This window comes from Alkalihalobacillus sp. NPDC127517, assembly GCF_050276055.1.
Taxonomy (GTDB): domain Bacteria; phylum Bacillota; class Bacilli; order Bacillales; family Bacillaceae_D; genus Alkalicoccobacillus.
Genome location: NZ_JBNNQX010000006.1, coordinates 56,284 through 151,089, shown reverse-complemented (window position 1 = coordinate 151,089; position 94,806 = coordinate 56,284). Strand labels below are relative to the sequence as shown.

102 protein-coding genes (1 of these 102 only partly in view) are annotated in these 94,806 nt (G+C 39.5%); 79 read left to right on the top strand and 23 right to left on the bottom strand.

The genetic code is table 11. The features are described 5' to 3' along the window. From ACQKKO_RS09785 to ACQKKO_RS09775, 3 genes are all read right to left on the bottom strand, one after another. A partial coding sequence (locus tag ACQKKO_RS09785) for a hypothetical protein (RefSeq protein ID WP_498646661.1) occupies positions 1-340 on the bottom strand: 340 nt, incomplete at its 3' end. Between the two features lie 83 nt (positions 341-423). Continuing rightward, positions 424-1,089, bottom strand: coding sequence for a VOC family protein (locus ACQKKO_RS09780; RefSeq protein ID WP_498646659.1), 666 nt, complete (start codon positions 1,087-1,089; stop codon positions 424-426). 378 nt (positions 1,090-1,467) lie between these two features. Next, the gene (locus ACQKKO_RS09775; protein ID WP_498646657.1) at positions 1,468-1,983 is read right to left on the bottom strand and encodes an RDD family protein; all 516 of its coding nucleotides are present in this window, start codon (positions 1,981-1,983) and stop codon (positions 1,468-1,470) included. A 106-nt stretch (positions 1,984-2,089) separates the two neighbouring features. On the opposite strand from ACQKKO_RS09775, the gene ACQKKO_RS09770 reads away from it, so the two are divergent. From ACQKKO_RS09770 to ACQKKO_RS09760, 3 genes are read left to right on the top strand one after another with little or no spacing between them, the layout of a single operon-like run. After that, complete coding sequence (locus ACQKKO_RS09770; protein ID WP_498646656.1) at positions 2,090-2,992, top strand: DMT family transporter; 903 nt, start codon at positions 2,090-2,092, stop codon at positions 2,990-2,992. Between the two features lie 21 nt (positions 2,993-3,013). Beyond that, positions 3,014-3,796 (top strand): sugar phosphate isomerase/epimerase family protein, encoded by a 783-nt coding sequence (locus ACQKKO_RS09765; protein WP_498646654.1) that lies wholly within the window; start codon positions 3,014-3,016, stop codon positions 3,794-3,796. Next, positions 3,793-4,524, top strand: a complete 732-nt coding sequence (locus ACQKKO_RS09760; protein WP_498646652.1) for a nucleotidyltransferase domain-containing protein — start codon at positions 3,793-3,795, stop codon at positions 4,522-4,524. The genes ACQKKO_RS09765 and ACQKKO_RS09760 overlap by 4 nt, the downstream gene beginning before the upstream one ends. Before the next feature lie 32 nt (positions 4,525-4,556). On the opposite strand, the gene ACQKKO_RS09755 is transcribed toward ACQKKO_RS09760, so the two are convergent. Beyond that, positions 4,557-5,009, bottom strand: coding sequence for a DUF2188 domain-containing protein (locus ACQKKO_RS09755; RefSeq protein ID WP_498646650.1), 453 nt, complete (start codon positions 5,007-5,009; stop codon positions 4,557-4,559). A 219-nt stretch (positions 5,010-5,228) separates the two neighbouring features. Between ACQKKO_RS09755 and nirB the strand changes: the two genes are divergently transcribed. From nirB to ACQKKO_RS09715, 8 genes are all read left to right on the top strand, one after another. Then, on the top strand, positions 5,229-7,562 hold the full coding sequence (gene nirB, locus ACQKKO_RS09750; protein WP_498646648.1) for a nitrite reductase large subunit NirB: 2,334 nt from the start codon (positions 5,229-5,231) through the stop codon (positions 7,560-7,562). A gap of 24 nt (positions 7,563-7,586) precedes the next feature. Beyond that, entirely contained in the window at positions 7,587-9,731 is a 2,145-nt protein-coding gene (gene nasC, locus ACQKKO_RS09745) for an assimilatory nitrate reductase catalytic subunit NasC (protein ID WP_498646646.1), read from the top strand. Between the two features lie 20 nt (positions 9,732-9,751). Beyond that, a complete protein-coding gene (locus ACQKKO_RS09740; RefSeq protein ID WP_498646644.1) occupies positions 9,752-10,966 on the top strand; it encodes a nitrate/nitrite transporter in 1,215 nt (404 codons plus the stop codon). Positions 10,967-11,146: 180 nt separating this feature from the next. Continuing rightward, positions 11,147-11,542: a PH domain-containing protein gene (locus tag ACQKKO_RS09735; protein WP_498646642.1), complete on the top strand. Its 396-nt coding sequence runs from the start codon at positions 11,147-11,149 to the stop codon at positions 11,540-11,542. Positions 11,543-11,950: 408 nt separating this feature from the next. Further along, entirely contained in the window at positions 11,951-12,532 is a 582-nt protein-coding gene (locus tag ACQKKO_RS09730) for a DEAD/DEAH box helicase family protein (protein WP_498646640.1), read from the top strand. Then, on the top strand, positions 12,532-12,954 hold the full coding sequence (locus ACQKKO_RS09725) for an HIT family protein (protein ID WP_498646638.1): 423 nt from the start codon (positions 12,532-12,534) through the stop codon (positions 12,952-12,954). The genes ACQKKO_RS09730 and ACQKKO_RS09725 overlap by 1 nt, the downstream gene beginning before the upstream one ends. 22 nt (positions 12,955-12,976) lie before the next feature. Further along, entirely contained in the window at positions 12,977-13,420 is a 444-nt protein-coding gene (locus ACQKKO_RS09720; protein ID WP_498646636.1) for a pyridoxamine 5'-phosphate oxidase family protein, read from the top strand. 40 nt (positions 13,421-13,460) lie between these two features. Beyond that, positions 13,461-14,213 (top strand): phosphotransferase family protein, encoded by a 753-nt coding sequence (locus ACQKKO_RS09715; RefSeq protein WP_498646634.1) that lies wholly within the window; start codon positions 13,461-13,463, stop codon positions 14,211-14,213. Positions 14,214-14,684: 471 nt separating this feature from the next. Here ACQKKO_RS09715 and ACQKKO_RS09710 read toward each other — a convergent pair whose 3' ends face one another. Then, positions 14,685-14,984 carry a hypothetical protein gene (locus ACQKKO_RS09710; protein WP_498646632.1) on the bottom strand — a complete coding sequence of 100 codons (300 nt, stop codon included), beginning with the start codon at positions 14,982-14,984 and terminating at the stop codon, positions 14,685-14,687. Between the two features lie 121 nt (positions 14,985-15,105). Between ACQKKO_RS09710 and ACQKKO_RS09705 the strand changes: the two genes are divergently transcribed. Continuing rightward, positions 15,106-15,498, top strand: coding sequence for a Rossmann-fold NAD(P)-binding domain-containing protein (locus ACQKKO_RS09705; RefSeq protein WP_498646630.1), 393 nt, complete (start codon positions 15,106-15,108; stop codon positions 15,496-15,498). Between the two features lie 184 nt (positions 15,499-15,682). Here ACQKKO_RS09705 and ACQKKO_RS09700 read toward each other — a convergent pair whose 3' ends face one another. Continuing rightward, positions 15,683-16,894 (bottom strand): GNAT family N-acetyltransferase, encoded by a 1,212-nt coding sequence (locus tag ACQKKO_RS09700; RefSeq protein ID WP_498646628.1) that lies wholly within the window; start codon positions 16,892-16,894, stop codon positions 15,683-15,685. 293 nt (positions 16,895-17,187) lie between these two features. Here ACQKKO_RS09700 and ACQKKO_RS09695 point away from each other — a divergent pair, with 293 nt between their 5' ends. The 5 genes from ACQKKO_RS09695 to ACQKKO_RS09675 all read left to right on the top strand — a co-directional run bounded on the left by ACQKKO_RS09695 (position 17,188) and on the right by ACQKKO_RS09675 (position 21,466). Further along, complete coding sequence (locus ACQKKO_RS09695) at positions 17,188-17,364, top strand: hypothetical protein (protein ID WP_498646626.1); 177 nt, start codon at positions 17,188-17,190, stop codon at positions 17,362-17,364. Between the two features lie 36 nt (positions 17,365-17,400). Then, positions 17,401-17,871, top strand: a complete 471-nt coding sequence (locus ACQKKO_RS09690) for an 8-oxo-dGTP diphosphatase (protein ID WP_498646624.1) — start codon at positions 17,401-17,403, stop codon at positions 17,869-17,871. A 126-nt stretch (positions 17,872-17,997) separates the two neighbouring features. After that, positions 17,998-18,906 carry a manganese catalase family protein gene (locus ACQKKO_RS09685; RefSeq protein ID WP_498646622.1) on the top strand — a complete coding sequence of 303 codons (909 nt, stop codon included), beginning with the start codon at positions 17,998-18,000 and terminating at the stop codon, positions 18,904-18,906. Positions 18,907-19,231: 325 nt separating this feature from the next. Beyond that, a complete protein-coding gene (brnQ, locus tag ACQKKO_RS09680) occupies positions 19,232-20,569 on the top strand; it encodes a branched-chain amino acid transport system II carrier protein (protein WP_498646620.1) in 1,338 nt (445 codons plus the stop codon). 102 nt (positions 20,570-20,671) lie between these two features. Next, a complete protein-coding gene (locus ACQKKO_RS09675; protein WP_498646618.1) occupies positions 20,672-21,466 on the top strand; it encodes a GNAT family N-acetyltransferase in 795 nt (264 codons plus the stop codon). Here ACQKKO_RS09675 and ACQKKO_RS09670 read toward each other — a convergent pair. Next, positions 21,455-21,772, bottom strand: coding sequence for an AzlD domain-containing protein (locus ACQKKO_RS09670; protein WP_498646616.1), 318 nt, complete (start codon positions 21,770-21,772; stop codon positions 21,455-21,457). The genes ACQKKO_RS09675 and ACQKKO_RS09670 overlap by 12 nt on opposite strands. After that, a complete protein-coding gene (locus ACQKKO_RS09665) occupies positions 21,769-22,494 on the bottom strand; it encodes an AzlC family ABC transporter permease (RefSeq protein WP_498646614.1) in 726 nt (241 codons plus the stop codon). The genes ACQKKO_RS09670 and ACQKKO_RS09665 overlap by 4 nt, the downstream gene beginning before the upstream one ends. A 136-nt stretch (positions 22,495-22,630) precedes the next feature. Here ACQKKO_RS09665 and ACQKKO_RS09660 point away from each other — a divergent pair, with 136 nt between their 5' ends. The 4 genes from ACQKKO_RS09660 (at position 22,631) to ACQKKO_RS09645 (ending at position 27,929) form a co-directional block, all read left to right on the top strand. Next, positions 22,631-23,188 (top strand): helix-turn-helix domain-containing protein, encoded by a 558-nt coding sequence (locus ACQKKO_RS09660; RefSeq protein WP_498646612.1) that lies wholly within the window; start codon positions 22,631-22,633, stop codon positions 23,186-23,188. A gap of 198 nt (positions 23,189-23,386) precedes the next feature. Next, on the top strand, positions 23,387-24,748 hold the full coding sequence (locus tag ACQKKO_RS09655; RefSeq protein WP_498646610.1) for an FAD-dependent oxidoreductase: 1,362 nt from the start codon (positions 23,387-23,389) through the stop codon (positions 24,746-24,748). A gap of 132 nt (positions 24,749-24,880) precedes the next feature. Continuing rightward, complete coding sequence (locus tag ACQKKO_RS09650; protein WP_498646609.1) at positions 24,881-26,923, top strand: Na+/H+ antiporter; 2,043 nt, start codon at positions 24,881-24,883, stop codon at positions 26,921-26,923. Positions 26,924-26,993: 70 nt separating this feature from the next. Beyond that, entirely contained in the window at positions 26,994-27,929 is a 936-nt protein-coding gene (locus ACQKKO_RS09645) for an NADP-dependent oxidoreductase (protein WP_498646607.1), read from the top strand. 39 nt (positions 27,930-27,968) lie between these two features. Here the strand turns inward: ACQKKO_RS09645 and ACQKKO_RS09640 are convergent, their stop codons facing one another. Next, positions 27,969-28,919 (bottom strand): nucleoside recognition domain-containing protein, encoded by a 951-nt coding sequence (locus ACQKKO_RS09640; RefSeq protein WP_498646605.1) that lies wholly within the window; start codon positions 28,917-28,919, stop codon positions 27,969-27,971. Positions 28,920-29,060: 141 nt separating this feature from the next. On the opposite strand from ACQKKO_RS09640, the gene ACQKKO_RS09635 reads away from it, so the two are divergent. Next, positions 29,061-29,381, top strand: a complete 321-nt coding sequence (locus ACQKKO_RS09635) for an antibiotic biosynthesis monooxygenase family protein (RefSeq protein ID WP_498646603.1) — start codon at positions 29,061-29,063, stop codon at positions 29,379-29,381. Positions 29,382-29,512: 131 nt separating this feature from the next. After that, positions 29,513-30,583 (top strand): dual-specificity RNA methyltransferase RlmN, encoded by a 1,071-nt coding sequence (rlmN, locus tag ACQKKO_RS09630; protein ID WP_498646602.1) that lies wholly within the window; start codon positions 29,513-29,515, stop codon positions 30,581-30,583. Positions 30,584-30,628: 45 nt separating this feature from the next. On the opposite strand, the gene ACQKKO_RS09625 is transcribed toward rlmN, so the two are convergent. Then, a complete protein-coding gene (locus ACQKKO_RS09625; RefSeq protein ID WP_498646600.1) occupies positions 30,629-32,122 on the bottom strand; it encodes a peptide MFS transporter in 1,494 nt (497 codons plus the stop codon). Positions 32,123-32,335: 213 nt separating this feature from the next. On the opposite strand from ACQKKO_RS09625, the gene ACQKKO_RS09620 reads away from it, so the two are divergent. The 6 genes from ACQKKO_RS09620 to ACQKKO_RS09595 all read left to right on the top strand — a co-directional run bounded on the left by ACQKKO_RS09620 (position 32,336) and on the right by ACQKKO_RS09595 (position 41,058). Next, entirely contained in the window at positions 32,336-34,117 is a 1,782-nt protein-coding gene (locus ACQKKO_RS09620) for a sensor histidine kinase (protein WP_498646598.1), read from the top strand. After that, on the top strand, positions 34,117-35,649 hold the full coding sequence (locus ACQKKO_RS09615; protein WP_498646596.1) for a response regulator: 1,533 nt from the start codon (positions 34,117-34,119) through the stop codon (positions 35,647-35,649). The genes ACQKKO_RS09620 and ACQKKO_RS09615 overlap by 1 nt, the downstream gene beginning before the upstream one ends. A 140-nt stretch (positions 35,650-35,789) precedes the next feature. After that, positions 35,790-36,749: an ABC transporter permease gene (locus ACQKKO_RS09610; RefSeq protein ID WP_498646594.1), complete on the top strand. Its 960-nt coding sequence runs from the start codon at positions 35,790-35,792 to the stop codon at positions 36,747-36,749. 17 nt (positions 36,750-36,766) lie between these two features. Further along, on the top strand, positions 36,767-37,678 hold the full coding sequence (locus ACQKKO_RS09605) for a carbohydrate ABC transporter permease (RefSeq protein ID WP_498646592.1): 912 nt from the start codon (positions 36,767-36,769) through the stop codon (positions 37,676-37,678). Positions 37,679-37,754: 76 nt separating this feature from the next. Then, positions 37,755-39,359, top strand: coding sequence for an ABC transporter substrate-binding protein (locus ACQKKO_RS09600; RefSeq protein WP_498646916.1), 1,605 nt, complete (start codon positions 37,755-37,757; stop codon positions 39,357-39,359). Positions 39,360-39,396: 37 nt separating this feature from the next. Beyond that, positions 39,397-41,058: an ABC transporter substrate-binding protein gene (locus ACQKKO_RS09595; RefSeq protein ID WP_498646590.1), complete on the top strand. Its 1,662-nt coding sequence runs from the start codon at positions 39,397-39,399 to the stop codon at positions 41,056-41,058. 45 nt (positions 41,059-41,103) lie between these two features. Here the strand turns inward: ACQKKO_RS09595 and ACQKKO_RS09590 are convergent, their stop codons facing one another. From ACQKKO_RS09590 to ACQKKO_RS09580, 3 genes are read right to left on the bottom strand one after another with little or no spacing between them, the layout of a single operon-like run. Beyond that, positions 41,104-41,532: a hypothetical protein gene (locus tag ACQKKO_RS09590; protein WP_498646589.1), complete on the bottom strand. Its 429-nt coding sequence runs from the start codon at positions 41,530-41,532 to the stop codon at positions 41,104-41,106. After that, entirely contained in the window at positions 41,532-43,103 is a 1,572-nt protein-coding gene (locus tag ACQKKO_RS09585; RefSeq protein WP_498646587.1) for a glutathione ABC transporter substrate-binding protein, read from the bottom strand. Before ACQKKO_RS09585 ends, ACQKKO_RS09590 begins: the two co-directional genes overlap by 1 nt. A gap of 19 nt (positions 43,104-43,122) precedes the next feature. Then, a complete protein-coding gene (locus ACQKKO_RS09580) occupies positions 43,123-43,818 on the bottom strand; it encodes a FadR/GntR family transcriptional regulator (RefSeq protein WP_498646585.1) in 696 nt (231 codons plus the stop codon). A 319-nt stretch (positions 43,819-44,137) separates the two neighbouring features. Between ACQKKO_RS09580 and ACQKKO_RS09575 the strand changes: the two genes are divergently transcribed. The 6 genes from ACQKKO_RS09575 to ACQKKO_RS09550 all read left to right on the top strand — a co-directional run bounded on the left by ACQKKO_RS09575 (position 44,138) and on the right by ACQKKO_RS09550 (position 52,855). Beyond that, complete coding sequence (locus ACQKKO_RS09575; RefSeq protein ID WP_498646583.1) at positions 44,138-45,718, top strand: GGDEF domain-containing response regulator; 1,581 nt, start codon at positions 44,138-44,140, stop codon at positions 45,716-45,718. A gap of 22 nt (positions 45,719-45,740) precedes the next feature. Beyond that, the gene (locus tag ACQKKO_RS09570) at positions 45,741-46,103 is read left to right on the top strand and encodes a response regulator (RefSeq protein ID WP_498646581.1); all 363 of its coding nucleotides are present in this window, start codon (positions 45,741-45,743) and stop codon (positions 46,101-46,103) included. Beyond that, positions 46,100-48,955, top strand: coding sequence for an ATP-binding protein (locus ACQKKO_RS09565; RefSeq protein WP_498646580.1), 2,856 nt, complete (start codon positions 46,100-46,102; stop codon positions 48,953-48,955). The genes ACQKKO_RS09570 and ACQKKO_RS09565 overlap by 4 nt, the downstream gene beginning before the upstream one ends. Before the next feature lie 107 nt (positions 48,956-49,062). Continuing rightward, positions 49,063-50,559, top strand: a complete 1,497-nt coding sequence (locus ACQKKO_RS09560) for a phytoene desaturase family protein (protein WP_498646579.1) — start codon at positions 49,063-49,065, stop codon at positions 50,557-50,559. After that, entirely contained in the window at positions 50,556-52,025 is a 1,470-nt protein-coding gene (locus ACQKKO_RS09555; RefSeq protein ID WP_498646577.1) for a phytoene desaturase family protein, read from the top strand. The genes ACQKKO_RS09560 and ACQKKO_RS09555 overlap by 4 nt, the downstream gene beginning before the upstream one ends. Continuing rightward, positions 52,022-52,855: a phytoene/squalene synthase family protein gene (locus tag ACQKKO_RS09550; protein WP_498646575.1), complete on the top strand. Its 834-nt coding sequence runs from the start codon at positions 52,022-52,024 to the stop codon at positions 52,853-52,855. The genes ACQKKO_RS09555 and ACQKKO_RS09550 overlap by 4 nt, the downstream gene beginning before the upstream one ends. A 60-nt stretch (positions 52,856-52,915) precedes the next feature. Here ACQKKO_RS09550 and ACQKKO_RS09545 read toward each other — a convergent pair whose 3' ends face one another. Genes ACQKKO_RS09545 through ACQKKO_RS09530 form a run of 4 tightly spaced genes read right to left on the bottom strand, consistent with a single transcriptional unit; the run spans position 52,916 to position 56,997 of the window. Beyond that, positions 52,916-54,388, bottom strand: a complete 1,473-nt coding sequence (locus ACQKKO_RS09545; protein ID WP_498646573.1) for a phytoene desaturase family protein — start codon at positions 54,386-54,388, stop codon at positions 52,916-52,918. After that, positions 54,385-55,494 carry a glycosyltransferase family 2 protein gene (locus ACQKKO_RS09540; RefSeq protein WP_498646571.1) on the bottom strand — a complete coding sequence of 370 codons (1,110 nt, stop codon included), beginning with the start codon at positions 55,492-55,494 and terminating at the stop codon, positions 54,385-54,387. Before ACQKKO_RS09540 ends, ACQKKO_RS09545 begins: the two co-directional genes overlap by 4 nt. Beyond that, the gene (locus tag ACQKKO_RS09535; protein ID WP_498646569.1) at positions 55,491-56,210 is read right to left on the bottom strand and encodes a lysophospholipid acyltransferase family protein; all 720 of its coding nucleotides are present in this window, start codon (positions 56,208-56,210) and stop codon (positions 55,491-55,493) included. The genes ACQKKO_RS09540 and ACQKKO_RS09535 overlap by 4 nt, the downstream gene beginning before the upstream one ends. Positions 56,211-56,214: 4 nt before the next feature. After that, on the bottom strand, positions 56,215-56,997 hold the full coding sequence (locus ACQKKO_RS09530) for a carotenoid biosynthesis protein (protein ID WP_498646567.1): 783 nt from the start codon (positions 56,995-56,997) through the stop codon (positions 56,215-56,217). Positions 56,998-57,066: 69 nt separating this feature from the next. On the opposite strand from ACQKKO_RS09530, the gene ACQKKO_RS09525 reads away from it, so the two are divergent. Together ACQKKO_RS09525 and ACQKKO_RS09520 are read left to right on the top strand one after the other, a co-directional pair. Beyond that, a complete protein-coding gene (locus ACQKKO_RS09525) occupies positions 57,067-57,816 on the top strand; it encodes an SDR family NAD(P)-dependent oxidoreductase (protein ID WP_498646565.1) in 750 nt (249 codons plus the stop codon). 54 nt (positions 57,817-57,870) lie between these two features. Continuing rightward, the gene (locus ACQKKO_RS09520) at positions 57,871-58,209 is read left to right on the top strand and encodes a metal-sulfur cluster assembly factor (protein WP_498646563.1); all 339 of its coding nucleotides are present in this window, start codon (positions 57,871-57,873) and stop codon (positions 58,207-58,209) included. A gap of 46 nt (positions 58,210-58,255) precedes the next feature. Here ACQKKO_RS09520 and ACQKKO_RS09515 read toward each other — a convergent pair whose 3' ends face one another. Beyond that, on the bottom strand, positions 58,256-58,798 hold the full coding sequence (locus tag ACQKKO_RS09515) for a GbsR/MarR family transcriptional regulator (protein ID WP_498646561.1): 543 nt from the start codon (positions 58,796-58,798) through the stop codon (positions 58,256-58,258). Between the two features lie 170 nt (positions 58,799-58,968). Between ACQKKO_RS09515 and ACQKKO_RS09510 the strand changes: the two genes are divergently transcribed. Genes ACQKKO_RS09510 through ACQKKO_RS09495 form a run of 4 tightly spaced genes read left to right on the top strand, consistent with a single transcriptional unit; the run spans position 58,969 to position 62,371 of the window. Beyond that, positions 58,969-60,120, top strand: a complete 1,152-nt coding sequence (locus tag ACQKKO_RS09510; RefSeq protein WP_498646559.1) for an ABC transporter ATP-binding protein — start codon at positions 58,969-58,971, stop codon at positions 60,118-60,120. Continuing rightward, the gene (locus ACQKKO_RS09505; RefSeq protein ID WP_498646557.1) at positions 60,113-60,766 is read left to right on the top strand and encodes an ABC transporter permease; all 654 of its coding nucleotides are present in this window, start codon (positions 60,113-60,115) and stop codon (positions 60,764-60,766) included. Before ACQKKO_RS09510 ends, ACQKKO_RS09505 begins: the two co-directional genes overlap by 8 nt. Positions 60,767-60,784: 18 nt before the next feature. Then, entirely contained in the window at positions 60,785-61,702 is a 918-nt protein-coding gene (locus ACQKKO_RS09500) for an osmoprotectant ABC transporter substrate-binding protein (protein ID WP_498646555.1), read from the top strand. Beyond that, positions 61,703-62,371 (top strand): ABC transporter permease, encoded by a 669-nt coding sequence (locus ACQKKO_RS09495; protein ID WP_498646553.1) that lies wholly within the window; start codon positions 61,703-61,705, stop codon positions 62,369-62,371. Between the two features lie 68 nt (positions 62,372-62,439). On the opposite strand, the gene ACQKKO_RS09490 is transcribed toward ACQKKO_RS09495, so the two are convergent. Next, positions 62,440-62,523, bottom strand: coding sequence for a YjcZ family sporulation protein (locus tag ACQKKO_RS09490; RefSeq protein WP_498646914.1), 84 nt, complete (start codon positions 62,521-62,523; stop codon positions 62,440-62,442). 175 nt (positions 62,524-62,698) lie between these two features. On the opposite strand from ACQKKO_RS09490, the gene ACQKKO_RS09485 reads away from it, so the two are divergent. Then, positions 62,699-63,229: a PTS sugar transporter subunit IIA gene (locus ACQKKO_RS09485; protein ID WP_498646551.1), complete on the top strand. Its 531-nt coding sequence runs from the start codon at positions 62,699-62,701 to the stop codon at positions 63,227-63,229. 93 nt (positions 63,230-63,322) lie between these two features. Further along, positions 63,323-63,877: a DUF2179 domain-containing protein gene (locus ACQKKO_RS09480; RefSeq protein ID WP_498646549.1), complete on the top strand. Its 555-nt coding sequence runs from the start codon at positions 63,323-63,325 to the stop codon at positions 63,875-63,877. 39 nt (positions 63,878-63,916) lie between these two features. On the opposite strand, the gene uppP is transcribed toward ACQKKO_RS09480, so the two are convergent. After that, entirely contained in the window at positions 63,917-64,750 is an 834-nt protein-coding gene (uppP, locus tag ACQKKO_RS09475; protein WP_498646547.1) for an undecaprenyl-diphosphatase UppP, read from the bottom strand. 187 nt (positions 64,751-64,937) lie between these two features. Between uppP and ACQKKO_RS09470 the strand changes: the two genes are divergently transcribed. Together ACQKKO_RS09470 and ACQKKO_RS09465 are read left to right on the top strand one after the other, a co-directional pair. Then, positions 64,938-65,477: a TlpA family protein disulfide reductase gene (locus tag ACQKKO_RS09470; RefSeq protein WP_498646545.1), complete on the top strand. Its 540-nt coding sequence runs from the start codon at positions 64,938-64,940 to the stop codon at positions 65,475-65,477. A 49-nt stretch (positions 65,478-65,526) separates the two neighbouring features. Beyond that, positions 65,527-66,615, top strand: coding sequence for a DUF3866 family protein (locus tag ACQKKO_RS09465; RefSeq protein WP_498646543.1), 1,089 nt, complete (start codon positions 65,527-65,529; stop codon positions 66,613-66,615). Between the two features lie 49 nt (positions 66,616-66,664). Here ACQKKO_RS09465 and mciZ read toward each other — a convergent pair whose 3' ends face one another. Next, complete coding sequence (mciZ, locus tag ACQKKO_RS09460; RefSeq protein ID WP_498646541.1) at positions 66,665-66,757, bottom strand: Z-ring formation inhibitor MciZ; 93 nt, start codon at positions 66,755-66,757, stop codon at positions 66,665-66,667. A 76-nt stretch (positions 66,758-66,833) separates the two neighbouring features. Here mciZ and ACQKKO_RS09455 point away from each other — a divergent pair, with 76 nt between their 5' ends. The 9 genes from ACQKKO_RS09455 (at position 66,834) to ACQKKO_RS09415 (ending at position 74,237) form a co-directional block, all read left to right on the top strand. After that, entirely contained in the window at positions 66,834-67,379 is a 546-nt protein-coding gene (locus ACQKKO_RS09455; RefSeq protein WP_498646540.1) for an NUDIX domain-containing protein, read from the top strand. Between the two features lie 53 nt (positions 67,380-67,432). Further along, positions 67,433-68,068, top strand: coding sequence for a stage II sporulation protein M (spoIIM, locus tag ACQKKO_RS09450; RefSeq protein WP_498646538.1), 636 nt, complete (start codon positions 67,433-67,435; stop codon positions 68,066-68,068). A 127-nt stretch (positions 68,069-68,195) separates the two neighbouring features. Continuing rightward, positions 68,196-68,684, top strand: a complete 489-nt coding sequence (fur, locus tag ACQKKO_RS09445; protein ID WP_498646536.1) for a ferric iron uptake transcriptional regulator — start codon at positions 68,196-68,198, stop codon at positions 68,682-68,684. 134 nt (positions 68,685-68,818) lie between these two features. Then, entirely contained in the window at positions 68,819-69,052 is a 234-nt protein-coding gene (locus ACQKKO_RS09440) for a YqzK family protein (protein WP_498646534.1), read from the top strand. Between the two features lie 27 nt (positions 69,053-69,079). After that, entirely contained in the window at positions 69,080-69,970 is an 891-nt protein-coding gene (gene xerD, locus ACQKKO_RS09435; RefSeq protein ID WP_498646913.1) for a site-specific tyrosine recombinase XerD, read from the top strand. A 54-nt stretch (positions 69,971-70,024) separates the two neighbouring features. Beyond that, positions 70,025-71,212: a phosphopentomutase gene (gene deoB / locus ACQKKO_RS09430; RefSeq protein WP_498646532.1), complete on the top strand. Its 1,188-nt coding sequence runs from the start codon at positions 70,025-70,027 to the stop codon at positions 71,210-71,212. A 21-nt stretch (positions 71,213-71,233) separates the two neighbouring features. Continuing rightward, entirely contained in the window at positions 71,234-72,046 is an 813-nt protein-coding gene (locus ACQKKO_RS09425; protein WP_498646530.1) for a purine-nucleoside phosphorylase, read from the top strand. Positions 72,047-72,062: 16 nt separating this feature from the next. Next, positions 72,063-72,893, top strand: coding sequence for a purine-nucleoside phosphorylase (locus tag ACQKKO_RS09420; RefSeq protein ID WP_498646529.1), 831 nt, complete (start codon positions 72,063-72,065; stop codon positions 72,891-72,893). A 15-nt stretch (positions 72,894-72,908) separates the two neighbouring features. Beyond that, the gene (locus ACQKKO_RS09415; protein ID WP_498646527.1) at positions 72,909-74,237 is read left to right on the top strand and encodes a pyrimidine-nucleoside phosphorylase; all 1,329 of its coding nucleotides are present in this window, start codon (positions 72,909-72,911) and stop codon (positions 74,235-74,237) included. A 195-nt stretch (positions 74,238-74,432) separates the two neighbouring features. Here ACQKKO_RS09415 and ACQKKO_RS09410 read toward each other — a convergent pair whose 3' ends face one another. Further along, positions 74,433-74,855, bottom strand: a complete 423-nt coding sequence (locus ACQKKO_RS09410) for a pyridoxamine 5'-phosphate oxidase family protein (protein WP_498646525.1) — start codon at positions 74,853-74,855, stop codon at positions 74,433-74,435. Positions 74,856-75,006: 151 nt separating this feature from the next. Here ACQKKO_RS09410 and ACQKKO_RS09405 point away from each other — a divergent pair, with 151 nt between their 5' ends. The 6 genes from ACQKKO_RS09405 (at position 75,007) to ACQKKO_RS09380 (ending at position 79,778) form a co-directional block, all read left to right on the top strand. Continuing rightward, positions 75,007-75,417: an organic hydroperoxide resistance protein gene (locus ACQKKO_RS09405; protein WP_498646523.1), complete on the top strand. Its 411-nt coding sequence runs from the start codon at positions 75,007-75,009 to the stop codon at positions 75,415-75,417. 167 nt (positions 75,418-75,584) lie between these two features. Beyond that, complete coding sequence (locus tag ACQKKO_RS09400) at positions 75,585-76,367, top strand: VLRF1 family aeRF1-type release factor (protein WP_498646521.1); 783 nt, start codon at positions 75,585-75,587, stop codon at positions 76,365-76,367. A 187-nt stretch (positions 76,368-76,554) separates the two neighbouring features. Continuing rightward, complete coding sequence (locus ACQKKO_RS09395) at positions 76,555-77,445, top strand: TetR/AcrR family transcriptional regulator (protein ID WP_498646519.1); 891 nt, start codon at positions 76,555-76,557, stop codon at positions 77,443-77,445. Next, complete coding sequence (locus tag ACQKKO_RS09390; protein ID WP_498646517.1) at positions 77,442-78,911, top strand: MDR family MFS transporter; 1,470 nt, start codon at positions 77,442-77,444, stop codon at positions 78,909-78,911. Before ACQKKO_RS09395 ends, ACQKKO_RS09390 begins: the two co-directional genes overlap by 4 nt. A gap of 71 nt (positions 78,912-78,982) precedes the next feature. Next, a complete protein-coding gene (locus tag ACQKKO_RS09385) occupies positions 78,983-79,183 on the top strand; it encodes a DUF2188 domain-containing protein (protein WP_498646516.1) in 201 nt (66 codons plus the stop codon). Positions 79,184-79,289: 106 nt separating this feature from the next. Continuing rightward, entirely contained in the window at positions 79,290-79,778 is a 489-nt protein-coding gene (locus ACQKKO_RS09380) for a metal-dependent hydrolase (protein WP_498646514.1), read from the top strand. Positions 79,779-79,994: 216 nt separating this feature from the next. On the opposite strand, the gene ACQKKO_RS09375 is transcribed toward ACQKKO_RS09380, so the two are convergent. Further along, complete coding sequence (locus tag ACQKKO_RS09375) at positions 79,995-80,777, bottom strand: alpha/beta hydrolase family protein (RefSeq protein ID WP_498646512.1); 783 nt, start codon at positions 80,775-80,777, stop codon at positions 79,995-79,997. A 157-nt stretch (positions 80,778-80,934) separates the two neighbouring features. On the opposite strand from ACQKKO_RS09375, the gene ACQKKO_RS09370 reads away from it, so the two are divergent. From ACQKKO_RS09370 to ACQKKO_RS09280, 19 genes are all read left to right on the top strand, one after another. Continuing rightward, the gene (locus ACQKKO_RS09370; RefSeq protein ID WP_498646510.1) at positions 80,935-81,678 is read left to right on the top strand and encodes a polysaccharide deacetylase family protein; all 744 of its coding nucleotides are present in this window, start codon (positions 80,935-80,937) and stop codon (positions 81,676-81,678) included. A 90-nt stretch (positions 81,679-81,768) separates the two neighbouring features. After that, positions 81,769-82,944: a D-alanyl-D-alanine carboxypeptidase family protein gene (locus ACQKKO_RS09365; protein ID WP_498646508.1), complete on the top strand. Its 1,176-nt coding sequence runs from the start codon at positions 81,769-81,771 to the stop codon at positions 82,942-82,944. Between the two features lie 132 nt (positions 82,945-83,076). Beyond that, complete coding sequence (gene spoIIAA, locus ACQKKO_RS09360) at positions 83,077-83,427, top strand: anti-sigma F factor antagonist (RefSeq protein WP_498646506.1); 351 nt, start codon at positions 83,077-83,079, stop codon at positions 83,425-83,427. 1 nt (position 83,428) lies between these two features. Then, complete coding sequence (gene spoIIAB / locus ACQKKO_RS09355) at positions 83,429-83,869, top strand: anti-sigma F factor (RefSeq protein ID WP_498646504.1); 441 nt, start codon at positions 83,429-83,431, stop codon at positions 83,867-83,869. A 12-nt stretch (positions 83,870-83,881) separates the two neighbouring features. Further along, positions 83,882-84,649: an RNA polymerase sporulation sigma factor SigF gene (gene sigF, locus ACQKKO_RS09350; RefSeq protein ID WP_203086647.1), complete on the top strand. Its 768-nt coding sequence runs from the start codon at positions 83,882-83,884 to the stop codon at positions 84,647-84,649. A 114-nt stretch (positions 84,650-84,763) separates the two neighbouring features. Further along, a complete protein-coding gene (locus tag ACQKKO_RS09345; protein ID WP_498646502.1) occupies positions 84,764-85,384 on the top strand; it encodes a TetR/AcrR family transcriptional regulator in 621 nt (206 codons plus the stop codon). Positions 85,385-85,442: 58 nt separating this feature from the next. Beyond that, positions 85,443-86,183 carry a TspO/MBR family protein gene (locus ACQKKO_RS09340; protein WP_498646500.1) on the top strand — a complete coding sequence of 247 codons (741 nt, stop codon included), beginning with the start codon at positions 85,443-85,445 and terminating at the stop codon, positions 86,181-86,183. A gap of 10 nt (positions 86,184-86,193) precedes the next feature. Beyond that, positions 86,194-86,907: an alpha/beta hydrolase gene (locus tag ACQKKO_RS09335; protein ID WP_498646498.1), complete on the top strand. Its 714-nt coding sequence runs from the start codon at positions 86,194-86,196 to the stop codon at positions 86,905-86,907. 104 nt (positions 86,908-87,011) lie between these two features. Then, complete coding sequence (locus ACQKKO_RS09330) at positions 87,012-87,614, top strand: stage V sporulation protein AA (RefSeq protein WP_498646496.1); 603 nt, start codon at positions 87,012-87,014, stop codon at positions 87,612-87,614. Then, on the top strand, positions 87,604-88,023 hold the full coding sequence (locus tag ACQKKO_RS09325; RefSeq protein ID WP_498646494.1) for a stage V sporulation protein AB: 420 nt from the start codon (positions 87,604-87,606) through the stop codon (positions 88,021-88,023). The genes ACQKKO_RS09330 and ACQKKO_RS09325 overlap by 11 nt, the downstream gene beginning before the upstream one ends. A gap of 16 nt (positions 88,024-88,039) precedes the next feature. Further along, positions 88,040-88,498 carry a SpoVA/SpoVAEb family sporulation membrane protein gene (locus ACQKKO_RS09320; RefSeq protein WP_498646492.1) on the top strand — a complete coding sequence of 153 codons (459 nt, stop codon included), beginning with the start codon at positions 88,040-88,042 and terminating at the stop codon, positions 88,496-88,498. 24 nt (positions 88,499-88,522) lie between these two features. Further along, on the top strand, positions 88,523-89,533 hold the full coding sequence (gene spoVAD / locus ACQKKO_RS09315; protein WP_498646490.1) for a stage V sporulation protein AD: 1,011 nt from the start codon (positions 88,523-88,525) through the stop codon (positions 89,531-89,533). Positions 89,534-89,535: 2 nt separating this feature from the next. Next, a complete protein-coding gene (gene spoVAE, locus ACQKKO_RS09310) occupies positions 89,536-89,886 on the top strand; it encodes a stage V sporulation protein AE (RefSeq protein WP_498646488.1) in 351 nt (116 codons plus the stop codon). 5 nt (positions 89,887-89,891) lie between these two features. Continuing rightward, a complete protein-coding gene (spoVAEA, locus tag ACQKKO_RS09305) occupies positions 89,892-90,470 on the top strand; it encodes a stage V sporulation protein SpoVABEA (protein WP_498646486.1) in 579 nt (192 codons plus the stop codon). Further along, entirely contained in the window at positions 90,454-91,941 is a 1,488-nt protein-coding gene (locus ACQKKO_RS09300; protein ID WP_498646483.1) for a spore germination protein, read from the top strand. Before spoVAEA ends, ACQKKO_RS09300 begins: the two co-directional genes overlap by 17 nt. A gap of 139 nt (positions 91,942-92,080) precedes the next feature. Next, positions 92,081-93,388, top strand: a complete 1,308-nt coding sequence (lysA, locus tag ACQKKO_RS09295; RefSeq protein ID WP_498646480.1) for a diaminopimelate decarboxylase — start codon at positions 92,081-92,083, stop codon at positions 93,386-93,388. A 115-nt stretch (positions 93,389-93,503) separates the two neighbouring features. After that, on the top strand, positions 93,504-93,938 hold the full coding sequence (locus tag ACQKKO_RS09290) for a peptidylprolyl isomerase (RefSeq protein ID WP_479822612.1): 435 nt from the start codon (positions 93,504-93,506) through the stop codon (positions 93,936-93,938). A gap of 120 nt (positions 93,939-94,058) precedes the next feature. Then, positions 94,059-94,283 carry a hypothetical protein gene (locus ACQKKO_RS09285; protein ID WP_498646478.1) on the top strand — a complete coding sequence of 75 codons (225 nt, stop codon included), beginning with the start codon at positions 94,059-94,061 and terminating at the stop codon, positions 94,281-94,283. A gap of 379 nt (positions 94,284-94,662) precedes the next feature. Further along, a protein-coding gene (locus tag ACQKKO_RS09280) for a hypothetical protein (protein ID WP_498646476.1) crosses the window boundary here: on the top strand, positions 94,663-94,806 show its 5' portion. 120 nt of this gene lie beyond the right edge of the window; the window shows 144 of its 264 coding nt (coding positions 1-144); its start codon is at positions 94,663-94,665; its stop codon lies off the right edge, out of view.

Here is a 94,806-nt window from a genome sequence, read left to right as displayed (position 1 = left end):
TGCACTTCTTATGCTCGTCTCTATGACACTTTTTCTCATCGTGCTTGTCGCACTTCTTATGCTCGTCTCTATGACACTTTTTCTCATCGTGCTTGTCGCACTTCTTATGCTCGTCTCTATGACACTTTTTCTCATCGTGCTTGTCACACTTTTTATGCTCGTCTCTATGACATTTTTTCTCGTCGTGCTTGTCACACTTTTTATGCTCGTCTTTGTGACATTTTTTCTCATCGTGTTTCTCACACTTGTCATGCTTCTTCTTCTTGTCCCACTTCTTGTCGTGGTCGTCATGATGTTCTTTACGTTTTGGCTTACCAAACATAAAATGATCCCAGTTCATTCGATTCACCCCTTTTAAAAAACTATCTTGCACCATATTGTATGAAGGATTTCTCGAATGGTCTGGGGGAAGTGACTGGTTGGCTAGCGAAAATGTTGAAATTGGTCGATTTCATTAAACTGAATGTGACCAATGTCCTTAATAGTTAGACGTAGGGGATAGAAAACGGCCTCTTTGTTTGAGAAGAACCAGACCCGTTGTTTCTTTACAAGAATAAATAACCCGTTCACATCACCTAGGGGTGAGAAAAACTCACTTCCTTCACGAGCATTGGGGATTCCAATTTCATTTAACTCGCTAGCAAGTGCCTTTACCTGATTGGATACGACGCCAATTTCACTAATGTTTATAATACTTGCTGCGTTAAAAGGTGAATTCGTTTGTTTGGTTTGGGCTTCGTTTCTGGAAATGAACTCAACGATATTGCCAGCAGGGTCCGTGAAATAAAGAGCATGCGCATCCCAATTTTTAAAATAAACCTCGTCACTATCTTCGTACTTACTTAATTGAACCAGTGACTGAACCCATTTTTTGGCTTCGGGAAATTGATCTCGTGGGATATTCATCGCAAAATGATAAAACGGCTTGCTCTTATGAGTTGACTGATTAAATTCTAGAGTTGTGTAGCCAATTCGTACTTTGAAGGATGAGGAAGTCTCTTCAAGTAAAGGGAATGACAATGTCTCTGAGTAAAACGTTTTTAATGTCTGTAACTGGTCTGTAACTAAAATTAAGTGCGTAATCTTCATATGTAAAAACTCCTTAAGGTTGATAGCTTTTACTTTAGATGTAAAAGGGAATTCTGCCATCGGTCATCATAAGGAATGCATCTACAACTTTAGTCTGAAGAAATAAAAAGGAAAGACCTTCCTTTGAACTTGTAGTAAAATGGATGATATACAGGCCTCTGTAGCTCTAGAAGGGAAGAGCGCCGGAAAACAATGTGCAACCGGGTCGCAAGGTAAGGGTTTCAGAAGCACCGAAAAGCAAATAGCTGAGGCAGGTGAAATTCCTAGCCGGTGAAAGTCCGTAGGGAAGCGTGTTCCCCCTAGCCTATGCTTACGAAAGGAGTGCGGGTTCGAATCCCGCCAGAGGCATTAAAATGTATTATGTTAATTAGAAGTAGTTTAATTTCTCACCACAAACGTTCTCGTCAACAAATCATAAACCGATTGCTTCTTTTTTGTGAATAGAGCAGTACCGATATATAAAAACATTAATCCATAGATTAAAATACCAATTAGGGTGTAAGTCAAAGGTACAGAACCCTCTTCAAGATACACAAGTCGATATACAAGAAAATGCGAAAGCTCCCATGGTAAAAATTTTAAGATTGTACGTATAGTTAATCTTAAAATAGATACAGGCTTTCCGTGTACATCCACTACCCGGATCCTGGCTTTCTTTTTTCCAAACGACTGTCCAAAGAGGGTTGAATCACTTAGAATAAAGTAAAGTGAGATTGGTAGGGTCACCATCAAAAAACCAGTTAATTGCGCAATTACTAAGGAACCTGCAAAAAAGGTTTGAAGTGAAGGAAAAACAAATAGATTAACGAGTGCAAGTAGTCCGAGGTAGCAAATGATCAGGATGTAATCGTACATAAATGCTTTAAGCCGATTAAAAAAAGAAGCATAGCTCATACACTCACCCACCATTCTATTTTCTGATTTTAGAACGTTTGAAGACTTCTTATTATCATATCAGATTAAACCTCTAATGAATTCACTTAAATAAGCAGGAGGAACTATGTCTACACTGAAAGCTTATTTCTATACCATTTTGGGTGCTTCCTGCTGGGGGCTCATCGGACTTTTTGTAGACCCCCTATACCAGGAAGAGTTTACACCCTGGGAAGTGGTGGCGATACGCGGAGTTTTTACGTTCGTCATTCTATTTCTTTTTATGAGCATATGGTTTAGAAATCAATTAAGAACAAGAGCCCGAGATCATGTAATCTTTGCTGCTTCAGGTATTTGCAGCATTGTGTTTTTTAATTACTTTTACTTTGAGGTCTTTGCTCAGTCGAATTTGTCACTTGCTGTAACGCTTTTATATACAGGACCTATGTTTGTAGCATTGCTTTCAAGAGTCTTTTTTAAAGAATTACTAACCATCTCCAAAATAATGGCGCTCATACTATCATTAATTGGCTGTGCGTTTGTTGTTCAACTGCTGCCATTTGGTACATCAAGCATTCCCGGGTCAGTCATCATCATGGGAGTACTATCAGGTTTCTTCTATGCGTTGTATAGCATTTTTACCAAACCGATTACGAGTAGGTACTCCCCATTAACGATCACGACGTACACTTTTTTCTATACTAGTGTATTTATGCTTCTAGCAAGCCCTATTACTGAAAAGGCATCTTTGTTTACGTCAACGTCTGTTCTGATACCGGCTTTATTATTGGCTCTTGTTTCAACAGTAGGAGGTTATGTTTTCTATACTACAGGCCTAAAACATCTAGAGGCGAGTAAGGCGTCTATTCTTGCAACAATAGAACCCGTTGTTGCAGTCATCTCCAGTGTATTGTTTTTAAATGATGTCTTAGATGTCTGGCAGCTTATTGGTATTCTTGCTGTATTGTATTCTGCTGTACTTGTCTCAAAGCGAGGCAGAAGAAGCGAGGCAAAAGAGAACGTTGCATAATCTCTAAAAAGGAGCGATACCATGATCAAAACAGGGATGTGTTCGGTAACATTTCGTGAGGAATCAGTGGATCAGATTATCAAATGGACAAAAGAAGCAGGTCTTGACGGAATTGAGTGGGGTGCGGATGTTCATGTGATTCCGGGGGATCTTGAGTGGGCATTAGACGTCGCAATCAACACTCAGAATGCAGAGCTTGAGGTGTTGTCCTATGGATCTTATTACCGGGCAGGGGCTACTCAACAGGACTATTCCTTTACTTCCATTCTTCAAACCGCCCGAAAGCTAGGTGCACCTTCTATTCGCATTTGGGCTGGTGAAGCTGGCTCTGCTGAAGTTACGCAGGCCGAACGAAAACAAGTAATGGTAGATATTCAAGCCGTGGCAACTTTAGCTAGTGAGGTTGGTATTGAAGTTCATCTAGAATACCATGGAGGTACTTTAACAGATACGAGCGAAAGTGCAAAGAAGTTAATGAAAGAAATCAATCATTCTAATGTGTCACTGTATTGGCAGCCTGCAGTAGGTCTAAGTGTAGAGAAACGTTTAGCCACCATTCAAGATGTCAAACCATTTATAAGGCATGTGCATGTGTTTCACTGGCTAAAGTATGATCGATTGGCATTGGATGAAGGAACTGACGCATGGGAGCTTTATCTTAATCAGCTTTTACTAGAGGATCAACAAATTGATCAACATTTTTTACTGGAATTTGTGAAGGATGAGGATCCTTTGCAATTTAAAAAGGATGCTCAAATTTTGATTGATCTTATTACAAAACTAAAAAAGAGAGCGCTCTCATGAAGCGGAATTTCTCTAACAGATTATCGCCTATGCGAGCAGCACAATTATTCGTATCAGAACATTTTTCAGAGTGTGATGGGGCATTACTTGCTGGGAGCGTGGTACGAGGAGAAGCAACGGAAACCTCTGATTTGGATCTTGTCATTTTTGAAAAAAGTATCCCATCTTCCTACAGGGAATCATTTGTTATGTATAATTGGCCAATTGAAATCTTCGTTCATAACCTAACGTCCTACCAAACTTTTTTCAAAGCGGATTACGATCAAGCGACACCTTCAATGCAACGTATGGTTTCTGAGGGGCTAGTCATAAAGGATACAGGAATCATTACTTCGATAAAAAAAGAAGCAAATGAACAATTAATGAAAGGGCCTGAACCATGGTCTGATGAAAACATACGAGTAAAAAGGTATTTCATTACAGATACATTAGACGACTTTATTGGGAGTGTCGATAAAGAAGAGGATATTTGTTGTGCAAATACACTTTTTGAATTGGTGGCTGATTTTGTATTACGGACAAATCGTCAATGGACAGGTAAATCGAAGTGGCTCATTCGTTCTTTAAAGAAGTTTGATGCGGATTTCACTCAGCTATATGTAGAAGCATTTAATCAATTCTATAAAAATGAAGATAAAACACACGTAATTCAACTAGTTGATGATGTACTTAAACCGCATGGCGGGCGTTTCTTTCATGGCTTTTCGTTGGGGAAGAAAGACGATTAAAAAAGAAGTGAGCCACATCGCTCACTTCTTTTTTATTGTTCATACTGAATTTTCTCATCGACACTGCCATCCTGCTTATGAATGATAAGCTGTGTTCCTTTGTTTTTGGCGATTTCCTTTCCTCGCTTAACGGCTTCAGCTTTTGTATCCATGACATCAGAAGGTCGATCTGCGCCCTCAGATTGAACGGCCCAACCACCATCTGGATGAGGAGTAACAAATTGTGGCTTCTCATTTAGTTCAGGTCGCGAGGAGCTCGATCGATTGTTTGAAGGCTTCACTTGTCCATTTTCTAAAAATGATTGGATTTCTTTTTCACTAGCATTTGAATACCATTCTTTTGCTTGCTTTGTTGCGATGGGGAGGGCATCTGCTTCTTTATACCCATCGTCCAACATACTATTTGCTACTTCAATCGCTTTTTTTCTTGTTGCTTTGTTTAGGTTTTTTAATGAATCTGGATAATCATTAAGTGTCCAAGGCATGTTTATCTCCCTCTTTCGTGTTTTAAATCTATTTCCACATGTTCGATCACTTAAACCTCCGAACTCTCTTTATCCATGTAACGCACCAAAACAATACGATTATCGCAGATTTTAATAAAAACTATGTCACGTTTTATCACATAAATCACCAAGTATAAAAAAAGGCTCGTTATGATGATAGAAGATTAAATGAATTTTGAAAAATTGAGGGGTTTGTAGATGCCACAGGAGAAAAGAAGACAACGTCTCGTATGGATTGGAAATGGTATGGCTGGGATGCGCTCTGTAGAGGATGTTCTTGCTCTTGAGCCAGATTCCTTTGAACTTACGATTATCGGAAGGGAGCCAGTTAGAAGCTATAACCGAATTTTACTCTCGTCTGCTCTTCAAGGGGAGGCTACGGTCGACTCCATTTACTCACAGACCGAAACATGGTTTTCAGATCATCAGATTACTTTGTTTCTAGATGAATCGGTTGAATGGATTGATTCAGATGAAAAAGTGATTTTAACGGATCATCATCGTACGATTCCTTATGATAAATTAATTATCGCTACGGGCTCCAGCCCATTTGTGCTACCGATACCTGGCCATGATAAAGAAGGTGTGTTTACATTTCGGACGATGGATGATTGTCACCAGCTACTTAAGGTGTCAGCTACGTTTAAGCGAGCAACGGTGATTGGCGGTGGTCTTCTTGGCCTAGAGGCTGCAAAAGGTTTTCTTCATATGGGCATGAGCGTAGATGTTGTTCACCGAGCCAGTTCTCTAATGGAGCGTCAACTCGATGAGACAGCTGCAGGCCTGCTTCAGCAAGAACTTGAAGCACAAGGAATGCGATTTCATCTTGATAAGGATACGACAAGTATAACTGGTCGTGATCGCGTGGAAAGGGTGAACTTCTCTGATGGGGAGGGCATTGATACAGACATTGTTATCATGTCAGCTGGTGTTAGACCAAACATTGCTCTTGCAGAAAAAAATGGGATCAAAACGAATCGTGGCATTGTTGTTGATGATCGGATGTGTACATCGACACCAGACATTTACGCAGTTGGCGAATGTGTGGAACATCGAGAGTTGATTTATGGCATGGTTAAACCTCTCTACGAACAAAGTAAAGTACTTGCGCAAGAGCTATGCGGGTTAGAAGGAGCGCTTTTTAGGGGAACGATTCTTTCTACTCAGTTGAAGATTTCAGGGGTGGATCTTTTCTCAGTTGGTGAGGTTACACCTAGTGATACAACAAACTCGCTCATGTATATGGACGAAGCCAACACCCATTATAAACGGCTCTTTTTTAAGGGAGATTGCCTTACAGGAGCCATTCTATATGGACAGACACACGGTAGTGCAGGACTTGTCGATCTAGTATCAAAACAAACAGAATTGACAGAAGCTGAAAAAAACCAACTTTTATATTCAGAAGGCGATCATGACTCGCTTATTGCCGATATGCCTTCAAGTGAGCTCATTTGTCAGTGCAATGCCGTTTCAAAAAAAGAAATGATTCAAGCTGTTCAAAGAGAAGGATTATCGACGGTTGATGAAGTGAAATCCTGTACAAAAGCAGCAAGCTCATGTGGTGGATGTAAACCACTTGTTGGCAGTCTTTTAACTTACATTCAAAGTAATGAATGTGATGAAATCGTGGAACGTATCCCTGCGTTATGTGATTGTACAACGTATACGGAAGCTGAGATTGTTGAAGGAATGTATAAACATCGACTCACAACGATAGAAGCTGTTCACACCTTTTATGATTGGAGAAAAGCTACCGACTGTGATGTTTGTGATGAAACATTGGCTTACCATTTAAGCCTATTAGACCCGTTATACATTTCAACGCTTTTAAAAGAGAACGCGATGAAGCAAACAGATGGTCGCTATGCGGTTTCCCTTCCGTTCTATCAAGTCACAAACAATGTAGAGAGGTTTCAGCAAATCGCTCAATTCCTTAAGCAGTACCCAGATGCTCAAGTGAACTTAACTAATTACTCTGAGCTACAGTTAACAGGAATTAAAAAGGATGAACTTACAAATGTTTGGAAAACCTTTTCACTCTCAAGTAAGGCTCCTATAGAAAATCGACTATTCGTTGCTCATTCAATTGATCAATGTGCGTGTAATCAATCAGCTGCACTTACTATCTCGGCTCAGATGAACGACTCGTTTGTATGGATTCCTTTGCCTCACAAAACGGTACTGACAGTGCAAGCCTGTTCACATGGAGTATTACATGGAGATATTCAAATTTTAAAAACGGTTGTAGGCTGGGAGATTCATGTTGGAACAGGGGATGAGAAGCAATTGTTTTACGTTGTACAAACAATTGCAGAAGTGACTGAATGTCTACCTGTATTCATTCAATATTATCGCCAAACGGCTTTTTTCCAGGAGTCAATGGGGAGCTGGATCAACAGAATAGGACAGATTCATGTAAGAGAGATGCTATATGATTCAGGCTTTGCTCTTGATCGAATGGATGACCTTAACGAAGTACGAATGTATGTAAAACAACATTTGAACCTGGATACGAAGGAATTGGTTTAACAAAGATGAGTGGGAGTGGTTAGAGTGGCAGATATGTTATTAAGCTACTTTCGAGAGAAACAGAAACAAACTCAAAAGGAAAAGGTGTATCCAACACAATGCCCCTTTTGTAGTGTTCAATGCAAAATGCAATTAGTTGAACAAACGAGTGTAACTAGAAAGTCTTATCGAACGGTTGGTCTAATGAATCCAACTTCAAAAGGACGGCTCTGTATAAAAGGGTTAAATGCCCATCAGCACACATTTCATGCGGATCGAATTACGCATCCTTTACTTAAAAAAGATGGTGAATTTATTGAGGTAAGCTGGAATGAGGCGCTTCGCTATATCACGCAAAAAATACAGGAAATTCAAAACAACCATGGAAAGAACGCAATGTCTGTGTATGGCAGTGCTTCAATCACAAATGAAGAAGCATATCTAATGGGCAAGTTCGCAAGGGTGGCACTTCAAACAAAATACATTGATTACAATGGTCGGTTATGTATGTCTGCCGCTGCCTCAGCAGGTGCGCAAACGTTTGGGATGGACCGGGGCTTAACCAATCGACTGGAAGAAGTCATGTATGCAGAATGCATCATCTTAGCTGGAACAAATATTGCTGAATGTCAGCCAACAATCATGCCTTATTTTGAGCAGGCAAAAGAAAATGGAGCCTTTATTATAGCCATTGACCCACGTGAAACGGCAACAACAAAGCTTGCTGACTTACATTTAAAGCTCAAACCTGGAACAGACGCAGCTCTTGCAAATGGATTACTTAAGATCATCGTTGAAGAGCAATTAATTGACGATGCGTTTATACAGAGTAGGTCTAATGGGTTTGCGGAAGTGCAGCAACATTTAAAAGACCTATCGTTAGATGACATTTGTGAAAGGACAGGGATTGCCACGAAGGATTTGTATCGTGCTTCCGTAACATTTGCCGAAAAAGCAACAGGTATGATTTTAACAGCAAGGGGAGTGGAGCAACAAACAGACGGATCTATAGCTGTGCGGAACTTTCTTAACATTCTGATTGCAACAGGCAAGATTGGAAAACAAGGCTGTGGCTACGGCGCTATTACAGGTCAGAGTAATGGTCAGGGCGCAAGAGAGCATGGTCAAAAAGCTGATCAATTGCCAGGGTACAGATCCATTGAAAATGAAGAACACCGAGCCTATGTTGCCGATGTGTGGGGAGTGGAGGCAGGTGACCTCCCTAGAAAAGGGGTGTCAGCCTTTGAAATGATTCAGAAAATGGATCAAGGCGAGATTAAAGGACTATTTCTCTTATGCTCGAATCCAATTGTCTCCAATCCGAATGCCAGATTCGTAAAGAAGGCATTAAAAAAGCTAGACTTTCTCGTAGCAGTTGACCTATTTATGTCGGAAACGGCTAAGCTTGCGGATGTGATCTTACCAACTACGTCTTATCTTGAAGACGAAGGAACTATGACTAACTTAGAAGGGAGAGTCACTTTACGAGAAGCAGCAAAATCAGCACCAGGTGAAGCGAGGCATGATTGGCAAATTATTTGTGATGTAGCTAAAGCTCTGGGCAAGGAACGCTATTTCTCTTATTCCTGTGCCGAAGATATTTTTAATGAGTTAAGGCTAGCAAGCAAAGGAGGCATTGCAGATTACTCTGGCATTACGTATGACAGGTTACGTGGTAATGAAGGAATTCTTTGGCCTTGTCCTTCTCAAGACCATCCTGGCACAGGGAGATTGTTTGAAGAGTCATTCGCTCACCCTGATGGAAAAGCTGTGATGGTGGTTGTACCAAATGAACCAAGGATCGTAAAAGAAAAGCCCTGCGCGGAGTATCCACTTTATTTAACAACAGGTAGAGTCATGGCTCATTATTTGACAGGGGTACAAACAAGAAAAAGTTCATCGCTTGCAGCAAGGCATTTTGAATCATTTATGGAAATTCACCCGGAAACAGCAAAACACATGAATATTACAGATCAGTCACTTGTGCGAATCGCTTCAAGAAGAGGCTCTATTGTAGTCAGGAGTAAATGGACCACGACCATTCGTAAAGATACAGTCTTTGTACCTTTTCATTGGGATGAAGCACAAAACGTTAATCGACTTGTGGAAGACAAGCTTGATCCGACATGCCGAATGCCAGGTTTTAAGGTGAGTGCTGTTCAAGTAGAACCTCTAAATAATCATAGCTAACAATACTAGGAGTGAGAGAGATGAAACTATCAGACTTAAAAAAGAGTGGCCATGCCCCTTCGTTGTTTTCTGCTTTTTTATATTTTGATGTCAGCTTTATGATTTGGGTTATGCTTGGGGCATTAGGTGTATACATTACAAACGATTTTGGACTTTCTGCCTCTCAACTTGGCTTAATCGTTGCCATTCCCATCCTTACAGGCTCTGTGTTCCGTATAATTATGGGTGTATTAACCGATCGATTTGGCCCTAAGAAAACTAGCATTGGCGGAATGATTGTCACGATGATTCCATTGCTTTGGGGCTGGCTTTTAGGGACAACGATTGCTGAGCTTTATCTCATTGGAATTCTATTAGGGGTAGCGGGTGCGAGTTTCTCAGCTTCTCTTCCAATGGCAAGTCGTTGGTATCCTCCAGAATTACAGGGACTTGCGATGGGGATTGCTGGAGCAGGTAATAGTGGAACCTTACTTGCCACACTCTTTGGTCCAAGACTCGCCGAAATGGTTGGCTGGAACGGAGTGATGGGTCTGGCATTAATTCCGCTCTCACTTGTGTTACTTTCCTACACGCTCATGGCAAAGGAACCACCAAACCAACCAAAACCAAAACCGTTAAAAGAATACTTTGCGGTTTTTAAAGAACGTGATACATGGTTTTTCTGTTTACTTTATAGCGTGACCTTTGGAGGATTTGTTGGGTTATCGAGTTTCCTTAGCTACTTTTTTGTTAGTCAATACACCTTATCGCCAGTAAGAGCAGGAGAATTTGTAACAATTGTTGTTGCAGCAGGCAGTTTTCTAAGGCCAGTAGGAGGGTTCATTGCTGACAAAATTGGTGGGGCAAAATTACTTTACTTTTTGTTTGTAGGGATGACAATCTGTATGCTGACCGTAAGTACTTTGCCACCTCTTTTATTTGTAACGATTGCCCTTTTTGTTGGAATGGGTTGCCTTGGTATGGGGAATGGCGCGGTGTTCCAACTGGTCCCTCAACGTTTTCAGAAAGAGATCGGTATGGTCACAGGAATTGTGGGAGCAGCTGGAGGGATCGGTGGATTCTTCCTGCCAAATATTTTAGGGATTTTAAGAGATCTAACCGGTACGTACGCAAGTGGATTTATCGTATTTGCGATGGTCACACTGTTAGCTGTAGGTATTCTAGCCTTTGCGCAGGCATCGTGGAGAAAGCAGTGGAAGGTTGCAAAGGCAAACAAAAAAGCCATTCAAGTATAACCAATAGGAGAGTCTAGAGTACGGAATGGTGAAGAATGGTTGCCATTTAAAAGGATTTAAGAGAGGTTTTGTAGAAGATCTTCTCTAGATCTAAGCTTTAGACTCTTCTTTTAGTTATAAAAAGAAAGGTTGATTCCTATGAAATATAAATCAAAAAAAGATATATGGTATGGCCTCATATTGTTACCAATAAGCTTATTTTGCCTCTTATTTGGTTTGATCTTTCCGTTTTATTTTGAAGCAGATTTAGTCGCTATTATTATAAATTCAATTATTCTCATTCCAATCAGTGTGTTTGGATTATGGTGTTGGTTTGGTACCTCATATCTAATCAATGAAGAACAATTGGTTATTAAGCAGGGACCATTTCAAAAAACAATGAACATAAACGAGATTGAATTCATCGAAAAAAATAGTCATCCATTACTCGCAAGTGCCGCACTCACTTTTGATAGTTATGTCATTCAATATAAACCGTATAAAACAATCATTATTGCACCTGAAAATATGGATGATTTTATAGAAGTCTTAAAAAGTAGAAGTAGAGATCATATAATTAACATAAAAGAAATGTAGGGAGCGATAGGATGAAAAACTTTTTTTAATGATTGCATTTATGTTTTTTGGAGTGGTAGGTGGATATCTCGTTCCTTTATTTCTGCATGATATTGTTGGTTTTCCTATCGAACTTCCAGTATGTGTATTACTTGGTCTAGTATTATCAATGCAAGTCTTGAATTACATGACTCAAACTGGATTGTTAGAAAAGATAACGAAGAAAATAACTTAAAAATAAAAACATACCCCATCAAAACCACTATTCCGCTGATAAATCATCACTTCTCGTAAGGACTTCGTGTCTTCCTAAAAGAACAGTTTTTTTAAATCCTACTATCAAAACCATGGACTAATTCCCATAAATAACTTTATAAATGGTAATATATAGATTATACATTATACATTAACGTTGTGGAGGGGAGACAGTTGAAAGTAATTTTTTTATTTGGCCCACAAGCTGTTGGTAAAATGACGATTGGTGAAATTTTATCAAAGGAACTGAAACTTCCGTTGTTATTTAATCATATGACTCTAGATGTTATTGCTCCCTTTTTAGGTTGGACTAAGAAAACGTTTGAGCTGTCCAATCAATTAAGGAAAGATATCTTTCGTGAGATGGTTGCTCAAAGTGATAATGATGGATTGATATTTACATTTGTATGGGCGCTCGATCATAAGGAAGATTCAAAAGAAGTAGAGCGTTTTAAACGTATTTTTACGGATTCTGGAGTTGACGTTTTGTTTGTAGAGCTTGAAACTACACTCGATGAACGCTTACGACGGAACCAATCAGAGAATCGTTTGGCTAAAAAGCCTTCAAAAAGAGATCTAAAGCAAAGTGAAGAAGAGCTTTTAACAAGCAATCAAAAACATCGGCTGAACTCGTTACCGGGTGAGATAAAGGAACCTTATTATTTTCGCTTGGATGTAACACATTTGAGTGCTAAAGAGGCAGCTCGGAAGATCATTATGGAGAATCAAATGTATTTAAAAGCGGAGCGTACCTAATGAACTGTTTAGGCTGCCGATTAGCAAATAAAGAGGAACCCATCCATTTAATTTATGAAAGCGATTTAATTAGTTGCTTCTTAGATTATGATCCATTTAATGCAGGGCACACACTAATTCTTCCAAAGAAACATATTGAAGAGTTAGATGAATTAGATGAGATCACTGCTCAATCCATCTTAAAAGCATCTATGAATCTTTCTAAAGTTTTAAAATCCTTATACCAGCCTGATGGCATAACGATTTGTCAAAATGGTGGCGTATTTAGCGAATTGACACATTTTCATTTGCATGTTGTTCCACGTTTTAAAGATCAATCGTTTGCTACGTTTTATACAGAGGAGTCGTTTAATAATGAACATCTTAAACAGCAATTTGTAACAGTAAAAAACCAATTAACGAATGCGTTAAGACAAATTTAATTGCTGGGGGTATGATCTTTAAATGAATCTAGTAACTGGCTCAAAAGAATTGTTTGAAGAGATTCTATCTCGACCACTCTTTGCTCATCTATCCACGGTAGAGAAGAATGAGCCGCGTGATTCACCGGTATGGTTCTTGTGGGAGAATGAGAGGATATGGGTTTTGGGTAGCTACCAGTCTAATTCGTTTATAAAACGGATTGAACATGAAGCAAATTGTGCCATAGGCATTGTGGATTACAACAAGGAAACTGGATTTGTCCAGCACGTAGGGTTACGTGGAAAAGCAGAGCTCCAGTCTCATCAGGAGGACATAATCAAGAGGTTATTTACAAAATACATGGGGCAAGAAAAACATTGGGATCCTAGATTTAAAGCGGTTCTAGGTGATTCTGACTGGTTACTCATTTGTTTTGTACCGAACTCGGTTGTAGTAAGAGACCAATCGTATCAACTCATTAAATAATTTCATATACCGTATTACGAGGTAAGTGAAGGAGCAAACAATGAACCTAGGAGAACCGATCGCATCAGGAAACACCGCAACCATGTATAAAGTAAATGGTCAAATGATTAAGGTATTTAATCCTGGTCTCGATAAAAGGTATGTAGAATATGAAGCGAACAAGCAAAGGATTGTGCACAAAACGGGTCTTTTTGTACCTGAAGTGATCGATTTAATCGAAGTAGAAGGTAGACATTCGATAATTATGGAGTTCATAGAAGGGAAAACAGTTGGTGACCTCTTTGAAGAAAACGGTGAACAGGTAAGACGTTTTATTGAACAGTCTGTTGACGTTCAAATGGCAATTCATCAGGTTTCAATCTCTAACTCCTTAGAAAACATGACTGAAAAGCTAACGAGACAAGTTTATGAGGCTTCCTTACTAAGTACAAACCAAAAAGAAGAATGCCTCTTACTTATGAACTCTATTTATCTAGGAGATAGGCTTTGTCATGGGGATTTTCATTTGTTTAATCTAATACAAACCCCTACAAGAGGGATTGCAACGATCGATTGGGTTGATGCTTCCATAGGAGATGTTCGCGCTGATGTATGCCGTACGTATCTTTTATATGCACAGCATTCAACGGAGCTGGCCGAATTATACCTAGAGATTTATTGTAATCGAAGTGGTAAGACTAAAGAGGGAGTTCTGCTATGGCTACCAATTATTGCGGCAGCTCGCTTATCTGAACATGTGCAGACCGAAGATTCAAAGCGATTGGTACACTATGTAGAGTCATTTCTTTCGTAAAAAGGAGAGAAAGTATATGTCAAACGACCAAATAGGAAGTTCATTCATCTATCCAAAAGATTGTGGGAATTCTCCTAAAATAATGAGATTAAAGGAATTCTAACAGTCATTAATTGAAGGGAATCTAGAGTTCTTTATTGAAGGCATTGCTGAAGAGGTTCGGTGGAATTTAATAGGTGATAGTCAGTTACAAGGGAAGGACAGCGTTGTAAATAAGATTAAGTCGTTCTCGTTAGAAAAAATTGATACACTGACTCTAAAAACAATGATTACACACGGAAAACTAGGATCTGTAAATGGAACCGTTACGTTGAAAGATACGAATGAAATCTATTTTTCAACAACCTTCCTCTTTAAGAGTGCCGGATCAAAGTCAAAAATAATTGAAATTGATTCTTATGTAATTAGATAAAACCCTTCTTAATCATTTGGTATGCAAAGAAAAGTAGCTAGTAGATTGATTTGCTTCAATCATCCAGCTACTTTTCTTTGCGTTCTTATGTAAACAAGTAAGGCAAGAAGGAGTAAGCCGGTAGTTACTAAACTCGCACTAGTAAATAAAAAAGGGTAGGGGAAAAAGTGACGATCAAATGCGTAGTTAATGTACTCCAAATGTGAAACTTCACTTGGAGCAATCATTTCGTCAACCCTTTGTAAATCAAAACGTAATTCTGTCCCTACATACCAAGTCATAATAAGCGAAAAAGCCGTGAGCATTAAACAAAAGCCGATCGGTATTGAAAATTTGTAAAAGATACGATTCACCTCCACAATTGTTCCACTTATTATAACGGAAGGAGCAATGCAGTGTTTGTCGAATAGAGATAAGTATAAAGAAAAGTAGGTAAAAAGCGATTGTTTTAAAAAGCAAATTTTGAAAGGAGGTTCGTGAATGACACATGTTCTGAGCATCGGTGGAACGGGAATGCTAACAGAATCTACAATTTGGTTGGATGAGCATTTTGAACAGTTAAGTGTTCTTGGTCGTGATAAAAGGAAGGCTCATGATTTAATTAACAATCATACATCCCAATTTACTTTTTATGAAGTAGATTACCAAGACACTGAGAAACTTACGAATACTCTTGAGCAAATTCTTACAAGAGCACCCATTGACTTCATCATTGCTTGGGTACATAGTGGAACAGCTCCTGGTGCACTTCCATCTGTTTTAAATAAAATCGATCAAAATCAGCAGGTCCTTTTTCGTTTATTTCATATAAAAGGAAGCGCTCATGCATTAAAAAATGACTCCGTACCTATGCCACCAAGCTGTTTATACTGAGAAGTAATCTTAGGTTTTCACTATAACGGGACACACTCGAGATGGCTGACTCACTCAGAAATCTCAAAAGGGGTCATTAAAGCGATCCAACAAGATGCAGAATCAACAACTATTGGAGTGCTGTCTCCATGGGATAAGCGTCCATAATATAGAAAAAAATCATCAAAGCAAATGCTTTAATGATTTAAAAGTAATCTGAGAACCAAGGCTCATTATTTGGAATGATCTGTTCTAAGAAGTGGATGGTTTCTTCTGAAGCAGAGAGACGCCCAACCTCTTTTAAGTGGGAGGCTTTTTTATAGTTCAGTAGCATCGTACACAACGTTTGAATATCTGTTTTAACAACATGCTCCTGTTGATCTTTTGCCTCAGTGAATTTATTTTCCTTGTTCCACTCAAATGAAAACGTTCCGTTGTTCCATTCAAGAATTGGATCTGTTAATTCAAGGGTGAAGCCAGATTTAGGTTGATTCGCGAATGGGAACTCTAATAAGAACTCCTTCGCATCAACAATTCTTGCCATATAGTAAGGAGAGATCTTTTCTTCAATTTCACCATCCTCTAGGAAGAAGGACAGGGGTTCGTTTTGAAAGATTTTTCCTTCAACATAATAAACCATCGAGAAGTGCGCTCCAATAAAGTTCCACAATCCTCTTCTTGCATCTTCATTATTAAAGATCATTTCACGTACATAAAAGGTTTCATTCTCCACCTTGTAGTACATGTATCCCGTAGGTTCGTGATGTTCGTTGTAGTAGACACAAGCAGAGAGTTCCTCGCGTTCCCAACGAAAATGCTCATCCCAAGCTAATTCGTTCCGGATCATTGCTGCATTTTCTTTTCGTGAGAAATCATCATATGCTTGTTTGATATCCGAGTGATCCCACTTCACTCGTTCCATACGTCCTGATACTTCATAAGGCTTTGGAATCTGTGTATCTCTCACTTTGTAAGTAATCACATCAGAAATGATTTCCCAACCCTTTTTTCTGTAGTAAGGAATCGAGTAAGGGAAGAGATACGAAATGTGTTGTCCGGCATCTCTCATGTTTTTAAGCCCTTGTTTCATTAAATCATTCATGAGGCCAAGTCCTGCGTACTCAGGATACGTGCCAACTCCAGTCACTCCACCCATTTTAAACGCTTTTCCGTGAATATTCACATGGAAAGGATAGACGACTAATTGTGAGACTAGCTTATCTTCAGCAAACCATCCAATGCCATCACACTGCTCAAGTACAGGTTTTTTCCATTGCATCGGGTTTTGTCCTTGAATTTGAGCGAGATCCTGATTTGTTACTTGAAAGACATAGGTTAATAATTCGGCAGATTGGTCCACGTGTTGAACACCGAGTGATCGAATATCCAACGAACGCTTTATCTCCTGCTTTGACATACATTTCACTGTCCTTTTTTATCCGTTTCATTTAATGTAACATAAAATGTAACAAAAATCCTTTTGAATGGATGGAATACAGGAACAACATTATTAGACGAGGTTGCAAGGGTAAAGAGGAATAACATAGATTTTGTCGAATACTAAAAAAGAATGATCTCTCACAAATTAGGAGATGAGTAATCCATGAACCTGAGATCAATGGCAAAGGATTACATAATCTAAGAGTTCAGCACGTCTTTTTCGGAAGAGTTTCTAACCATTTGCCTCTAGCAAGTAGCGAAGAGGGAACCGTGGAATGGGTGTCTCTCTCTAATCTCGATAAAAACCAGGTATCCGAGACTACAAGGGAGCTAATTGATTATTACAAAGTGCACCAACAAACTGAATCCATTTACGTTGGATCTATGTGTAAAGTAAATGATCAGCCTTATATGAATTGGAGTATTTTAGAAGACTGGGAACATTAAAATTTAAGGATAAAACGTGTAAAGTATGGTGAAGAAATGTCTGAAATAAAGCTCTACACATTATGTATCATTCAAAATGAGAAAAAAGAAATCCTTCTAATCAATCGTCCAGATAAATTGGGGTTTTCAGGTTACATAGGACCAGGTGGGAAGGTTGATTTTCCAGAGAGTTTAACCGAGGGAACGATTCGCGAGGTCTGGGAAGAAACAGGATTATGCGTTCGTGATTTAGAATACAAGGGTCTTGAAGAGCATTCAGATCCGGATAAAGGAACACGTTACATGGTTTTTAATTATCTCGCCACATCCTTTGAAGGTGAGTTGCTTAAGAATCCACCCGAAGGAGAATTACATTGGGTTTCGATTGAAGAAGCCTTAAACTTACCGATGCAATGGTGGTTTAGGCGTAGGCTAGAGCTGTTTTTTAAACCAGGGACTTTTGAAATTCATTCCATATACAATGAAGAGACAAATGAAGTTGAGAAAGAAACGATAAAATCGCTATAAGTAACATGCTCCGGGGAATGTCTGACAAAGATGTTCTTCTTTTTTGATAGTTGTCTGAACATTCGCGTTTCAAGTAGAGGAGAACGGGAAGAGGAGAAGAGATTCTATTTTATAGGAGGTTTTTATTTGTTCAAACGAATTGACAAACTTCAGATTGATTTGCCAAAACTGGATCAGCCGGACCCGGAATCAGCAGGGGTCGTACAAGAACTGTTAGGTGGAAGATTTGGTGAGATGTCGACGCTGAACAATTACATGTTTCAATCGTTTAACTTCAGAAGTAAGAAGAAACTAAGACCTTTCTATGAATTAATTGCGAGTATTACAGCAGAGGAGTTCGGACATGTTGAGCTTGTATCCAATACGATCAATCTATGTCTTGGTGGCTCTGTTGGAAACGGTAGTACAAATCCGGATGACACTCCACTTGGAGCTGCCCTAGGGCTTGGAAACAAGTTTAATTTTGTACTCGGTGGACAAAATGCGATTCCGGCGGATTCTACTGGTAAGCCGTGGACGGGAGACAATGTTTTCTCAAGTGGGAATCTTGTAAATGATTTGTTGCACAATTTTTACCTGGAATGTGGAGCGAGAACGCATAAGATGCGTGTGTATCAAATGACGGAGAACGAGACTGCGAGAGAACTCGTTGGGTACTTATTGGTTCGAGGAAGTGTTCATGCTGTAGCATATGCGAGAGCCCTCGAAGAAGTAACAGGGGTTAACATGATGAAAATGCTTCCTGTTCCAAATCTCGATAACAGTAAGTTTGATCACGCAAGAAAATACGAGGCACTAGGTGAACACCGCAAGCTTTATCGCTTTAGTGATGATGATTATAAATTATTAGACCGAATTTGGACGGGTCCTACCCCGATTGGTCCAGAGGGGCAATTGGAAGTTGTGGATGGAACTCCGGAAGGCGCTGAGATACCAGATTTGGATGAAGTACCGGAAGAGTTTGCCCCAGGGTTTGATGAAGAGCAGTTTAGAGAATTATCGAAACGACTGCAATATGAAGCAGGAATTAGGTAAGGGCTTTCAATATTTTTGCTGAAAAATAAATAAAAAATGACTGTAAACACGAAACCCGGATGATTCTCGCAAGAGAACATCCGGGTTTCGTGTTTCTTATTAAACGAAAAAATGAATAGATTATGGTATTAATGAATTTGTAAAGGGACCAACCACAATTCACCTATTTTAATGTTCGTGTTTAACGAGATATAAATCAATGGTATAAAATCTCAAATCTGTTGGAAACTTTTTAAATGTAGCAATTAGTCTGAATTTCTTTTATACTGATTGGCGGACAAGCTTACGAAGATTGTCGAATAGTATAAGATTGGGAGTTTTTTTGGTGTCTAATAAAGTTCCATTTTCATTTACGATTGTCATTGGTATGATGTTATTTGCATTATTTTTCGGCGCAGGAAATTTGATTTTTCCAGCCATGCTTGGTCAGGCAGCTGGTGAATCTTTATGGACAGCCAATGCTGGATTTTTAGTGACTGGCGTGGGGCTTCCATTGTTGGGTGTACTAGCTTTTGGCTTTTCAGGTAAAGAAGATCTTCAAGCATTAGCAAGTCGGATTCATCCGACGTTTGCGTTGATCTTTACCACGATCCTTTATTTATCAATTGGACCTTTTTTCGCAATACCGAGAACTGGTGGAGTTTCATTTGAGGTTGGTTTGAAACCTTATTTGCCTGAAAGTATGGCAAGTATAGGTCTGATGGTGTTTACGCTTTTATTCTTTGGTTTAACTTGTTTGGTTTCTCTAAACCCAGATAAAATTATTGATATAGTCGGTAAAATTCTGACTCCTATTAAATTGCTTTTTATCGGTATATTAGTCATTGTTGCGGTTGTTAATCCACTGGGAAGCTTTCAAGCTCCAGTAGGTCCATATATTACACAACCTTTCTTCAAAGGTTTCCAAGAAGGGTACCTGACCATGGATACGTTAGCCTCCTTCGTTTTTGGAATTATGATTATTCAAGCAATTAAACAAAAAGGGGCTAGTACAAAGAAGCAGATGATGGCGGTTTGTTTAAAAGCTGCAGGAATTGCTGCTGTCATTTTAATTATCCTCTATACTTCATTCTCATTCCTTGGCGCGTCAAGTGTTGAGACTATTGGATATGCTGATAATGGTGGATCTATTTTAGCGCAAGTGTCATCTATCTATTTTGGTGAATACGGTGCGATCTTACTTGGTTTGATGATTACAGTCGCTTGTTTAACGACAAGTGTTGGTTTAATTACGTCATGCTCTACTTATTTTCATAAGCTAATTCCCTCTATATCATATAAGCAATTTGCAGTGATTTTATCAGCTTTTAGTATGGTTGTAGCAAATGTAGGGTTAACACAATTAATTTCTATCTCAGTGCCAGTGATGACTGTGATTTATCCGGTGGCAATCGTGCTAATCTTTTTAACCTTTTTACATCCATTATTTAAAGGAAGTCGTTTAGTGTATCAAGGAACTATTCTATTCACTTTAATTGTGAGCATATTCGAAGGGTTTGAACAGGTCGGTTTGTCTATTTCGTTTATACACCGATTCTTTGAGAACTTCCTTCCATTCTATAGTCTAGGTCTAGGCTGGGTAATACCTGCGATTGTTGGAGGAATTGTTGGATATGTTGTGAGCTTCCTTGCAGGTGGACAAAAACAACTAGTTGAAAATTAAATTAGTCAAAAGTAGAATCATTTCTAGTATGAGATGATTCTTTTTTGTGCAGGAAAGAGGCTATATCTACAGAATCCATGTAAGAGGGGAAGTGGAGTTAACATGCTGAGGCAACTGTATGAAGAGGATCATGATCACGTTTTAACATTATTTCATGGGAAGGAACTTGATTTTGGTTTTTTACTAAATGAACTTTTAGTCAATAGGTATGGTGGTGAAAAGTTGAAGGTGTATGGAGAGTTTGAACAAGGCATTCTTGTTTCGATTCTAATGCATAATGGCCATAATATCAGTTATTTTTCAGAAGTGAAGAGAGACCTGGATAATTATAAACAACTTATTTCTACGGCAACATTTGCAAAGATTTCCGGAGTACACGATATGATCGAACCATTTAATAAAGCCTTCAATTTTAAAAAAGATGTGAGTAGTTATTTAGGATATATTCAACATGTATTAGTTGATGCTACGTATAAAAAAGGGCAACATCACGCGATTTGCTCGCCGGAGGATTGGAGTCAACTGTACGATTTGTTGTCATCTACAGCTGAATTCAAGTTTGTACTCCCAGCTAATAAGTTGACTTATATTTCTGAGCAGCTTCACTCAGTAAAAGACGACACAACAAGAACCTGTTGTCTTATGATAAATGGAGAAATGGTTGCTACTGCATCAACCATCTCGGAATATAAACAAAGTGCAATTATAACGGGAGTGTACACGAATCCCCTCCATCGTGGGAGGGGATTCGCGGGTGAGCTGTTGGTTCAGTTGTGCTTACAGCTTTTAAAAGAAGGAAGGGTCCCCTATTTATTTTACAACAATCCTAACGCTCGGTCTCTCTACAAAAAGATAGGAATGGTTGAAGTATGTAAATGGAGAGTACTATACAAATAATCGAATAAGCGCCATAGCGACAACACCTGTGAGCACAGTAAGAGATAGGCTTTTTGTAGTGAGTGCCACTATAAGCGTAGGAATTAGTGCCATAACGGCCGACGGATTGATATGGATAGCACCCATTTCACTTTCAAGGAGTAGGTCATCCATAACCAAAGCAGTTAAAATACATACAGGGATGTAGGTAAGCCACCGTAAAAAAGGATCTGGTAGCTGGAACTGCCGAACTAATATAAATGGCAGAACTCTAGGCAGCAGTGTGACAAGTGCACCGACGAGAATCCAAAAAAAGTAAGTACTCATGTCGGTTCAGTCACCACCCCAATTGTAGCTGCAATAATTGTTGATAAAAGAACGGCAATGTGAGAGGGAATAAACAGACTGAGTCCAATCATTAAAACCACTACACATAGAATAACCTTTACATAATGAATAAACTTTGTTTGAGTTACTGTTCCTAACTGAAGAATAAGTAGAGCTACAAACATGGCAGCTAGCGCAAAATCTAATCCGAGAGCTTCTGGGTTTGTAATCCATTGACCAAACAGCGCTCCGATGATTGTTACTACTGTCCAGCATAAATAAGCTGTTATGTTTAAGCCATTCATCCACTTGTCTTGCAAAGAGTAATCCTTGGCAGCCTTTGTTGATGCAACGCCAAACGTTTCATCCGTAATCAATGCGCCAATTCCGATATTTTTTAATAATGAGTGCTCCCTGAAATGAGGGGCCAATGTTAAACATAATAGTAAGTGCCTTAAATTTACGATGAAGGTTGTAAGAATAATGGCAGAGATCGGAGCTTGTGCGACAATCAATGCACAAATAATGAATTGGGCTGCTCCGGCATAAACAAATAACGATAAGAAGGCCAGCTGCCAGACATTTAAGCCGGAAGCTGTGCCGACAATCCCAAACGCCAGCCCGACACTCATGTAACCAAATAATGTGGGAATACAGTCTTTGACACCTTGTATATAGGAGTTAGACTCAAGTAAATAAGGAGGTGCTTTTTCTATAGCCATGTCTACTTCCTTTCTAACGATCCTAGGTGTGAATTTGAACATTCGTATAGTATAATGATCATAAAGGATAAGATAACGACCGTTCTATATATCATACACAATGAACGTTATATTGTATAGATTGAAAGGAGAAAAAATGGAGGAAATCCAATTCATTCTTGCAAGAAATTTAAAGAAAATGAGGGAGAAAGAGAAATTAAGTTTAGAGAAACTCTCACAATTAAGCGGAGTCAGTAAAACGATGATTGGTCAAATTGAACGCGGTGATTCAAGCCCAACCATTACAACCATCTGGAAAATTGCAAACGGACTTAAAGTATCTTTTTCCTCCTTAATTGATAACCCGCAGCCTGAAAGTAAAGTTATTTTAAGAGAAGACGTGAGAATGGCGACGGAGGATGAAGGACGGTATCGAGTATTCCCAATCTTTCCTTTCCACGAAGAGAAGCGATTTGAAGTGTATCGTCTTGAAATAGATAGAGGTGGGAAAAACGTATCAGCAGCTCACAAGGATGGTACGGAGGAGTACATCACGGTTTACGAAGGAGAAACAACGATAACTGTGGATGAGCAGACGTACGTTTTACGAACGGGTGACTCCATTCGGTTTAGGGCAGATCGTCCTCATACATATTTAAATACTGGTGATGCGATAGCTAAATTAAGTATGACGATCTATTATCCGAATATGTAGATAGAAAACTCTGCTAAAAAGAAGGCAGAGTTTTTTTGGTCACATCGAAAATTTAAAAACAAACACTTGCTCAACATTTCACAATATGATAATCTATAAACAGAAGCACACAGAAGAGCATATAAATTCTCTTTTGTGAAATACTGATCAATCTTATGTGAATCATTTCACATAATTAAATTATTGGAGGAATGGAAAATGAGAGTACTTGTCATTGGATGCACACATGCTGGAACGGCAGCTGTTACGAATATGAAGAAGCTTCACCCTGATGCTGAGGTCATTGTATATGAACGAAATGATAATGTATCATTTTTATCATGTGGAATTGCACTCCATGTTGGTGGTGTGGTGAAACAAGCGGACGATCTTTTCTATTCTTCTCCGGAAGAGCTTAAAAAACTTGGAGTAACGATGAAGATGAAGCATGAGGTACTAGACATTGATACACAAGCGAAAAAGGTGCAAGTGCGTGATTTAGAATCAAATCGTATTATGGAAGATTACTTTGATAAACTAGTAATGGCAACAGGCTCTTCTCCAATTGTTCCAGCTATTACTGGAGTAGGTTTACAAAATATTCAGCTTGCAAAAAATTATCATCAAGCAAAAGAAATCATTAAAAAAGCTGAAAGAGCCACAAACATTGCAGTCATTGGTGCTGGCTATATCGGTGTTGAGTTAGTAGAGGCATTTGAAGCGTACGGAAAGCATGTAACCTTTATTGAAGGTGCGGATCGAGTATTAAATAAATATTTGGATGCGGAATTTACCGAAGTTGTTGAACAAGAACTACTTGAGCATGGAGTGAAGCTTGCTTTAAATGAAACAGTCAAACAATTTGTTGGAGATGCGGAAGGACAAGTCCAAAAAGTTATTACATCTGAGGCAACATATGAAGCTGATCTTGTGTTATTATGTGTTGGCTTTAAGCCGCAAACAGATTTACTAAAAGGTAAAGTAGACATGTTGCCTAATGGCGCCTTAATCGTGAATGATTATATGCAAACAAGCCACGCGGATATTTACGGGGCAGGGGATAGTTGTGCAGTGTATTATAACCCTGCAAAGACACATGCTTACATTCCACTTGCAACAAATGCAGTGAGAATGGGTACATTAGTGGCTAAAAATATAGATGGTCCAGCGATTAAGTATCGCGGAACACAAGGGACCTCAGGATTAAAGCTATATGATCTGAATATGGCTTCAACGGGAATAACTGAGGCCAATGCTTTCTTTTTTGGATTGAATGTGAAAACAATCACAATCGATGAAGCATATCGCCCTAATTTTATGCCAACAGCTGAACATGTAAAGTTAAAACTTGTATATGAAGCTGAAACACTTCGATTAGTTGGAGCGCAGATTATGTCCAAAGTAGACCTAACTCAAGCAATGAATACGTTATCTGCTTGCATTCAGCAGAATATGACGATTGAGGATCTTGCCTTTGTTGATTTCTTCTTCCAGCCTCATTACAATCAACCATGGAATTACCTGAATAAAGCCGCGTTACAAGCGTTAGAGCAAGAAAGTAATGCTGTTGTGCTTGTATAAATACATGAAAGCAAAGTTCCATATAGGGGCTTTGCTTTTTTATTTATTCAAAGCAAGACAAAAGGAATTAAAAACAGATTTATGATAGGATTAATTTTGTCTCATACTACGTAGTGTGATGATTGTTCCTATGTGAAGGGTTGGATTGAAATGGATGTCATGTTTACGGTCTTATTGTTATTTTTTATTATTGGATTATCGAATGTTATTCAACGGTTTGTTCCCGCGGTTCCGCTTCCTCTGGTTCAAATAGCAATTGGTGTGATCATTTCGATTAGTCCTTCGGGATTACATATACCGCTTGAGCCCGAATTGTTTTTTGTTTTATTTATTGCGCCACTATTATTTAATGATGGAAAAGTGACGCCCCGAGATGAATTATGGAAATTAAGAAGACCTATCCTTTTATTAGCTCTTGGACTGGTGTTTGCCACAGTTATTGTGGGAGGAACCTTTATCCACTTTTTAATTCCAGCGATCCCGCTTCCAGCTGCTTTTGCCCTTGCTGCCATATTATCACCAACAGATGTAGTAGCCGTTGGTTCCATTGCAAGTCGAATGCAGATGCCTAAAGGAATTATGAGACTGCTCGAAGGCGAAGGCCTTATGAATGATGCGTCAGGATTAGTTGCTTTTAAATTTGCTGTAGCAGCTACGGTGACAGGCTTCTTCTCTATCTACCAGGCTACAGGAAGCTTTCTTCTGATTTCAATAGGAGGACTTGTCTCAGGTGCAGTGCTTGCGCTTTTCATTATCTGGATTAAAGTATTATTACGTCGGTTTGGCCTAGAGGATATTACAGTACATATGCTCATCCAAATCATGACACCTTTTATTATTTATATCTTAGCTGAGGAGCTAGGCTTTTCAGGGATTTTAGCCGTTGTGGCAGCAGGTGTCATTCATGCTGTTGAAAGAGAGAGGTCTGAATCCCGTACGCTTGAACTTCAAAAGGTTTCGGATAATACATGGTCCGTCATCTTATATATTTTAAATGGTCTTGTTTTTGTTCTGCTTGGACTCCAGGTTCCTGATGCGAGTCGTGTCATTATTGAGGATCCGAACTTGGCAAACGGACAAGTATTAGGATACATCTTTGCCATTACGCTAGTTCTGTTAGCATTACGCTTTATCTGGTTAACGGCTTTTTGGAAAAAGATCAAACCCCTTATTACGTTCAAAGAGAGTGACTTACCGAAATACCGTGCAATTGCCACACTTACCGTTTCAGGTGTTCGTGGTGCCGTTACATTAGCTGGTGCATTTTCGATTCCTTTTGTGATTTCAGGTGGGGCACCATTTCCTGAGAGAGATCTCATTATCTTTTTAGCTGCGGGAACTATTTTACTAACACTAATCATTGCAAGTGTTTTCCTCCCGGTACTTTCCAAGCAAACAGCAGGAAATATGGTGGACCAAAAGCAGTTAAGTTTTGAAGATGCTGCAAACCGTGCATGGGATGAAGGAAAAGCCTACCTTCAAAAGCTTCGTACAAGTGAGAACCGTTTAGCAATCCGAAGATTATCAAAGGAGTATTCAGTGACTTCAGGTGATATGATGTATGGAAGTTTAGGGCCAAGAGAATTTAGCCGAAATAAAAAAGAACATCAAATTCGCTTAAAAGCCTTTCAGGTTGAGCGTAATTTGCTGGTGAAAGAGCTTAAGAAAAATGACGAATTAAGTGAACCAGTTGTTGAGTACTTGCAATTACGTTTGCAAATGGTTGAAGAACTACTAAGAAATAAATCAGGACTTTCATTATTTGCCATTCGACTTAAGGGCTTGGCTCAGCGAGTATTTCCAGGGACAAAAAGAAATAATCTAGGTCAAAAAGATACGAAACAAGTTCGAGCGATTATGAGCGAGATCTATGCGGAAATCATATTCGAATTACAGAAAGGGTTAAAATCTGAAGAGAGCTACGTTGCTTGTTCAAGGTTAATTCCCCTTTATGAAAAAGTGTTGATTCGAATGAGTGAAACGGATCTTGATCCTGTGTTAGAACATCAAGTATTAGATCTTCATTATCAAGTAATGGAAGAAATGAGACGTTTTACTCAAGAGCTTTTTCAGGAAAATAGTACATCTAGAGAAACAACTCAGCAGTTAAGAAGATATTTAAATTATGTGGAAGCAGCTGTTGCTGAAAACGCACAAACTCCAGCCAATCATTAAAAACAGGCTTGTTTTTAGGTGAAACGGGAATAGTATGTATAGTTCACGTGTAAAAGGAGTGTTTTCAATTATGAAAGCTGTTGTTATTAATGAATATGGAAGTAAAGACAAACTTGTAGAACAGGAAGTACAAAATCCACTTCCTGAAAAGAACCAGGTGATTGTCGAGCTAAAAGCTACATCCATTAACCCGATTGACTGGAAGCTTAGAGAAGGCTATTTAAAAGGAATGTTTGATTGGGAGTTCCCCATCATTCTAGGTTGGGATGCAGCTGGTGTCATTACTGAAGTTGGAGATCAAGTGACAAAGTGGAAGGTTGGAGACAAAGTCTTTGCTAGACCTGAAACCACTCGATTTGGCACATATGCCGAATACACCGCTGTGGACGAGCATTTGCTCGCATCCATCCCTGATTCTGTTTCGTATGAAGAAGCAGCTGCTGTTCCACTTGCTGGATTAACTGCATGGCAGGCACTGTTTACTCATGGCTCGTTGTCAGAAGGAGAAACGGTTCTGATTCATGCTGGTGCAGGTGGTGTAGGAATTTACGCGATCCAACTAGCTAAATATGCTGGAGCAAAAGTAATCACAACAGCGAGTGAAAAGAATCATGAGCTTCTTTACTCGTTAGGTGCTGATCAAGTCATTGATTACAAGAATGAAAACTTTGAAGAGGTTGTATCAAATGTCGATCTTGTGTTTGATACAATGGGCGGAGAAGTGGCTGAGAAAAGTTACAAAGTCCTTAAACCAAATTCAGGCAAACTCATTACGATTGTAGGAGAACCAGATCATGATGCGGCGGCTGCCCATCACGTAACAGCAAAAGGGATTTGGCTTCAGCCAGATGGCGAGCAGCTACAAAAAATAGCTGATTTACTGGATGAGAAAAAAGTAAAATCAATTGTTGGTTCCACATTCCCATTTAGTAGACAAGGCATTTACGATGCTCATGCGCTAAGTGAAACACATCATGCAGTCGGAAAGATTGTGATTACGTTTTAAATAAGAAAAAGGTAGAGCGCCTGACGCGCTCTACCTTTTTTAATGTGCAAAAGATTCTTTGTGGTGCTTTGATCGTTTTTTATCATATGAGTTCCAGATACGAGAAATCGCAATCGTTAACACTAATGCCGCGGTTAACCGAATGACAAGAAGCGGCCAAACGGGAATACCTAAAATTAAAAAGACTAATGTATCCTCTACAACGGCATGACAAGCCACTAAAAAGATAAAGACAATGTACAGATCTTTTTTCTTCACTTTATCTTCTTTCACCGCGTCAATCATTACGCCAGCACCATACGCAAGTCCGATCGACAGACCAGAAGCTAATGTGACTGATGTATTCTTGTCAACTCCGATTAGTTTAGTAAGGGGAGCTAGACCATTCGCGATCAGCTTAAGCCAATTTTTCTCGCGCATGATCTGAACAATAAGCATGAGAGGAATCACAATAAGGGCAAGCTGTGCAATTCCTGTTATTCCAGCAAGCACCCCTTCACCCAGGATTGCCAGCCAGCCAGAAGGTTCAGCTGTAATTGGTGCCGCTGTGGCACCAAACCCGTACACCGCTTGCTCGCTCCCTCCTTGCCAAATAAGATTGATCACAAAAGCTGATACTAAGGCAAGCCCAACCCTTACAGCAATGATAATGGGAATTCGTAACCCAACCTTAGCAGCTACAGCAGACTCAACAAATAAATTGTGAGAGAATGAAAGCATAATGGCTAAAATAAACACTTCTTTTACAGTTAAATCTAAACTAAGAATGGCACCGATCCCAGCATAGAGATTTAGAGCGTTCCCGACAACAAGTGGAATGGCGGCCTCACCAGTTAATCCGATCATACCCATGAGTGGTGAGATTAGGGTAGCAAGCCAATGAAGAACGGGTGTGTAACCAAGAATCGTAATAAATAAAGTGATTGGAAAAATAACCTTACTCAACGTCCAAGTAGTTGCTAGGCCAGACAAAAGCCCTCTTTTAATCATAACAATCCTATCCTTCCGTACGTTAATCTACCAAACTCATTATACATGATATGATTGAAATAAATCACAAAATAATCACTTTTCTTTTTGGGACGAAACCATTTATAGTTAAGATAGTAAAAGTTGAAAGGGTGAGGATGGATGTACGTTGTTATGAATGAACTACATGTCCCAAGTGAAAGAAAAGCGACACTGACAGAGCGTTTTGGAAAGTCAGCAGAAAATATGAAACGTGTACCAGGTTGTGTAGAATTTCTGTTCTTAGATAATGAGAAGGAAGATGGAAAACAAGTGGTATTCACAAAATGGGAATCAAAAAAAGACTACGAAAATTGGCTTGAGAGCGATTCGTTTAAACGAGCGCATCAACAAAAAGGAAGTGGGGAAAAGCCTGCTGCCCCTACAAATGAATTACAAGCCTATACAGTGGCTCACTCAAGTCATTCTGAAAACAATTCATAAAAAATGTATCCAGAAGCCTTCGTGCTTCTGGATTTTTCCTTATAGGCGTGCTATAATAAATGGTTGTTACGATGATATGTAGTGATTGTTAAAATAGAATGTGTAAATGAGAACTGAAATGAGGGTATATAATGAATAAACCATCCATCTATGGATTAACATTAGATCAGTTAACGGAGTGGTTATTGGAACACGGGCACAAAAAATTTCGCGCGTCTCAAGTGTGGGATTGGTTGTACAGAAAGCGTGTCACTCAATTTTCTGAGATGAACAATGTTAATAAAGAATGTATTGATGTACTTGAAGAGAACTTCTCTATCCAAACGCTTACAGAACACGTGCGTCAAGAATCAAAAGACGGCACAATTAAGTTCCTATTCCGCTTACAGGATGGTAATTTAATTGAAACGGTTTTAATGAGACACAAGTACGGTCTGTCTGTCTGTGTAACAACTCAAGTAGGCTGTAACATTGGATGTAGCTTCTGTGCAAGTGGACTTCTAACGAAAAACCGTGATTTAACGAGCGGTGAAATCGTTGAACAAATAATGAATGTCCAACTGCACCTTGATACGAAAGGGCAGGATGAACGAGTAAGCCATATCGTCGTGATGGGTATTGGTGAGCCATTCGACAACTTCCAAAACACAGTAGACTTCCTTGAAATAGTGAAGGATCATAAAGGACTGGCAATTGGAGCTCGTCATATTACGGTTTCAACAAGTGGACTTGCTAACAAGATCTATGAATTTGCAGATCTTAAACTTCAAGTGAACCTAGCTGTATCACTTCATGCACCGAACAATGAACTACGTACAAAAATCATGAAGATTAATAAAGCCTTCCCAATTGAGAAGCTGATGGATTCGATTGATTACTACCTTGAAAAAACAAATCGTCGTGTCACGTACGAGTATATCTTAATTCGTGATGTAAATGACCATAAGGCAGAGGCTCTTCAACTAGCTGAATTAATTGGCGATAAGCGTCACCTGTCATATGTGAACCTTATTCCTTACAATCCGGTAGATGAGCATGGGGACTATCAACGCAGTACGCCAGAAGCAATCTCTGAGTTCTTTGATACATTAAAGAAAAAGGGAATCAACTGTGGTGTTCGTCTTGAGCAAGGGGCAGATATTGACGCAGCTTGTGGTCAGTTAAGAAGTAAGCAAGAGAAGAAAAAAGAAAAAGTAAAATAAGATCAAAAAAAAGCGCCGTCCGGTAATGGATGGCGCTTTTTTTTATTAATGTACACCTTGCATGAATTTACGAATAAATGGAGTTAGTAGATAGAGGATGATACCAAGCACGATGGCTAGGCCCCCAATGACTCCAAAATATACGATCTCCGTTTCAATACGATAAAACTGAACAATTTGCGCGTTTACTGCTTGTCCTGCCGCATTTGATAAGAACCAAAGGCTCATTGTCTGAGCTGAGAAAGCAGCTGGAGCAAGCTTTGTTGTTGCAGAAAGTCCTACAGGGGAGAGACATAGCTCACCAAGTACTACGATAAAGTAACTAAGAACTAACCAGAGCGGACTGACTAAGCCTGTACCACCAGAAAGATAGGCAGGGATCAACATTACGAGAAAAGAGAGTCCTGCAAACAAAAGACCAAATGAAAACTTTCTTGGAATAGATGGCTGTTTTGCCCCTAGCTTCACCCAAAGCCAGGCAAATACAGGTGCTAATAAAATAACAAAAAGTGGATTTAACGATTGAAATAAAGCTGGTGAAAGAGAGATTCCAGCAATACTTAATTCTGTTCGTTTATCTGCATAGCTTGCAAGTATGGTTGAGCCTTGCTCTTGGATCGCCCAGAACATAACCGCTGCAAGAAATAACGGAATATACGCGAGAATTCTTGATTTCTCCTTGGGTGATGTTTTATTGCTGCGATACATCACTACAAAGTAAATAGTCGGAATGACAAATCCGAGGATACCAATCAGCCCAATGAACACAGAAAGTGTAAGAACATTCGTATAGAGACCAAATGCTACGAATAGTGCAATAATTATAGCCGCTACTGTAAAAATGACACTAAGGCGCTTCTTCTCGGTAGTATTTAACGGGTTCAGTGGGTATGTCCCAGCAAGTCCAAGGTTCTTTTTGCGAGTTAGTAAAAAGGTAAGAAGACCAATAAACATCCCGAAGGCTGCTAATGAGAATCCAAGATGAAAGTCTACTTCTGTTCCCACAGTCCCTACAATAAGTGGAGAAATCAACCCACCAAGATTTATACCCATATAAAAGATACTGAATCCTGCATCACGCCGGTTATCTGCTTCACTATATAGATCTCCTACCACGCTGGAAACGTTTGGTTTGAGTAGTCCTGTTCCAAGAACAATCAATACCATAGAGGTAAAAAATAATGGGACATTACCTGGGATGGCGAGAACGATATGCCCAAACATGATAAAGACCCCACCGTAGAAAACGGCTTTTGACGTACCAAAGACCCGGTCAGCTAGCCAGCCTCCGATGATTCCTGACATATAAACAAGTGACCCATAGATAGACATAATAGCGAGTGCTAGATTTTCAGGTAAGCCTAAGCCACCCTTGGAAACCTCATAGTACATATAGAACAAAAGAATAGCTCTCATTCCATAATAAGAGAACCGTTCCCAAAATTCAGTGAAGAATAAAGTGAATAATCCTTTTGGGTGACCAAAAAAACCTCTTTGAGGAACACTTTCAATCACTTTTTGTTTATCCAATTGTGACATGTTATACACTCCTTTAGTATTTTGAAATAATACTCCTTTTATAAGGTATTTGTCAAAAGTAATAATAGTCAGTAAAAAGCAAGCGTAATCATTGTTTGATTGATATATCTGAATAATATAACTTGATGAAATAAACGTTTATAAATCTCTTTAAATGTTGAAAAGATAAGGTATAATAATATGAAAACGCTTTCTTTTAAAGGGGGAGCTTTTGTGTTACGAACGATGTTTCTCAAATGGATGAATCATCTGAAACTTAGAGAGAAACTGATGCTTACTTTTATTGTCGTTGTCTTAATCCCAATTACCTTAGTAGGTGTTTTATTAACACAGGAACTGCGCTCAATTGCTTTAGACGATATGATGAAGCAATCAAAGTCCAATTCAGAACGTGTAAAGGAACGAACATACGAGCTACTAAAAATTCCGACCTTTATCTCAAATAGCCTTGAACTTGATAGGGAATTAGAAGAGCTTGTAACAACAAGGTATACATCAACTTTTGATGTATTTACTCGTTATTATCAGTATCAGAATTTTCAATCTTATCTTTATACGCAGCGTGAAATCAATTCAGTTCGCTTTTATTATGACAATCCAACGTTGATTAATAACTGGGAATTCATACCTGTAGATCAAAAGATTCGAAACGAAAGCTGGTACCAACAAGTAGAGGAGGATGTTGGGTATAACCGGTGGAGACTGCTACCAGATGAGACAAATAACGAACAACATTTTTTAAGTCTAGTTAAACGAATTAATTTTATCGAGGAACAAACATTTGGAGTTGTTGTCATTACAATCGAGCCAAGTCAACTAGATGCGATTTTAAAACAGGAATCATTGCTGACATTTATTACTGATGAAGAAGGTCAAGTAATCTCTTCAAATCAACCTGAATATAAGGGTGTATCCTTAACTGATCAAGTTGATCGTGATTTACTCTGGACACCTGGTAATTATGAACAAACATTTAATGGTGAGCCTGCGCAAGTAACTGTGGATTTACTTAATCCAATGATGAGTCAAAGTGACTTATCCATTGTGACAGTTACATTAAATAATCAAGTGATTGAACGCGCAAATCGCCTAAGGTTGACAGGTGTTTTCATTACATGTATTGGCGTAACACTGGCTGTTATTCTCATTACCATTTTTTCTAAGATGTTATCAAACAGGCTTTCGAATCTAAGCAAAAATATTGAAAGAGTCGCAGCAGGAGATTTAACAACAAAAATTAATATTGATGGTACAGATGAAATTGGTCAGCTCTCCAACCAATTTAATGAAATGGTTGATAATCTAAGAGGAATGATCGATCAAGTGCTTGAAACGAATCGACAGAAGAATCAAATCGAAGTCAATCAAAATGAAATGAAATTTAAGATGCTAGCTAGTCAGATTAATCCTCATTTTTTATTTAATACGCTTGAATCGATTCGGATGAAGGCACATATAGAAGGAGAGAAAGAGATTGCGAATGTAGTCAAGCAACTTGGGCAAATCATTCGCAAGAGTCTCGATACAGAAGGGAAACCCGTTCCTTTAAAAGATGAAATGGAGCTCGTTCGAACGTATTTGGACATTCAGACCTTTCGATATGGTGATCGGCTTGAGTATGAATTAAACATTACTCCTGAAACAAAAGAACTGCTTATCCAGCCATTGACTATTCAGCCCATCGTAGAAAATGCTGTGTATCACGGGTTAGAAGCCAAAGATACTGGAGGGAAGGTCGTTATTTCATCTTATCTTAAACACAATCGAGTGATTATTTCAGTCGAAGACAACGGAGTCGGAATGACGGGCGACCGATTAAAACATTTAGACGCTATGCTTGAAGAAAAGGAAACAAACGGGCAAAACAGGATCGGATTGAGGAACGTACATCAACGACTGAAACTCATGTATGGCGTAGAAGCCGGACTCAAAATCAATAGTCAACAAGGGAAGGGGACACATATTCAATTTAGTATACCTTGGGAGGGGAAATGATGTATCAGGTTTTAATAGTAGATGACGAGCCGATGATTCGTGAGGGGTTATGTTCATTAATACCATGGCATCAGTATGGGTTTCACATTCAGGGAACCGCTAAAAATGGAAAGGACGCACTTCAACTATATCATCGGCTGAAAGCAGATGTGATGGTTGTGGATATTAGGATGCCGGAGATGGGAGGGTTAGAATTAATTCATACCATCAGACAAACAGACTCGACGACTCGTTTTATCATTCTAACCGGTCACGCAGACTTTACGTATGCAAAGGAAGCATTATTTCATAGGGTCGACGGGTACTTATTAAAACCCTTAGATGAGGAAGAACTCATTCCTTTACTTAAGCAAATACACGCAGAATTGATTCAACATCACGCGTTAACTGAGCTGTTAGAAAAAGACTTTTTGAAAAAGAAAGATCATTTCCTTGCACAAACTTTAACACGACCTGAAGAAATGTATAAGGATCAATTTTCCGAGCAGTGTAAGCAATTTGGTTTATTGGCTAACAGTTACCGTATTGTGCTTTTTAAGCTGCACCAACCAAAAGAAGTGACGGAGAAAGAATTAAAGCAATTAGAACAAACAGTTTCGAGTAGTCTAGTGTTCTCAAACCCTAAAGTAGGAGTCATTCTTCTAGGCGAGGCAAAGGATACGGAAAAGCAATTGAACTCCTATATCCAGGCGAAAGCGGGGTACGCAGCTATTGGGGAAGCTGTGACAGACCCATTAGACCTGATATATTCGTACTCAAACGCACAGGAGTTGCTCACCTATTCTTTTTTATTTAGAGAATCTACTTGTTTAACAAACGAGCATTTAAATTTAAATCACAGTGTTCAATCGGATAGAGAGTTTAATCTAGACACGTATGTAAAAAATCTTTCCATCATGATCACGCTTGGACTCGTCGCTTCGTGCAGAGATCTGATTCAAGATTTAACTGAGGATTTAATTGAACAGAGATATCAGCCGGTAAGTGTTCAAAAAACAATGATTCATCTGTATTCGATGGTAGTGAACAAGTTAGTCCTTCATGACCCGAAAAAACTTACTCTAATTGAATCATTGCCTTTTAACCCAACTATCATATATGACCAACCTCATATTTATGAGGTTGGAACTGTTATGACAAATCGTTTTATTGAATTAATTAATCTAGTTTATGCGGAGAGTAAAACAAGTACAGTTGAGAGAATGATTGAACTAATCGACAAACAATTCGCAGAAAATTTAAGACTAGAGGGAATTGCTGATTTGCTAAATTATAATGCGGCGTACTTGGGCAAGGTTTTTCGTGAGCAAACAGGGGAGTACTTTAATACGTATCTTGATAAGAGTCGGATAAAGTATGGAAAAATCTATCTGGAGCAAGGGTACAAAGTGTATGAAGTATCAGAAAAGATTGGCTATAAAGATGTTGATTATTTTCATCGGAAATTCAAAAAATATGTAGGAATTTCTCCAAGAGCGTTTCAAAAACAGCAACTGCTCCTCCAAAATCTTAAGCAAAGTAAGATTCAATAAAGCGATAGGTCCTCTACTTGACCTATCGCTTTTCACTTGTATATTTGTACCACTAATTTATATCTGATTTCTGGTGAAATGTATCATGTATTTTCCTCTTCTCATTCCGTATATGATAAATCATAGGAAGGAGAGAAAAGATGAAAACTAAAATGAAAACGCATTCAAAAGCAGGCGTTTCTTTGCAGAAAAAAAGTTTCTGGACCATATTCAAACAACAAAAGATTCTATATTTGATGTCGCTTCCTTTTGTCGCTTGGGTTTTTGTATTTAATTACCTGCCTCTTGGGGGCTGGGTTATGGCATTCCAAAATTATCGACCAGGTCTTGGTTTTTTTGAACAAGAGTGGGTAGGGTTTCAGCAATTCATCGAACTCTTTCAAGATGAACGGTTTTACCTTGTGTTACGAAACACCATTGTAATGAGCATTATGGGATTAACAGTAGGCTTTACGGTTCCCATTATGTTTGCAGTTCTTCTAAATGAAATTCGCTTAAAGACCTTTAAACGTACGGTTCAGACCGTCTCTTATCTACCGCATTTTGTGTCATGGGTCATCGTGGCAGGTATTGTTACAAAGATGCTCTCTGTAGATGGGGGTGTCATCAATGATTTACTTGTGGCTGCTGGTCTTCTCGACCAACCTGTTCAGTTCATGACTAAAGGGGAGTATTTTTGGGTAATCGTTACGTTAGCTGATTTGTGGAAGGAAATGGGCTGGAACTCTATTATCTTTTTAGCAGCGATTGCTGGAATTGATCCGCAATTATATGAAGCGGCAAAAGTAGATGGAGCTAGTCGCTTTAGACAGATTTGGCACATTACCTTAACAGGTATTCGTCCAACTATTTTAGTTGTGTTAATTCTTTCAATCGGAAACTTAATTACGATTGGGTTTGAGAAGCAATTCCTTCTTGGGAATCCAACCGTTGTTAATTTCTCTGAAGTACTAGAGCTATATGCCTTAAATTATGGGATTGGGCTTGGACGCTTCTCCTATGGAACGGCTATTGGAATCTTTAATTCACTTGTCAGTATAATGCTTTTATTTATAGCGAATGGCATCTTTAAGCGATATGCGAATCAAAGTGTCATGTAGAGGGGAGGGCAGGATGTATGAGTAAGTTAAGCCGAAACCGGTTAACAAAAGGGGATCGAATCTTTGATTTTGTAAACTATACGTTTCTCATTTTAGTGTTTGTCATCACCTTATATCCATTTCTCAATGTATTGGCCATTTCTTTGAATGACTCTACAGATACCGTCCGAGGGGGCATTCATATCTGGCCAAGAGAATTCACGTTAGAAAACTATAAGACAATCTTTGAGTACGATAATCTTGTGACGGGGTTAATCAACTCTATCCTTCGAACGGTGCTCGGCACAGTGCTTGGTGTATTCTCATCAGCTATGGTCGCATTCACGTTGAGCCGGTCTGATTTTCAAGGGAGAAAATTTGTTTCTATCTTTATCGTCCTTACGCTGTACTTTTCTGGTGGATTGATCCCTGGCTACATGCTAATGAGAGAACTTAACCTCATTAACACGTTCTGGGTCTATATCTTACCTGGGATGGTTAATGCGTTTAATATCATCATCGTTCGTTCCTTTATGGATGGTCTACCATATGCACTTCAAGAATCTGCAAAAATGGATGGAGCGAGTGACTTTACAATATTCTGGAGAATTGTCATGCCACTTTGTATGCCGGTACTTGCGACTATTGCTTTGTTTGTAGCGGTAGGACAATGGAATGCATGGTTTGACACCTATTTGTATAATAGCTCAAATCCAGCTCTGACAACGTTGCAATATGAATTAATGAAAATCTTACAAAATACAAATATGGGTGCATCTGATGCTAATTCCTTTAGAGGAGTTGCTGGAGAAGAGGCTGCTAAGCAGGTATCACCAGAGTCGATTAAGATGGCGATATCAATGGTCACCATAATACCTATTTTATTAGTGTATCCATTTCTCCAAAAATACTTTGTACAGGGGATGACGTTAGGCGCAGTGAAAAGCTAAGGAGGATTGATGTGGGGTGCAGGATTTCTTGAAGAAAAGCCTATTTACTCTCTCGTTGATTAGTGTGGGTGGTTTAATGGCGTGTAGTAATGACCCGGTGAGTATGGAAGACGAGGACCCTGAAGCAGAAATTACATTAAGTCTATTCGGGGCAGATATGCATTCCCAGTGGGATAATATGCAAAGTCCAGTTAGTGAAGTTGTAAAGGAAGAGACGGGAGTAACCATTAATGCTGAATTTGATGTAAATGGAGGAGATCAAAAAATTTCATTGATGGCCGCTAGTGGTGACTATCCAGATCTCATCATGCCAAAAGGGAATGCAAGTACACTTGTAGACTCAGGCGCGCTCCTTGATTTATCGGATTTAATTGAAGAGCATGCACCAAATTTAAAGGCAATCTACGGTGATTATTTTGATCGGCTTAAGTGGAGTAATGAGGATGAGGCCATTTACATTCTCGCAACTCCTCCAGTCAATCAAACGTATTGGCAGCCAGCTACTGGATTTATGCTACAGCATGATGTGGTGCAGGAGCTTGGTTATCCTGATATCCGGACAGTGGATGATTTTGAAAAGGCTATTCGCTCGTATAAGGAAATGTATCCAGAGATTGATGGGCAGCCGACGATTGGATTATCGTTACTTGCCGATGATTGGAGAATTTTAATTTCAACAACTGATCCGGCTGCCTTTGCTACAGGTTCAACAGGGGATGGCGAGTTTTATATTGATCCAGATACGTACGAAGCTAAGCTTCATTATCGCAGAGGTGAGGAAAAGGACTATTTTCGTTGGTTGAATCACATGAATGATGAGGGGTTACTCGATCCTGAGAGTTTTGTGCAGAAATATGATCAGTATCTAGCTAAAATCTCATCTGGACGAATCTTGGGTCTGATTGATTCTGACTGGCAGGTAGGTGAAGCACAGAGAGCGCTTCGGGAATCTGGGATGCAAGAACGAATGCATGGAATGTATCCAGTGACTTTAAATGAAGATTTTAAACACCCTAACTTTCAGGAAACTGGTTATTTAGGTGGATGGGGAATTGGTATCTCCGTTGATTGTGAGAACCCGGTTCGTGCCATTAAGTTCTTAGATTTTCTAGCATCAGATGCAGGACAAATCCTGCAGAATTGGGGGATTGAAGGAGAGCATTATACGGTTGAAGATGGAAAACGCGTCATTAGTGAAGAAGAGATGGCAGAACGAGATAATAACGCCAATTACCAGAAAGATACGGGCATTGGTGTAATGAAGGGATTTGCGCCAGCGTATGGAGATGGCGTAGAGGATTCAACAGGGCAAACCTATACCATAGCAAGCCCAGATCAAATCAAGGATTCGTATACAGATACTGAAAAAGAGGTACTTGAAGCTTATGATGCAGAACTATGGAAGGACTTGTATCCACAAGAAGATGAGTTTCCTCCGAAACCATGGGGAGCTGCGTATAACATTGCAGTCCCATCTGGATCAAACCTGGAGCTGATTTTGCAAAGGTGTTTGGATCTAACGAAACGAAAAGTACCTGAGGCTATTTTAGCGAGTCCGGATGATTTTGATCGTGTGTGGGATGAATTTATGAGCGAGTTAGAAAGTGCTGGTGTCGAAGAAGCAGAGAAGGAATACACGGAGCTAATTAAAAATAGAGTGGAGCTTTGGGGTGGGAGTTAAGCGCCTATGTATAAAAACAAGTTAAGGGGGATGTTGAATGAGTAAGCATTGGAAATCAGGAATGTTTTTGACCTCAGTTGTTTTGGTAAGCGGCTTAATTGGGTGTAGTAAAGACACAGCGAACTTGGAGGACGAGGATCCAGAGGGTGATATTACACTCACGTTATTTAGTGGAGACATACACTCTCAATGGGACAATATGGAAAGTCCAGTAAGTGAGATCGTTAAAGAAAAAACAGGGGTGACAATCAATGGAGAGTTTGATGTCAATGGTGGTGACCAGAAAATCGCATTAATGGCTGCTAGCGGAGACTATCCAGACTTAATTTGGCCAAAAGGAAATGCAAATACATTAGTTGATGCAGGAGCGTTTCTTGATCTCACTGATTTAATAGAAGAACACGCTCCAAATTTAAAAGAGATTTATGGAGATTATTTTGATCGACTCAAATGGAGTAATGAAGATGAAGCCATTTATATTCTACCAACCGCAGAAGTGGATCATACGTATTGGGAGCCAGGAACTGGTTTCATGTTGCAGCATGCTGTTGTAGAAGAGTTAGGTTATCCAGAGATCCGTACGGTAGATGACTTTGAGAACGCAATTAGAGAATACAAAGAAAAGAATCCAACCATTGATGGTCAGCCTACTGTTGGGTTATCGTTACTCGCTGATGATTGGCGAATTATGATTTCAACAACGAATCCGGCTTTCTTTGCGACGGGTGCACCAGATGATGGCGAATTTTATATTGATCCAGATACGTATGAGGCGAAGTTCCATTACAGACGTGCAGAGGAAAAAGAGTATTTCCGTTGGTTAAACCATATGAATGATGAAGGGTTGCTTGATCCAGAGAGCTTTGTACAAAAGTATGATCAATATCTAGCAAAAATCTCATCTGGTCGTGTACTTGGTTTAATTGATGCAGATTGGCAAGTGAATGAGGCACAAAACGCGCTAAGAGAAGCAGGGAAACCAGAACGTATGCATGGAATGTATCCAGTTACATTAACAGAAGAGTTTAAGCATCCAAACTTTCAACCAACCGGATATTTAGGCGGGTGGGGCATTGGAATTTCAGTAGATTGTGAAAATCCGGTCCGTGCGATTAAGTTTATTGATTTCCTTGCTTCAGAAGAAGGACAGATTCTTCAAAACTGGGGAATTGAAGGAGAACACTATACAATTGAAGATGGTAAGCGTGTAATCAGTGAAGAACAGATGGAAGAGCGTAATAATAACGCAAACTTCACAAAGGAAACAGGAATTGGCGTATTAAAAGGATTCAGCCCTGTTTATGGGAATGGTGCCGAAGACTCAACTGGTCAAACCTTTACAATCGCAAGTCCTGAACAAATTAAGGATGCGTATACAGATAAAGAGAAAGAAGTACTCGGTGCGTATGATGCCGAGCTATGGAAGGATCTGTATCCGCAAGAGGATGAGTTCCCGCAAAAGCCATGGGGAGCCGCTTATAACATGGCGGTACCTGCCGGATCAAATCTAGAACTCGTCATGCAAAGATGCCTAGACATTATGAAGCGTAAGATACCAGAAGCCATCTTAGCAGATCCTGAGAAATTCGATGCAGTTTGGGATGAGTTCCAAGATGAATTACTTGCTGCAGGAGCAGAAGAAGCGGAGAAGGAATATACAGAGCTGATTAAGGATCGAGTAGAACTTTGGGGTGAATAAGGTTTAAAAGCCGAGAGAAGGTTACTCTTCTCTCGGCTTTTTACTTTAGTATTTTGGTGTGATGGTAATGAGTGAAGTGCTTTTTGTTACAGTCCAACTACCTTGAATGAGTTCATGCAATAGATTCTCTTCTGATGAAGAGAGATGAATTCCAACTAATTTATGATCTTGTTGACTATAATCAACTCCATCGCTTTTGTTAAAGCGGAGCGCAAGAATTTTTTTTACGCCATTAAGGTGTAAAAATTTAAAACTATAGCCTTCTTTTATCGCTTCTTCCCAGGGCTCGCTAAGCTCTTCTGCCGTTTGAATTCGTTCATCGAAATTCATCGTCGGATCAACAACTTGATCTACGATGAACTTGAACTCACGGTTCTTTATGACTTGAATCAGCTTATCATCAGACATACCGCTTGTTCGAATGTTTTCAATTAAAAAAGCAATCGGCATTGAAAGTCTCACTCGTGTAGTCATTATTTTACCACTTCAACATCTTTTAGTAACACGACACCAGATGGTAGAGTTTTTACTCCACTAATTTGATTAGATACACCTAGTAGATCCACAGGATAATATAGAAAATCAAACGGGACATCATTTGCTACGATTTGTTGCGCTTCTTCAAACAAATCGTTACGCTCATCTTCATCTGTGGTTTGTATGGATTGATCAACAAGCTCATCGAATGCTGGGTTTGCGTACGTATATCTTAATTGATTGCTGCTTTGTTTATTAGAATGAAGAATGGTAAACAGTGCATTATATCCATCTCCTGTTGGGCTTGAACGGCCAAGTAGGAACAAATCTGCTTCACCTTGTCCAGTATATTCTACGAATGATGCAAACTCCATTTGACTAATTGTAACGTTTACTCCTATGTCTTGTAGTGCCTGTTGGATATAAGTAGCAATGTCTACACGTGTCCGGTCATCATTTACGGATAATTCCAATGATAAATCGCTTTGACCTGCTTCTTCAAGTAACTCTTTTGCTTCTTCTGGATCGTAAGGCAATGCCTCAACGTCTGCAAAACCAAAGTCATAAGGTGAAAGTGGGCTGTTAGCTATTGTACCAACGCCATTCAAAATAGAATCAACAATTATGTCCTTGTCGATTGCCATGCTAATTGCCTGTCTAACACGCACATCATCAAACGGTTCTTTATTTGTGTTAAATCCAAGAAAATTTGCGTAGGTTGAGTCTGTTTCTACGATAACAGCAGCATCACTATTTTCAATTTGTTCCATGCTATTAGGATTTACTGAATCAATAATGTCTGATGCCTGTGTTTCAAGATCTGCCACTCGTGTTAATTCTTCTGGAACAATCTTGTACGAAACCCCTTCGATGTTAGGTGCTCCGCCCCAATAATCTTCATTTCGAACCAATTTGATTTCTGAACCTGGGTTCCACGATTCAAATTTAAATGGACCTGTACCAATTGGTTTATTTGCGACAACACTGCCAGGATCCTCTCCGTTTGCTATTGCTTCGTTATCTTCTTCAATAACGGCAGGACTCAGCATAGAACCACCATATTGAGCAAGGTGTGCAGGTAAAGAGGCAAACGGTTCAGATAAATGAAACCTAACCGTATAAGGATCTACGACTTCTGTATCCTCAATGCGATCGTATAAATAAGCAGTAGGTGAGATCGTTTCCTCGGCAAGACTACGATTTAGATTCGCTTTTACTGCTTCAGCATTAAATTCAGTACCATCGTGAAAGGTTACATCCTCTCTTAACTTAAATTCCCATGTAGTAGGATCAATTGATTCCCACTCTGTAGCAAGTCCAGGCTCCAGTTCCATCGATTCATTTTGGGTAACTAGTCGATCATATACATTAAATCCAACTTTCCAATTGACAACTACATTTTCTGTATGTGGATCAAGTTTCTGAATATCTGTGGCTAATGAGTATGTTATCTCCCTTCCGACTTCATCAATCGTGGATGCATCGTTTGAAGGCTCGGTTGAATCACTTGAGCATGCTGTAAGCAAAAGTACTCCTGTAAGTAAAGAAACTGTAAATAGGGTTTTCAATATAATTCCTTCTTTCCTCTCATGACTCATCGTGGGTGATGGAATGTTTCGAAAATTGATTAGAAATAGCTTTAGTACTTCTATTTATATGATTAAACATCATGTCTTTCGTAAGGCTTGAGTTTCTCTCATGAAGAGCGGCAAGCAAGTGCTTGTGATCGGTTATTGTTTTTGTTTTAACCTCATTGCTATATGGCATCAAGTCAAGGGCTGGATTAATGCGTGTACGTATTTTTCGAATGGCATTTTCAAGATACGAATTGCCTGAAGCTTGACCTAATATAAGATGAAACTTTACATCAAGTGATCGAAACTCTTCACGTTCAATCAACTGATGTTGACTTTGATCCAAAATAAGCTGAAGGGAATCTAATTCTTCGTCCGTTATTTTCAAAGCGGCGAGTCTTGCTGCTTCAGGCTCAATAATAGAACGATACTCAAAAACGTCTATTAAATCTTTCCATGAAGATTCAATGACAGAACTCGATCGATGATTTGATTGCTTTGTAGTGGGGAGGACAAACGTTCCACCTTTTGCACCTAATCTTTTTTCAATTAATCCTTGTTGTTCAAGTGCAGCCAATGCTTCTCTTAGAACTAGGCGACTGCAGTTAAATAATGTAGAAAGCTCTCTCTCAGAGGGTAGCTGCTCATTTGAAAGGAATTCTTTTAAGATAATGGCTTCTTCTAGCTGTTCATAGATGAAATCGCTCACTTTTTTTGATTGCACTTGTTTTAAAGAAAGTTTGTAAATAAAAGATTCCCCCCTTGGGTTGTATAAGGTCTAAACCTTATACCTTTAAATCTAGAATTTTAATAATTCGTACAGGAATACACGGCTTTAATAAGAAGATCCTAGCATAGGGGAGATTTTACTGTCAACTTAAGAATTAAGTTTCTTTCCTTAATACATTGACAAATCTATCTTCCACAAATCCATGATTTCTTGATTAAAATTTACTATAATAGATTGTGTAAGTTGGATATTACATCCAACCACTAGTTCTTGAGCAATGGTTAGAAGGGAGTTAACCATGAAGAAATATCAATTAAAATTACAAGAAAAGATTGAAATAACCTTAGATCATTGGGAGGCGCAACATACTGTCTCCTACGATGAATTGTACCGATTTTTACATTCAATTGCAGGTACAGGCTCGTCAATTGGCTTACCGCAGCATTCAGCTGAAGCGAGGGTTTTGCTCGAATCGCTTCCTGCTGATAAAGAAGAGTGGACTTACGAAGAGATTGTTCTCTATTTAAAAAATACAGTATTAGTTGAAAAAAAGAGTAACGAGTCTGTGGGTTTACAGGCGGACCCATCTCTTGTTTTAATCATCTCAGAGGATGGAAGCTACTTGGCTTATCTTAAGAATAGTCTCGAAGAACAGGGATTTATGGTAACTGGGGCAATTAGTGTTGAAAAAGGAAATCAGTTTTTTAATGATCAGAAGCCTGAGTGTGTCATTCTCGTTGATCCAAAAAAATTGGCTGTTCATTCTACTGAATTACATTCTCTTTCTCAAAAAATGGGTTCAGAGATTGTTCCGGTAATCGTTTTAAGTGAAGAAAGCTCTTTAGATGTGCAAAATGAGGCGTACAAACAAGGTATAACGGACTATTTTGTGAAACCTGTTCATACTACTGAATTGTCTGTACGCATTCAAAACAGAATTAAGCTTCGTAGTATTTTTGAACGCTCTCTTATGTATGATGATTTAACTGGAGTGTTTAATAGAAGGTACTTAAGACTTGAAGGAACAAGACAGCTTGAGTTGTTTCATCGCTATGATACGATTTTTTCACTTGTCCTACTAGATTTAGATTTCTTTAAGAAGATCAATGATACATATGGGCACTTGGTAGGAGATGACGTATTAAAAGGATTTGCAGACTTCTTAACGAGCAGAAAAAGAGTAGGAGACTTAGTTATTCGTCTCGGGGGAGAAGAGTTTGTTCTACTGCTTCCAAACACTAATAAATATCAAGCATTTCAAATGGTCGAACGGTTTAGGATTGAATTTCAAGAGCTGCTATTCACAAGTAAAGAGATTACATTTCATGTAACGGTTTCAGCAGGGATTTCTGAAGTTGCTAAAGATATTAGCAAAATAGAAGAACTTAGCGACAAGGCAGATAAAGCTCTTTATGCCGCAAAACGTGCTGGTCGAAACAAAGCGCTAATCTACAATCCTTCCGAGGCTTACGAAGTAGAACAACTTGTAACAATTTGTATTGTTGATGATAACGAGGTTGTTAGAGATGTCGTGGAGGACGAGCTTCTAAAAATTGTGGTTCAAGGGTCTATTTTCAGGATTTTAACATTTAAAAATGGAGAAGACTTTCTAGAATCAGATTGGTATCAGCCAAGGCAAAAGTTCTTAATTGTGCTTGATCGCATGATGCCCAAGGTGGATGGTTTAGAAGTGCTTACTCATATTCGATTGAACTTTCCTGAGTTAGATATTCTTGTAGTTATGCTTACTGGCAAATCAAATGAAGTGGAAATTGTACAAGCACTTAACGCAGGAGCCGATGATTATATTATAAAACCATTTAAGCCAGAAGAGCTACGCGCTCGAATTCAACGCTTGTTACAGCGAACTTTATTATAGAGAACTGGAAAGAGGAGATTACATGAAAAAAGTACTTGTTGCTGATGATGAAGAAGTACTAAGAATGTTAATTACGGATACACTGGAAGATTTGGACCTTGAAGTACATGAAGCAAGCGATGGCCAGGAGGCGTTAGATCTTGTCCATGAGCATGACTTTGACCTTCTCGTGTTAGATTATATGATGCCAGAGCGCACTGGCCTTGAAGTCATTGAACACGTTCGATCACTCGAAGGGAAACGTGACGTACTAATCTTAATGCTCACGGCAAAAAGTCAGCAAGCTGACCAAGAAGAGATTTTGAAAAAAGGGGCTAACTTTTTCTTAGCCAAACCGTTTAGTCCAAATGCATTAGTTGAACGGGTACAGGAGATTTTAGGATGAACGACTATTTCAAAAAGAGTTTAAATCGTCAGCTTGTTTCATTTATGGCGATTATTATGCTCGTTATCACGATTATTGGTTCAACCTTTGTTTATTATGTGAGCGTGATTCAAAGTAACTATATTGCGGAAAGAGAGGTCCTTATTTATAAGCAGGATCTCGCATTTCAAATTGATAACAGTGCAAATCAGATGTTTATTCATTTAAGAGGATATTTTGCTTTTCAATCGACCTCAGAATTTTCATCTTTACTGACACAAATGGAATCTGTAAACGAAACAATAGATGAATTTAATCAGCTAACACTTGAACCAGATGAGTCTCTTTTTATTGATTCTGTCGAAGAGTTGATCAGCCAAGTTGAAGGCTATATTCCGCAAGCGGTAGAACTTATTAATAACGGAAATGTCGAGGAAGTTCAAGCGACAGGTGTATCTGATGGAGGTGAACTCGTAAATGAATTAACGAGTTTGACCGCAGCCAATCTTAAACAAACAAACGACAAACTCGCAGACCTTAGTTCTGAATATACCGTAGCAAATAGTACGATTCTTTGGTTAATCTTTGGATTGATTATTATTTTTATCGCTACCTTGTTTCTAATTCTTAGACGAATCTTCACGAAAATTGGGAATCCTCTTCAGGATCTAACACTAGCGAGTGAACAATTGGCAGCAGGGAAGGAAGTTCATCTAATAGAAATAGACCGAAATGATGAAGTGGGTATTCTTTCTAGGACGTTTAATGGGATGGTGCTAACATTACAGGAAAAAGAAGAAGAGCTTGTAGCCCAAAATGAAGAACTGATTAGTCAGCAGGAAGAGCTAGAAGAACAGCAGGAAAAGCTCAGATTTGCTTTTGAGGAAACAGAGATGATTCGTCACGTCCTTGAAAAATACAATCGCTTTAATCACACCATTTCCGTTACATTAAATGAACAAGAGCTTCTGGACGAAATCATTGACCATATGGGTACATTGTATCCAGTTGAACGGATAGGGTTTGTCTCGTTACAAGGTAAAAAACGATCTGCAAAACGTGGGATCAGTGACAAAGTAGTGAATGAGCTAACCACACATTTTCAAGATGGGCTTGGCGTATTATTAAATGAAAAAAAGTCTTGTCATCAGGTCAAACGTAAATCCTCTAAATATGAACAGGGTATTGCTGAAGAACCTGTTGATGTATTTGATTTATATGTGCCAGTCTATTCTTCTACAAAAGACCTAATGGCGGTATTTTGTTGTACGCGAATTGGCTCTGACTTCTCATTTAAAGAACAAAAAGAACTCGAAGGGGTTATGGGTCATATCTCTATAGCAATTGAACGGGTCATGCTATACGAGCAAACAGAGTATGATCGACAATTAAATCAAGATATCATTGATAATGTAAATGAAGGTATTCAATTCATTGATGGTGATGGTGCATTGCTTCGTTCAAATAAACTGTTTCGTGAAATGTTTCAATTCAACTTACATTCAGATGCTGAATGTAATAGTTATCAAACGTGGCAAAAAGAGTCTTTAAAATGCGTTGAACAGACTGAAGAGCTGGCTTCGTTTTTTGATCAAGTGCTCTGTGCCGATACTGATGAAGTCTTAACAACCAGATACAAATTATCAGATGGAAAAACGATGATGGAAGTATATGCAGAACCTGTTTACAGTGACGATACAAGAAAAGGAACGATTATTGTTCACCGTGATATTACAAAAGAATACGAAGTGGATCAAATGAAGTCCGAGCTCGTCAGTACGGTAAGCCACGAGCTGCGCACGCCGCTGTCAAGTATACTCGGGTTCACCGAATTAATGATTGATCGAGAGTTAAAACCGGCAAGACAAGAAAAATACTTACGCACGATTCATAAAGAAACCAATCGATTAACAAATTTAATTAATGATTTCCTAGATCTACAGCGGATGGAATCAAACGTTCAATCCTATAACAAAACGTCTTTTAATGTAAAAGAATTAGTGATCGAAGTTATATCAAAATATGAACCGATGTATAACGATCATCAGTTTATCATTCGTGATTTAGCGAATCAAACCTTTATATGGGCTGATCCAAATCGAATGGAACAGGTTCTAGTTAATTTGGTAAGTAACGCGGTTAAGTTTTCTCCAAATGGCGGCCACGTGGAAGTAGTGATGCTAAATAAGGGAACAGATTTACACATTCACATTAATGATGAAGGACTCGGCATTCCGGAATCTGAGATTGATAAGCTGTTTACAAAATTTCATCGGATTGATAACAGTGATCGAAGAAAGATTGGTGGCACCGGCTTAGGCTTACCGATCGTTAAAGAAATTATGGAAGCGCACGGTGGGAGCATATCTGTGAAATCAGATTTAGGTGTTGGTAGTACATTTATCTTAGCCCTTCCCTACGACAGCCAGGAGTCACTGTTACCCATTTCTTCAATCATTGATGACCAGGATGATCGATACCGAGTCGCTATTTTAGAGGATGATCAAAGTCTTGCGCTATTATTAGCAGAAGAGCTTAAGCAAAGTGGATTTGAGGTTCATCATTACCTTAATCCAACCGTTGCCCTTCATCGAATAAGAAAGCAGCAAATTGATGCGGTTGTTGTTGATTTAATGCTTGGAGAAGGAATGGATGGATGGGACTTTATTAAAGCCCTAAAGCAATTTGACGAAACCCAAAATGTGCCTGTGTTTATTTCATCTGCATTAAACGAAGTGAGGGAAAAAGCAGAAGAATTTGGAGTGAGTAAATACCTCACAAAGCCTTATCCACCGCAGGAATTATCACAGATTATTAAAAAAACCTTATCAAGTGATAAAAAAATAGGCCAAATTGTTATGCCAGAGGAGTAAAAAGGTTTATGATATAGAAGAAGAGGGAATTTTGAAGGCATGCTCTTGCATGTCTTTTTATATAACTAAATCTTAATCACTAATCATATGGACAGGGTGAACTCTAAATGGCAAAACATATAGCAATAGTTGGCGCAGGTCCAGGTGGATTAGCTTGTGCTATGCTTCTCTCTGGTAGAGGATACAAAGTGGATGTATATGAAAAACATCCTTATGTGGGTGGACGTACATCTGCGTTGAAGAAAGATGGCTTTACATTTGACCGAGGTCCTACATTCTTAAGCATGCCTTACATACTTGAAGAATTATTTGACTCTGTGGGACGTAAGCTGGATGATTACCTTGATTTAATAAAGGTAGAGCCAATGTATGAATTGCGATTTGAGGATTTGGTCTTTAGTCCCTCTCAAGATTCAAAGAAGACATTTAATCAAATCAAGACACTCTTCCCTGGAGACGAAGAAGGCTATGAGCGATTTATGACAGATACAAGAAGAAAGATGGCGGCACTTCTTCCTGTTTTACAAAACCGGCATGGATCAATCCTTGACTATGCGAGGTGGCGTACGTTAAAAGCACTGCCTGAGTTATCTTTAAACCAATCATTATATGAAGTGTTAGATTCTTATTTTAATGATGAGCGGTTAAAGCTATCTTTTACATTTCAATCGAAGTATCTAGGCATGTCTCCATGGGAATGCCCAGGTGCGTTTAGTATTCTATCATACATGGAGCATGAATATGGTGTTTGGCACCCTCGCGGTGGATTAAACCAAATCTCTGAAGCGATGGCAGCAGTCGTTAGAGAGCATGGGGGGACGCTCTATTTAAACACTCCAATTCAACAGATTCTAACGAAGAATAAAAAGGTGTACGGGCTTCAATTATCGAATGGAGAAGAACGCCATTATGATGAAGTTGTCATTAATGCTGACTTTGCATATGCAATGACTGAACTATTAAATAAATCTAATCTTAAATCGTATTCAAAAGAAAAACTAGATAAAAAGAAATACTCTTGTTCATCCTTTATGATTTATGTGGGGTTAGACAAACAATACGATCAGGCACATCATACAGTTGTGTTCTCAAAGGATTATAAGAAGAACGTGGAAGAAATTACAAAAACAAAGACGCTATCGGCTGACCCTTCAATTTACATCCAAAACCCGATTGTGACGGATTCAAGCTTGGCACCTAAGGGACAATCAGGTGTTTATATTCTTGCACCTGTGCCAAATAACTTTAGTTTATTAGACTGGGAAAATCATAAGATTGAATTTAGAGATTTAATCTATTCAATTATTGAAGAGCGAACTGAATTTAAGAACCTTCGTGATCATATTGTGTTTGAAGAACTATTAACCCCGGATGATTGGCAAAAGCAACATCATGTTTATCAAGGGGCGACATTTAATTTGGCCCATAACTTAGGTCAAATGATGTACTTTAGACCGCATAACAAGTTCCAAAGTTTGAAGAATTGCTGGTTAGTTGGTGGAGGTACTCACCCTGGAAGTGGGCTGCCAACCATTTTTGAGTCTGCGAGAATTACAGCTAACTCGATTATGGAACACGATAAAAAGGGGTTGGTTCAACGATGAAAACCATCATTGTTGGTGGAGGAATTGGTGGTCTCATCACAGCTCTTTACTTATCAAATCGCGGTGAAGAGGTCGTCATTCTTGAGAAAGATACGAAACTTGGAGGTCGTCTCGCTCTCATCGAGCGAGATGGATTTAAAATGGATAAGGGTCCTACTATTGTTTTATTACCTGATATCATTCGTACCATTCTCGAAGAAGTGGGAGTGAATCCAAATCAAATAGAAATGGTTCGCGTTGATCCCCTTTACTCCTTAACGTATTCAGACAATACCACCTTCTTAAAGTGGAGTGATAAAGAAGAACAGTTGGCTGAGATTAATCGCGTGTTTCCAGGTGAGGAACAATCTTTTATTCATTATATGGAGACGATGAATACTCGGTTTAATTTAGGGAAATCTGTCTTTTTGGATCGCCACTTTATGAATAAGCGTGACTTTTTTAGTTTTACATCATTAGCAGCTCTCGTGAAATTAAAAGCGTATCAGTCAGTAGAGAAGCAAACTGCACACTTTTTTAAGGACAAACGACTGCAAGAGGCGTTTTCACTGCAAACTCTTTATATAGGTGGAGCACCATCCACGTCGCCAGCTCTGTATTCACTCGTGTCATTTAGTGAGCATTATCATGGCATCTGGTATATCAAAGGCGGTTATGGCAGTCTCGTTCCTATCCTTGAACAGGAGCTGCGTAAGCGTGGAGTAGAGATTCACTTGAATACAGGTGTGGATCAAATCGAAGAGAAAAACAACCTCGTCCATGCGGTCTACTCAAATGAAAAACGCTTTAGCGCTGATCGATTTGTGATGAATGGAGAAGTACCACTCATGCAAACGTTGTTTCCTGAAAAGAAAGCGAAAAAGCAATCGTATGTGTCATCTTCTTCATGCCTATTGCTCTATTTTGGCTTAGATACGATCTATGAAGAGGCTAATGTACATCAGTTTTACATGTCTCGAGATTTTAATCAGAACATGAAAGAGATTTTTGTTGATAAAAAAATCCCTTCAAATCCATCACTTTATGCTTTCCATCCATCTAAAATTGATGAGTCTCTAGCACCTGCTGGAAAAGGTGTGCTGTACGTATTAGTGCCGGTGCCATCAGGTTCATCTGTTAATTGGGAGCAGATCAATGAATTTGTGGACATGTGTGTTGATACGTTGGAATCATGGCATTTTCCCAATTTACGAGAACATATAGAGTGGATGGACGTGCGTACTCCGAAACATGCTGAAGCAGAGGGACTTTACCAAGGTGGTAGCTTTGGCTTAGCTCCTGTTCTAAGGCAGTCTGGTGTGTTCAGGCCGCAGATCAAACCATTTGGTCGCGATAACGTCTATGCCGTTGGTGCTTCTATTCATCCAGGTGGAGGAATTCCTATCGTGATGCAAGGAGCAAAACTGTTATCTGATTATCTGGAGGAAGAAACAGATTCAGTTACTAGGAAGGAGAATACAATTTGAGAAAGCTAGAAGAAGCCTATGAGGATTGTCATCGCATCATTAATCGCCACTCTAAAACCTTTGCGAAGGCATTTAGCTTATTACCTGCTTCTAAAAGAAAAGCGGTCTGGGCCATTTATGCTTATTGTCGTAGTGTAGATGATATTGTAGACGAGGGCGCTAATCCCCATATGGAATTAGCGCAGTTTGAAGACCATTTTCGTTTGTTTTTACGCAATGAATTATCACTACATGATTCAATGTGGTTAGCTCTAAATGATGTGTTTAAACGGTTTGAAATAAATCAGCAAGCATTTGAAGATATGATTAAAGGTCAAAAGATGGATCTTTTCAAAAATCGTTATCAAACGATGGTCGAAGTAGAAGAATACTCTTATTATGTTGCTGGGACGGTTGGTCTTATGCTGCTTCCTGTATTGGCTCCAAACAATCATAAACATCTTGTAGAAGGTGGAAAAGCTTTAGGGACAGCTATGCAAATTACAAATATTTTGCGGGACATCGGAGAGGACATTGAGCGAGATCGAATCTATTTACCAAGTGATCTAATGTTGCAATATGGAGTGACAGAAGAACAAATTAAACTAGGTCAAGTAACAGAAGATTTCATTCAACTTTGGGAGCATATGGCCACACGTGCTGAAGAATTATATAGTATTGCACTTGAGAGTATTGAACATTATCCTTTAGACGCCCGTCTACCGGTAAAAGGTGCGGCGTTTATGTATCGAGCCATCTTAAATTCAGTTAGACGCAATCATTATCAAGTTTTTACCACACGTTCTTTTATTACACAAGAAGAGAAAAAAGAAATTTTGGCGCAATTATAGGATAGAGTAAAGCAAAAAGCGAGGATTCTGTTATAGAATCACTCGCTTTTTGCTTTACTCTCAAGCTTGTTCTTTATGAATCAAGCTGGCCACATTTAATCCACTTAAAACAACCATAGGTGACCCCCCGCCTGGGTGAGTAGACCCACCAACAAAATATAGATTACGTACGTCTTTCGCCCGGTTTGCAGGTCGCAAGAATGCATTCTTTTTTGTATTAGCGGACACGCCATATAACGCTCCTTTATAGGCGTAATAATCGCTTTGGATTTGCTCTGGTGAGATGACTTGCTCATGACTAATATGAGGAACAAGATCAAGGTTGTAGGTAGACTTTAACACATGATATATATGCTGCTTGTACGCTTTATAATCTATTGGTGTACCTTGGTCTTTAATGGCAGGTGCATTCACAAGAATAAATAGATTATCTCCATCAGGTGAGGCATTTCGGTCCGTATAAGACGAATTGCAGATATAGATGGTAGGATGTTCACTTAATGTTTGTGTATCAAAAAGGTCTTCAAACTCAGACAGATACTCTTCACTAAAATACACTTGATGATGGATGAGGCTCGGTAAACGCTTGTTTAAGGCTACTAGAATCACAAATGCAGAGATAGAAGGTTCTAGCTGGTCACGCTTTTGATTAGAAAAGGATGGACGATCTTTCTCTGCGACTAGCTCAGGATATACCTGCAACAAATCGCCATTCATAATCAATTGATCACATGAAACATGCGAGCCGTCTGCCAGTTCTACACCCGTTGCTTTCTTATTAGATACTTGAATTCGAATGACTTCTTTATTCGAGTAGAGCTCTACACCTAATTCTTCTGCTCTCTTAACAAAACCCTCAGCAATACGCGGATTCCCGCCTTCGACATAGTAGATTCCTTGAATCAATTCTAAATATGCAATCATTGAGAAGGTTGCTGGTGACAGGTAAGGCGAGGAACCAATATATGTTGCATATCGATTAAACATTTGTACAACCTTATCATTTGTAAAATAACGACGATGAAACGTATCTAATGTTGTGAACGGGTGGACCTTTAGTAATGCCCTAGATAGTGAAGGGGAGAGATAGTCCTTCCAGCTAGCAAATGTACGTGGAAAGAAATACTCTTTTGACAACGTATAAAGCCTTGAAATATCTCTTAAATAACGATCGTACGATTGGGCTGGGATGCCAAATGAAGCTAGATTTTGTTTCATCCATTCTTGATCTGCCGTCATATCAAGATGTGTACCATCTGTGAAATAATTACGAGTGTGCGTATCGAGGCGCTTGAACGTAAAATAGTCTTTAGGGTCGGCTCCAGATTCCCGAATCACTCGATCAAATACTTCAGGCATTGTGATCGTATTGGGTCCAAAATCAAAGGAAGCGGTTCCAAGCTGGTATCTTCTCATCTTCCCGCCAAAGTGCGCATTTTTCTCAAACAGCTTTACTTGAAAGCCTTTCTTTGCAAGTGAAATCGCTGAACTTAATCCTGCTAATCCCCCGCCAATAATAACAACTGTTTTCATGAATAGGTACGTCCTTTCCAGGTGAAGCCTGATTTACTCCATGCAAGCGCCATAGACCGCATAAGAATGAGAATAAATGCAATCGCTGAAAAAGGCATGAGTAGCCAAATCCAGTTTCTTTGATTCGCTAGTTGATCAATTAAAAACCGTATCCCTAAACTTATGAGTAGGGGGAGAGCGTAGTACCATGCATGAGTAAAAGCCAGACCCGCAAGGACTAAGGGAGATATAAAAAGAACACTATACAAACAAATGATACAAACTGCTAACAGGTAAGAACGACCGATGCCCGGAAATGCATTTTTTGAAAAGCCCTGCCAGACATCTCGATTTCGGTGGTACATATAACAGGTTACATGATCTGTAACGTTTGCTAGGCAAGCTTTAGCACCCGACTTTTTAATGGCTCTTGCCAAATGAACATCTTCTACGAGAGAATGTTTAACCGATTTGTGTCCGCCAATCGAGCGGTAGGTCATGGTTTCAAACAACATGAAGCTACCATGAGCTGCACTCGCTGTTACGTGAGATGTTCGGTTTGCTAGATATAATGGCAGGTGCAAATAAATAAGCACATGCTGCATAGGAACGAGAAGCTTAGCAAGAAGTCCAGTTACCGGGAATCTTGGAAAGCCTGTTAACAGACCAGATCCTTGATTCTTCATGAGGGCAATAGACTGCTCGATTGTATCTGGAGCAAGTCTGACATCGGCGTCTAAAAAGAGCAAGTAGGCACCTTTTGCTTGCTGACTTAACTGATGACAGGCGTGGACCTTACCAACCCACCCAGCTGGAAGGTCCTTTCCTGTCATTAAACGAACTGTAGATAAATGATTCGATTCCTGACGGATAAGCTCACCAGTTAAGTCTGTTGACTGATCATCTAAAAAGATACATTCAACGTTTGGATACGTTAAGGCTGACAAATTTTGAATGAGATCCACTACATTTGTTTCTTCGTCTCTCATTGGGACTAAGATACTTACCAATGGCTTCTCTTCAATAACTGGTTGGTGAGAGAGCCTTGGCATAAAGAATTGGTTACAAAAAACCCAAATAAAGAGCAAGCTCAGTAACGCTATCAGACAATAGACAAGAACAGTCATGATTTTGAACCTGATAAGGTATTAAACCAGTCACTAACAGAGCGGTTTCCTGAGAGGAGAACCGTGTAATCAGAGGTATCCTCACGTGCAATGTTGTCTCGTTGTTGATTCAGTTGAGTAGTCATCGTTTCTTCAAGCAAGGTAGTCACTTCCTGACGAGATCGTTTCGTAAATGAGTGAGAATGGATAGGTGAGCTAATCTCAATATAGAGTCTTGGCTTCTGCTCATGAGACATCATGTAGTAATAGGTAATGGTATAAATCGTCACCTTTTTGTCCTTGGTAGCTAAATGTGCGGATCCTGTTTTAAACTCGAGTGGCCTTTTCTCCAATGGCTGCTCCGCTCCTTGTGGAAACATCCAGACAGCTTTGTGATTATGCAATTTCGCTTTTGCATAGGAAAGTGTTTCTACAATGGAACGGGGCTTTTCCACATCAACAGAGAAGGCACCAATTCGCTTGAAAAATGGGAATTCCCTCATGCCTTTTTCACTCATCATCGCATAGCTATCATACGGGCAAACCGTTTGAGTGAGATAAAAGGTAATTAAACCATCCCACCAGCTCGAATGATTAGCTAGTATGAGTACTCCAGCGTCTTCTTGATGAAACGTACCTTTAATCGATATGCTTGAAAAAGAGCGCTTTAAAAGCCAAAATGTGTTATACAAATGAAAGGTCTTACTAAAAAATGCACTTTTTTGCGCTTTAATCATGAGATTATGATTCCTTCCACTTGTTGTATCCAATGACTAATGGAATGCTTAAAAGCATGGATATAAGAACAGCTAACCATAATTGATGAGTGATGGCTAAAATAACAAACATCATTAGAACCATTACATAGAGCCAAACCATTCGAGGCTCCCAATATGTATCTTTGAAGCCTGTCCATTTTCCAACCAATTGGAGTGTTATATAAACAACTGTATGTAAGATAAAGGCTAAAACAAACCAACCAAAGAAATTTGAAAATGGAATATCGTAATAAAATCCTCCGGCTGCCCATATCCAATACTCTTTCACTTGAAACGCAACAGGATCAAGAACAATGTCCATAATCACCGCGGCTGTTGAGCCAAGAACAGTGTATGTAAGCCATTCCACCCATTTGTTTTCAATTCTCCATGTATAAGCCCGGGCAATCACATGGGTTGTCGAGATAACCATTAACCATGCCGCTCCAATCGTGAAAGGCACCTCAAACAAAATCAAACCAAAGTCAGGATTATAAAAGTAATCACCAAAAAGGATGCCGTAGTGTACACCAACGCCCTCAACTATAAAGGTGATGATCACAATTAAAATGGATAAAGCCGTTCCGAGGATCCTTCCGTATTGTTTAATTAGAAAGATTGCACCGAGTACTCCGGTTAATACTAGAAACACAGTATTTGCCCATTCGAGGCTTGGTGGTAGGATATCAAACGTAAGAAGAATCACACCACATATGTACCAAAAAACAAAAAAACGAAAAATATACCGATCAAAGTTCTCTAACATGACAACCCTCCAGAAATTCTCTAAACTATATGTAGACACTATGCTCATTGTACAATGAGCGGAGGAGGAATGGCTATGAATAAGCGTGTAGTACTCGTGACAGGGGCTGGAAATGGCATCGGGGCCGAAGTAGCGCTTGCTTTTGCAAAACAAGGCGATCAAGTCATTATTTCGGATGTGATCGCGGAAGATGCAGAGCGTACGTTAAAAAAGATACGTGAAGCTAGTGGGGAAGCCATCGTGATTGCCTGTGATGTCTCTCGGGGAGATCAGGTAAAACGGATGATGGAGCGAATCGAAGACACCTATGGGCGCTTAGATGTATGTATTAATAGTGCAGGTATTTCTAAGTGGAAGTCACCACTTGAGTTAGAAGAAGATGAATGGGATAAAGTGATGAATACAAATGCAAAAGGAACATTCTTATGTAGTAAAGAAGCAGCAAAGCTGATGGGAAAAGGGGGAAGTGGAGGGTCTATTATTAATATGGCTTCAACAAGAGCGGCGATGAGTGAGCCTAACTCCGAAGCATACGCTGCATCAAAAGGCGCTATTGTCTCATTAACACATGCACTTGCTGCTTCCTTGCAAGATCAGCATATCCAAGTAAACAGCATCAGTCCTGGTTGGATCCATACAGGTGATGTAAGTGAACTAAGAGATGTAGATCATTCGCAGCATTTTTCAAAAAGAGTTGGAGAACCTTCAGATGTTGCACGTCTATGTTTATTTTTAACAGATCCGAGAAATAAATTTATTACCGGTGAAAATGTAACGATTGACGGTGGAATGTCGAAAAAAATGATCTATGAGCACTAAAAAGAGGTTTGATCTTACCTGCCTAGGGTAAAGTAATTAGGAAGAGGTGTAACGATGAGCACTGAACAAGAAAAGCAACAAACAAAAGATCAAGTAATGGGGCAGCTTGAACAAGTAATCGATCCTGAACTTGGGATTGATATCGTAAATTTGGGGCTTGTTTATGAGATTAAACTAGATGAAGAGAATAACGTTACAGTTGTGATGACACTGACCGCGATGGGGTGTCCACTAGCTGGAGAAATTCATCGTTCAGTGAAAGAAGCATTAAGCGAATTAACGGAAATTGGAGATATTGGAGAGGTAGAGGTGGATATTGTTTGGAATCCGCCTTGGTCTAAGAGTATGATGTCACGATACGCCAAGATTGCACTAGGAGTACATGAATCATAGGATAAAGAAACCCCTACCAATACCAAGGTAGGGGTTTCTTTATGAATTATTCAGGTTTTGGAACGTGTTTGAAGATTTCGCCGCTTTCAAAGAAATCAATTAACTCATCCAGCCATTGGTAATAATTCATCCACTGTTTTGTTTCGTGTAACCATAGGTTTAGTTCTTGTTCGGTGTACTCGGTTAACTGATCGTTTTCTTCTAGTTCTTTATGGATCTGATTAGCCAAACGTTTGCCAATCATTTTATTTTTTTGAATAACCTTCTGCCAATTAGAGGTGAAAAGTGAGATGAAGGTTTGATAATAATCTTCTTCGACATTATACAAATCTTTTCTGACGCCTTTTTCGTATACCTTGCTGGCGATATTTAAGTCAATCATTTCGCGTACGACTTGACTCATTCTTGTTTTGCTCATACCGGTTTCCGTAGACAACTCTTCAAGCGTCATTGGTTTACGGTTTGTGTAAATTACTCCAAGTACCCTGCCAACTGTTGCAGACACACCGTATGTCCGCATGTTATCAGCAATACCCTCAATATATTGTTCTTCGATTTTTTGTAAGAATTCAGAAGAAGCCCCTTTCATGTCCTGCGCACCTCATTCACTTATTGTCAGAGATAATGTACCATATTTTTTTCTTGAAAAGAAGTCTCAAATTTAAAAAGTTCCAAATTAATCCTTTATAAACTTTTTGTAAACTTTTTATTGTAGATAGTTTATAATGAAACCTGTTAATTTATTCGGAGGTGCAGAAAATGCTGCGTATGGAAAATGTGACCAAAACCTATAAAGGTGGAAAGAAAGCTGTAAACAACGTATCAATGGATATCAAAAAAGGAGAGTTCATTTGCATCATTGGCCCAAGTGGCTGTGGTAAAACAACCACTATGAAAATGATTAACCGATTAATTGAACCTTCAAACGGCAAAATTTATATTAATGATGAAGATTTGTTGACGCAGGATGCTGTAAAGCTTCGTAGGAAGATTGGATATGTGATTCAACAAATTGGTTTATTTCCTCACATGACGATTGAAGAAAACATTACATTGGTTCCTCGTTTACTAAAATGGACTTCAAGTAAGAAATCAAAACGAGCAGAGGAATTATTATCATTAGTAGATATGCCTAAAGAGTATCTGAACAGATATCCACATGAACTAAGTGGAGGTCAACAGCAGCGTATTGGAGTGTTACGTGCCTTGGCAGCAAATCCGCCACTTATTTTAATGGACGAGCCATTTGGTGCACTTGATCCAATTACAAGGGATTCTTTACAGGAAGAATTTAAGCGACTACAGCGTTCGTTAGATAAAACCATTGTATTTGTCACACACGATATGGATGAAGCGATTAAGCTAGCTGATCGAATCGTTATTATGAAGGATGGAGAAATTGTCCAAATGGATTCGCCAGAAGAAATTTTAAGGAATCCAGCTAATGAGTTTGTCGAAGACTTTATTGGTAGAGAACGTCTATTACAAGGACGACCAAATGTACAAACCATTGCCCAGGTCATGAGTAAACATCCAATCTCTATAAGTGGCAAACAAACACCGGCAAGTGCCCTAAAACGGATGAAGCAATCACGAGTAGACTCACTCCTTGTAACGGACGAGGCGGGTGTTCTAAAGGGATACATTGATCTTGAGTCGATCGATCGCAATCGTTCATTGGAATCCATTGACTCCTTAGTAAAACCAAGTCTTCATAAGGTTCAAGAAGATGCCTTGATTCGGGACACGATTCACCGTTTGTTAAAACGCGGTGTGAGTTATTCTCCCGTTGTAAACAACCAAGATATACTTGTGGGCATCGTAACTCGAGCAAGCTTAGTTGATATGGTGTATGACTCCATCTGGGGAGAAGATGAAGGTGTGGCAGTTGGAGGAGTAACTCATGAATGAGCTGATTGAATTTCTACAAGCAAATGGAAACGAACTTCTTATTAAAACGTGGGAACATATTTATATTTCTTACTTAGCTGTGTTACTTGGAATTTTAGTCGCCATTCCTTTAGGTATTGCATTAACTCGTGTACCAAAACTCGCTCAATGGGTAATTGGTACTGTGAGTGTTCTGCAAACCATTCCGAGTCTTGCTATCCTAGCCTTTTTTATTCCTTTTTTAGGAGTGGGAACTGTACCCGCAGTCGTTGCCTTGTTCTTATACTCTGTTTTACCAATTCTGCGAAACACATACACAAGTGTAAAAGAGGTTGATCCAAACCTAATAGAGGCTGGCAAGGGAATGGGGATGACCACCTGGGAGCGGGTAAAGGGAATTGAATTGCCTCTCGCGTCTCCTGTCATCATGTCAGGCATTCGTGTGTCCTCGGTGTATTTAATTGGTTGGGCTGCTCTCGCATCGTTTATAGGAGCTGGAGGCTTAGGTGATTTTATTTTTAGTGGGTTAAACCTTTACGATCCGTCGTTTATCATAGCTGGAGCTGTGCCTGTAACCATCCTAGCTTTATTAACGGATGTGATTTTTGGAAAAATAGAAAAAACTGTTACACCAAAAGGGATTGAAACTCATGAGAAAACCGTGTAACAGAAGGAGATGTTCATCATGCTAAAAATAAAATCAATGGTTGCTATCCCATTACTAGCAACTGTCCTAACCGGCTGTTCCTTGCCAGGTTTAAGCGGACCGGCAAGTGGAACAGTAAAAATCGGTGCGGTCAATACGACAGAGTCAATGATTGTTGGAAACCTGATCAAAGAGCTGATTGAAGAAGAAACCGATTTAAAAGTGGAAATGATCAATAATTTAGGTTCTTCCATCGTGATGCATCAAGCCATGCTGAATGGAGATGTAGATATTTCAGCTACTCGCTATACGGGAACAGATATAGCCGGTGCATTAAATTTGGAACCAGTGATGGATCCTGAACTTGCCCTTGAAGTCGTACAAGAGGAGTTTCCAGAAAGATATGATCAAGTTTGGTTTGATTCGTATGGATTTGCGAATTCATATGCTATTACGGTGACGAATGACATGGCGAGTCAGGAGAATTTAGAGAAAGTCAGTGATCTGGAGGATCAGGCCGATGAACTTCGAGTTGGCGTAGATGGATCTTGGATAAACCGTGCCGGAGATGGATATGAAGGATTCCAAGAAACGTATTTTGGATTTGAAAATATTTCTCCCATGCAAATTGGATTAGTGTATGACGCAGTTGAAAGCGGACGTATGGATGCCGTTCTAGCCTATACAACGGATGGACGAATTGCTGCATACGATTTGAAAATTCTTGAAGATGATCGTCAGTTCTTTCCACCTTATGATGCGTCCATGGTTGTAGATAACGAGCTTTTAAGAGAACATCCGGAGCTTGAAGCAATCTTAAATCGACTAGTTGGAACTATCGATACAGAAAAAATGCAGGAATTAAATTACGAGTCCGATTTCTTTATGAAAGAACCAGCTGTTGTTGCAAGAGAATTTTTAGATGAGAATCAGTTTTTTGCTGAGGGGGTTGATTAAATGGACATCATACAAGATTTAATTCTTTATTACTCTCAGAATGGCGGGTATGTATGGACCGAATTTTATCGTCATTTTCTGATGTCGGCGTATGGGGTGTTCTTTGCTGCACTTGTTGCTATACCCCTTGGCATTTTGATTGCTCGTTATAGTAAGCTTAGTGGTGCGGTCTTAACCATTACAAATGTAATTCAAACGATCCCAGCCCTTGCGATGCTAGCTGTTTTAATGCTTGTATTGGGTTTAGGAGCTAATACAGTTGTGTTAGCGTTGTTTCTATATTCGTTGCTACCTATTTTACGAAATACGTATATCGGTATTAAAAATGTCGATCGTTCACTCGTGGAATCAGGGAGAGCAATGGGCATGACAAGGTGGCAGCTGTTGTATATGCTTGAATTGCCGCTTGCGTTGTCTGTCATTACCGCAGGCTTGCGGACAGCCTTAGTTTTTTCAATTGGAATTACAACGATTGGAACGTTTATAGGAGCTGGTGGACTTGGCGATATTGTCATTAGAGGAACAAATGCCACAGATGGAGCAGCAATCATTTTAGCTGGTGCAATTCCAACTGCGCTCATGGCGATTTTAGCTGACGTATTGATGGGATGGATCGAACGAATTCTTTCCCCGACAACGAAACAACAAAAGCAAACAAATCCAGTTTAAATAGAACAAGACCTCAACTGACATGAACACTAGTCAGTGAGGTCTTTTTTTACACAGAGATAGTTGACTTAGTAGCTGTAAGCTGAGCCAACGATCACTAGAAGAATGAATAGAACAACGATAAACGCAAAACCATTTTCAAATCCGCCCATTGTCAACACTCCTTTATTGTAGCCTACTCTATACTATGTAGGTGGATAAAAAGAGCGTGGGCGCTTTTGCCCATTTATCTTATAACCGCGTATCATTAGGCAAGGACTGATTGATATAGTAAACTAAGGTAGTATGTTATTCTAGTAACTAGTTAATTGAAGGGGAGTGTTCTTAATGTTAAAAAAATTGTTTGGGTTAGACAAAAGTGAAGATCAACAATCAACAACGGAAGAGGCTCCAACAGAAGAAACGGTTTTTGCTGTCGCAAATGGAACATTGGTTGCACTGGAAGAGGTGCCAGATCCGACATTTTCTCAGAAAATGATTGGTGAGGGGGCAGCTATTGAGCCGACGGATGGTCAAGTGGTTGCGCCTCTTGCAGGAGAGATCATTCAAGTCTTTCCAACCGGTCATGCGGTCGGCATACGTACAAGTGGTGGTGCTGAGCTTCTGATCCATATTGGTCTTGAAACCGTTAATATGGACGGGGAAGGGTTCACAGCTCATGTAAAAGCAGGAGATCGTGTTGAAGTTGGTACACTTCTAGTGGAGTATGATCTCGAGCTTGTAAAAGAAAAAGCAACAAGCACCCTTATTCCAGTTGTTGTAACAAATCACGAAGATTTAAGTGGTGTGCAGTCTGAGACTTCAGGCGTTTGCGAGGCAGGATCTAGTGCGCATTTAACCATTAAATACAAGGGTTAAAATCTTCACGTAGAATCCATATAAACATGCTAGTGTTTCTTCATCTTTCCTGTTACACTACGATAGTTGTATGTATTAAGAAAGGGTGTTGGCATGTCAGCTTTACTCGTTTTTATTGTCCAGCTTCTTTATGTTCCTATTCTAACCATTAGAACCATTATGATGGTTAAAGGGATGAAGGAACGTGCGGCAGCTATGGGCGCACTGGAAGGTATTATTTATGTAATAGCCTTAGGAATAGTATTTAGTGATTTAAGTAACTATTATAATATGATTGCCTATGCTTTAGGCTTCGCTGTTGGTCTTTATATCGGAGCAATTATTGAAGAGAAGCTGGCAATTGGATATCTAACATTTGAGGTAAATATTCCAACAAGAAATCAAGAGTTGATTGACAGGTTAAGAGAAGTAGGATTCAGTGTTTCTTCTTCAGCTGTAGAAGGTATGACATCTACTCGTTATCAGCTAGACTGTACAGCGAGACGAGATCGAGAGAAGGAATTTATACGTGTGGTTACGGAATATGAACCAGCTGCGTTTATTGTTTCCTTTGAACCGCGAAGCTTTAAAGGTGGCTACATTACAAAAGCAATGAAGCGTCGCCGCGAGAAGTATTTGAAAAAGAAGAAAAACGCTGAACAATCATAACCCAAAACCCCGCTCCTTCGGAGCGGGGTTTTCTTTTACTTAAAACTGACTAGGGTCAACATCTCCTAGGTAGAAATACACAAACAATGCTAGGATGAAGCAATAAGCCGCAAAGTACACAAGCTTGCTTTTCTTTAAGAAGTTAATAAACCATACAATTCCAAGTAAAGATGAAATGAACGTTACGATAAACGCAATAATCAGTGGAAATGCTCCTGCCACAGCAAGCAATTCTCCGTTTAATAAATCTTTAAACGCAAGTACAGTTGACCCAAGAATAACTGGAATGGATAACATGAAGGAATAACGAACAGCTGTTTCTTTTGTTAATCCGGCAAACATTCCAACAACAAGGGTTGTACCTGAACGAGAGAGCCCTGGAATTAAAGCAATGGATTGACCGATTCCGATCAATACGGAGTCGAAGAGAGTCATATCCTTTTCTGTACGGTTTCCTGTACGAACCACACGCTCAATGATGATTAAGAAAATTCCAGTGATGGCAAGTGAGATAGCAATCATAGTTGGCCCTTTTAAGGCAGTAGAAATGTAATCTTCAAAAAGAATTCCTGCTACACCCGTAATTACTGTAGCAACTAGTATGTAAATTGAAAACCAGAAACTCGTTTTGTTTTTTTCGGAACGATCCTTAATGTAACCAAAAAAGCCGATAATTAATTCGATTAAATCTTTTCGGTAATAAATGATGACCGCCAAAACGGATCCTAGGTGAAGTAAGATTTCGAATCCAAAACCTGGAAAAGAAATATCGAAAAGCAACTGGGTAATTACAAGGTGGGCGGAGCTTGAGATTGGAAGAAATTCAGTAAGTCCTTGTACCAACCCTAGCACAATGGCCTCAAGTATTGTCATAGTCATATTCCTTTCTTTCGCTGTTCATCTCTTTAGTATGTATATGTTCTACTAGCTGCTTCATTCTAGCAAAAATTTACTCATTCGTGAAGGTTTTTTTGAATTTATACTTGTTCTTACCATCTTGCCGAACGAAACAGCTATCGATATACTGAACATACTATCAATCATTTGGAGCGTTCTATCTATGAAACGAAATCTAACGATATTCATCATCATCATTGCGATATGTATGGGAGCCGGCTTATTAGTTAATCAATTACTAAATGGTTCAAAACAAGTCGGTAGCCAAGAAGGTATGCAGACTGAATCTATTCATTTAAAGAATGCGGATGGGCAAACAGCTGATGTATTTGAACCAAAGGATCGTGTAACGGTATTAAATGTTTGGGCTACATGGTGCGAACCTTGTGTTCGTGAATTACCAGCTTTAATGGAGCTAGATTCAGATTACAAACAAAAAGGCGTGGATGTCATCACGCTGAATGCACAAAAGTTTGAGCGTGTTCCTGAGCATACGTTTGAATTTATGGAAGAACAACAATTAACATTACCTGTGTTTTTGGATTCTGAGGGTGAATTCTTTGACACATTTAATGTGCAGGGTTTACCAACAACATTTATCGTAGATGCAGATCAAACCATCGTTAAACGAATTGAAGGTGAGGTTCATTACGAGATGATCCAAGAAATCATCGATCCGCTTTTACCTTCTAATGGAGACTGAAGAAGATCCTTATCACAGGGTCTTCTTTTATTTGTCATGGATACATATGATGAAGCGATATGTGAAAGGGAGTGGGGAAGTGGAAAAGGAGTGCTGGACAATTACAGAATCGATTGTTTTTGAAGATGAAACGATTCAAATTGTACGAACAGCTGATACGTCCTATCCTGCGATACTTTACAAACGATTTTTTCCTTCTGTTTCAATCGGAACAAAGATTGTAATCAATCAAACAGCTACAGCACTCAAATTAGGAACGGGTGGGTACGACTTTGTGAAGCACGTAATGGCTAGTAATAACCAGTTCACTAATAGCGACAAACATATTATGAAGCTTCGATATACACCATTGCAGCATATAGGGAACAGTGTGGAAGAAATAAAAGAACATCAAGCCTTGTTTGAAAATCATCTCTCTTTACAGAATAAAAAGATTATCCTTGCCGAGCTACATAGCATGGTTCCCATTATCTACGACGTAGCGAATGTATTAGATCCAACTGCATCGTGTTGTTTCATTTTTGATGACAGTGCTTCGTTAACGATTGAGATTAGCTCGCATATTCGGAGGTTACAAAAAAAATCTACTGTTCATTCCATTACAGTTGGTCAATGTATAGGCGGAGAGTATGATGCGGTCAGTGTAGCCTCGGCTCTTCAATTTGCTCATGGTTATCTTAAAGCAGATCTAATCATTATTTCAGTTGGGCCAGGAGTGGTAGGAACAGGGACAAAGTACGGTCATACAGCAATGGATCTAGCAAACTGGGCGAATACGGTAGGCTCGCTAGGGGGTTGTCCAGTGTGGATTCCAAGACTTTCCTTTGCTGATAGTAGGGATCGGCATTATGGACTAAGTCACCATACCATAACACCATTATTTGAATTTACTTATTGTCCATGCGTACTGGTCTTTCCACCATTGCAAACCGATCAAAAGAAAGTGGTTGAATCACAGCTATCAAGTGTGTGTCGAGTCGATCATCATATCATTTATTCTTCTATTTTATCAAATGAAGGATCTATAAGGCGCGTGTTAGCGACTGGAAAGGTTAAAACGATGGGGCGTGGGTACAACGATGATCCTGTGTTTTTTGAAGCTGTATCTGAAGCCGTTTGCTTTTGTTTAGATGGATAAACGTCCAGAATCCAATCTGACACATACTCTTGTTTCTTTAATTGCTGTTTTAATCTGGCTTTAATTGCTGTTTTAATCTGGCTTTAATTTCCCATGCTTTACCGACTAGTAAAATCCCATTTTCATGAATGTGAATGTTCATGCTTTCACTCCTGTCTATTACGTATGGTACACTCTTATGAGAGAATTCATACTAGTAGACCAAAGGAGTTTAACTCATGACACATTTAACGGAAAAGACGATCTCAACAGAATCCATTTTTAAAGGAAAGGTGATCTCTTTACAAGTTGACACCGTTACTCTTCCAAACGGTAATGAAAGCAAAAGAGAGCTCGTTAAGCACCCTGGAGCAGTGGCTGTTATTGCAGTAACAGATGAAGGGAAAATCGTGCTAGTTAATCAATATCGAAAGCCACTTGAAAAGACCATATTAGAAATCCCTGCAGGAAAAATTGATCCAGGTGAAGCACCTATTAAAACTGCCGCTCGTGAATTAAAAGAAGAGACAGGATACGATGCAAAAGGATTAGAGCTGGTTACTTCCTTTTATACATCACCTGGATTTGCAGATGAGATCATCTATTTATATGAAGCAAAGGGATTACTTCAAGGTGAGGCGAATCCAGATGCAGATGAATTTGTTGAAGTAACAGAAGTAACACTTGAGCAAGCACAAGCACTCGTTGAAGATCAAACCATCCATGATGCAAAAACAGCTTATGCAGTTATGTACCTTCTATTAAAACAAGCCCAAGCGAAGTAGTCATATCGAGTGGCCTGTCCTCATATTCTAATATAGATTAATGAGGAGGCCATATGATGAAAAAGCGGACCATTCAGGAAGTGATCCTGACTCACGTTGAAGAAAATCGTACAATCTATTTATTTACAACCGTTTTATTTCTTATTGGCATCGTTTTTGGTGCAATCATAGTCAACAGCTTACATTTAAATCAGAAGAACGACTTATATATGTATCTAAACCAATTTTTTGTACAAGTCCAGGACGGAAACATAGCAGGGTCTAAAGAAATCTTTAGTCAGAGCTATATTCATTATGGAAAGTACTTTGCTTTAATGTGGATCTTAGGTTTATCACTAATTGGACTTCCGGTTATCCTGATTCTCCTTTTTCTAAAAGGTGTTGTCGTAGGATTTACGGTTGGATTTCTAGTAAATCAAATGGGCTTTCAGGGCTTTCTGTTAGCAGCTGTATCGATCCTTCCTCAAAATTTATTGCTTGTTCCTGCTTTTATTGTGGTAGGAACGGCGAGTGTATCTTTTTGTTTAAAGATGATTCGTCAACAATTCGCTAAAAAAGTTCACCAGCCTGTTTTTCCTCAGTTTCTCCGTTATTCATTACTACTATTATGTATGGGGGGAGCCTTGTCATTAGCTGCTGCACTTGAAGCATATGTTTCTCCTTATCTTATGAAACTAGTTGTAGGTTGAATGATACTCATTGTCATATAATAATGATTATTAGTTAATAGATAATAATCATTATCAATTGACACTGTTTTTCAATAAGATTATAATAAACGTATTGAAATGGAAGTCGGGTTAGGAGGAGTAACTGATGGAAAATCGTCTAGAGCGAATAAAAAAGCACCTTCATTCTCAAAGCTATAAGCTGACCCCTCAACGTGAAGCCACAGTGATGGTATTGCTTGAACATGAAGAGGATCACTTGAGTGCTGAGGATGTATACCTCCTCGTAAAGGACAAAGCTCCGGAGATTGGTTTAGCCACAGTGTATCGGACATTAGAACTTTTAGCTGAGCTAAAAATCGTTGATAAAATTAACTTTGGTGATGGGGTTTCCCGGTTTGATCTACGTAAAGAAGGAGCGGCTCATTTTCATCATCATTTAGTGTGCATTGAATGTGGTGCAGTAGATGAGATTGAAGAGGATTTACTAGGAGACGTTGAGAAAGTAGTAGAACGAGATTATAACTTTAAAATTAAGGATCACCGTTTAACGTTTCATGGAATCTGTTATCGCTGTAAGGATCAATATGCGGATGAGTCAGATGAAGAGTCAAAAGAAATGCAAAACCAAGCTTAATGAAGCGAGGGTTAAGACGCTATGAACCATTCATAGTGTCTTTTTTATCTGTTTTCATATAGAAGGTATATTCCCCTTAGAAAATGGCATACCTTAAACAAGAGATGCTTGTTTCGAAGAGGGAGATGTTGTCTATGAAAAACTGGATTATAGCTGGTTTACAAACATTTAAAGTCATGCTTTTATTTATTGGATGCACGTTATTCTTTTATTATGGTATTCTATGGGTAAGTCAAGAATATGAGAGTTACTATCGCTATGATGCTCCTAGTGGAAATGCAGTGAAAGTAACCACGGAAACGGATTCAGATTCGAATGAACCGTCTCTTTTAACTAGACTTGGTTGGTTTTATCAATTAGGAGAATAAATGCCGGAAAATGGATGTGACTCAGCAATGCTTGATGATGTAGAAGACTTTATCCATTATTTGCAGGTTGAAAGAGGATACTCAGATAATACGATTTCTTCGTATCGAAATGATTTAAAGTCCTATCTTGCTTATCTTAAAAATGTAGAAACGGTCTCCGATCTTTCAGTGGTGGATCGTTCCTTAATCGTACAATATCTATTTTTTTTAATGGAAAAGGGTCGAGCTGAAACAACCATTGCGAGAAGTATTGCTTCGATTCGAGGGCTTCATCAATTTTTGTTACGCGAGGGAAGGGTTTCGCATGATCCAAGCGTTCATGTTGAAATTCCAAAGGCACCTAAGCGGTTACCAAAAGTATTATCACCCGAGGAAGTTGAAGCGTTACTTGAGGCACCTGGAAATGGTGAACCGATTGCGATTCGAAATCAGGCTATGCTTGAAGTCATGTATGCAACAGGTATTCGTGTTAGTGAATTAATTGGGTTAACAACGTCTGATTGCCATTTAACAATGGGTTTTTTGCGTTGTATTGGAAAAGGAAACAAAGAACGCATTATTCCTCTTGGGTCAAAGGCAACAGAGGCTGTACATACATACTTAGAAAAAGCGCGTTCGCATTTATTAAAGGGTCAGCGTCATGATACGTTGTTTGTAAATCACCGTGGTGGCGAGCTTTCCAGACAAGGATTCTGGAAGATCTTAAAACAACTTGCGTTAAAGGCACATATTGATAAACCTTTAACTCCTCATACGTTACGCCATTCATTTGCAACACATTTATTAGAAAACGGTGCAGATTTGAGGGCTGTTCAGGAAATGCTAGGACATGTAGATATTTCAACGACTCAAATCTATACACATGTTACAAAAAGTCGAATGAAAGATGTTTATTCGATGTATCATCCTAGAGCATAAGAACATCTCAATGTTGTCTGACATCAGACATTGAGTAAGAAAGAGGTCATAAAAATGAACGAACAACCGTTTAAACGGGTCTTTTTAATTGTGATGGATTCAGTAGGAATCGGAGAAGCACCAGATGCTGACAAGTTTGATGATGTGGGTGCAGATACACTTGGACATATTGCTCAGGCAATGGAGAACATTCAGCTACCTACACTTGAGAAATTAGGCTTAGCTAATATCAAGCAAATTCAGGGACTTCAAGCTGTAGAACAACCAAAAGCACATTTTGGGAAAATGCAGGAAGCATCTAATGGTAAGGATACCATGACAGGCCATTGGGAGATCATGGGGCTTAATATTACTGAACCTTTTCAAGTGTTTCCGGAAGGGTTTCCTGATTCATTATTAGTTGAATTAGAAAGCCAGATTGGCCGAGGATTTCTTGGGAACAAGGTGGCATCCGGTACAGAGATCCTTGATGAGCTCGCAGAAGAACATGTGAAAACAGGCAAGTTAATTGTGTATACGTCTGCTGACTCCGTTCTGCAAATTGCTGCCCATGAGGACATTGTACCCATTGAAGAGCTTTATGATATCTGCGAAAAGGCACGTGCACTTACATTGCAACCTGAATATATGGTTGGGCGTGTCATTGCCAGACCTTTTGTAGGGGATGCAGGAGATTGGAAGCGTACACCTAATCGTCACGATTATGCTTTAAAACCATTTGGCCGTACAGTGATGAATGAATTAAAGGATGGTGGCTTTGATTCCATCGCCATTGGCAAAATCTCTGATATTTATGACGGTGAAGGAATTACTCAGACTGTTCGTACGACATCGAATGAGGACGGGATGGATAAATTCTTTGAAAGTATGGAGCAGGACTTTACGGGCATGAGCTTTTTAAATCTTGTTGATTTTGATGCGTTATTCGGTCATCGCAGAGACCCTATTGGTTATGGTAAGGCACTTGAGGAGTTTGATCTTAGATTAAAAGATGTCATAAACCAACTTAGTAGCGGAGATCTTTTAATTATTACGGCCGACCACGGAAATGATCCTGTTCATAAAGGGACAGATCATACGCGTGAGTACGTACCGTTATTAGTGTTTGATCCAAATCAATCTAGTGCGGTTGACTTAGGAATTCGTTCAACATTTGCAGATATTGGAGCGACAGTTGCAGATAATTTTGGAGTAACGGCACCTGAGTACGGGACAAGCTTTTTAAAGCAAATAAAAAAGTAAGACAATTGGGAGAGGTTTCTTATGAAAAAGGAATTAAATCAATCAGCAGACTACATTAAAAGTAAGCTTTCAGTAACTCCAAAAATTGGATTAATTCTCGGCTCAGGACTCGGTGTCCTAGCGGATGAAATTGAAAATGCGACAACCTTGCCTTACGAAGACATCCCGAATTTCCCGGTTTCAACGGTTGAAGGGCATGCAGGACAATTGGTTGCAGGGACCATTGAAGGAAAACAAGTCGTTGCTATGCAAGGTCGCTTTCATTATTACGAAGGTTACTCAATGGAAGAAGTCGTATTTCCAGTAAGAGTGATGAAAGAGCTTGGCGTGGAGCAACTGATCGTCACAAATGCTGCTGGAGCAGTAAATGAAAGCTTCTCTGTTGGAGACCTTATGATCATTCGTGATCATATTAACAATCAAAGTGCAAACCCACTAATCGGACCAAATGACCAATCACTTGGATTACGTTTCACAGACATGTCTAATGCTTACTCAAAAGAGCTGCGCGTATTAGCTCATGAACAAGCTTCCACATTAGGGTTAACTCTTCAAGAAGGTGTGTATGTAGCCAACACAGGTCCTTGCTATGAAACACCGGCTGAAGTTCGCACGGCACGGGCATTAGGTGGAGATGCAGTAGGTATGTCTACAGTTCCAGAGGTCATTGCTGCAAGACATGCTGGCCTAGAGGTACTAGGTATTTCATGCTTATCGAATATGGCTGCGGGTATTCTGTCACAGCCTTTAAACCACGAAGAAGTGATTGAAGTAACCGAACGAGTTCGCTCGTCTTTCCTAGGCTTAGTAAAATCAATTTTAAAAGAAATGTAAAAAGGGGATTAGTAAAATGACTAACATTGTAGAGCAAATTAAAGAATCAGCAACGTACTTACAATCTTTTATCGATCAAAAACCTGAGATTGGCTTAATTTTAGGTTCAGGACTTGGAGAACTTGCGGATGAAATTGAAGGAGCAGCAAAAATACCTTACAAAGATATTCCGAACTTTCCGGTTTCTACAGTTGAAGGGCACGCAGGTCAGCTTGTTATTGGTCAACTTCAAGGAAAAACTGTCATTGCGATGCAAGGACGTTTTCATTATTACGAAGGATATCCACTTGAGCAAGTAACCTTCCCAGTACGCGTGATGAAGGAACTAGGTGTGAATTTATTATTTGTGACAAACGCGTGTGGTGGAATGAACAAAACATTCCAACCTGGAGACCTAATGATTATCACGGATCATTTGAATATGACTGGTGCGAACCCGCTTATTGGACCAAATGCTCCTGAGCTTGGTCCACGCTTCCCTGATATGAGTCAAGCATATACGAAAAAGTATGTTGATTTAGCTCTAGAAACAGCCAAGTCACTAGATATTAAGGTTCAACAAGGTGTGTATGCGGGTGTAAGTGGCCCAACATACATGACGGGTGCAGAATTAATCATGCTACGTAACCTTGGTGGAGACGTTGTTGGCATGTCAACGGTTCCAGAAGTCATAGTTGCAAGCCACGCAGGAATGGACGTCCTTGGGATCTCTTGCGTAACAGATATGGCCATTGGAGAAGAGATTGCAGGAATTACACATGAAGAAGTGATGGAAGTGGCTACTCGTACAAAACCACTATTTATTAAGCTTGTAAAAGAATTGGTCGCGCAAGCAAAACCTGAATAAAAGGGACGTGTTAGCATGAGAATGGTTGACTTAATTGAAAAAAAGCGTAACGGTGAAGTCCTGTCAGATAAGGAAATTCAATTTATCATTGATGGCTATACAAACGATCAAATTCCTGACTATCAAATGTCAGCGTGGGCAATGGCTGTTTTCTTCCAAGACATGAATGACCAAGAGCGTGCTGCTCTAACAAGGGCGATGGTAAAATCAGGTGAAGAGATTGATTTGTCTGCTGTAGAGGGAATAAAAGTAGACAAGCATTCCACCGGTGGAGTAGGCGATAAAACAACCATTGCGCTCGCTCCTCTAGTCGCAGCTGTAGGTGTACCTGTTGCTAAAATGTCGGGAAGAGGACTGGGTCATACTGGTGGAACCTTAGATAAACTAGAGTCCATTCCTGGTTTTCATATTGAACTGACTACAGACGAATTTATTCAAAAAGTAAATGAAAATAAATTAGCAGTTATCGGACAAACAGGTAACTTAACGCCTGCAGATAAAAAGCTTTATGGTCTCAGAGACGTAACAGGTACAGTTAACTCGATTCCACTTATTGCGAGTTCAATCATGAGTAAGAAGCTAGCATCTGGTGCTGATGGTATTGTTCTTGATGTGAAAACAGGAACAGGCGCCTTTATGAAGGAACTCTCGGATTCAAAGCAGTTAGCTCAAGCCATGGTCAAAATCGGCACAAAGCTTGGAAAGAAAACAATGGCTGTGATCTCAGATATGAATCAGCCACTTGGTCTTGCGGTAGGGAATGCACTTGAAGTAAAAGAAGCAATTGCGATGTTAAAAGGCGAAGGGCCAGAAGATGTACTTGAATTGTGTTTGACGCTTGGAAGTCATATGGTAGTGATGGCTAAGAAGGCTGAGTCGGTGGATGAAGCACGTAAAGCACTGGAAGAAGCGATTACTTCTGGGAAAGCGATTGAGACGTTAAAAACATTTATTGAAGCACAAGGTGGAGACGCATCCGTTGTTGATGATGTGACTAAATTCCCTGAGGCGCCGTATAAGATTGAAGTTAAGGCTCAATCAGAAGGAATGGTTAAATCAATTGAAGCAGATCGTATTGGTACAGCTGCGATGATGTTAGGTGCCGGTCGTGCAACAAAAGACGATGACATCTTGCTTGACGTTGGACTAATTCTTCATAAGAAAATTGGAGATGTAGTGAAGGTTGGCGATCCAATCGTTACATTACATAGCCGCCAAGAACAGGCAGAAGAAGTTGAATCAATTGTTCAAAAGGCTTACGATATCGCTCATGAACACATTGAAGCACCTACGTTGATCTATGAAGAAATCACAGCGTCACAAGGAACTGGGTTTGTTTTATAAATAAAGAAAAGAAAGAGACTGGGACATAACTTAAAATCAATTTAAAAAGGCGAATGATTCGATTGCAGAATCATTCGCCTTTCATGATTTTATTTGAACAAGCGACGGTTTCTCCTGTAGCGGATTATTTGCTATATTCGTGTTTTACTCGCTACATTAATGTTATGTCCCGCCCTATTTCCATTCTATCATCCATTATAAATCAAGCGATAACGGTGGCTCACCTGACTTATTCATTAAGCGAATATTTGTTGGGGTAAGTTCCAGAAATACTAGCTTAGGGTCATCTGGTCCTTCAAAATATTTCTTCAGATGCTCGTTCCAAAGCTCGTGCTTCGTCTCTTTATCCTCTTTAATTTTTGCTTTACCTTCAAATTCTATAAATGTATCACCAAAACCTTCGCCCTCATAGCCGAGCAAGACGTGGACATTTGGATTTGCTTCAATCTCATCGGTTTTATGTGTATCAATGCTTGTTGGAGTATAAAGCGTTAACCCTTCATGAAAAAACGTCATATACCGAGTTAACGGCTGGTCACGAACAACTGTGGCCAATGTTCCTGTGTAATGCTCGTCCATAATCTTTTCAATTTTACCTTTTAACTCTTCTTGGTTCATTTTCATTCTACCTCCTCATGATCTAACTAGAATTAGTATTCCTGAAAACACAAAAAATGAAACATACCGTTTTTTTATGTTTAAAAGAGAGATGAAAGGTGAATACATAGTTGTGTGAGAAATCTTATCGAAAAAAAGGGAGAGATAAAAGATGGCAGATGTTTTATACACTTCAAAAGCAACAGCAGTAGGTGGAAGAGAAGGTCACGTTAAATCTAGTGATTCGAATATCGATATGGATCTTGTGAAACCAGGAACATCTGGCGGAACGAATCCCGAACAATTATTTGCGGCAGGCTACTCTTCATGCTTTGATGGAGCTCTAAACTTAATTGCTTCAAAAGAAAGCAAAGAAATTGACTCTGAAATTACAGCGGCTGTTAGTCTTGTTAAAGACACTTCAGATGATGGATTCAAGATTGCAGTTGAATTAAAAGCTTTAATCGGAGGCGTTTCACAAAGTGAAGCCGAAGATTTAGTTGAAAAGGCGCATCAGTTCTGCCCTTATTCGAAAGCAACACGTGGTAACATCGATGTGCAATTAACTGTTGAAACAAAGTAAGGGTTGAATACACAAAGATACACTTGCTGGGATCTCTAATTAGAGTATTCCGGCAAGTTTTTTGTGCGTTTACTTAATTAAGTGAATAAAGGGTTTAACACATCCCGTTTGAAGGAATGCAAATGGTGTAAGAGCATTTGAGATCAACAATTTAAGGAGGACTACCCATGATTGAATCAGAAGAACTCCAACAATTGCGAGACCAGAGATGTGAGACCGGTTGCCTTACCATTTACTTAAACACAGACCAAGGACAAATGGATCAAAAGAAAGGCGAATGGAAAATTCGTTTAAAAAATGGATTAAAAAAATTAGAAGAATACTTAGAGAGTAGTTCTCAGGAAGAAGCAAGTGCCTATCAAACCATTCGTAAGATTGCTGAAGATGAGATCTTAAATAATCAGACGACCTTAACGAAGTCGCTTGTTTTTATCGGTTCATCGTCAGGAGACTGGCAGTTGAAGAAGCTGCAAGTACCACTTGAGAATGACTTCAGGTGGGAAAAACAACCTGTCTTAGACCAGCTTGAACAAAAGCTTGAAGCGTACCCGAAAACAGGCATTCTCTTAATTCAAAAACAGGACGTTGTGGCGGTTGAAACAGTTCTTGGTGAAGTTGAATCTGAAAATGTATACACATGGGATGCAGAGAGTGAAGATTGGAAGATGTACCAGGGGTCTAACTCAAGTAATGTGGCGGGCGCAGCGATTCATAAAGATCAATTTGATCAACGGTTTGAGGCAAATCAACAAAGATGGTTTAAGCAACTAGCAGCTAAAATTCAGAAAAAAGCAAAGAAAAACGGCTGGACCGGCGTTTATCTTGTAGGATCCCCTGATCAAACAAGTGAATTTGAAAAACAACTGACTATGAAGAATGTCGAAGTTGTAAAGAAAAATCTAACGAAATTAAAATCAAATCAGATTATCAATGAATTATTTGCTTCCTAAATAAATAAACGGTTTTTTAACAGAACGATCCTAAAGCGGATCGTTCTTTTTTCGGTTCTTGAATGATTAAAAAGAATCATAAACTTTTTCATTGACTATATTTCGTGAGTCTAATATAATCTCTAAAGTAGAAACTGGATAGTTTTTTTGTGACCAATGAGTTACAAAGGAAAGAGGACAAGCATTTATGAAAGAAACGATTATTCGTTCAGCATTACAATTGTTTTCAAAAGAAGGGTATACATCAACGTCCATGCAACGGATTGCGGAGGAGTGCGGGATCTCAAAAGCCTCTCTCTACAAATATTTTGATTCAAAAGAGGAGCTATTAATTCAAGTTTTTGAACAAAGTCTCACTCGGATGTTTCAACAAGCCCAAGAGATTACGGTGAATGATTCACTCTCTAATAGAGAACGCTTTGTACAAAAGATTATTCTTGAGCTTGAAGTGAATCAAGAACAACGAGCGTTTGTGAATCTAATTATACGAGCGATGCCTGTTCATCAAAACCAGAAAGTAAAAGATCTGATGAGCCGAACCAAATCAGCTCTAATGAATTGGCACAAACGAAGCCTGCTTGAAGCATACGGTGAGGATATTCGGCCGTTTGTTTGGGATCTTGTTGTTGTCTTTCAAGGAACCATTCGAGAATATATTGTACTGATGATGGATGATTACAAGGTATTAGATAAGAATAACATTGCAGAGTTATTAGTTTCTCACTTTGACGCGATTGTAGCGAGCTTTAACAAAGATCATACGGTTCTGACAACCTCACTGATGAGTGAGTATGAAACATTTCGTCTTTTTGACAAACAGCGTTCAGAGGAACAGATCTTTATGGATATTGTTAACCACATCTCACATAAAGCTGAATCGCTGTCGTCTGTAAAAAAGAGGGAAGTTCAGGATGCAATTAAAAAACTTTTATATCATCTGAAAAGTGATAAAGATGAGCGATTACTAATTGAGGCACTTTGTCTTTATATAGATGCTAGAGTCTCAATTAGAGATGAAATCGAACGCATCACACAGCTTATGAAAAATCGACAATGCAAAGAAGGTTATAGTACATGAGTACCGAACAAAATGATGTATTAAAAAATGTGAATAAACTACCAATCATTGCGGTTTTGTTAGTAGGGGCATTTGTGGCAATTTTGAATCAAACCCTCTTAACAACCGCTTTGCCCGTTCTTATGGCAGATTTGGATATTGACGCGAACTTAGGCCAGTGGGTTACCACAGCTTTTATGCTTGTTAATGGTGTTATGATCCCAATTACAGCCTTTTTAATTGAAAAGTTCACGACACGAAAGCTGTTTCTGACAGCCATGATTTTATTTGGAATCGGAACATTCATTTGTGCCATTGCACCAACTTTTACGTTCCTTATTACTGGTAGAATGATTCAGGCGGCGGGTGCTGGAATTGCGATGCCTCTTATGCAGACCGTTCTTCTTTTAATTTTTCCAGTTGAAAAACGAGGATCGGCTATGGGGATGGTTGGTCTGGTTATATCTTTCGCTCCAGCAATTGGACCAACGTTATCAGGATGGCTTGTTCAAAGCTATCACTGGACAGTTTTATTCTGGATCTTACTTCCGATTATTGTCTTAGATATTATTGCGGCATATATCGTATTGAAAAACGTAACGACGCTTCGTTCACCAAAGCTTGACACACTTTCGATTATTTTATCTTCACTCGGATTCGGAGGTCTGCTCTTTGGATTTAGTAATGCAGGAGCAAACGGATGGTTATCTACAAATGTACTCCTTCCAACGTTAGTAGGTGCAGTTACTCTGACTTGGTTCATTTTAAGACAGCTACGATTAGCTCAGCCAATCTTAGAATTTCGAGTGTTTAAATACTGGGTATTTACTTTAACAACTGCTATTGGAATGATTGTGTTCATGTCTATGATTGGAGCAGCAACGATCTTTCCTATTTATATGCAAACCATGCATAACTTCACTGCACTCGAATCAGGGTTAATGCTTCTACCGGGAGCCATTGTGATGGGGATTATGTCGCCAATTACAGGGCGCATTTTTGATAAAGTAGGAGCCAGATATTTAGGAATTATTGGGCTTGGGATGATTTTTGTTACAACAGCAATGTTTACGAACCTAACAGACTCTACCTCGATGCTCTATGTAACGATTGTTTATTCGTTCCGGATGCTGGGCGTAGCTCTTGTCATGATGCCAGTGACAACCGCTGGTATCAACGTGTTGCCAAGACATTTGATCCCACATGGTACAGCGATGAACAATACGATGCGCCAAATTGCCGGTTCAATTGGTACAGCTGTACTAGTGTCAGTCATGACAACAGCTGCTTTAAATAAGACAGAGAGTGGTAATGTAGGAATGATTGATGCTCAGATTTCCGGTGTGAACACAGCGTTTATGGTTGCAGCGGGTATCGCTCTTGTTGGATTTATTCTTGCCTTTTTTATTAAGTCCAACAAAAAGCCATTGCAAAAAGAAACATATGGGACAAGCGCTGGTCAAAAGCCGGTAACGGATCAATCATAAAAAAGTGTGTTTTAGACTCTTTTTAAACGGGAACGTAATAAGTAGACAACGATTTAAAGGAGAGTTCAATCATGAAAGAATTTACAGTAGTAGCAAATAAGGATGCAACAACATGGATGGTAAAAGCAGAGGATGTGGCTCCAATTCACGAGTTTGACAAGCGTGATGATGCCGTTGAAAAAGCAAAAGAACTCGCTTCTTCTCATCAACCAAGCAATGTTAAAGTATATGATGCTTCTAACGAATTAGTTGAATCTGAAGTATTTGAATAAGGATCAAAAAGGTGGACAACATGTCCATCTTTTTTTTATGTATAACACAGAACAAATGTTCTGTGTTATACTAAACCCTTATCTTAAAAAGATCGGAGTTTAATCAATGAATGGAAAAACCCATCTAATGGGAGGGCTTGCAGCTTGTGCTGTTGTTGAAACAATGGTGGACGGCAGTGATTTTAGCCCATTGTTTTATATTGGAGGTATGGTTGGTGCGTTTCTTCCTGATATTTGTCATGTGCATTCCACAATCGGAAGAAGATTACCGCTTCTATCAAGACTCGTTTCATTACTATTTGGTCATCGTACATTCACACACAGTCTTCTCTTTTTAGTGATTGTGCATGTGTTGCTTGATATGGTGTTACCTGATGCATCAAATGTACATGTTGGTCTGTTTGCAGGGATGATTAGCCATATTCTATTAGATATGGCGACAGTAAGAGGAGTTAAGTTATTTTTTCCTTTTTCTATGAGAGTTCGATTGCCATTATACATACGTACAGGCGGGAAGATTGAAGGAGTTGTGCAGCTAATATTGCTCGGATGGTTAATCATCTGGAGCTATCAGTTTATTCAATCATGGCTTTGACAAAAGTGGCCAATAAGAGAACAGTAAAGGCTCACACCGGCTCGTTCCTTAAGGACACGAAGAGGCTGGGACAAAACAAAAATCAGTGAAAAAATGGCGAATGATTCTACAATTGAATCATTCGCCATTCGTATTTTGCTATCCACATTAATGTTATGTCCCGGGCTCTTTTCTCATGAATGTTTAGCTAGGTCACAGCTTACTTATATTTCCTTATTAATTAGTGAGAATTTTTGTTTTGGCTAACCAAGTGAATGTCACATCAAAAAGCTGATCTTCCCACGTGCTTGAGGCGAAGGTATGTGATGCATCCTTTATATAAATAGGCGGCGCCATGAGGGAGGCTGCGTGCTCAGCGTACAATTTGGCATGACGTACTGCCACATCTTCATCTTGCTCAGTATGTACGATAAGCACATGGCTATTTACCGAGGAGATGGCCGTAAGGGGGTCATGAATCTTTAGATCTTCAAAGAAGGCATGACTTAGCTCAAACCCTTGATAATCGTAAAAGCCATTTCTTTGAGCGGCTTTTGCAGCAGATGTACCTGTGATCTGAGTAATATCTTGATAAGGTTCAGCCACAGCTGACCAAAGGACTAGCTGATGAATCGAGGCTCTGCTTGCTGCGAGAGCAGAAGTTGCTCCTCCAAGACTATGACCAACAATCGTCATCTTTTCTGAATCAATCATAGGTTGGTTTTTAATGTATTGAATGATTTCAAGCAATTCTTCTATTTGTTTACTTACTGTAAGATTTCGATAATCTCCGCTACTTTCTCCACATCCGCTAAAATCAAACCGGAAGCAAGCATATCCTTTCTCGGCAAAATAGCGTGAGGCTTTTACAAATAATCGATGTTCCCCCACTTTACTTCCGATAAACCCGTGAACAAATACAATGGCAGGTATCTTCTCTGTTGATGGTTGTCGTGGAAGATGAATGGCACCTGAAAGTGTTTCATTGTTAACTTGAAGCGTTATAAGAGAATGGGCCATTAGTAAAACCTCCTATTGATTAATCCTATAAGTTTACTGTGTATTTAGTATAGCACAGCTCATTTGGTCTGACAATTCATTGATCCTTTTCGTATAAGAGCATCCTAAGAGGTGAATAGTACGGAGAGATCGATGCACATCAGGAGGTAAGAGAGAGTTGATTCTACGAAACCCGTTTTTCATTGTATTGCTTATGTTTTTTGTGTTAGCTAGTGATTTAAACAGTGTACATGCTGCAACTGTTGACAGTAAGGAACCAACACCTAATTCAATTTTAGCAAAAGAATACCCGGATACGGTGTTCTTTTCGGGAGAGAAAGAAACTAAAAGGATTGCATTAACCTTTGACGATGGACCAGATCCTCGTGTAACGAGTGACTTATTAGATGTTTTAAAGGAAGAGGGAGTACAAGCAACGTTCTTTTTACTAGGAGCGAGAGCCAAAGCATATCCTGATCTGGTTCTCCGCACGCATGAGGAAGGACATCTTATTGGAAATCATGGGTATTGGCATAATCCAATCATTCAGCTATCTGATCAGCAAGCAAGATTTGAGATAGAGCAAACACAGCAGGTAATTGAACAGATCATTGGCGTAAAAACAACGTTACATAGACCTCCCTTTGGCCTTTTAAACGAACAAAAAGTAGAAGTCATCAAAGAACTAGGGTACTCAATTATTTTATGGTCAGTTGACACAGAGGATTGGAAAGCATCTCCACCTGATCAGATTGTAGAAACCGTTTTAGAAACCGTCAAACCAGGATCTATCATTCTTCATCATGATGGGTCGAATTGGGATACGGACCTAACAGGCACTGTAACTGCTGTGAAAAAGGAAATAAAAGAACTAAAAATGCAAGGGTATACCTTTGTGACGATTACCGATCTACTCAAATAACGTGAGTAGAATATTTTTTTGGACGTATAAGTAGAACCTGATGTGGGAAAAATGGCTGATAGTTTAAAGACTTGGATGGAGGACAGAGATATGAGAAAAGTGATAGCTGGATTGGTCAGTTTCATGTTAGTCACAGGTATGATGGTGCCAAATGCTTGGGCAGCGGAGAAAGAGACTCAGAAAGCAGAGGTACAATTCGCAGAGAATGCTTCATCTGCCATCATTATGGAAAGAGATACTGGGGAAGTTCTTTACGAGAAAAATAGTGAAGAGTCACTACCTCCTGCAAGTATGACAAAGATTATGACCATGTTATTAATTATGGAAGCCATTGATAAAAAACAACTTAAATATGAAGATATGATTCGAGCGAGTGAGAATGCAGCTTCTATGGGCGGTTCGCAAATTTTCTTAGAGCCGGGCGAAGAAATGTCTGTTCAAGATATGTTAAAAGGCATTGCCGTTGCGTCTGGAAACGATGCGTCCGTTGCCATGGCTGAACATTTAGGAGGGACTGAAGCAGGCTTTGCAGACATGATGAATGAGAAAGCAAAAGAGCTTGGACTTCAAAAAACCCATTTCTCCAATTCAAATGGATTACCGATTGATAATCATTATACTTCAGCTCATGATCTAGCCATTATTGCAAAAGAGCTTTTAAAGTATGAGGATATCACAAAGTTCACTGGCATTTATGAAGACTATTTGCGCCAAGAAACGGATAACCCGTTCTGGTTAGTTAACACAAACAAATTAGTTCGTTTTTATCCAGGAGTCGATGGATTAAAAACAGGTTACACAAAAGAAGCAAAATACGGCTTAACAGCCACCGCTGAAAAGGAAGGTATGCGTATTATTGCTGTTGTTATGGGGTCTCCTTCTCCAAAAGAACGCAATGCTGACGTCACAACCATGCTTGACTTTGCATTTAGTCAATACAAAACACATAAGCTGCACGAACGTAATGAAGCAGTGGGTGAAGTTAAAATTAGTAAAGGGCAACAGAAGAATGTAAAGGCTGTAACAGGCGAGTCGATCTCCATCTTAACAAAAAAGACAGAGTCGATTGACGAAGTGGTGGAAAAGATTGAATTAAACGAGAATATGAAGGCTCCTATTTTAAAAGGGGATGAGATCGGTTCTCTTATTGTCGAAAACGGTGGGAAGGTTGTTAGCGAAACGCCTTTGGTTGCTGAAGATGAAGTATTAGAGGCTTCATGGTGGACGCTATTTAAACGAGTTCTTGGCGGTTTCGGCGGGAATTAAGCGGATTGACACCAATTAACAAGGATGATGACTAGTTTTGTCACGGTGCAGGAGGAGAACCTGTCTAAGGCGAATGTTCTAAACTAGGAAAAACAGGATAGCCTGTTCACCATGTTAAGGAGGGGTCTTACATTGAGCTTAATGATCAATATGGAACGTAAAGACCGTGTGTTACTTGTACGCTTAGAAGGAGAATTAGATCATCACTCTGCTGCCAGATTACGAGCTGATATTGAGGAACAAATTGAAACAGGTGAAGTCACTCATCTCGTTCTTAACCTTGAATTCCTATCATTTATGGATAGCTCGGGTCTTGGGGTCATTTTAGGACGGTTTAAACAAATTAGAGCCAACGGAGGAGAAATGGTTGTTTGTGCGATTTCTCCAGCCGTTCGTAGATTGTTTGAGATGTCTGGACTCTTTAAAATTGTACGTCTTGAAGCAAACGAACAATTTGCTTTAGAAACATTGGGGGTGGCCTAGCATGCAAAATCGGATGGATTTAAGCTTTTCTGCGATTAGTTCAAATGAATCCTTTGCACGAGTCACGGTCGCAGCATTTATCGCACAGATTGATCCAAGCATGGAAGAAGTAACAGAGATTAAAACAGTGATCTCAGAAGCTGTAACGAATTCGATCATTCATGGTTATCAAAATCATCCTGAAGGAAAAGTTTATATTTCAGCCTCTATCGAAGAAGAGTGTCTTGAATTAATTATTCGGGATGAAGGCATGGGAATCGCAGATCTTGATGAAGCCAGACAGCCTTTGTTCACAACAAAACCGGAGCTTGAACGATCTGGTATGGGTTTTACGATTATGGAAAATTTCTGTGACGAGATGAAGGTCATATCAGAGCCACTACTTGGAACAACGATTTATTTAAAGAAGCAACTATCAACTAAAAAAGCCATATACAATTAAGGGGTTTTGCCTATGGACGTGGAGGTAAAACGTAAAAAAAATCAGTCAGGTCAGCTTACAGACGCGGAAGTAAAACGATTAATTAAAGAAAGCCAAGATGGAAACGCGAGCTCGCGTGATGAGATTGTCAGTCGAAACACAAGGCTTGTCTGGTCTGTTGTACAGCGGTTCATGAACCGCGGATACGAGGCAGACGATCTCTTTCAAATTGGATGCATTGGTTTAATTAAATCTGTTGATAAGTTCGATTTAAGTTATGATGTTAAATTTTCTACGTATGCCGTACCAATGATAATAGGTGAGATTCAACGATTTCTGCGTGACGATGGAACGGTTAAAGTCAGCCGATCCATTAAAGAGCTCGGTAACCGAGTTCGCAAAATGAAAGACGAATTAACGAAAACACTCGGACGTACGCCAACTGTCAATGAGATGGCTAAACAGCTCGAGGTGACGCCGGAAGAAATTGTGTTTGCCGGTGAAGCAAGTAGACCGCTCACTTCTATTCACGAAACAGTATATGAAAATGATGGAGACCCTATTACCGTCCTCGATCAAATGGCCGATCAATCAGAGAGTCGTTGGTTTGATAAAATTGCTCTTAAAGAAGTCATTAAGGAGCTCGAGGATAGGGAAAGACTCATTGTGTATCTAAGATATTACAAGGATCAAACCCAATCTGAAGTGGCTGAACGGCTTGGTATTTCCCAAGTGCAAGTTTCAAGACTTGAAAAAAAGATACTCGAGCACATGAAAATGGAAATGGATGGGTATGAATAAAGGTATGAAGTAGTTCTAAACATTTAGAACTACTTTTTTTCATGCAAGAAAGATGTTTAGAATTGATTGATTTGGTGAATTAGCTTATCATGTGATAAGTGAGGGATGCTAATCATGAAAAAGAAAAAAAAGTCCGAAACAAAAACAAAACTAAACACTTCTGTAAATATCATACAAAAGGCGCACCAGCTCTTTATGGATAAGGGATACGCTAATGTATCAACACGAATGATTGCCAAGGAGTGCGGTCTGACTCAGCCGGCACTTTACCATCATTATCCGAACAAAGTAAGCATTTATTTGGCTGTATTACAAACCGATCTTAAGAAAACGGAAGAAGCGATTCAGTCCATTTTTGCTCATCATGAATCGATTCGAAATGCTCTTTTAGAAATGACCATTTATATTTTATTAAATCGTCCGAAGAATTTAGGGCAAATTAATAGTGATATGAAGTTACACATGGATAAAGAGCAGCAACTGATGATTCGTAAGTATTGGACAGATGCTTACCTATCACCGATTGAACAGTTGTTGAAGGAGTCATCACTTCATACACATTTAACAGAGGATCCTTATCATTTAACGAAACTTGCGCATGTGTATCTTGGTATGGTACATCAGCAATTGCCTGAGATGGATCGGTTAACAAATGTGGATGAACATGTAGCTCGTGACCGAGCAGAATTTCTGGTCACTGTTTATTTAGATGGCATTTTAAATAAGAAAGACTAAATGCTTTGATTTTCTCTCCTTATCACATGAGTCATACATCCAAAGGAGGAAACTCAACATGAAACATCTTCGAACGCTAGCCATCATTAATATAGCAGCATTTATTGTGGCTTTAGGCATGAACTATCTCTTTCCTTCTTCTCAAAATGTTGGAAATGTGGCTGATGCATTAGGTTCCATCATCCAGCCAGCGGGTTACACGTTCTCAATCTGGGGGTTCATTTACTTATTGATTACAATCTGGCTCATTCGCATGTTCTTTGCGAAAGGTGCTGAAGCAGAAAGCTATAAAAAGATTGGTGGTTGGTTTGCTACAAATATATTGTTAAACAGTTTGTGGATTCTTGTATTTGAAAGTGAATTCATTGGTCTTTCGGTCTTTGTTATTGCTGGTGTTTTCTTAACAGTATTGATCATTTACCTAAAGATTGAATCAACACCTGGAACACCGTGGTGGCATCGACTGCCATTCTCAGCCTATCTAGGTTGGATCACAGTAGCTGTTATAGTAAATGTGTTTGCTTGGACGAATGCTTCTGGCATTGATTCATTGTTTGGTTTAGATGAGCTAGCTTGGACTGTGATCCTACTCGTCATCGCAACTGCTATCACATTGTTTGTTACACTTCGGCATCGGGATATCATGTATCCTGCCATCGTTATCTGGGCTTTCATTGGTATTATTGTAAAAGAACAAGAGAGAACGCAGCTTGTCACTTTATTATGGATTTTAATTGCTGTGATTGCAGTAGCTATTCTATATCAAGTGGTTCGTTTCTTTAAACACAAGACTGCATAGGGAGAACATAATGAAAAAGATTTTGGTTAGGCTACTTCTCATAGTAGTAGCAATCCTTGTGATTGCATTAGTAAGCGGATTGATCTGGGCATCACTCTCATTTGAAGCGATGGATGAGGCAAAGGAAATGGCTGGTGAAGAGACGGATCTTGGTATAGTATTCGGTGAAAGTGATGCCGAAAAAGGTGTTATCTTCTATCAAGGAGCCAAAGTAGAACCAGACGCCTATAATTACTTGGGCGATCAACTTAGCGCCGAAGGGTATTTCGTTGTTATCCCTCAAATGCCTTTAAACTTAGCGGTTTTGAGCCCTTCTAAAGCGAATGCTGTAATGGAAGAATATCCAGATATATCCGAATGGTACATTGGGGGACATTCACTTGGAGGAGCGATGGCATCATCTTACGTAGCTGATCATGCTGATGCAATTTCAGGACTGTTTTTACTTGGTTCATTCTCAGCAAGTGATTTGTCAGAAAAAAATGTAAGAGTACTCGATATCTCTGGCGGGTTAGATGGACTATCATCTCCGGATAAAAGCGCCGAGTACGATGAAAATCTTCCTCCGGAAACAACAAAAGTCGTGATTGAGAAAGGAAACCATGCGAACTTTGGAGACTATGGCCCACAAAAAGGTGACAACGTTAGCCCTCTAACACCAGAGGAGCAACACGATATTGTAGTAAATGAACTAACAGAATGGATTCCTGCTAGTAATGAATAACGAGAAAAGCGTATTGCAAAAATGCAATACGCTTTTTTGCGCGCATGAACCTAGGCAACAATTAGCATACTACGAAAGAAGCTCTTAGAAGGGCGTGATGAACTTTGGAGGATACAACACTCTTTGTACGTATGAAACCTAGAATCGATGCCACGTCGCATCAAGTTCTGACATTACATCAATTGGCTAATTTATCAGGTGACCAAGCGATCATCAAACGAATTGGTCATTTAGCTATTTATCAAATTCAACCTACTGATGGTTCGCGCGTTCAAATCGACATTATGACAGTCATAGCAGCAATCTATTCAATTTTTCCGAATCTTGATATTCAAGTTGTAGGTAGTGTGAATACGGTCGTGTATGTAAGACAACCTCAAAAACGGTTAAGGCCACTCTATATCGTTTTAGTGTGGTTGCTGTTATTTGTCGGATCTGGCCTTGCTGTAATGAATTTTCATGAAGACGTAAGTATGCGAGCTGTCCATATTAGATTGTATTACTTAGTAACTGGTGAGGAAACGCTTTACCCTTTATGGTTGCAAATTCCCTATTCACTCGGACTTGGTATAGGAATGGTATTGTTTTTTAATCATTTCTTTAAAAAACGATTTAATGATGAACCTAGCCCACTAGATGTAGAAATGTTTAATTATCAGCAAAATTTAGACCAGTACGTAGTCCAAAAAGATAAACATGATCATTAGTCGATTGACGTTGGTTCTACTTGGGCTAGGCGGGGGTTTAGCTGTAGGGGGAGGACTAGTTGCCTTTATTACCGTTCTTGGGGTAATTCCAAGGCTGGCGCAGCTTTCAAGATCAGAGGCGATGATTCGTTTTTATGAGTGGGCTGGGATTATTGGGATTCAGATTGGAACATGGGCAAGCTTCTATCATTTTAACGTGGGTTCGTTTAAGGTCATTGCAGGTTTCACTGGACTGTTAGCTGGTATCTTTGTTGGCATGCTTGCTGCCGCCTTAACAGAGGTATTAAATGTGTGGCCGATTCTTGTTAAACGAATGGGCATGAGTTCAAAAATCATTATTTTCCTAATGGCTATTGCATTAGGAAAAATTGCTGGCTCCCTATTTCAATGGATCTGGTTTATTAGATAGAAGGGACTTTAAACGAATGCCTACAAAAAAACAAGAAGACTATGCAAAAAACAGCAAGCTTTATGAACATAAGCCATCAATTTGGATATCTGGAGGGAAGGCCTTTCTTGTAGGTGGAATCATTTGTTTCATTGGACAGGTGATTATCGATCTCTATGACACGTTTTTCGTCAGGACGCGAGAGGATGCGATTCAATGGATGCTTGTTACCCTCATCTTTATCTCTTCATTTATGACCGGTTTAGGCTGGTATCGAAAAGTGGCTCAATCGTTTGGTGCAGGTATCCTAGTACCAATCACAGGACTCACTAACTTAATGACAAGCTCAGCTATGGAGCACCGAAATGAAGGCATTATTGAAGGGGTAGCTGGTCATGTCTTAAAGCTAGCTGGTGCTGTGGTTGTAGCGGGAGTTGTGATGGCATACGTAGTAAGTGCAGTTCGGTTAATCATTCACGCGATCTTAAGTGGATGATCATAAATAGAGAGGAACCGTTATATGAACAAGCTTGGCAAACATACATGGGAATATACAACGCCCGTTTACATTCAAGCCTCCGGTACGGCTGTTGGACCTGATGAGAAGAAGGGGCCACTTGGCGAGTGGTTTGATTCATCATTTCAAACAATATACTGTGGTGAAACATCATTTATCCAGGCCGAGCGAAAGTTAATGAAAACCGCTTTTCAAACCTGTCTCGATAAAAGTGGAGTTAGAGAAAATCAAATTGACTATTTGTTAGCAGGCGATCTTGATCATCAGTTAACCGCTTCGAGTTTTACTTCAAGAGATTTATCCATACCTCTGTTTGGGATGTACAGTGCCTGTGCAACGGTTGCTCAAACGTTATTAACAGCTGCATTGCTCATTGATACGAAACTTGCGAATTATGTAGTTGCTTGTGCAAGCAGTCATTACGGGATTGCTGAACGCCAGTTTCGTTATCCAACGGAGGCGGCTATTCAAAAAAGACAAACCGCTCAATATACTGTAACAGGTGCCGGAGCCGTGCTACTCGGTATAAAGAAAAGCCGCGTTCAGGTTACCTCAGCAACAGTAGGTGAAACCATTGATATGGGATTAAAGGACTCTTCAAACCTTGGAGCGGTGATGGCACCAGCTGCTGGTCATACGCTTCTGACTCATTTACGTGAGACAAATCGAACGATTAGTGACTACGACTTAATTTTAACGGGTGATTTAGGTCGAGTAGGAAGTGGAATTTTTAGAAAATGGACGCGCGAGCACGGGATCGTATTGGACGAACGGCATGAAGATGGAGGGGCACGAATTTTTCGTTCAACAAATGTGTTTTTAGCAGGTGGAAGTGGAGCAGGATGTGCTGCTGTTGTTACTTATAGCAATGTATTAGAACGGCTTAAACAAGGAACCTTAAAACGAGTCCTATTTATTGCAACAGGAGCATTATTCAGTCGCGAAACGGTCAGGCTTGGAGAAACGATACCGGCCGTAGCCCACGCCGTTACATTAGAGGGAGTTGAATCCTAACGATGGACTATTTAATGGCCTTTTTAATTGGTGGTGGCATTTGTTTTATTGGTCAATGTCTTCTGGATGTAACTAGAGCTACTCCAGTTCAATGCTTAGTTATTTTAGTAATACTTGGAGCATGTTTGGATGGTTTTCATCTGTATGACTCACTGCTAGAACTATCGGAGGCGGGTGCAATCATTCCTGTCACAAGTATTGGACACGCTCTTGTACATGGTGCAATGAGTGAAGGAGGAGGACATGGGTTTCTCGGGATTGGAGCCGGATTATTCACGCTTGCTTCAACGAGCATATCTGTTGCCATTGTCATGAGTTTTGGAGTCGCATTATTATGTAAACCGCGGGGGTGAATAAGGTGGAACAAACGAGGGACGTTATTTTTATCACAGATGGAGATGAAGCTGCACGAAAGACCATTGAATATGTTGCACATGAGCTTGGATGCAGGGCCATCAGTGCGTCAGCAGGTAATCCCTCAACACTAAAGGGAGAGGAATTAGCAGCACTCGTTTTATCTACACCGCATTCTCCCGTATTAGTTATGTTTGATGATTGTGGATACCGTGACGAGGGGCCAGGTGAACAGCTAATGCGTTATCTACATAACCGCGAAGATATTCATGTGCTAGGAGCGGTAGCAGTTGCCTCGCAAACCCATTCCAGTGAATGGTCTAATGTTCACTTTAGCATAGACAGGTATGGCGAAGTGACTCATCTGGGCGTAGATAAAGAAGGGTTGGCAGATTTGGAAGTGAATCGAATCAATGGAGATACAGTATATATTTTAGACGAGTTAAAGCTTCCACTTGTGATCGGGATTGGAGATATCGGAAAAATGAGAGGGCAGGATCAAGCAAAAAAAGGGTGCCCTATTACAAAAAAAGCAGTGGAACTGATTTTAGAAAGGAGTGGATATCGTGGGGCAAGCATATAAAAAGAAGGAAGAAGCATTTTCGGATTCGTATACAGAAAACGTTGAACGCTTAAAAGAACGTTTGGCGTTAGATGTATCTTTTGATGTGGGAGTAAGAAATATAAAGATTCTAGACCGTGAGATCGGGATCTATTATGTCACTGGGTTAACCGATAACGAATACATCATTGAGGTTTTAAAGGAACTAATGGATCTTGATGCACGAGGTAAGAAAACAAGTGATGTACATACAGCGATAAAAAATCATCTCACACATGTTCAAGTAGAAGAAACAGATTCAATGGATGATGCCATTACACAAATGCTGTCTGGATTAATCTTTATTATTCATGAAGGGTCTAGACAAGCATTTGTTGTAGATGTACGTGCTTATCCAAGTCGCGGACCAGAAGAGCCTGACACAGAACGAGTGGTTCGAGGGGCAAGAGATGGATATACAGAAAATATTATTGTAAACACAGGACTTACCCGCAGGCGCATTAGAGATGAGCGATTACGTAATGAAATTTTACAAGTAGGAGTCCGATCAAAAACAGATATTTGTGTCTCTTATATTGATGGTGTAGCCGACCCGGAACTCGTAAAGATTGTGAAGAAGGAACTGAAGAACATCACAATTGATGGAATTACAATGGCTGACAAAGTGATAGAAGAGTATATCGTAAAACAAGGATATAATCCATTTCCACTTGTGCGTTATACCGAGAGACCAGACGTTGCGGCCACACATTTATTGGAAGGACACATTGTTATTATTGTTGATACTACCCCAAGTGTTATTATTACGCCAACAACATTATTTCACCATGTACAACACGCAGAAGAATACCGACAGTCAGCGGCGGTTGGAAGCTTTTTACGCTTCATGCGTTTTACAGGGATTATGTTCTCATTGTTTATCCTGCCATTTTGGCTATTACTTGCAACCAACCAGGATTTACTTCCACAGGCCCTTGAATTTATTGGTCCTGAAGAGAATAAGAACATTCCTATTCTTCTCCAGATTGTGTTTGGTGAGATGGGCATTGAATTACTCCGAATGGCAGCCATCCATACACCTTCACCGCTCGCTACCGCACTTGGACTTGTCGCAGCTTTGTTGATCGGTGATATGGCTATCCAAGTAGGGTATCTGACACCAGAAGTCATTTTGTATGTGTCACTTGGAGCAATTGGCATGTTTGCCACACCGAGTTATGAACTTGGCGTAGCCCTTCGAATGGTTCGTTATCTTTTCTTATTTGCGGTGGCACTATTTGATTCCTCAGGCCTGGTCATTGCTTTCCTTGTTTTTGTTCTCGCTCTTACAGCTACTAAACCATTTAATAAGCCGTATCTATGGCCGCTGCTGCCATTCTCCCCACCAGAAATGTGGCAGATTCTCATTCGGGCATCTGTTCCTTCCTTAAAGTGGAGACCATCCATTGTGAACCCGCAAGATAAAATCCGTCAGCAACCATCTGATTCGTAAGAAAACTCTTAATAGCGAGAAAGAGGAAATTATGATAAAGTGATAGAAAAATGGATACTTGCACAATCGGGATTGACTGAAGAACAGTTGGTGATTTGGCATCAACTGTTTTTCGTTTGGCAAGAGGAGAGAGGTCAGCATGTATTTACACGGAACAAGTCAAATTAACGTTCATGGACACTTAGAAATCGGAGGAGTGGATACAGTCGCCCTAGCAAAGGAACAGGGAACCCCTTTGTTTGTATACGACGTCGCTCTTATCCGCAACAAAGCAGCAGAATTCAAAGAAGCCTTCGAAAAAGAACAGGTCCCTTATCAAGTAGCCTATGCCAGCAAAGCCTTTAGCTGTATCGCCATGTATCAACTGGCGAATGAACTTGGTTTGAGCTTTGATGTCGTATCGGGTGGAGAACTTTACACAGCGATTAAGGCAGAAGTACCAATGAATAAAGTGCACTTTCATGGAAATAACAAAAGTCTAGAAGAGCTTGATCTTGCGGTAAAAGCAGATATCGGGTGCGTGGTTGTAGATAACTTCTACGAGATGACATTACTTGAAGAGACATGCGTTCGCTATAATAAAACAATGGACGTCCTGCTACGAATCACACCTGGCGTTGAAGCACACACGCATGACTATATATCAACAGGTCAAGAAGACTCCAAATTTGGATTTGATCTGACAAATGGCCAAGTGGATCAAGCCATTAAACAAGCATTAGCAAGTCCACATTTGAACCTATTAGGGATACATAGCCATATCGGCTCTCAAATTTTTGAAACAAAAGGATTTGTCATGGCAGTTGAAAAAATCTTTGAATACATTGAGCACTGGAGAACAGAGCTTGAATTTATTCCACGTGTGTTAAACCTAGGTGGAGGATTTGGAATTCGTTACGTAGAAGGAGACGAGCCACTTCCTGGTGGAGAATATGTGTATCAAATGATTAAAGTTATGAAGCAATATGCCGAGAAAGCCGAAATGGCCTTACCTGAAATTTGGATTGAGCCCGGCCGCTCTCTTGTTGGAGATGCAGGAACCACGTTATATACAGTTGGATCTCAAAAAGACATTCCAAATGTTCGACACTACCTAGCAGTGGATGGAGGAATGAGCGACAACCTAAGACCATCCCTTTATCAAGCAGAGTACGAAGGGATTCTCGCAAATCGTGCAAACGAAGAAGCAACAGACACGTTCTCCATTGCAGGTAAATGTTGTGAAAGTGGTGACATGTTAATTTGGGATTTGCCATTACCAAAAGCAAACCATGAAGACATTCTAGCTGTTTTCTGTACAGGTGCCTATGGCTATTCAATGGCAAACAACTATAATCGCATTCCGCGTCCACCCGTTGTCTTTGTTGAAAACGGAGATGTTCAGCTCGTAGTAAAAAGAGAAGAGTATGAGGACCTTGTTCGCTTAGATCTTCCTCTCTCCCGTTAATAGCATAAGTCACTATCGTTTTCTATTTGAAAGAAGATGGTGTACAATAGAATCTGGCTGTCTAAACAGCAAACAAAAGATAAGACAAACCTTTAAAGAAATGAGGATGATTCATATGAAAAAAGGACACATCGCATTCGAAAACGGCGAAAAATTAGTCATTGAATTTTACCCAGAAGCAGCACCAGGACACGTAGAAAACTTCGAGAAACTAGCAAACAGCGGTTTCTACAACGGATTAACATTCCACCGTGTAATCCCAGGCTTCGTAGCACAAGGCGGAGACCCAGCTGGTAACGGCACAGGCGGCCCTGGCTATACAATTAAATGTGAAACAGAAGGCAACCCACACAAACACGTAAAAGGTGCTCTATCTATGGCGCACGCTGGTAAAGACACGGGAGGAAGCCAATTCTTCGTTGTTCACGAAGCACAACCACACCTTGATGGCGTGCACACTGTGTTCGGACAAGTTATCGAAGGCGAAGACCTAATCACGCGCATCAAGCAAGGCGATGTAATGAACGAAGTGAAGGTTTGGGAAGAGTAATATATGCTTAGAGCTATCCTTTATGGGTAGCTCTTTTTATTATAAATAAATCAATTTTTTATAGATCTGAACCTGTAAATGATTTAGTATCGAAGTTTTAAACAATGGAGGGATGAATGTATGGAAGTGCTTACCTTATCAGCAACGCTTTTGATAATTTCTATGCTTATATTATTTATAAATAGTCGAAGGTTAAAAGCTGCTGAACAAAAAAATGTATCGCTAATAAAAGAAGCTCAAGAAAAACGAGAAAATCAGTTAAAGGTTTTAGAAGAGATCTTAGATAAGCAAAACAAGATGTCTAATGAACTTGATGAAATTAAAAGAATGAACAAGGAGCTATAGCCATGGATTCAATAATTCTCAACTTAATTGGAGTCTTATACATCCTTCTGGCATTTATAGTGATCACTGTGCTCTTGGTATTATTCATTATAAATACGAATAGTTTTTGGAAAATGCGCAAAAGTAATCTGAAAGCAATTGATAATGGGAACTTGATGGATCAGAAGAAAGAAAGACTGATGAGAAATGTACAAAAGAATCAAGAGATAATATCTCAGAAGTTTGAAGGTATTAAGCGAAAGGTTTGGTAATTAGTTTCTTTTTTATCCCCTCTAAACTGCATATCAATAACATAGCCATAACTAATTAGGACACTAGCCAGTTAAGGCATCGTTGGTGTGTGGTTTGGAATGGAATAAATTAGAAGGGGAAATGACAGTTGCTGTCGAATAAGGTGCCAGGGGAGGTGGGAGAAATAGAATTTTACAAACTTCACAGTCATGAATTTTATGAAACGAACCACAATGGAGAAGATTACATTTGGGAAGTTAAAGTCATAAACGTTCACGGGTCGGATCGTTAC

Excerpts from the sequence above, each read along its gene's own strand:
- ACQKKO_RS09780 (WP_498646659.1), bottom strand. The coding sequence starts at position 1,089 with ATGAAGATTACGCACTTAATTTTAGTTACAGACCAGTTACAGACATTA.
- ACQKKO_RS09775 (WP_498646657.1), bottom strand. The coding sequence starts at position 1,983 with ATGAGCTATGCTTCTTTTTTTAATCGGCTTAAAGCATTTATGTACGAT.
- ACQKKO_RS09770 (WP_498646656.1), top strand. The coding sequence starts at position 2,090 with ATGTCTACACTGAAAGCTTATTTCTATACCATTTTGGGTGCTTCCTGC.
- ACQKKO_RS09765 (WP_498646654.1), top strand. The coding sequence starts at position 3,014 with ATGATCAAAACAGGGATGTGTTCGGTAACATTTCGTGAGGAATCAGTG.
- ACQKKO_RS09760 (WP_498646652.1), top strand. The coding sequence starts at position 3,793 with ATGAAGCGGAATTTCTCTAACAGATTATCGCCTATGCGAGCAGCACAA.
- ACQKKO_RS09755 (WP_498646650.1), bottom strand. The coding sequence starts at position 5,009 with ATGCCTTGGACACTTAATGATTATCCAGATTCATTAAAAAACCTAAAC.
- nirB (WP_498646648.1), top strand. The coding sequence starts at position 5,229 with ATGCCACAGGAGAAAAGAAGACAACGTCTCGTATGGATTGGAAATGGT.
- ACQKKO_RS09740 (WP_498646644.1), top strand. The coding sequence starts at position 9,752 with ATGAAACTATCAGACTTAAAAAAGAGTGGCCATGCCCCTTCGTTGTTT.
- ACQKKO_RS09725 (WP_498646638.1), top strand. The coding sequence starts at position 12,532 with ATGAACTGTTTAGGCTGCCGATTAGCAAATAAAGAGGAACCCATCCAT.
- ACQKKO_RS09720 (WP_498646636.1), top strand. The coding sequence starts at position 12,977 with ATGAATCTAGTAACTGGCTCAAAAGAATTGTTTGAAGAGATTCTATCT.
- ACQKKO_RS09715 (WP_498646634.1), top strand. The coding sequence starts at position 13,461 with ATGAACCTAGGAGAACCGATCGCATCAGGAAACACCGCAACCATGTAT.
- ACQKKO_RS09705 (WP_498646630.1), top strand. The coding sequence starts at position 15,106 with ATGACACATGTTCTGAGCATCGGTGGAACGGGAATGCTAACAGAATCT.
- ACQKKO_RS09700 (WP_498646628.1), bottom strand. The coding sequence starts at position 16,894 with ATGTCAAAGCAGGAGATAAAGCGTTCGTTGGATATTCGATCACTCGGT.
- ACQKKO_RS09690 (WP_498646624.1), top strand. The coding sequence starts at position 17,401 with ATGTCTGAAATAAAGCTCTACACATTATGTATCATTCAAAATGAGAAA.
- ACQKKO_RS09675 (WP_498646618.1), top strand. The coding sequence starts at position 20,672 with ATGCTGAGGCAACTGTATGAAGAGGATCATGATCACGTTTTAACATTA.
- ACQKKO_RS09670 (WP_498646616.1), bottom strand. The coding sequence starts at position 21,772 with ATGAGTACTTACTTTTTTTGGATTCTCGTCGGTGCACTTGTCACACTG.
- ACQKKO_RS09665 (WP_498646614.1), bottom strand. The coding sequence starts at position 22,494 with ATGGCTATAGAAAAAGCACCTCCTTATTTACTTGAGTCTAACTCCTAT.
- ACQKKO_RS09660 (WP_498646612.1), top strand. The coding sequence starts at position 22,631 with ATGGAGGAAATCCAATTCATTCTTGCAAGAAATTTAAAGAAAATGAGG.
- ACQKKO_RS09655 (WP_498646610.1), top strand. The coding sequence starts at position 23,387 with ATGAGAGTACTTGTCATTGGATGCACACATGCTGGAACGGCAGCTGTT.
- ACQKKO_RS09645 (WP_498646607.1), top strand. The coding sequence starts at position 26,994 with ATGAAAGCTGTTGTTATTAATGAATATGGAAGTAAAGACAAACTTGTA.
- ACQKKO_RS09640 (WP_498646605.1), bottom strand. The coding sequence starts at position 28,919 with ATGATTAAAAGAGGGCTTTTGTCTGGCCTAGCAACTACTTGGACGTTG.
- ACQKKO_RS09635 (WP_498646603.1), top strand. The coding sequence starts at position 29,061 with ATGTACGTTGTTATGAATGAACTACATGTCCCAAGTGAAAGAAAAGCG.
- rlmN (WP_498646602.1), top strand. The coding sequence starts at position 29,513 with ATGAATAAACCATCCATCTATGGATTAACATTAGATCAGTTAACGGAG.
- ACQKKO_RS09625 (WP_498646600.1), bottom strand. The coding sequence starts at position 32,122 with ATGTCACAATTGGATAAACAAAAAGTGATTGAAAGTGTTCCTCAAAGA.
- ACQKKO_RS09615 (WP_498646596.1), top strand. The coding sequence starts at position 34,117 with ATGTATCAGGTTTTAATAGTAGATGACGAGCCGATGATTCGTGAGGGG.
- ACQKKO_RS09610 (WP_498646594.1), top strand. The coding sequence starts at position 35,790 with ATGAAAACTAAAATGAAAACGCATTCAAAAGCAGGCGTTTCTTTGCAG.
- ACQKKO_RS09605 (WP_498646592.1), top strand. The coding sequence starts at position 36,767 with ATGAGTAAGTTAAGCCGAAACCGGTTAACAAAAGGGGATCGAATCTTT.
- ACQKKO_RS09600 (WP_498646916.1), top strand. The coding sequence starts at position 37,755 with ATGGCGTGTAGTAATGACCCGGTGAGTATGGAAGACGAGGACCCTGAA.
- ACQKKO_RS09595 (WP_498646590.1), top strand. The coding sequence starts at position 39,397 with ATGAGTAAGCATTGGAAATCAGGAATGTTTTTGACCTCAGTTGTTTTG.
- ACQKKO_RS09590 (WP_498646589.1), bottom strand. The coding sequence starts at position 41,532 with ATGACTACACGAGTGAGACTTTCAATGCCGATTGCTTTTTTAATTGAA.
- ACQKKO_RS09575 (WP_498646583.1), top strand. The coding sequence starts at position 44,138 with ATGAAGAAATATCAATTAAAATTACAAGAAAAGATTGAAATAACCTTA.
- ACQKKO_RS09570 (WP_498646581.1), top strand. The coding sequence starts at position 45,741 with ATGAAAAAAGTACTTGTTGCTGATGATGAAGAAGTACTAAGAATGTTA.
- ACQKKO_RS09565 (WP_498646580.1), top strand. The coding sequence starts at position 46,100 with ATGAACGACTATTTCAAAAAGAGTTTAAATCGTCAGCTTGTTTCATTT.
- ACQKKO_RS09560 (WP_498646579.1), top strand. The coding sequence starts at position 49,063 with ATGGCAAAACATATAGCAATAGTTGGCGCAGGTCCAGGTGGATTAGCT.
- ACQKKO_RS09555 (WP_498646577.1), top strand. The coding sequence starts at position 50,556 with ATGAAAACCATCATTGTTGGTGGAGGAATTGGTGGTCTCATCACAGCT.
- ACQKKO_RS09545 (WP_498646573.1), bottom strand. The coding sequence starts at position 54,388 with ATGAAAACAGTTGTTATTATTGGCGGGGGATTAGCAGGATTAAGTTCA.
- ACQKKO_RS09540 (WP_498646571.1), bottom strand. The coding sequence starts at position 55,494 with ATGACTGTTCTTGTCTATTGTCTGATAGCGTTACTGAGCTTGCTCTTT.
- ACQKKO_RS09535 (WP_498646569.1), bottom strand. The coding sequence starts at position 56,210 with ATGATTAAAGCGCAAAAAAGTGCATTTTTTAGTAAGACCTTTCATTTG.
- ACQKKO_RS09530 (WP_498646567.1), bottom strand. The coding sequence starts at position 56,997 with ATGTTAGAGAACTTTGATCGGTATATTTTTCGTTTTTTTGTTTTTTGG.
- ACQKKO_RS09525 (WP_498646565.1), top strand. The coding sequence starts at position 57,067 with ATGGCTATGAATAAGCGTGTAGTACTCGTGACAGGGGCTGGAAATGGC.
- ACQKKO_RS09520 (WP_498646563.1), top strand. The coding sequence starts at position 57,871 with ATGAGCACTGAACAAGAAAAGCAACAAACAAAAGATCAAGTAATGGGG.
- ACQKKO_RS09515 (WP_498646561.1), bottom strand. The coding sequence starts at position 58,798 with ATGAAAGGGGCTTCTTCTGAATTCTTACAAAAAATCGAAGAACAATAT.
- ACQKKO_RS09510 (WP_498646559.1), top strand. The coding sequence starts at position 58,969 with ATGCTGCGTATGGAAAATGTGACCAAAACCTATAAAGGTGGAAAGAAA.
- ACQKKO_RS09505 (WP_498646557.1), top strand. The coding sequence starts at position 60,113 with ATGAATGAGCTGATTGAATTTCTACAAGCAAATGGAAACGAACTTCTT.
- ACQKKO_RS09500 (WP_498646555.1), top strand. The coding sequence starts at position 60,785 with ATGCTAAAAATAAAATCAATGGTTGCTATCCCATTACTAGCAACTGTC.
- ACQKKO_RS09495 (WP_498646553.1), top strand. The coding sequence starts at position 61,703 with ATGGACATCATACAAGATTTAATTCTTTATTACTCTCAGAATGGCGGG.
- ACQKKO_RS09490 (WP_498646914.1), bottom strand. The coding sequence starts at position 62,523 with ATGGGCGGATTTGAAAATGGTTTTGCGTTTATCGTTGTTCTATTCATT.
- ACQKKO_RS09485 (WP_498646551.1), top strand. The coding sequence starts at position 62,699 with ATGTTAAAAAAATTGTTTGGGTTAGACAAAAGTGAAGATCAACAATCA.
- ACQKKO_RS09480 (WP_498646549.1), top strand. The coding sequence starts at position 63,323 with ATGTCAGCTTTACTCGTTTTTATTGTCCAGCTTCTTTATGTTCCTATT.
- uppP (WP_498646547.1), bottom strand. The coding sequence starts at position 64,750 with ATGACAATACTTGAGGCCATTGTGCTAGGGTTGGTACAAGGACTTACT.
- ACQKKO_RS09470 (WP_498646545.1), top strand. The coding sequence starts at position 64,938 with ATGAAACGAAATCTAACGATATTCATCATCATCATTGCGATATGTATG.
- ACQKKO_RS09465 (WP_498646543.1), top strand. The coding sequence starts at position 65,527 with ATGAAGCGATATGTGAAAGGGAGTGGGGAAGTGGAAAAGGAGTGCTGG.
- mciZ (WP_498646541.1), bottom strand. The coding sequence starts at position 66,757 with ATGAACATTCACATTCATGAAAATGGGATTTTACTAGTCGGTAAAGCA.
- ACQKKO_RS09455 (WP_498646540.1), top strand. The coding sequence starts at position 66,834 with ATGACACATTTAACGGAAAAGACGATCTCAACAGAATCCATTTTTAAA.
- spoIIM (WP_498646538.1), top strand. The coding sequence starts at position 67,433 with ATGATGAAAAAGCGGACCATTCAGGAAGTGATCCTGACTCACGTTGAA.
- fur (WP_498646536.1), top strand. The coding sequence starts at position 68,196 with ATGGAAAATCGTCTAGAGCGAATAAAAAAGCACCTTCATTCTCAAAGC.
- ACQKKO_RS09440 (WP_498646534.1), top strand. The coding sequence starts at position 68,819 with ATGAAAAACTGGATTATAGCTGGTTTACAAACATTTAAAGTCATGCTT.
- xerD (WP_498646913.1), top strand. The coding sequence starts at position 69,080 with ATGCTTGATGATGTAGAAGACTTTATCCATTATTTGCAGGTTGAAAGA.
- deoB (WP_498646532.1), top strand. The coding sequence starts at position 70,025 with ATGAACGAACAACCGTTTAAACGGGTCTTTTTAATTGTGATGGATTCA.
- ACQKKO_RS09425 (WP_498646530.1), top strand. The coding sequence starts at position 71,234 with ATGAAAAAGGAATTAAATCAATCAGCAGACTACATTAAAAGTAAGCTT.
- ACQKKO_RS09420 (WP_498646529.1), top strand. The coding sequence starts at position 72,063 with ATGACTAACATTGTAGAGCAAATTAAAGAATCAGCAACGTACTTACAA.
- ACQKKO_RS09415 (WP_498646527.1), top strand. The coding sequence starts at position 72,909 with ATGAGAATGGTTGACTTAATTGAAAAAAAGCGTAACGGTGAAGTCCTG.
- ACQKKO_RS09410 (WP_498646525.1), bottom strand. The coding sequence starts at position 74,855 with ATGAACCAAGAAGAGTTAAAAGGTAAAATTGAAAAGATTATGGACGAG.
- ACQKKO_RS09405 (WP_498646523.1), top strand. The coding sequence starts at position 75,007 with ATGGCAGATGTTTTATACACTTCAAAAGCAACAGCAGTAGGTGGAAGA.
- ACQKKO_RS09400 (WP_498646521.1), top strand. The coding sequence starts at position 75,585 with ATGATTGAATCAGAAGAACTCCAACAATTGCGAGACCAGAGATGTGAG.
- ACQKKO_RS09395 (WP_498646519.1), top strand. The coding sequence starts at position 76,555 with ATGAAAGAAACGATTATTCGTTCAGCATTACAATTGTTTTCAAAAGAA.
- ACQKKO_RS09390 (WP_498646517.1), top strand. The coding sequence starts at position 77,442 with ATGAGTACCGAACAAAATGATGTATTAAAAAATGTGAATAAACTACCA.
- ACQKKO_RS09385 (WP_498646516.1), top strand. The coding sequence starts at position 78,983 with ATGAAAGAATTTACAGTAGTAGCAAATAAGGATGCAACAACATGGATG.
- ACQKKO_RS09380 (WP_498646514.1), top strand. The coding sequence starts at position 79,290 with ATGAATGGAAAAACCCATCTAATGGGAGGGCTTGCAGCTTGTGCTGTT.
- ACQKKO_RS09375 (WP_498646512.1), bottom strand. The coding sequence starts at position 80,777 with ATGGCCCATTCTCTTATAACGCTTCAAGTTAACAATGAAACACTTTCA.
- ACQKKO_RS09365 (WP_498646508.1), top strand. The coding sequence starts at position 81,769 with ATGAGAAAAGTGATAGCTGGATTGGTCAGTTTCATGTTAGTCACAGGT.
- spoIIAB (WP_498646504.1), top strand. The coding sequence starts at position 83,429 with ATGCAAAATCGGATGGATTTAAGCTTTTCTGCGATTAGTTCAAATGAA.
- sigF (WP_203086647.1), top strand. The coding sequence starts at position 83,882 with ATGGACGTGGAGGTAAAACGTAAAAAAAATCAGTCAGGTCAGCTTACA.
- ACQKKO_RS09345 (WP_498646502.1), top strand. The coding sequence starts at position 84,764 with ATGAAAAAGAAAAAAAAGTCCGAAACAAAAACAAAACTAAACACTTCT.
- ACQKKO_RS09340 (WP_498646500.1), top strand. The coding sequence starts at position 85,443 with ATGAAACATCTTCGAACGCTAGCCATCATTAATATAGCAGCATTTATT.
- ACQKKO_RS09335 (WP_498646498.1), top strand. The coding sequence starts at position 86,194 with ATGAAAAAGATTTTGGTTAGGCTACTTCTCATAGTAGTAGCAATCCTT.
- ACQKKO_RS09325 (WP_498646494.1), top strand. The coding sequence starts at position 87,604 with ATGATCATTAGTCGATTGACGTTGGTTCTACTTGGGCTAGGCGGGGGT.
- ACQKKO_RS09320 (WP_498646492.1), top strand. The coding sequence starts at position 88,040 with ATGCCTACAAAAAAACAAGAAGACTATGCAAAAAACAGCAAGCTTTAT.
- spoVAD (WP_498646490.1), top strand. The coding sequence starts at position 88,523 with ATGAACAAGCTTGGCAAACATACATGGGAATATACAACGCCCGTTTAC.
- spoVAE (WP_498646488.1), top strand. The coding sequence starts at position 89,536 with ATGGACTATTTAATGGCCTTTTTAATTGGTGGTGGCATTTGTTTTATT.
- lysA (WP_498646480.1), top strand. The coding sequence starts at position 92,081 with ATGTATTTACACGGAACAAGTCAAATTAACGTTCATGGACACTTAGAA.
- ACQKKO_RS09290 (WP_479822612.1), top strand. The coding sequence starts at position 93,504 with ATGAAAAAAGGACACATCGCATTCGAAAACGGCGAAAAATTAGTCATT.
- ACQKKO_RS09285 (WP_498646478.1), top strand. The coding sequence starts at position 94,059 with ATGGAAGTGCTTACCTTATCAGCAACGCTTTTGATAATTTCTATGCTT.